Source organism: Spirosoma luteolum (genome assembly GCF_054778875.1).
This window is the reverse complement of the sequence record NZ_BAAGZE010000003.1, coordinates 805,573-920,915: the sequence shown is the minus strand read 5'-3', so window position 1 is coordinate 920,915 and position 115,343 is coordinate 805,573. Positions and strand designations below refer to the sequence as shown.

At 57.4% G+C, this 115,343-nt stretch carries 104 protein-coding genes and 1 tRNA gene (2 of these 105 only partly in view); 53 read left to right on the top strand and 52 right to left on the bottom strand.

Annotated features, from left to right (window positions below; genetic code table 11):
* The 3 genes from lhgO to ACYVAC_RS06570 form a co-directional block, all read left to right on the top strand.
* A protein-coding gene (gene lhgO, locus ACYVAC_RS06580; RefSeq protein WP_461096802.1) for an L-2-hydroxyglutarate oxidase crosses the window boundary here: on the top strand, positions 1-135 show its 3' end. Its footprint begins 1,062 nt before the window's first position; only the last 135 of its 1,197 coding nucleotides appear in the window; its start codon lies off the left edge, out of view; the stop codon is at positions 133-135.
* Between the two features lie 120 nt (positions 136-255).
* Positions 256-762, top strand: coding sequence for a Dps family protein (locus ACYVAC_RS06575; protein WP_461096801.1), 507 nt, complete (start codon positions 256-258; stop codon positions 760-762).
* A gap of 91 nt (positions 763-853) precedes the next feature.
* Positions 854-1,306: an NUDIX domain-containing protein gene (locus ACYVAC_RS06570; protein WP_461096800.1), complete on the top strand. Its 453-nt coding sequence runs from the start codon at positions 854-856 to the stop codon at positions 1,304-1,306.
* 86 nt (positions 1,307-1,392) lie between these two features.
* On the opposite strand, the gene ACYVAC_RS06565 is transcribed toward ACYVAC_RS06570, so the two are convergent.
* From ACYVAC_RS06565 to ACYVAC_RS06555, 3 genes are all read right to left on the bottom strand, one after another.
* The gene (locus ACYVAC_RS06565) at positions 1,393-2,763 is read right to left on the bottom strand and encodes a M20/M25/M40 family metallo-hydrolase (RefSeq protein WP_461096799.1); all 1,371 of its coding nucleotides are present in this window, start codon (positions 2,761-2,763) and stop codon (positions 1,393-1,395) included.
* Positions 2,764-3,031: 268 nt separating this feature from the next.
* Complete coding sequence (locus ACYVAC_RS06560) at positions 3,032-3,595, bottom strand: hypothetical protein (protein ID WP_461096798.1); 564 nt, start codon at positions 3,593-3,595, stop codon at positions 3,032-3,034.
* Positions 3,596-3,661: 66 nt separating this feature from the next.
* Positions 3,662-4,012 (bottom strand): tRNA-binding protein, encoded by a 351-nt coding sequence (locus ACYVAC_RS06555; protein ID WP_461096797.1) that lies wholly within the window; start codon positions 4,010-4,012, stop codon positions 3,662-3,664.
* Positions 4,013-4,124: 112 nt separating this feature from the next.
* Here ACYVAC_RS06555 and ACYVAC_RS06550 point away from each other — a divergent pair, with 112 nt between their 5' ends.
* Positions 4,125-5,486 carry a PQQ-dependent sugar dehydrogenase gene (locus tag ACYVAC_RS06550; protein WP_461096796.1) on the top strand — a complete coding sequence of 454 codons (1,362 nt, stop codon included), beginning with the start codon at positions 4,125-4,127 and terminating at the stop codon, positions 5,484-5,486.
* 59 nt (positions 5,487-5,545) lie between these two features.
* Here the strand turns inward: ACYVAC_RS06550 and ACYVAC_RS06545 are convergent, their stop codons facing one another.
* A complete protein-coding gene (locus tag ACYVAC_RS06545; protein WP_461096795.1) occupies positions 5,546-7,585 on the bottom strand; it encodes a hypothetical protein in 2,040 nt (679 codons plus the stop codon).
* A 33-nt stretch (positions 7,586-7,618) separates the two neighbouring features.
* Positions 7,619-9,664, bottom strand: coding sequence for an OPT family oligopeptide transporter (locus tag ACYVAC_RS06540; RefSeq protein ID WP_461096794.1), 2,046 nt, complete (start codon positions 9,662-9,664; stop codon positions 7,619-7,621).
* Between the two features lie 119 nt (positions 9,665-9,783).
* On the opposite strand from ACYVAC_RS06540, the gene ACYVAC_RS06535 reads away from it, so the two are divergent.
* Positions 9,784-9,859, top strand: a tRNA-Gly gene (locus ACYVAC_RS06535).
* 119 nt (positions 9,860-9,978) lie between these two features.
* On the opposite strand, the gene ACYVAC_RS06530 is transcribed toward ACYVAC_RS06535, so the two are convergent.
* The 3 genes from ACYVAC_RS06530 to ACYVAC_RS06520 all read right to left on the bottom strand — a co-directional run bounded on the left by ACYVAC_RS06530 (position 9,979) and on the right by ACYVAC_RS06520 (position 11,116).
* Entirely contained in the window at positions 9,979-10,374 is a 396-nt protein-coding gene (locus ACYVAC_RS06530) for a type II toxin-antitoxin system VapC family toxin (protein WP_461096793.1), read from the bottom strand.
* Positions 10,374-10,610, bottom strand: coding sequence for a hypothetical protein (locus ACYVAC_RS06525; protein WP_461096792.1), 237 nt, complete (start codon positions 10,608-10,610; stop codon positions 10,374-10,376). The genes ACYVAC_RS06530 and ACYVAC_RS06525 overlap by 1 nt, the downstream gene beginning before the upstream one ends.
* Positions 10,611-10,879: 269 nt before the next feature.
* A complete protein-coding gene (locus ACYVAC_RS06520; RefSeq protein WP_461096791.1) occupies positions 10,880-11,116 on the bottom strand; it encodes a hypothetical protein in 237 nt (78 codons plus the stop codon).
* Between the two features lie 140 nt (positions 11,117-11,256).
* Between ACYVAC_RS06520 and ACYVAC_RS06515 the strand changes: the two genes are divergently transcribed.
* Positions 11,257-11,691, top strand: coding sequence for a hypothetical protein (locus tag ACYVAC_RS06515; protein WP_461096790.1), 435 nt, complete (start codon positions 11,257-11,259; stop codon positions 11,689-11,691).
* On the opposite strand, the gene ACYVAC_RS06510 is transcribed toward ACYVAC_RS06515, so the two are convergent.
* From ACYVAC_RS06510 to ACYVAC_RS06500, 3 genes are all read right to left on the bottom strand, one after another.
* On the bottom strand, positions 11,688-13,172 hold the full coding sequence (locus ACYVAC_RS06510) for a BCNT domain-containing protein (protein WP_461096789.1): 1,485 nt from the start codon (positions 13,170-13,172) through the stop codon (positions 11,688-11,690). The genes ACYVAC_RS06515 and ACYVAC_RS06510 overlap by 4 nt on opposite strands.
* A gap of 186 nt (positions 13,173-13,358) precedes the next feature.
* Complete coding sequence (locus ACYVAC_RS06505) at positions 13,359-14,852, bottom strand: S41 family peptidase (RefSeq protein ID WP_461096788.1); 1,494 nt, start codon at positions 14,850-14,852, stop codon at positions 13,359-13,361.
* A gap of 140 nt (positions 14,853-14,992) precedes the next feature.
* The gene (locus ACYVAC_RS06500) at positions 14,993-15,346 is read right to left on the bottom strand and encodes a YraN family protein (RefSeq protein ID WP_461096787.1); all 354 of its coding nucleotides are present in this window, start codon (positions 15,344-15,346) and stop codon (positions 14,993-14,995) included.
* A 160-nt stretch (positions 15,347-15,506) separates the two neighbouring features.
* On the opposite strand from ACYVAC_RS06500, the gene lipB reads away from it, so the two are divergent.
* The 5 genes from lipB (at position 15,507) to rdgB (ending at position 20,642) form a co-directional block, all read left to right on the top strand.
* A complete protein-coding gene (gene lipB / locus ACYVAC_RS06495; protein ID WP_461096786.1) occupies positions 15,507-16,238 on the top strand; it encodes a lipoyl(octanoyl) transferase LipB in 732 nt (243 codons plus the stop codon).
* A 37-nt stretch (positions 16,239-16,275) separates the two neighbouring features.
* Positions 16,276-16,680 carry a hypothetical protein gene (locus ACYVAC_RS06490; protein WP_461096785.1) on the top strand — a complete coding sequence of 135 codons (405 nt, stop codon included), beginning with the start codon at positions 16,276-16,278 and terminating at the stop codon, positions 16,678-16,680.
* 12 nt (positions 16,681-16,692) lie between these two features.
* Positions 16,693-17,430 (top strand): 3'-5' exonuclease, encoded by a 738-nt coding sequence (locus ACYVAC_RS06485; RefSeq protein ID WP_461096784.1) that lies wholly within the window; start codon positions 16,693-16,695, stop codon positions 17,428-17,430.
* A gap of 103 nt (positions 17,431-17,533) precedes the next feature.
* On the top strand, positions 17,534-19,972 hold the full coding sequence (gene rnr / locus ACYVAC_RS06480) for a ribonuclease R (RefSeq protein ID WP_461096783.1): 2,439 nt from the start codon (positions 17,534-17,536) through the stop codon (positions 19,970-19,972).
* An 88-nt stretch (positions 19,973-20,060) separates the two neighbouring features.
* Positions 20,061-20,642, top strand: a complete 582-nt coding sequence (gene rdgB / locus ACYVAC_RS06475; protein WP_461096782.1) for an RdgB/HAM1 family non-canonical purine NTP pyrophosphatase — start codon at positions 20,061-20,063, stop codon at positions 20,640-20,642.
* On the opposite strand, the gene ACYVAC_RS06470 is transcribed toward rdgB, so the two are convergent.
* Together ACYVAC_RS06470 and ACYVAC_RS06465 are read right to left on the bottom strand one after the other, a co-directional pair.
* Entirely contained in the window at positions 20,639-21,415 is a 777-nt protein-coding gene (locus ACYVAC_RS06470) for a tryptophan-rich sensory protein (protein ID WP_461096781.1), read from the bottom strand. The two genes, rdgB and ACYVAC_RS06470, sit on opposite strands and share 4 nt — an antisense overlap.
* A gap of 187 nt (positions 21,416-21,602) precedes the next feature.
* Positions 21,603-23,603 (bottom strand): OmpA family protein, encoded by a 2,001-nt coding sequence (locus ACYVAC_RS06465; protein ID WP_461096780.1) that lies wholly within the window; start codon positions 23,601-23,603, stop codon positions 21,603-21,605.
* A gap of 188 nt (positions 23,604-23,791) precedes the next feature.
* Between ACYVAC_RS06465 and glpK the strand changes: the two genes are divergently transcribed.
* Positions 23,792-25,297: a glycerol kinase GlpK gene (gene glpK, locus ACYVAC_RS06460; protein ID WP_461096779.1), complete on the top strand. Its 1,506-nt coding sequence runs from the start codon at positions 23,792-23,794 to the stop codon at positions 25,295-25,297.
* Between the two features lie 58 nt (positions 25,298-25,355).
* Here glpK and ACYVAC_RS06455 read toward each other — a convergent pair whose 3' ends face one another.
* Both ACYVAC_RS06455 and ACYVAC_RS06450 read right to left on the bottom strand, forming a co-directional pair.
* Positions 25,356-25,964: a GNAT family N-acetyltransferase gene (locus ACYVAC_RS06455; protein WP_461096778.1), complete on the bottom strand. Its 609-nt coding sequence runs from the start codon at positions 25,962-25,964 to the stop codon at positions 25,356-25,358.
* Between the two features lie 2 nt (positions 25,965-25,966).
* Positions 25,967-26,374: a ketosteroid isomerase-related protein gene (locus tag ACYVAC_RS06450; protein WP_461096777.1), complete on the bottom strand. Its 408-nt coding sequence runs from the start codon at positions 26,372-26,374 to the stop codon at positions 25,967-25,969.
* A gap of 176 nt (positions 26,375-26,550) precedes the next feature.
* Here ACYVAC_RS06450 and ACYVAC_RS06445 point away from each other — a divergent pair, with 176 nt between their 5' ends.
* Together ACYVAC_RS06445 and ACYVAC_RS06440 are read left to right on the top strand one after the other, a co-directional pair.
* Positions 26,551-29,652 (top strand): SusC/RagA family TonB-linked outer membrane protein, encoded by a 3,102-nt coding sequence (locus ACYVAC_RS06445; protein ID WP_461096776.1) that lies wholly within the window; start codon positions 26,551-26,553, stop codon positions 29,650-29,652.
* A 67-nt stretch (positions 29,653-29,719) separates the two neighbouring features.
* Entirely contained in the window at positions 29,720-31,429 is a 1,710-nt protein-coding gene (locus ACYVAC_RS06440) for a RagB/SusD family nutrient uptake outer membrane protein (RefSeq protein ID WP_461096775.1), read from the top strand.
* 89 nt (positions 31,430-31,518) lie between these two features.
* Here the strand turns inward: ACYVAC_RS06440 and ACYVAC_RS06435 are convergent, their stop codons facing one another.
* The 9 genes from ACYVAC_RS06435 to ACYVAC_RS06395 form a co-directional block, all read right to left on the bottom strand.
* On the bottom strand, positions 31,519-32,655 hold the full coding sequence (locus ACYVAC_RS06435; protein ID WP_461096774.1) for a mechanosensitive ion channel family protein: 1,137 nt from the start codon (positions 32,653-32,655) through the stop codon (positions 31,519-31,521).
* Between the two features lie 118 nt (positions 32,656-32,773).
* Positions 32,774-34,216 (bottom strand): DUF1501 domain-containing protein, encoded by a 1,443-nt coding sequence (locus ACYVAC_RS06430; protein ID WP_461096773.1) that lies wholly within the window; start codon positions 34,214-34,216, stop codon positions 32,774-32,776.
* A gap of 3 nt (positions 34,217-34,219) precedes the next feature.
* Positions 34,220-37,624 carry a DUF1553 domain-containing protein gene (locus tag ACYVAC_RS06425; protein WP_461096772.1) on the bottom strand — a complete coding sequence of 1,135 codons (3,405 nt, stop codon included), beginning with the start codon at positions 37,622-37,624 and terminating at the stop codon, positions 34,220-34,222.
* A 120-nt stretch (positions 37,625-37,744) separates the two neighbouring features.
* Positions 37,745-39,220 carry a c-type cytochrome domain-containing protein gene (locus tag ACYVAC_RS06420; RefSeq protein WP_461096771.1) on the bottom strand — a complete coding sequence of 492 codons (1,476 nt, stop codon included), beginning with the start codon at positions 39,218-39,220 and terminating at the stop codon, positions 37,745-37,747.
* Between the two features lie 21 nt (positions 39,221-39,241).
* Positions 39,242-40,312, bottom strand: a complete 1,071-nt coding sequence (locus tag ACYVAC_RS06415; RefSeq protein ID WP_461096770.1) for an NHL repeat-containing protein — start codon at positions 40,310-40,312, stop codon at positions 39,242-39,244.
* A 59-nt stretch (positions 40,313-40,371) separates the two neighbouring features.
* Positions 40,372-40,857 (bottom strand): GAF domain-containing protein, encoded by a 486-nt coding sequence (locus ACYVAC_RS06410; RefSeq protein WP_461096769.1) that lies wholly within the window; start codon positions 40,855-40,857, stop codon positions 40,372-40,374.
* 1 nt (position 40,858) lies between these two features.
* The gene (locus ACYVAC_RS06405; protein WP_461096768.1) at positions 40,859-41,365 is read right to left on the bottom strand and encodes a hypothetical protein; all 507 of its coding nucleotides are present in this window, start codon (positions 41,363-41,365) and stop codon (positions 40,859-40,861) included.
* Between the two features lie 65 nt (positions 41,366-41,430).
* A complete protein-coding gene (gene mreC / locus ACYVAC_RS06400; protein ID WP_461096767.1) occupies positions 41,431-42,267 on the bottom strand; it encodes a rod shape-determining protein MreC in 837 nt (278 codons plus the stop codon).
* A 97-nt stretch (positions 42,268-42,364) separates the two neighbouring features.
* Complete coding sequence (locus tag ACYVAC_RS06395) at positions 42,365-43,390, bottom strand: rod shape-determining protein (RefSeq protein WP_461096766.1); 1,026 nt, start codon at positions 43,388-43,390, stop codon at positions 42,365-42,367.
* Positions 43,391-43,560: 170 nt separating this feature from the next.
* Here ACYVAC_RS06395 and ACYVAC_RS06390 point away from each other — a divergent pair, with 170 nt between their 5' ends.
* From ACYVAC_RS06390 to ACYVAC_RS06360, 7 genes are all read left to right on the top strand, one after another.
* Positions 43,561-45,054 (top strand): GH3 auxin-responsive promoter family protein, encoded by a 1,494-nt coding sequence (locus tag ACYVAC_RS06390; RefSeq protein ID WP_461096765.1) that lies wholly within the window; start codon positions 43,561-43,563, stop codon positions 45,052-45,054.
* 65 nt (positions 45,055-45,119) lie between these two features.
* Positions 45,120-46,292 carry a 1-deoxy-D-xylulose-5-phosphate reductoisomerase gene (locus ACYVAC_RS06385; RefSeq protein WP_461096764.1) on the top strand — a complete coding sequence of 391 codons (1,173 nt, stop codon included), beginning with the start codon at positions 45,120-45,122 and terminating at the stop codon, positions 46,290-46,292.
* A gap of 157 nt (positions 46,293-46,449) precedes the next feature.
* Positions 46,450-47,766, top strand: coding sequence for an RIP metalloprotease RseP (rseP, locus tag ACYVAC_RS06380; RefSeq protein WP_461096763.1), 1,317 nt, complete (start codon positions 46,450-46,452; stop codon positions 47,764-47,766).
* Between the two features lie 79 nt (positions 47,767-47,845).
* Positions 47,846-48,343 carry a DUF6702 family protein gene (locus ACYVAC_RS06375; RefSeq protein WP_461096762.1) on the top strand — a complete coding sequence of 166 codons (498 nt, stop codon included), beginning with the start codon at positions 47,846-47,848 and terminating at the stop codon, positions 48,341-48,343.
* A gap of 175 nt (positions 48,344-48,518) precedes the next feature.
* A complete protein-coding gene (gene lon / locus ACYVAC_RS06370; RefSeq protein WP_461096761.1) occupies positions 48,519-51,008 on the top strand; it encodes an endopeptidase La in 2,490 nt (829 codons plus the stop codon).
* 135 nt (positions 51,009-51,143) lie between these two features.
* Positions 51,144-52,313 (top strand): AGE family epimerase/isomerase, encoded by a 1,170-nt coding sequence (locus ACYVAC_RS06365; protein ID WP_461096760.1) that lies wholly within the window; start codon positions 51,144-51,146, stop codon positions 52,311-52,313.
* A gap of 207 nt (positions 52,314-52,520) precedes the next feature.
* Positions 52,521-53,399: an OmpA/MotB family protein gene (locus ACYVAC_RS06360; RefSeq protein WP_461096759.1), complete on the top strand. Its 879-nt coding sequence runs from the start codon at positions 52,521-52,523 to the stop codon at positions 53,397-53,399.
* A 73-nt stretch (positions 53,400-53,472) separates the two neighbouring features.
* On the opposite strand, the gene ACYVAC_RS06355 is transcribed toward ACYVAC_RS06360, so the two are convergent.
* From ACYVAC_RS06355 to ACYVAC_RS06320, 8 genes are all read right to left on the bottom strand, one after another.
* Complete coding sequence (locus ACYVAC_RS06355) at positions 53,473-54,342, bottom strand: aldose 1-epimerase family protein (RefSeq protein WP_461096758.1); 870 nt, start codon at positions 54,340-54,342, stop codon at positions 53,473-53,475.
* 125 nt (positions 54,343-54,467) lie between these two features.
* A complete protein-coding gene (rpsG, locus tag ACYVAC_RS06350) occupies positions 54,468-54,935 on the bottom strand; it encodes a 30S ribosomal protein S7 (protein WP_162388617.1) in 468 nt (155 codons plus the stop codon).
* Between the two features lie 168 nt (positions 54,936-55,103).
* A complete protein-coding gene (gene rpsL / locus ACYVAC_RS06345) occupies positions 55,104-55,529 on the bottom strand; it encodes a 30S ribosomal protein S12 (RefSeq protein WP_381523172.1) in 426 nt (141 codons plus the stop codon).
* Positions 55,530-55,940: 411 nt separating this feature from the next.
* Positions 55,941-56,264, bottom strand: a complete 324-nt coding sequence (locus ACYVAC_RS06340; RefSeq protein ID WP_461096757.1) for a DUF3467 domain-containing protein — start codon at positions 56,262-56,264, stop codon at positions 55,941-55,943.
* Between the two features lie 62 nt (positions 56,265-56,326).
* Entirely contained in the window at positions 56,327-57,718 is a 1,392-nt protein-coding gene (locus tag ACYVAC_RS06335) for a serine hydrolase domain-containing protein (RefSeq protein WP_461096756.1), read from the bottom strand.
* A gap of 3 nt (positions 57,719-57,721) precedes the next feature.
* Complete coding sequence (locus ACYVAC_RS06330; protein WP_461096755.1) at positions 57,722-58,111, bottom strand: DUF3887 domain-containing protein; 390 nt, start codon at positions 58,109-58,111, stop codon at positions 57,722-57,724.
* Positions 58,112-58,238: 127 nt separating this feature from the next.
* Positions 58,239-59,873: an OmpA family protein gene (locus ACYVAC_RS06325; protein WP_461096754.1), complete on the bottom strand. Its 1,635-nt coding sequence runs from the start codon at positions 59,871-59,873 to the stop codon at positions 58,239-58,241.
* 62 nt (positions 59,874-59,935) lie between these two features.
* Entirely contained in the window at positions 59,936-62,245 is a 2,310-nt protein-coding gene (locus tag ACYVAC_RS06320; protein WP_461096753.1) for an ATP-dependent helicase, read from the bottom strand.
* Positions 62,246-62,447: 202 nt separating this feature from the next.
* Between ACYVAC_RS06320 and ACYVAC_RS06315 the strand changes: the two genes are divergently transcribed.
* From ACYVAC_RS06315 to ACYVAC_RS06305, 3 genes are read left to right on the top strand one after another with little or no spacing between them, the layout of a single operon-like run.
* Complete coding sequence (locus ACYVAC_RS06315) at positions 62,448-63,041, top strand: RNA polymerase sigma factor (RefSeq protein ID WP_461096752.1); 594 nt, start codon at positions 62,448-62,450, stop codon at positions 63,039-63,041.
* A gap of 13 nt (positions 63,042-63,054) precedes the next feature.
* Positions 63,055-63,666, top strand: a complete 612-nt coding sequence (locus ACYVAC_RS06310) for an anti-sigma factor (RefSeq protein ID WP_461096751.1) — start codon at positions 63,055-63,057, stop codon at positions 63,664-63,666.
* Entirely contained in the window at positions 63,650-64,702 is a 1,053-nt protein-coding gene (locus tag ACYVAC_RS06305) for a hypothetical protein (protein WP_461096750.1), read from the top strand. Before ACYVAC_RS06310 ends, ACYVAC_RS06305 begins: the two co-directional genes overlap by 17 nt.
* On the opposite strand, the gene ACYVAC_RS06300 is transcribed toward ACYVAC_RS06305, so the two are convergent.
* Together ACYVAC_RS06300 and tpiA are read right to left on the bottom strand one after the other, a co-directional pair.
* A complete protein-coding gene (locus ACYVAC_RS06300; RefSeq protein ID WP_461096749.1) occupies positions 64,695-65,189 on the bottom strand; it encodes a cupin domain-containing protein in 495 nt (164 codons plus the stop codon). The genes ACYVAC_RS06305 and ACYVAC_RS06300 overlap by 8 nt on opposite strands.
* A 69-nt stretch (positions 65,190-65,258) precedes the next feature.
* Positions 65,259-66,020, bottom strand: coding sequence for a triose-phosphate isomerase (gene tpiA / locus ACYVAC_RS06295; RefSeq protein ID WP_461096748.1), 762 nt, complete (start codon positions 66,018-66,020; stop codon positions 65,259-65,261).
* Between the two features lie 237 nt (positions 66,021-66,257).
* Between tpiA and ACYVAC_RS06290 the strand changes: the two genes are divergently transcribed.
* Positions 66,258-67,517: an aspartyl protease family protein gene (locus tag ACYVAC_RS06290; protein WP_461096747.1), complete on the top strand. Its 1,260-nt coding sequence runs from the start codon at positions 66,258-66,260 to the stop codon at positions 67,515-67,517.
* Here the strand turns inward: ACYVAC_RS06290 and ACYVAC_RS06285 are convergent.
* Together ACYVAC_RS06285 and ACYVAC_RS06280 are read right to left on the bottom strand one after the other, a co-directional pair.
* Entirely contained in the window at positions 67,514-68,557 is a 1,044-nt protein-coding gene (locus tag ACYVAC_RS06285; RefSeq protein WP_461096746.1) for a sensor histidine kinase, read from the bottom strand. The genes ACYVAC_RS06290 and ACYVAC_RS06285 overlap by 4 nt on opposite strands.
* An 88-nt stretch (positions 68,558-68,645) precedes the next feature.
* Positions 68,646-69,356: a response regulator transcription factor gene (locus ACYVAC_RS06280; RefSeq protein WP_461096745.1), complete on the bottom strand. Its 711-nt coding sequence runs from the start codon at positions 69,354-69,356 to the stop codon at positions 68,646-68,648.
* Between the two features lie 276 nt (positions 69,357-69,632).
* On the opposite strand from ACYVAC_RS06280, the gene ACYVAC_RS06275 reads away from it, so the two are divergent.
* Positions 69,633-70,784 (top strand): AI-2E family transporter, encoded by a 1,152-nt coding sequence (locus tag ACYVAC_RS06275; RefSeq protein WP_461096744.1) that lies wholly within the window; start codon positions 69,633-69,635, stop codon positions 70,782-70,784.
* A gap of 48 nt (positions 70,785-70,832) precedes the next feature.
* Here ACYVAC_RS06275 and ACYVAC_RS06270 read toward each other — a convergent pair whose 3' ends face one another.
* From ACYVAC_RS06270 to ACYVAC_RS06250, 5 genes are all read right to left on the bottom strand, one after another.
* Positions 70,833-71,462 (bottom strand): LON peptidase substrate-binding domain-containing protein, encoded by a 630-nt coding sequence (locus tag ACYVAC_RS06270; RefSeq protein WP_461096743.1) that lies wholly within the window; start codon positions 71,460-71,462, stop codon positions 70,833-70,835.
* 21 nt (positions 71,463-71,483) lie between these two features.
* Complete coding sequence (locus tag ACYVAC_RS06265; protein ID WP_461096742.1) at positions 71,484-72,269, bottom strand: cysteine hydrolase family protein; 786 nt, start codon at positions 72,267-72,269, stop codon at positions 71,484-71,486.
* Positions 72,270-72,285: 16 nt separating this feature from the next.
* On the bottom strand, positions 72,286-73,350 hold the full coding sequence (locus ACYVAC_RS06260) for a phosphotransferase family protein (RefSeq protein ID WP_461096741.1): 1,065 nt from the start codon (positions 73,348-73,350) through the stop codon (positions 72,286-72,288).
* Positions 73,351-73,365: 15 nt separating this feature from the next.
* Positions 73,366-74,610, bottom strand: coding sequence for an acyl-CoA dehydrogenase family protein (locus tag ACYVAC_RS06255; protein WP_461096740.1), 1,245 nt, complete (start codon positions 74,608-74,610; stop codon positions 73,366-73,368).
* A gap of 75 nt (positions 74,611-74,685) precedes the next feature.
* Entirely contained in the window at positions 74,686-74,895 is a 210-nt protein-coding gene (locus ACYVAC_RS06250) for a hypothetical protein (protein WP_461096739.1), read from the bottom strand.
* A 305-nt stretch (positions 74,896-75,200) separates the two neighbouring features.
* Between ACYVAC_RS06250 and ACYVAC_RS06245 the strand changes: the two genes are divergently transcribed.
* The 15 genes from ACYVAC_RS06245 to ACYVAC_RS06175 all read left to right on the top strand — a co-directional run bounded on the left by ACYVAC_RS06245 (position 75,201) and on the right by ACYVAC_RS06175 (position 92,690).
* Entirely contained in the window at positions 75,201-75,767 is a 567-nt protein-coding gene (locus tag ACYVAC_RS06245; RefSeq protein WP_461096738.1) for a YceD family protein, read from the top strand.
* A gap of 70 nt (positions 75,768-75,837) precedes the next feature.
* The gene (rpmF, locus tag ACYVAC_RS06240; protein WP_077923042.1) at positions 75,838-76,032 is read left to right on the top strand and encodes a 50S ribosomal protein L32; all 195 of its coding nucleotides are present in this window, start codon (positions 75,838-75,840) and stop codon (positions 76,030-76,032) included.
* A gap of 145 nt (positions 76,033-76,177) precedes the next feature.
* Entirely contained in the window at positions 76,178-77,119 is a 942-nt protein-coding gene (gene plsX, locus ACYVAC_RS06235; protein ID WP_461096737.1) for a phosphate acyltransferase PlsX, read from the top strand.
* A 77-nt stretch (positions 77,120-77,196) separates the two neighbouring features.
* Positions 77,197-78,180, top strand: a complete 984-nt coding sequence (locus ACYVAC_RS06230; protein ID WP_461096736.1) for a beta-ketoacyl-ACP synthase III — start codon at positions 77,197-77,199, stop codon at positions 78,178-78,180.
* A gap of 88 nt (positions 78,181-78,268) precedes the next feature.
* Positions 78,269-78,832, top strand: coding sequence for an elongation factor P (efp, locus tag ACYVAC_RS06225; RefSeq protein ID WP_461096735.1), 564 nt, complete (start codon positions 78,269-78,271; stop codon positions 78,830-78,832).
* A 68-nt stretch (positions 78,833-78,900) separates the two neighbouring features.
* Entirely contained in the window at positions 78,901-79,389 is a 489-nt protein-coding gene (gene accB / locus ACYVAC_RS06220; RefSeq protein ID WP_461096734.1) for an acetyl-CoA carboxylase biotin carboxyl carrier protein, read from the top strand.
* A gap of 99 nt (positions 79,390-79,488) precedes the next feature.
* Complete coding sequence (accC, locus tag ACYVAC_RS06215) at positions 79,489-80,832, top strand: acetyl-CoA carboxylase biotin carboxylase subunit (protein WP_461096733.1); 1,344 nt, start codon at positions 79,489-79,491, stop codon at positions 80,830-80,832.
* 169 nt (positions 80,833-81,001) lie between these two features.
* The gene (locus ACYVAC_RS06210; protein WP_461096732.1) at positions 81,002-82,639 is read left to right on the top strand and encodes a sodium:solute symporter family transporter; all 1,638 of its coding nucleotides are present in this window, start codon (positions 81,002-81,004) and stop codon (positions 82,637-82,639) included.
* A gap of 95 nt (positions 82,640-82,734) precedes the next feature.
* On the top strand, positions 82,735-83,589 hold the full coding sequence (locus ACYVAC_RS06205; RefSeq protein ID WP_461096731.1) for an inositol oxygenase family protein: 855 nt from the start codon (positions 82,735-82,737) through the stop codon (positions 83,587-83,589).
* Positions 83,590-83,723: 134 nt separating this feature from the next.
* A complete protein-coding gene (locus ACYVAC_RS06200) occupies positions 83,724-85,112 on the top strand; it encodes a high affinity choline transporter 1 (RefSeq protein ID WP_461096730.1) in 1,389 nt (462 codons plus the stop codon).
* Positions 85,113-85,329: 217 nt separating this feature from the next.
* Positions 85,330-86,505 (top strand): pyridoxal phosphate-dependent aminotransferase, encoded by a 1,176-nt coding sequence (locus tag ACYVAC_RS06195; RefSeq protein ID WP_461096729.1) that lies wholly within the window; start codon positions 85,330-85,332, stop codon positions 86,503-86,505.
* Between the two features lie 58 nt (positions 86,506-86,563).
* Entirely contained in the window at positions 86,564-88,135 is a 1,572-nt protein-coding gene (locus ACYVAC_RS06190; protein WP_461096728.1) for a flavin monoamine oxidase family protein, read from the top strand.
* A gap of 5 nt (positions 88,136-88,140) precedes the next feature.
* On the top strand, positions 88,141-89,136 hold the full coding sequence (locus ACYVAC_RS06185; protein ID WP_461096727.1) for a hypothetical protein: 996 nt from the start codon (positions 88,141-88,143) through the stop codon (positions 89,134-89,136).
* A gap of 177 nt (positions 89,137-89,313) precedes the next feature.
* The gene (locus ACYVAC_RS06180; protein WP_461096726.1) at positions 89,314-90,522 is read left to right on the top strand and encodes an acetyl-CoA C-acetyltransferase; all 1,209 of its coding nucleotides are present in this window, start codon (positions 89,314-89,316) and stop codon (positions 90,520-90,522) included.
* Between the two features lie 14 nt (positions 90,523-90,536).
* Positions 90,537-92,690 (top strand): 3-hydroxyacyl-CoA dehydrogenase NAD-binding domain-containing protein, encoded by a 2,154-nt coding sequence (locus ACYVAC_RS06175; protein WP_461096725.1) that lies wholly within the window; start codon positions 90,537-90,539, stop codon positions 92,688-92,690.
* A gap of 92 nt (positions 92,691-92,782) precedes the next feature.
* On the opposite strand, the gene ACYVAC_RS06170 is transcribed toward ACYVAC_RS06175, so the two are convergent.
* Both ACYVAC_RS06170 and ACYVAC_RS06165 read right to left on the bottom strand, forming a co-directional pair.
* Entirely contained in the window at positions 92,783-93,700 is a 918-nt protein-coding gene (locus ACYVAC_RS06170) for an FKBP-type peptidyl-prolyl cis-trans isomerase (protein ID WP_461096724.1), read from the bottom strand.
* A gap of 84 nt (positions 93,701-93,784) precedes the next feature.
* Positions 93,785-94,816, bottom strand: a complete 1,032-nt coding sequence (locus ACYVAC_RS06165) for a DHH family phosphoesterase (RefSeq protein WP_461096723.1) — start codon at positions 94,814-94,816, stop codon at positions 93,785-93,787.
* 140 nt (positions 94,817-94,956) lie between these two features.
* Here ACYVAC_RS06165 and ACYVAC_RS06160 point away from each other — a divergent pair, with 140 nt between their 5' ends.
* Positions 94,957-95,376 carry a nucleoside-diphosphate kinase gene (locus tag ACYVAC_RS06160; protein WP_461096722.1) on the top strand — a complete coding sequence of 140 codons (420 nt, stop codon included), beginning with the start codon at positions 94,957-94,959 and terminating at the stop codon, positions 95,374-95,376.
* Between the two features lie 49 nt (positions 95,377-95,425).
* Here the strand turns inward: ACYVAC_RS06160 and nth are convergent, their stop codons facing one another.
* The 5 genes from nth to ACYVAC_RS06135 form a co-directional block, all read right to left on the bottom strand.
* Positions 95,426-96,106 carry an endonuclease III gene (nth, locus tag ACYVAC_RS06155; protein ID WP_461096721.1) on the bottom strand — a complete coding sequence of 227 codons (681 nt, stop codon included), beginning with the start codon at positions 96,104-96,106 and terminating at the stop codon, positions 95,426-95,428.
* Between the two features lie 56 nt (positions 96,107-96,162).
* The gene (locus tag ACYVAC_RS06150) at positions 96,163-96,414 is read right to left on the bottom strand and encodes a hypothetical protein (protein WP_461096720.1); all 252 of its coding nucleotides are present in this window, start codon (positions 96,412-96,414) and stop codon (positions 96,163-96,165) included.
* A complete protein-coding gene (locus ACYVAC_RS06145) occupies positions 96,389-96,988 on the bottom strand; it encodes an RNA polymerase sigma factor (protein WP_169550208.1) in 600 nt (199 codons plus the stop codon). The genes ACYVAC_RS06150 and ACYVAC_RS06145 overlap by 26 nt, the downstream gene beginning before the upstream one ends.
* A 384-nt stretch (positions 96,989-97,372) precedes the next feature.
* Positions 97,373-97,951: a D-sedoheptulose 7-phosphate isomerase gene (lpcA, locus tag ACYVAC_RS06140; RefSeq protein ID WP_461096719.1), complete on the bottom strand. Its 579-nt coding sequence runs from the start codon at positions 97,949-97,951 to the stop codon at positions 97,373-97,375.
* Between the two features lie 84 nt (positions 97,952-98,035).
* Positions 98,036-99,823, bottom strand: a complete 1,788-nt coding sequence (locus ACYVAC_RS06135; RefSeq protein ID WP_461096718.1) for a hypothetical protein — start codon at positions 99,821-99,823, stop codon at positions 98,036-98,038.
* Between the two features lie 138 nt (positions 99,824-99,961).
* Here ACYVAC_RS06135 and upp point away from each other — a divergent pair, with 138 nt between their 5' ends.
* The gene (gene upp / locus ACYVAC_RS06130) at positions 99,962-100,609 is read left to right on the top strand and encodes a uracil phosphoribosyltransferase (protein ID WP_461096717.1); all 648 of its coding nucleotides are present in this window, start codon (positions 99,962-99,964) and stop codon (positions 100,607-100,609) included.
* Between the two features lie 74 nt (positions 100,610-100,683).
* Here upp and ACYVAC_RS06125 read toward each other — a convergent pair whose 3' ends face one another.
* The 4 genes from ACYVAC_RS06125 to cysM all read right to left on the bottom strand — a co-directional run bounded on the left by ACYVAC_RS06125 (position 100,684) and on the right by cysM (position 106,198).
* Positions 100,684-101,325: a LolA family protein gene (locus ACYVAC_RS06125; protein ID WP_461096716.1), complete on the bottom strand. Its 642-nt coding sequence runs from the start codon at positions 101,323-101,325 to the stop codon at positions 100,684-100,686.
* A 113-nt stretch (positions 101,326-101,438) separates the two neighbouring features.
* Complete coding sequence (locus ACYVAC_RS06120; RefSeq protein WP_461096715.1) at positions 101,439-104,045, bottom strand: FtsK/SpoIIIE family DNA translocase; 2,607 nt, start codon at positions 104,043-104,045, stop codon at positions 101,439-101,441.
* A 183-nt stretch (positions 104,046-104,228) separates the two neighbouring features.
* Positions 104,229-105,284, bottom strand: coding sequence for a quinone-dependent dihydroorotate dehydrogenase (locus ACYVAC_RS06115; protein ID WP_461096714.1), 1,056 nt, complete (start codon positions 105,282-105,284; stop codon positions 104,229-104,231).
* A gap of 26 nt (positions 105,285-105,310) precedes the next feature.
* The gene (gene cysM / locus ACYVAC_RS06110; RefSeq protein WP_461096713.1) at positions 105,311-106,198 is read right to left on the bottom strand and encodes a cysteine synthase CysM; all 888 of its coding nucleotides are present in this window, start codon (positions 106,196-106,198) and stop codon (positions 105,311-105,313) included.
* 261 nt (positions 106,199-106,459) lie between these two features.
* Here cysM and ACYVAC_RS06105 point away from each other — a divergent pair, with 261 nt between their 5' ends.
* The 10 genes from ACYVAC_RS06105 to porU form a co-directional block, all read left to right on the top strand.
* Positions 106,460-106,915, top strand: coding sequence for a LytR/AlgR family response regulator transcription factor (locus ACYVAC_RS06105; protein ID WP_461096712.1), 456 nt, complete (start codon positions 106,460-106,462; stop codon positions 106,913-106,915).
* A 156-nt stretch (positions 106,916-107,071) separates the two neighbouring features.
* The gene (locus tag ACYVAC_RS06100; protein WP_461096711.1) at positions 107,072-107,884 is read left to right on the top strand and encodes an exonuclease domain-containing protein; all 813 of its coding nucleotides are present in this window, start codon (positions 107,072-107,074) and stop codon (positions 107,882-107,884) included.
* Between the two features lie 87 nt (positions 107,885-107,971).
* Positions 107,972-108,316 carry an NADH-quinone oxidoreductase subunit NuoK gene (gene nuoK, locus ACYVAC_RS06095; RefSeq protein ID WP_461096710.1) on the top strand — a complete coding sequence of 115 codons (345 nt, stop codon included), beginning with the start codon at positions 107,972-107,974 and terminating at the stop codon, positions 108,314-108,316.
* A gap of 76 nt (positions 108,317-108,392) precedes the next feature.
* Entirely contained in the window at positions 108,393-110,303 is a 1,911-nt protein-coding gene (nuoL, locus tag ACYVAC_RS06090; protein ID WP_461096709.1) for an NADH-quinone oxidoreductase subunit L, read from the top strand.
* A 45-nt stretch (positions 110,304-110,348) separates the two neighbouring features.
* Positions 110,349-111,827, top strand: a complete 1,479-nt coding sequence (locus ACYVAC_RS06085; RefSeq protein ID WP_461096708.1) for a complex I subunit 4 family protein — start codon at positions 110,349-110,351, stop codon at positions 111,825-111,827.
* Positions 111,828-111,905: 78 nt separating this feature from the next.
* On the top strand, positions 111,906-113,312 hold the full coding sequence (locus tag ACYVAC_RS06080) for an NADH-quinone oxidoreductase subunit N (RefSeq protein ID WP_461096707.1): 1,407 nt from the start codon (positions 111,906-111,908) through the stop codon (positions 113,310-113,312).
* Positions 113,313-113,448: 136 nt separating this feature from the next.
* On the top strand, positions 113,449-113,931 hold the full coding sequence (locus ACYVAC_RS06075; protein ID WP_461096706.1) for a GtrA family protein: 483 nt from the start codon (positions 113,449-113,451) through the stop codon (positions 113,929-113,931).
* A 155-nt stretch (positions 113,932-114,086) separates the two neighbouring features.
* Positions 114,087-114,290 carry a hypothetical protein gene (locus ACYVAC_RS06070; RefSeq protein ID WP_461096705.1) on the top strand — a complete coding sequence of 68 codons (204 nt, stop codon included), beginning with the start codon at positions 114,087-114,089 and terminating at the stop codon, positions 114,288-114,290.
* Between the two features lie 68 nt (positions 114,291-114,358).
* Entirely contained in the window at positions 114,359-114,967 is a 609-nt protein-coding gene (locus ACYVAC_RS06065; protein ID WP_461096704.1) for a SprT-like domain-containing protein, read from the top strand.
* A protein-coding gene (gene porU / locus ACYVAC_RS06060; protein ID WP_461096703.1) for a type IX secretion system sortase PorU crosses the window boundary here: on the top strand, positions 114,930-115,343 show its beginning. It continues 3,045 nt past the right edge of the window; 414 of the gene's 3,459 nt are visible here — the first part of the coding sequence; its start codon is at positions 114,930-114,932; its stop codon lies beyond the right edge, outside the window. The genes ACYVAC_RS06065 and porU overlap by 38 nt, the downstream gene beginning before the upstream one ends.

The following is a 115,343-nucleotide window of genomic DNA, read 5'->3' as shown; positions in this document are numbered from 1 at the left end:
GGCGGATTGCTCGACGATTTTGCCATTTTGGAGAACGAAAAAGCGATCAATGTGGTCAACGCGCCCTCGCCGGCTGCCACCTCGTCGCTGTCGATCGGGCAAACGGTTTCGGAGAAAGTAATGGCCCGTTTCTAGGTCGGATTAACCCCCGGTTAAATCATGTCGGCCGGCCAAACATTCGGCCTGACCGTCGGTTCTGAGCATACATCCGGCCCTGTGCCCAGTACCGGCACAGGGCCTTAACCCGGAACAGACATGCCTACGCTCAAAACGGACAACGTTCTCGATACGCCCACCGACCTCGACGCCAAAGGCTGCGAGCAGGTAACCGAATCGCTCAACCGGCTGGTAGCCGATGCGTTCGCGCTTTACATCAAAACCAAGAATTACCACTGGCACATGTCGGGGCGCCATTTCCGCGACTATCACCTGCTGCTCGACGAGCAGGCCAGCCAGATTCTTGCTTCCATCGACCCGCTGGCCGAACGCGTCCGCAAAATCGGCGGAACCACGCTTCGCTCGGTGGCGCACATTGCCCAGCTGCAGCGGGTGAAAGACAACGACGATGATTTTGTGGCGCCCAAAGCCATGCTGACCGATCTGGTGACTGAGAATAAAAAGATGGCTGCCAACATGCGGGCGGCCCACAAAATCGCCGATGATGCCGAAGATGTGGCAACGGCCAGTTTGCTCGAAGTGTATATCGACGAAACCGAACGCCGGACCTGGTTCCTGTTTGAGACCACCCGGGAGTTGAATTAAGTCATGATGCGGTGAGTAGCCGGGCCAATTTTGTGGTTACTTTGGTGTTGAAACCAACCACAGACGCCGTTCGGCAACCCGCCTTTTTTGTATGAAAGTTCGTCCTTCCGCGCTGATCTGGCGTATTCAGAATAACCAGACCGACGTGCTGCTGATGCGGTACAACTACGGTGGGCAGGATGTATTTGCCCTGCCGGGCGGCAACCCCGATCGGGGCGAAATCCTGACTGAGACCGTCGTCCGCGAAATCCGCGAAGAACTGGGCGTATCGGTCGATGTGGGCGAGATGATTCTGGCCGGCGAGATGCTCCTGACCGAGCGAAACGACGATGTGCTGCACGTCGTGTTTGCCGCCCGCAACCTGCAGGGCATACCCGCGCTGAACCCGGCCGAAACATCGGCGCTCGAACTGGTCTGGAAGCCCATTGCCGACCTGACCGATCTCAACCTGTACCCAAACGTGGGGGCGCGGCTGCTGCCATGGTTCACGAGTGCTACTTACCTGGGGTACGTGGGCCGCATCGAGCAGCAGTATTTTGGGTGAGTAGGGTATACGCAAAACACACAGGACGCCCCCTTGCCAGCACCGCGGTGCTGGCAAGGGGGCGTCCTGTGTGTTTTGCCGGCCAGTTACCGGAGGTTGGGCACCGGCAGTACGGGCAGACTTTCGTTGCCATCGGCGCTCACGGCCTGCACGGCAAAGTAGTAGTTGTCTTTGGAGTAGGGCAGAGTCATACCCAGTTTGGTGGTGAAAAACTTCTTCTGCCAGAACGGCCAGTACGTTTCGCGCATCAGCACGTAGTACCCTTTGACGCTGCCCGTAGCGGGTGCCTGCCAGTAGAGCGCGGTCGAATTGGTCAGGTTGCGCACATCGACCGTTACTTTTTGCGGTACGGCGGGCGCTTTGGCCAGGTTGGCCAGCGTGGCGAGGTTGACCGCCGTGTTTTTGCGCAGGTACTCGAAGTCCATAAACTTGGCGTAGTCGCCAAATTCGGTGCCTTTTTCGGTGCGCAGGTCCTGGTGCTGATGATCGTAGTTTTCGTTCATCTCGGTTAGGCGCACGGCCGCAAAGCCCCGCTGCACGTAAGGCGTATGGTCGCCCCCGCGCAGGTAGCGGTCGTTGCGGTACACCATCACCACCTCCAGGTTTTCGACGTAGCGCTCGCCCACTTCCTTGAGGTAGCGCGCCAGCGACCGGGCTTTGCCATCGTTCTCGGTACCGAACTGCCGAATCTGGCCGATGCGGCCAGTCGTGTCTTTAAGCAGGTTGCCGGGCAGGCCTTCGCTGAACACCCGCAGCCGCGTGTTGTCGATGATGGTGGTTTCGTTGCTGTGGTTGCTGCCCATGATGTCGTTGTTGAGCACGGCTTCCAGGTTCCATTTTTCCTGCACGGCCCGCTCGCTTAGGTGCTCGGCCCCCAGCAGCCCCTGCTCTTCGCCGGTGAGCGCTACGAACACGATGGTAGCCGGAAACTGGCTCTTGCTCATCACCCGGCACAGTTCGATCACGGCGGCCGTGCCCGAGCCATCGTCGTTGGCGCCCGGCGCATCGGCCTCACGGTTCATCACGTTGGTTACGCGGCTGTCCATGTGGCCCTGCACGATAAACACCCGTGTGTCATTGGGATCGGTACCTTTCAGGGTGGCCATCACGTTGCCCATATTGGCGGGTTTGTCGATCCGGCGGCCATCGGCCTGCAGCGTCCAGGTGTCGATCGTGGCCGTCAGCCGGCCACCGGCCTGTTTGCCGTACTGATTGAATTTGCTCAGGATCCAGTTGCGGGCAGCACCGATGCCTTTCCGGGGGTCGGTGGTGGTGCTGAGCGTATGCCGGGTGCCGAAGCTGACCAGGCCATTGATATGCGCGCGGAGGCTGTCGGCAGATACCTGTGTAACGAGATCGGCAATCTGCGGATCCCGGTTGACAATGGTCTGGGCCTGTACCGTGGCTGTCGACAGCAGGGCGCCAGCCAGGAGGGGAGTCAGTAGATGAAGTTTCATGAATTGATGCTTGGGTCGATGAATATACGGCTCAGCCGACAATTATCGGTATACTGACGCCCCTGCTGGTTGAAATGCCGTATGTTCTCGTTGGGGAGTTGTCGGGTAGGCGGGTAGGATTCTGGCTCATTCACCACGCCTGTTTGACTGGGGCTGTCTATTCGAATGGCTGTACGGGGCCGGAATGGGCCAGCGGGGCCGCCGGATAGGCGGTCGGATTGTGACAACGAAACGGGTATGAAAGCCAATGAATTGACTGGCGAACCTGTTAAAAACCCCAGGCGATGCCGGCGCCGAGGGTGGCCTGCCCGGTGAGGGGAACGGGCGTAACCGACAACCCAACCCGGGGCTGGCGCATCAGCTCATTGTATCGTGCCACCGCCTTGTTGACATGGCTATTACCTACCACAGAGAAGGTAAGCGAAGCCGCAATCGATGAGCCATACACAATCCAATAGGTGCCGTTGCGACCACTCGGGTTGAAAAGGACGTAGGCGAGTGTGGCCAGCGATGTCAACCGGCTCAGGGTTGTCATGGTCCGGAACGTTTTGAAGTGGTGCGAAACGGTGGGGTCGTTCAGTTCGAAAAAAGGAACTTCGAGTGAAAACGGCGACGACAGTTTTTTGCCCCCGTAGAAATACACACTACCAAAGGCCGATGATCCCGCTGCCCGTTCGATGGGTTGCAGGTGGGCGGGTATGGGAGCCGTCCGGTAGTAAACCGAATCGTTGGCCATCGGCTGTTGAGCCAGTGCAGGCAGGCTCAGGGTCAGTATAAATAGCGCGGTCAGCAGTCGCAGGGCGTAGGGTAGTGGGGTTCGACGAACGGTCACGGTATCAGACGATTGGGATAAGGTCGGGCCCGGTAGGGCAATATGGGCATAAAGGTAATCGGCAGGCTAGGCAATTCGCAGGCCGTTGGGAGCCGGTCGCTCGGTTTGCAGCAGCGTAACGGTGCCCTCCGGGTCGACTGCGCCCAGCACCAGACACTCGCTGATGAAATTGGCAATCTGTTTGGGCGGAAAATTAACCACCGCCACCACCTGCATGCCCACCAGCCTGTCGGGCGTGTAGAGGGCCGTCAGCTGGGCCGAGCTGCGTTTATGGCCCAGTTCCCCAAAGTCGATGGTGAGCTGATAGGCCGGTTTGCGGGCCTTCGGAAACGGGGTGGCCGCCACGATGGTGCCGGTGCGAATATCGACCCGCTCGAAGTCAGACCAGCTGATCGGATCGGAGGGAGATGTTGACATACAATCAGAAAAAAAGCGCTCGGCCTGCGCACGCCGGCGGGCAGAAACTTTTGCCCCATACGACGGGTTACCCACGCGTTGTCTACTTCTGAATCAAATGTACCCTCTCCGCATGAAAACGTCGTTACTTTTTCTGGCTGCTGCTACAAGCGTAGCCGTGGCGGGCAAACCCGGCACGCCCCCCGCAAAGCCAGTACGGCCCGGCACCCCGGCTGCTTCGGTGGCCACGTTTGCCCCCGACCCCGATAATGGCGGTATTCGGCTGGCCAAAGGCTTCGGAGCGCTGGTCTTTGCCGATAATCTGGGCAAAGCCCGCCACGCTGCGGTTGATCCCGTTACGGGCACAGTATTCGTGAAACTCGACCGGCTCAAAGACGGGAAGGGCATTGTGCAGCTGCGCGATAACAACGGCGATGGCCGGGCCGACCAGACCGTTATGTTTGGCAACTACCCCGGCACCGGTATCGGCATCTACAACAATTACCTCTACGCATCGTCGGATACATCGGTTTACCGGTACAAGCTGACCAATGGCAAAGTCATGGACACGACGCCGGCCGAGCCCATTCTGGGCGGCATTGCGCTGCAGCGGCAGCACGCCGGTAAGTCGCTGGCCCTGTCGCCGGCCGGCAAACTGTACGTAAACTTCGGCGCACCGTCGAACGCCTGTCAGGAGAAAGATCGCCAGAAGGGATCGAAGGGTATGGACCCCTGCCCGATTCTGGAGAACTACGGCGGTATTTGGGAGTTCGATGCGAACAAACTCAACCAGAAACAGTCGGACGGAAAACGCTATGCTACGGGTATCCGCAACGCCGTGGCCCTCGACTGGAACACCACCACCAACACGCTTTACGCGCTGCAGCACGGCCGCGACAACCTCAACAACTGGGGCGGTATGTTTACCGACTCGCTGAGCGCCGAACTACCTTCTGAGGAGTTCCTGATGGTGAAAGATGGTGCCGACTTCGGCTGGCCCTACTGCTACAACGACCATTATCAGAACAAGAAATTGCTGGCGCCCGAATACGGCGGTGACGGTAAGACGCAGGATCGCTGCGCGGGTAAGGAGAAGCCCATCATGGCGTTTCCGGCCCACTGGGCACCCAACGATCTGCTGTTCTACACGGGCAACCAGTTTCCGGCCCGCTACAAAAACGGCGCGTTTATCTGCTTCCACGGCTCCTGGAACCGGGCTCCCCTGAATCAGGGTGGCTATTTTGTGGCCTTCGTGCCCTTCGGTAAAGACGGACGTCCGTCGGGGCCGTACGAAGTGTTTGCCGAAAACTTTGCCGGTGTTGCCGAGCTGGGTAAGCCCGGCGAAAACGCCAACGCAGGTAAGCTCGAACTGGCCAGCCCCGGCGATGCCAAAGCCCGCCCGATGGGCCTGGGTCAGGCGCCTGATGGCTCGCTGTACGTGACCGACTCGGTGAAGGGCAAGATGTGGCGGATTATGTACACGGCCAAAAAATAAGCCATTACCGGCGCAGGTGGTTGCGGGGGTTCATCGATAGCGGTGAGCCCCCGTTTTGTTTACCGGTTGCGCACCCGCCGGAACGCCCGGCTGAGTCGGGCCAGTTCGGGGTTGCTGAGACTGATGGAATCGTGGGCCTGCTCGCTCAGGCGGCTCGCCACCCGGTCGGAGAGGTACCAGCCCAGCGGGTAGCGGTCGTTATAGGCCAGCCGCAGCGTGAGGTAGTTGGTTTTGGGGTCGGCGAAGCGGTCGACGAAGGAATTGAACATGTTGTCGCGCGTGACCGAGCCATTGTCCCAGGCATTGAAGAAGCCCAGCAACGGCACCCGGATGATCTGCAGGATAGACCGGCTGCGCGGCAACTTGCCCAGCGTACTGCTGTTCTGAATGAAGAGGATGTAAGGCTGCACCACAATACGCTCGTTGGTGCTGAGTCGGCGGATGGTTGGCACAAGGTTGTTGAGCAGCTGGAAACAGGTCTCGACGCCCGAATTGTCGAAATACCCCCCGTCGACGATGTGTCCGCCAAACGGCACGGTCTGGCCCCGTACCAGGCTGTCGCGCCGAATACGGGCGCCGTTGGTCACGATGGGGAACCGGCTGCAGAGCGACGCAGCTGTTTTGATCGGCACATCGCTGCCCAGTACATCGAGCGTAGGCACTACATCGCGAAAATAACGCGGATCGAGCCGCAGGTTCGACGTAATTACTTTCTGGCCCGATTCGGCCAGCGTGCCGTTGAGCAGCAGCGAGGGCAGCTCGTAATTATACGACCCGTCGGGCCGCTGGTATAAACTCGTCAGGGACTGATCGAAGGTGGGCAGCCCCAGGTTGGTGCGGTACGAATCGGCCCAGGCATCTTCGAGCCACTTGGCCCGCTCCAGCGCGGGAATCGGGACGGGCAGTAGCCGCTGGATCGACTCCGGGAACAGCAGCGTGGCTGTTACCGCCGACAGGTAATCATCGCGGATGACCCGCCGGAAATCGGTGAAGCGACGAATACGACCCGCTCCCGGTACGTCGCGCAGAAACGCGGTGTAGAAGGCCACACCAACGCCCCCGCCCGATACGCCACTCAGGGCGTAGACGTGCCGGCTGAAACCCGGAATAATCGAGTCGAGCCGAATCAGGGTCTCGGCCGTCCAGTTCAGCGCCCGGGTACCCCCGCCCTCGGCCGCTACCAGTATGAGCGGAATCGTGTCGCCGGGCACCGGCTGCCGCGCCCGCAGCCACTCGGCCAGGTGCTGCTCAACGGTGGGGCGCCGGTTCAGGGCCGGCACATCGGGGCCTGTGGCCCGGCGCACGTCGGTATTGTCGTTGACCGAGCTGACCAGCACCAGATAGGTACCTACGCCCAGCATCAGCGGCCGGTAGCGGTAATCGTTGAAGTACGCCAGCAGGCCACCCCAGAAGGTAAAAAACGCAATACCCAGAATAACGACGGCGGTTGGGCGCAGCTGCCGTGCCACGCCCCACTCGACCGGTAAACTGAATAGCACCAGCAGTACAACGGTCAGTACCAGCCCCTTCGCCACCACCCAGCGACCCAGCGGATGCCGCCAGAGCACTCGGATGTCCTGCCGCAAACTGGTGTAGCGATCCCGAAAGGTCCAGCGGGCGGGCAGGCAGAAAACGGGCAGGTTTCTTTCAGCCTGCCTGAACAGCACCAGCATGCCCACGCTGCCCAGCCCCAGCAGGTAGGGCTGGAGCCGGCTGGGTTGCCAGAAGGCCGCGGCCAGAATGAGCATGGGCAGCATACCACCCAGCCGGGGCAGCCATCGCAGCAGCTGATCGGTGGCGTAGTTGAGCCGCAGGCCAACGGGGGCAATGTGCAGAATGAGCCGGGTGCTGCCATAAACTACCCAGCTCCAGATAAAAGCCGTGAGCACGATGAAACCAAACAGCGGGTTCAGGATACCCGCGTCGCTAACGGCTTCGATCATGTCGACGGCCTGATCGGGCACGGTCAGTACGTAAGTGGCCAGTACCAGCGTCACGATGATGACGAAGGCGTTGCGCTGCGTCTGGTAGAACGCAACCAGGTAATCGCCCACGATAGCCCGGAAACCGGCGGGGGGCTCATGCTGCGCGTGGTGCATACGAACGGAGCCGGGGGCTCAGGTTGGGAGCGATCAGGCTCGTTTGATACCGATTCGACCCAGCAGCAGCGCCAGCCCGACAAAAGACAGTGCCCCCAGCACATAGTAGCCCCCTTCGCCGAGGGCGCCCACCAGCGCGGGTTCGAGGGTAAGCGAGGTGAGGGCATTGTAGATCGACTCGTTGACCGACAGCAGCGCCACCGCCACCCCCGCCAGCGCACCCCCGGCCACCAGACCGGTTGCAAACAGACTGCCTTTGCCCAGATCGGCATCTTCCTCGACGGTGTTGGTGCGTTTCGCATTCCACTCAACAGCGGCCTTCACCAGGCCACCGGCGAAGATGGGCAGGGTGGTCGACAGGGGCAGGTACAGGCCGACGGCAAACGCCAGGGCACTGACGCCACACAGTTCGAACACGAAAGCGATAAACGCCCCAACCAGCACAAACTGCCAGTCGAGGTTGAACGACAGCAGCCCTTTGATGAGCGTAGCCATCAGGGTGCCCTGTGGCGCCGGAAACTTGTCGGACCCGATGGCGTGGGTAATGCCCTGCGCCAGCAGATCGGGCGTGGGCGTATCCAGAATCTTGACCGTAGCCCCTACTACCAGCGACGATACGATGACGCCGATAAACAGGGCCATTTGCTGGTAGCGCGGGGTAGCCCCGATCAGGTAACCCGTTTTGAGATCCTGTGAGGTAGCCCCCGCGTTGGCAGCCGCCACGCAGATCATACTGCCCACCACCAGCACGGCCGGTTCGTAAACTTTGCCCGTCAGCCCGAAGCCGATAAAGACGAGGGCCGTACCCATGATGGTGGCAATGGTCATGCCCGACACGGGCGATGAACTGGAGCCGATGAGCCCGACGATCCGGCTGGCTACCGTGACGAAGAAGAACCCAAACACGATCACCAGTACGGCAATGAGCAGCTTGGTCAGCCACGAATCGCCGGGTATCTGCGGCAGAATAACCATCAGGGCAATCAGAATAACGCTCCCGATCAGCACGATGCGCACGCTCAGATCCTGCTCGGTGCGGCTTACGGCTGTCTGCCGGGCCTCCGCTTCGATGGCACTGACTGAGGACTTGCTGAAGCTCTGGCGGAACGACGACACGATGGTCGGGATGGTTTTGAGCAGGGTCATGAAGCCCCCCGCCGTGACGGCCCCGGCGCCGATCTGCCGGATGTAGGCGCGGTAGAGGGCGGCCGCTGCATCGCCAAAGGTGTGGGTCTGCGGATTCCAGTTGCCCGGTCCGCCGGGGGTTTGCAGGCTGGCCAGGTAGCCCAGCTTCTGCAGTTGCAGCGCAATGGTATCGCCCGGTACCACCGACGCCAGCAGCGGAATAAGTCCCAGCCAGGCCAGAATACCTCCGCCTACCAGCACCGCCGAAATACGGAACCCGATGATGTAACCGACGCCGAGGTATTCGGGCGTGATCTCGCCGGCGACCTGCGCCGACGGAAAAAACCGGTTTGCCTGCTTCGTGGCCCAGACGGGGGCTTCGGCAATCAGGTGCAGCACCTTCTGCAGAAAGGCGTAGACCAGCGCGGCCCCCAGACCCTGATAGGCCGTTTTGGCGAAGTCGCCTCCGCGCTCGCCCGCAATCAGCACCGACGCGCAGGCCGTGCCTTCGGGGTAGGGCAGGGTGCCGTGTTCCTGCACGATCAGCGACCGGCGCAGCGGAATCATCATCAGCGTACCAACCAGTCCACCCAGAATGGCCAGTGTCAGAATGGTCCAGTAGTTGAAGAAGTCGGCCCCCACGCCATCGGTCAGAAACAGAAAGCCCGGCATGGTAAACACCACACCCGACGCGATGCTTTCGCCGGCCGAGCCGGTGGTCTGGATAATGTTGTTTTCGAGGATGGTCGTGTTTAGAAACCGGCGCCCGAGCGAAATGGCCAGCACGGCAATCGGAATCGACGCCGACACCGACAGCCCCGCCTTGAGCGAGAGGTAAACGGTGGCGGCACCAAACAGTACGCCGAAGACCGAGCCGGTGATGATGGCTTTCAGCGTAAACTCAGCCGGCGATTCGGTAGCCGGAATAAAGGGTTTGTGATCGGGGGTCGTCATGCAGGGGGGCGTAGCCGGGTTGCTGGTCGGGAAAACTACGAAGCCCCGCGCACAAAGCCCAAAGAAGGCCCCAGGGTGCTTGACATTTTATCGATTTTACACCACCTTTGTTTCCCCAGGCGGGAGTAGCTCAGTTGGTAGAGCGGCAGCTTCCCAAGCTGCAGGCCGTGGGTTCGAGACCCATTTCCCGCTCCATAGTACAACAGCCAGTTAACCAGGTGTTAGCTGGCTGTTCTTTTTTTGGTCAAATCGTCTGGGAGGGCAGGAGTGACGCTTGGTCGCAATGGTTATCAATAGCCTGCTGGTTGGACTGCCTACCGGATCAATGTAAGCTGGGGAGTATAGCGGTCAAATTTGCCATCGCTGGATATAAAGGAAACTTGCTCGCATAGGGCAGTCGCTATCAGCAAACGGTCGAACGGGTCCCGATGGTCGTCAAATAAGGGGACCGTTTGGTAAGTATCCAGATGGCTGGGCAGTACTGGAAGCAGTAGCATATCCAATCGACTCATCTCCGCTACGATTTCGGTGGTGGTTCGCTGCGTATCGAGCTTGCCCAGTTTTGCTTTGATGGCAATCTCAAACAACGATGCGGCACTGACCAGTAGCTTGTTGGCCCGATTCTGAAGAATTGTTAACGCAGAAGAGGATAAGCGATTGTCGCCTTCCAGCATCCAGAGCAGAATGTGTGTGTCGATCAGATACCGCATCACATATACTCAGTTAGGTCGTCAAGCGGCTCGTCGAAGTCAGGAGCCAGCCGAAAACTACCTTTCAGGGTGCCTACCGGACGCGTCGATGGCACTGTTGCGTCAGTGTCTCGCTTAGGGCTGTCCGCCGTCGGTTCGTTCGATTCCCGTACGCGCAGCCCCAATCGGTAGGCAAGCCCCAGCAGCAGCTGGTAGTCTGCTTCGGCCTGCGTTTCGATAATCAGGGTATGATGCATAGGCGTTGGCTGTGTGCTTAACGTATGAGGTGGCTGAACCAGCATCGGGTTCAGCCACCTCATGCCTGTATTGGATGTTTTTCAAAGATACCAAAATCAGCCATTGCATCCGTCTGGTTAGCTGAGCACAGATTTCGTCGCCTGCTATTTTCTTTCGTTGGGTAATGCTACAGCATGGCATCAAAACGAAACCAGCCGGCCCGCACCAAGGCAAACCGGCTGGTTGTGTTCAGGGCAAGGTAGTAATGGCTGGCGCTGCCGGTGGGGCGTCAGGCGTGGGGCAGGGTCTTGATCAGGCTCCGGCGTACTTTTTCGGCGGCCGCCAGATCGGTCAGAGTGATGTTCATTTTCTGGCGCAAGGTGGGCGACGCACTCAGGATTTCGCTCGCCACCTGAATCAGCGCAGCCGCCGTGGCGGGGCCGTTGGCTTTGCGCCGGGTGGGGCGGCCCAGCGTGGTGGAGGTCGTCGCGAAAGGCGATTTTTCCGGGTTAAACGATGATTCCATGTTCGTGTTCGTTGTTGTTTCTGTTCTGTATAAAGAACAAAAAAACACGCGGTTTGGGTCCCTGTAGCTGGGGTGCAGAAGGCCCTTTTTACCGCCTGAATGGCCGTATTTCGCCAAATTTGTCGCGTACCTTTACCCCCATGAACATACGGCTTATAGGGCTATTGATGCTGGGTCTGCTCCTGACGAAACCGGGCATGGGGCAGTCGATTCCGCAGGGTGCCGATGGCATCGACCTGCACACCAAAACCGCCGATTCGGTACTGTTCCGGTCGGTGCAGGGGTTTCTGGAAACGCAGGAGTTTGTTATCGAAGATGCCGACGAAACCGCGCTTTCGCTCGAAACTGAACTGAAAGATGAACCCAACAATGTCAGGATTCGGGTGCTGGTAACCGTCGAAGAAGGAACAGCCCACTTCCAGGCGGAGGGCATCGGCAAGCCCGGCGATACCGACACCGACGAACTGTTTACGTACGAAGGCGACCGAAAAGCCGGCTTTGCGGTGCTGAGTCGGCTCGTCGATCAGTTTGCCAAGTCGTTTGATCGGGCCACGATCGAATACCTCACGCCCTAGCTGTCGGCGCTGGCCACGCTTTGTTCCTGCTCCTGCTGTTGCAGGCGCACCTGCTGGCCAATGGGCACGTATTCGACTTCGCAGGGGTAGCCAAACAAACAGTTGGCTTTGATCTGCTCGGCCACCCGCGCCGGTACCAGCTGCTCCCAGCCGTCGCGGCCTTCCTGAATCATCTCCAGCACGCCATCGGTCGAAATGTGCAGGTTTTCTTCGTTGTAGTCGCGGATGTCTTCGATCTTGTCGTTGCGGATCAGGTACTGAAACAGGGGCTCCAGGGTAGGGGGCAGCTGAAACTCGTTGCAGGTGTAGATAGACCCGTCGCGCAGAGTCGGGTACACAAACAGTTTCACCTTGCGGCTGAAGAGCGTGGCAAACGACTCCAGAATGCCGCCCGGCAGAAATTCGTAGTGCCCCTCCTCGAAAATGTATTCGAGGTTTGGAATACCTACCACCAGCCCGCACTTAAGCCGCGTCAGGCGCGACAGGTACGACACCAGTTTGTAGTACTCCAGGTAGTTCGAGATCATCACCGTCTGCCCCATCGAGCACAGAATGTCGACCCGGTCCAGAAAGTCTTTCTCGTCGATGCCCTGATCGTTGGCTTTGAGGTTGTGCAGCGTCAGCTCGGCCATCGACATTACCCGCGACTCATCCACGTCGTCTTCGGCCTTGAACTGCTTCAGGCCGTTCTCGATCATGTCCATCTGCACGTTGGTGACCGGGCGCAGCCGGCCGCGCATCACCAGAATGTGTTTTTTGTAGAGCGCTTCGGAGGGTTGCAGCACCTGTCCGTCGGAGCCGAAGAGGGCGGCATCGGTGAAGCCGTTCTTCACCAGGTGCAGCGTCATAAGCCGGTTGTCGACCTCGGCAAAGTCAGGGCCGTTGAAGCGGATCATGTCGATCTGGATGCGTTCCGGCGCGAGATCATCCATCAGCGACAGCACGAGCGTTTCGGGCGATTTGGCGTAATAGTAACAGCCGTAGATCAGGTTGACCCCGATAATGCCCAGCGCCTGCTGTTGCAGCACGTTTTCGTTGTCGAGCATCCGGACGTGGATAATCACGTCGTTGTAGCCGGCCTGGGGCGACAGCTGAAACCGGCAGCCAATCCAGCCGTGGGCGTCGTTGGTTTTCTGGTAGTTCAGCGCTACCACCGTGTTGGCAAACGCAAAAAACGTGGTGTCGGGGCCGCGCTTTTCGGCCAGGCGCTTTTCGAGCAGGCTGTATTCCTTATTCAGCATTTTCACCAGCCGCGACTCCACCACGTACCGGCCGCTTTCTTCGACGCCGTAGATGGAGTCGCTGAAGGTCATGTCGTAGGCCGACATGGTTTTGGCGATGGTGCCCGACGAACCGCCTGCTTTAAAAAACATGGCGGCTGTTTCCTGACCGGCGCCAATCTCGGCAAACGACCCGTAAATCCGGCGGTCGAGATTGATGCGCAGTGCCTTTTGTTTGGTGCCTATATTTTTTTCGTACATGATCCGTTTGGCTTGCTGACGCGAATGATCGGTATGCAAAGATACAAAAGCCGGGTGCGTCTTATCGTGCGGCTGTGTTGCCAAATCATTGCATTAATTGGACAAAAACCAGACCGAAAGGTTTAGAAATGCCGAAAGACAGCCCATGGGCTGTCTTTCGGCTGGCTGGTTTTGGATCTGTTTTGTCTACTGACCGATCACCGGCAGTGGTCCGTTGAGCTGGAAAAACATGTTGCTGCCACCTGCTTTACGCTCGACCGACGAGCCCACTACAGGGAGTTTGTTGTCGTCGGCAGCGCCCCGGCGGGCCAGGCGTGTGCCGCTGATCCGGAAAAGCGCTTCGTTCAACATGGTTTCGCGGGTGTCGCCCAGCGGCAGCAGATTCAGCGGCTCTCTGACTTCCACTTCTGGCTTGAATCCGGTCGAATAGTCCGACTGATTGTCTTTGTTGAACGACTTGCTCACAATAGGCTGCATCCCCCATTTGATCTTGTTCGTGTTGTCGGAAATCGTGATCGAGCCCACGTTTTTACCGTAGCTGGTGGTACCGATGGTGTACACCTGCTGATTCATGTAGGGTTTCAGGCCGTTGATAACGAGTTCGCTGGCCGAAGCCGTGCTGCTTGTTGTCAGTACATAAACCCGGCTCAGGTTATCGCCAATGTTATTGGCCTTCTGGGTCAGGTAATCGTAGAAAAAGTCGGTGCCGTATTGCTTCTGCAGTTCAGGCGTGATGAGGGCGTTCCACTCTTTCCGCACGAACACCGATTTGGTGCCCACACCTTTGGCAATCAGACTGCCGAGGTTGGTGGCCGACGACACGTACCCGCCGGGGTTGTAGCGGAAGTCCAGAATCAGCTCATTGACCCCTTTGGCTTTGAACTTGCTGAATACAGCGTCGAGCTTGTTGTCGTAGGTATTGTCGGTTTTCTGGGTAGTGCTGTTATACACACCCGGCACAAACTGGTTGTAGATCAGGTAGCCGATCTTTTTAGTACCAACCGTATACACCGAGTCCATAAAGACGGGGTCTTCCTGCAGGACGACCTCCGTGATTGAACGGGTAACGTCGCTGTTGACCAGCCCCGTCGGCTGGATGGTTGCCAGCGTATAGGTTTTGGTATCGCCATCGCCGTAGAGCAGGTCGGCGTAGTTAGTCGTGGTCAGGGCCGTGCCATTGACTTTGTAGAACACATCACCCCGCTTCATGCCCGCTTTCTGGGCCGGTGAGTTGGGCAGTACGTACAGCACCGAGCCGATCACATCGGTCGAACCGCTGCTGCGCAGATACAGTTTAAACTCCATACCCGGCGTTTTGGCCTGGCCGCCCAAACTGGCTTTCAGTTCGTCGGCGCTCTGCTGAATCCAGGAGAAGCGGTCGCCGGTGGGGTTGCTCGTGGCGTTGTACTTGTACAGAATCGAATCGAAAAACTTGTCGGGGGTCTGGCTCTTGTCGGGACTGGCCGGAATCTTGTCGTTCCAGTAGTAGTAGACCTTCATGTTGTCCAAAATCCAGTTGTTCACGTCCAGATCGGTCACCGTACCGGTGGCCACTGTCGATGAAGTGCCGGCGCTGGTACCGGAGGGGTTCACATCCGTCGATTTCTTACAGGATGTCAGCAGCAGGGTGTTCAGGGCCGTCAGCAGAAGCAGCGAACCGGTGGCACGGGTGAGCGTCATAAGCGTTTGTTGAGGGGGGGTAAAGTCTGCTGTATAAACGTAAAAAAGGGGGTATTTAGTTGTGGCCGGCGGTAGTATTTTAAGCGGTCTAATCGCCTGACAGGCAGTGGCGCGCTTCGGGGTTTTTTGGCTTGCTCTGGTCAGCAGAAAGCATCGGGCAGGTGTTTGATCCGGCACTCGCTGCCGCTCATCGAAACGGCGATGATATCGAAGCGTACGTCGTGGTGCCAGTCGTGGGCAAACAGGTAAGCCTCGGCTGCCTTCATCACCAGTTTGGCCTTCGTATACGACACAAACTCCTCGGGATTGCCGTAGCTGAGGTTGGTGCGGGTTTTTACTTCCACAAACACCAGCAGCTTACCCTTGCGGGCAATCAAATCGATTTCGGCATGCTGGTGGCGGTAATTACGGGTCAGAATCTCGTAGCCCTGCTCGTGCAGGTAGCGGGCGGCTGCGGCTTCGCCCTGGTTGCCGGTATCGTTATGCTGTGCCATTGATCAACAGGCGTTACGGGAGGAGATGGGCCGGACCGATGCCGGGTTTGTAAACCAAAGCAAACGGGGTGGCATAAGCAAGCCCCTGATACCGACCGCCGAACGAAACCCGCCGTTCCTGTTGTTACATCTATACCGGCTGGGTTATAGCCGCCTACGAATGAATACCCGATTGAACAAACAGGTGACGGTCCGCGACCTGGGGCTGATCGACTATCAGGCTGCCTGGGACGAGCAGGAAAAACTCTTTGCCGACACCGTGGCCTGCAAACTACAGAACCGCACCCTGCCGCCCGACGCCCAGGTGCCGACGCCCAACTACCTGCTGTTTTGCGAGCATCCGCCCGTGTACACGATGGGTACGAGCGGTCACGAGAGCAATCTGCTCATCGACGAGACCCGGCTGGCGAGCGAGTTTGGCGCTACCCTGTTCCGCATCCGGCGCGGGGGCGACGTCACCTACCACGGCCCCGGTCAGCTGGTGGGCTACCCGATTCTGGACTTGGAGAATTTCTTTACCGACATTCACCACTACATGCGCCTGCTCGAAGAAAGCATTATTCGTACCCTGGCCGACTACGGTCTGTCGGCCGGACGCATCGATGGCCTGACCGGTGTATGGCTCGATTTCGACGGGGGGGAGCGCCCCCGGAAGATCTGCGCCATGGGGGTGAAGGCGAGCCGTTGGGTAACGATGCACGGTTTTGCCCTGAACGTAAACACGGATCTGACGTATTTTAACCATATTGTCCCCTGTGGCATTGCCGATAAGGCGGTCACGTCGCTGGCGGCCGAACTGGGTCGGCCGGTGCCGCTGACCGAGGTGGCCGGCCGGGTGCAGCAGCATCTGGGGGCGTTATTTGATTTTAGCTACGAACACGCGCTGGTGTAGATCCCCCGGCGGACAGGCTGCGTGTTCTTTGATTACCATGAAGAAGGATATTAATTTTTTGCCCGTCGAGGGCGTGCAGGTTGTGGTGGCGCGTAAGCCCAACGAGCTTGGCGGTTTCGACTGGCAGGTGTTTCTGATCAACCAGAATCAGGTACCCATCAAAACCGTATTCGTCACCTCCAAAGGCTACGGTCTCAAGGACGACGAAGAGCAGAAAACCTCGACCCTGCGGCATTTCTTCGTGGAGATTCAGCCGGGCGCGCACGAAGTTGTCGAAACCATCATGCCCGATGTGTTTCACCTCAACAACGAGTACTGGGTAAGCTACTTTATCGACAGTCAGGTGTTCGATAAGAAGTTTATTTTCGTACCCGACAGCATCGTCGAGGAAAATCTGGTGCCGGTGCCGGCGCTGGGCCTCGACGGAATCTTACACGCCTAACGGTCGTTGCCTATGCCCCAAGCGGTTTCCTGGAAGCGTCGATTCAAGAATTTTCTGTTTATCGACCTCAAAACGGTGGCGGGCCAGGCATCGCTCCTGTCGGTTGAGCCGCGGCTGCAGCGGCAATGGGAAGAAAAAAGCCGCTTTTTCCGATCCGACGATGAACTGTCGGCGGCCGGCTGGTACGACCGGCGGGCGGCTGCCTTCGCCGAGTTTGGCAAGATTATCTGTATTGGCGTGGGTGGGCTCTACGGCGACGAGGAGCAGCGCCTGCACCTCAAGGTAAAACTGCTGACCGGCGACGACGAAGTGGCGCTGCTGACCGAGCTGCTGGCCATCATCGACCGATACCCACCCGGCGAACTGACCCTCTGCGCGCACAATGGCAAGGAATTTGACTTTCCCTACCTGTGCCGCCGGCTCATGATCAATGGCTTGCCGCTGCCCCCGGCCCTGCAGCTGTCGGGGCGCAAACCGTGGGATATTCCGCACCGCGACACCATGGAGATGTGGCAGTTTGGCGATAAGCGTCATTTTATACCGCTCGATTTGCTGGCGGCCGTACTGGGGGTGCCCTGCCGCCCCCTCGACTGGACCGGCGACCGCACCAGCGGGGTGTATTACCGCGAACACGACTGGAACCGTATCGAGCAGTACGCCCGCGATTCGATGGTCATGCTGGTGCAGGTCTATCTGCACATGGTGGGAGCCCCGCTCGTGGCCGACGAGCATATTGTGCTGAGCGACTGATGGTTGCCCGGCCCTGAACAGAACCTGCCGACACGCAGTTCTGAATACGGAGCCCTGTGCTCCTTTATTTTACAGCCCTGCTCCCGGAGCAGGACACTACACAATGAGAAACGGAAAACCTAAATCCAATCAATATGCACGCCCCGCCAAAGGTCAGTCGGCAACGACCCGGCCCCGCGAGAAAGGCGTAGAACGCGCAGCCCGCCCCATTCAACAGGGCGATGGCTTTCTGGACGAACTGAAAAACGAGATTATGGCGTTTTTTCAGATCAACGATACACAGTCATTCAGCGAAGAACAGGTGCTGGAGCACTTCGACACCGGCGACCGGCGACTGCGCCTGCTGATGCACGGGCTGATCGGCGAACTGATTCGGGAGAAGACGCTGCTGCGCGAGCCCGACGGCACCTTCCGCGCCGAACCCGATGCCAATCTGATCGAAGGCACGGTCGACCACGTTAATTCCCGCTTTGCGTTTGTGAGCCCCATCAGCCCGACCGGCGCCCGGGGCGATCGCGAAGACGATATCTGGGTGTCGACCGACGACCTCAACGGCGCCGTCGATGGCGACCGGGTAAAAGTGGTACTCTTTACCGATTCGCGCAACCGCAGCCGCCGAACCGAGGGTAAGGTGGCCAGCGTGGTCGAGCGGGGCCGTACCGAACTGGTGGGCCGTATCGAGGTGTGGCCAACCTACGGCTTTGTCATTCCCGACAGCCGGAAGATCTACGACGATATTTTTATCCCGAAAGAGAAACTGGGTGCGGCCAACGATGGCGAAAAAGTCATTGTGCGGCTCACCAAGTTTCCCGATCCCAGGAGCAGTAAGCAGCGCTTCGAAGGCGAAGTGGTGACGGTGCTGGGTATGGCCGGCCAGAACAACACCGAGATGCACGCCATCCTGGCGGAGTTTGGCCTGCCGATCGACTTTCCAGCCGAGGTAGAAGCCGAAGCCGAAGCCATCCCGACCAAAATTCTGAAGAAAGACCTGGCTAAACGGCGCGACATGCGCGACGTGACCACGTTTACAATCGACCCCGTCGATGCCAAAGACTTCGATGATGCCCTGTCGGTGCAGATGCTCGACAACGGTAACTACGAAATCGGGGTTCACATTGCCGACGTGACACACTACGTACTGCCCGGCTCGCGGCTGGAAGAAGAAGCCTACAAACGGGCCACCTCGGTCTACCTCGTCGACCGGGTGGTGCCGATGTTGCCGGAGAAACTCTCGAACGGTCTCTGCTCGCTGCGCCCCAACGAAGACAAGCTGACGTTCTCGGCCGTGTTTGAGCTGACGCCCGATGCTCGCATCGCCAGGGAGTGGTTCGGTCGGACAGTGATTCACTCAAATCGACGCTTCTCCTATGAGGAAGCGCAGGATATTCTGAACAACAGCAACGGCGATTACCTGTCGGAGCTGCAGCTGCTCAACGAGCTGGCCTACATGCTGCGCGATGAGCGGTTCAAACACGGCGCCATCAACTTCGAAACGGTGGAAGTACGCTTCAACCTCGACGAGAACGGCGTGCCGCTGTCGGTCTATCCCAAGCTGCGGCAGGATACCAACAAGCTGATTGAAGAGTTTATGCTGCTGGCCAACAAGCGTGTGGCCGAATACGTACACCTGTTGTCGAAACGCAACAAAGGGGGCGAAGAAAATACGATGGTGTACCGCGTGCACGAAGGCCCCGACGCCGATCGCCTGCAACAGTTTGCCGACTTTGCCGGCCGGCTGGGCTATAAACTCAAACTCGACGACGAACACCTGTCGAACTCGATGAACCGGTTCATGACCAGCATCGAAGGCAAACCCGAAGCCGGGATGCTGTCGCAGCTGGCCATCCGGACCATGTCGAAAGCCCGCTACAGCACCGAAGACCTGGGCCATTTTGGGCTGGCTTTCCGGCGCTACTCGCACTTCACGTCGCCCATCCGGCGGTATCCCGATATGATGGCGCACCGGCTGCTGCAGCATTACCTCGACAAGGGTAAGCCCGCCGATCGTGATCCGCTCGAAGATCAGTGCAAGCATGCGTCGGCCCGCGAAAAAATGGCGTCGGATGCCGAACGGGCCAGCATCAAGTACAAGCAGGTCGAATTTATGAGCCGCATGGATGCCGACCGTACGTTTGCCGGTGTTATTTCGGGCGTTACGGAGTTTGGCATCTTTGTCGAAATTACCGAGAACAACTGCGAGGGGCTGGTGCGGATGCAGGACCTGAGCGACGATTTTTACGAGTTCGACAAAGAGAACTACCGCATCGTTGGGCAGCGTACCAAAAAGATGTACACCTTCGGCGATGCTGTTGAGGTGCGGGTCAAAGAAACCAACCTGGGCCGTCGGAGCATGGATTTCGCCCTGGTCAGCGATAAGGCAGGCCGCATAACCGATGGTGGGAACAGCACGGGCCGGCGCGAGGGCGACCGTCGCTCATCGGGCGCGAGCGCCAAACGCAGCAGCGCCGGCAGCAGCCGGGGCCGCAAAGAAGGTACGGCGCCCAAAGGTGAGAACCGTCGGGGTGGCCGGGGGCGCCGGTAAATCAAGTCTCTAACCAACACGCAGGGTTCAGGATCTGGCGCTCCGGCGGCCTCGTCCTGAACCCTGTTCTATACCTGTCTGCATACGCATGGAACTTTGTTTTGCTACCAACAACGAACACAAACGCGCTGAAGTGGCCGCTCTGCTGGGCGATGCCTTCGTGCTGAAATCACTGGCCGACATTGGCTGCACCGATGAACTGCCCGAAACGTCGGGCACCATCCCCGGCAACTCGCGCCAGAAAGCCGAGTACGTCTGGAAGCACTTCGGCGTTTCGTGCTTTGCCGACGATTCGGGGCTGGAGGTCGACGCGCTGAACGGCGAGCCGGGCGTCGATTCTGCCTTTTATTCGGGTAGCCGCGATGCGGGCCAGAACATACAGAAGCTGCTGACCAACCTGGCCGGTAAGCCTAACCGCCGGGCCCGCTTCATCACGGTGTTTACGCTGCTGCTGCACGGGGTAGAGCACCAGTTCGAAGGCGTCGTAACCGGCACTATTATCGACGCGCCCCGGGGCACAGGCGGCTTCGGCTACGACCCGCTCTTTCTGCCCGACGGGCACGACAAAACATTCGCCGAAATGACCAGTGTCGAAAAGGGGGGGATCAGCCACCGCTCCCGGGCGCTGTCGGCCATGATTGCCTACCTGCGCGAGCAGGTTTCGGTTTAGCCGACGGCGGGTGTCCGGCGCGAGAACAGGGCCGCGAGGGCCATACCCGTCGCGACTACGGCCCCGCCAATGGCAACGGTCGGTACGCTGCCCTGCCCGGTCTGGGCCACGGCGATGGCGCTGTATGCCCAGGCAAACACCAGCATGTAAGCCACGCTGCGGTACCGGTTGAACAGGTAGATGCCCACCACGAGGGCCACGACCAGAATGGCCGATGCCCAGGTGCTTTCGGGCAGGTCCATGAGCGGAAATTCGCTCGCTTTCAGGTACAGTGTGATGTTCAGGATGGTGGCTACGGTGAGCCAGCCGAAATAGATCAGAAACGGAATGCGGGCCAGCCACGTTTCGCGGGCCGGCGCGGGGTCAGGCGTATCGGTGCGGGGGTTGATCTCGAGTTTCTCGATCACCATCAGCAAACTGAAAAACATGACCAGAATAACCAGCAGCGCTACGCCGATCCACTCCTGATTGAAAATCGGACTCCAGATGGCGTTGCAGATGGCATTCAGGATGATCCACGGCCCGGCGGCCCGGAAGCGCCGATTGGCAGCCTGCGTGGGCAGGGCCTGATAAACCGCAAAAATCAACAGGCCCAGAAAAATGATACCCCAGATCGAAAAGGCGTAGCCGGCCGGGGTAATCAGGGTGTGGTATTTGGCGGAGATCGTGGCATTGGTCTGGCCACCAAACGCCCCCGTATTCGACAGCCCGTTCATGACGATCAGGCCGATGATCGTGAAAACGACCAGAAACTGACGTAGTTTATCGCTCATCTGTGTAGTGGTTAACGTGTTGTATGCATAATGCGCAAGACCCATCAACTGTTTGCGTAGTCAGCGTAATCGGGCATTTGGATACGCGGCCGGTCACACACCACCTGCAGCACCGAAACGAAACAGGGGGCCTGCCGTGCACAAGCACGGGCAGGCCCCCTGTCTGGGTTAGCCTAAGCCGGTTGCCTTACAGCTCCAGAATCTTGAACTCGGTTCGGCGGTTGCGCTGGTGTTCTTCTTCCGTGCGTGCGTTCTTCACGATCAGGCGGGTTTCGCCGTACCCCTTCGCCACCATGCGGCTGGCGTCGATGCCTTTCGAGGCAATGTATTCGACGGCCGACTGGGCCCGGTTTTGTGACAGCTTGTTGTTGTAGGCGTCGCTGGCGCGGGCATCGGTGTGTGAGCTCAGTTCGATTTTCAGCGTCGGGTTATCCTTCAGAATCGTAACCAGCTTGTCGAGTTCTTCGGCCGCGTCGGGTCGGATGTTGAATTTGTCGAGGTCGTAGTAGATGTTCTCCAGCACAAACGTTTTGTTGAGCGTTGCCTTGTCGAGCAGAATGGCCACGTTGAACGTCGTGTCAGTTTGGGCTTTGGTCAGGAACACCGGCGGAATGGCTTTGCCCTGCATCGTAAACGGCTCCCGGCGCGTCAGATAGCCCTTGCGCTCGGCCAGAATGGTATAGTCTTTACCTTCCTGCAGCGGGTACTTGCCAAACGTGCCACCCTGCCCCGTGGTAACTTCAGCAATCGGCTGTCCCGTGGCATCGTCCAGAATCCGCACCCGGGCCGAGTCGACGGGGGTGATCGGCGTTTCGTTGGCCGATACCGTACCCGCCAGAAAGTAGCGCACCGTTTTGGTATCGGCGGGTGGGTTCTGGGCAATGGTCGTGGTATCGGGTGCGGGGCCTTCCTGGAAAAAGTAAATGTCGTCGTCACCTTTACCGCCGGTACGGTTCGAGGCCATAAAGCCTCTGGCCTCGCCGGTGTAGATGAGCCCAAAGTCATCGGCGGGGGAGTTGATGGGCTGGCCCATGTTTTCCACCCGCGTGACGCCCCCCGAGCGGGTCGCTACGAACACATCGAGTTTACCCAGTCCGGGGTGCCCGTCCGACGCAAAATACAGCCGGGCGTTGGGCCCCACGTAGGGAAACAACTCATCGCCGGGCGTGTTGATGTCGCGGCCCATATTAACCGGCCGGCCAAAGCGGCCCGATGCATCGATGCTGGTGCGGTAGAGGTCGATGCCCCCCGCGCCACCAGCCCGGTTCGAGGCAAAGTAAAGCGTTTTGCTATCGCCCGAAAAAGCGGGCGACCCATCCCAGGCGGTCGAGTCGCTGATGGGCAGGCGCAGGGGCTGACTCCAGGTGTTGTTCTCGCCCAGCCGGCTCAGGTAGAGGTCGACATCGAGGCCGCCTCTGCGTTTGCCGTTGTTGCCACGGGCAAACACCATCATCTTGCCGTCTTTAGAGAAGGCCGGTGTGCCTTCGTTCACGTCGCCCTGGAACACGTTGGTGCTAAACGGCTCGGGAGCCGCCGGCGCTGCAGTCGTACCCGTTTCGTCGGGGGACTGAGGCAGTTTGGTGCGGTACAGGCCCAGCATGGGCTGGCCGTTGTTCTTATAGGTCGTTTGCTTGCGTGAAGCCGTGAAAATCAGCTCGTCGCCCCGTACCACCGGCGCAAACTCGGAATTGGCTGAGTTCAGCGCACCCACGTTGCGCAGCGTAATCATCGACTTGTTTCGGGCGATCAGGTCGATGGCCCTGAGCGTTTCGATTTCGCGCCGGGCTTTGTCGAGAACTGGCTTGGGCGTGGTTTTGGGCGCCGACGCCACGTACTGCTGCAGCTGATCGAGCGCTTCGGGATAGCGCCCCTGCGACTTCAGTGCGTAGGCGTAATTGAACCGGGCGTCGGGTTCGGTGGTCTTGGCGTCGAGGGCTTTCTGGTAGTAGGGAACCGCTTCGCCAAACCGGTTCGACAGGCGGTACGATTCAGCTATGTAATAGTTGAGCCGGGCCGGGTCGATGGTGCCGCTGGCTGCTTTTTCGAACTGGGTCAGGGCAAGGTTGTATTCACCGGCATCATAGTGGCGGACACCTTTTTTGTAGGCCTGCATAGCCGAGTTGCAGCCCGAAAGCCCCATTGTCAGGCCCCACACGACCAGCAATGCAGGCAACGTATTGATTCTCATACGGATCGATCAGCGAAAAACGTTTCCGCGCCCAAGATAGCAGAAATCCGGGCGGGTCTTACGTTAACGAATTCGGAGGGGCATTTATTGGCCCTGAACCGGGGCGTCGATCTTCCCGTCATTCCGCGTATCTTGCCCGGCCATTACCGGGTAAACAGTACCTCCTAAACGCCGAAACAAAACCACCCATGTCATCGTATGTAGCCGCCATTGACCAGGGCACCACCAGCACCCGCTGTATCGTCTTCGATCGCCAGGGGCAAATCGTGTCGCTGGCCCAGAAAGAACACAAACAGATTTATCCGCAGCCGGGCTGGGTCGAACACGACCCCGACGAAATCTGGCGCAATACCCTCGAAGTCATTGCGCTGGCCCGGATCAAAGCGCGCCTGTCGGTGCTCGACATTGCCGCCATCGGCATCACTAACCAGCGTGAAACCACGGTAGCCTGGAACCGCCGGACGGGCAGACCCTATTACAATGCCATTGTCTGGCAGGACATGCGTACGGCCGATCTGGTAGCGCAGTTTGCCGGTGCCGACAGTGCCGGACAGGATCGGTTTCGCGATCAGACTGGGCTTCCACTCGCCACTTATTTCAGCGGCCTCAAACTGAAGTGGCTGCTCGATAATGTGGCGGGGCTACGGGAAGATGCCGAACGGGGCGACGCGCTCTTTGGCAACATGGACACGTTTGTGGTCTGGAACCTGACCGGCGGTACCCAGGGCGGCCTGCACCTGACCGACGTGACCAATGCCAGCCGCACGCAGCTGATGAACCTGAAAACGCTCGACTGGGACGAGTCGCTGCTGGAGGCCTTCACGGTGCCCCGTGCCATGTTGCCCGCTATCCGGCCCAGTAGCCAGGTCTATGGCACGGTTGCGTCGGAAGTGCTGCCCGACGTACCCATTGCCGGTATCCTGGGTGATCAGCAGGCCGCGCTGGTGGGGCAGACCTGCTACGAGCCCGGCCAGGCCAAAAACACCTACGGCACGGGCTGCTTTCTGCTTATGAATACCGGCACCGATCTGCGCCCCTCGACCTGCGGGCTGCTGACCACCGTAGCCTACCAGTTTGAGCGCCAACCGGTGCATTACGCGCTCGAAGGCAGTGTGGCCATCACAGGGGCGCTGGTGCAGTGGCTGCGCGATAACCTGGGCATGATTAAAAAAAGCACCGACATCGAGGCCCTGGCCCGCTCGGTCGACGATAACGGCGGAGCCTATTTCGTGCCGGCCTTCTCGGGGCTTTATGCCCCCCACTGGAAAGCCGACGCCCGGGGTGTAATTGCCGGACTGACCCGGTTCGTCAATAAGGGGCATATCGCCCGCGCCGTGCTCGAAGCCACGGCCTATCAGACGGTCGATGTGGTGAAAGCCATGGAGCAGGATGCGGGCGTGTCGCTCAGTTCGCTGCGGGTCGATGGCGGCATGGTGGGCAACGCCCTGCTGATGCAGTTTCAGGCCGATATGCTCGGCGGCCCCGTAATATGCCCCCGCATGACCGAGACAACGGCGCTCGGGGCTGCCTATGCCGCCGGCCTGGCCGTGGGTTACTGGAAAAACCTCGACGATCTGCGCCAGAACTGGGGCATCGCCCGCACCTATGAGTCGCGGATGGACGAAGCGGAGCGGGCCCGGCTGATGCGGGGCTGGCAAAAAGCCATCGAACGCTCGTTTGGCTGGGAAGAGTAACGCTGCGTATAAACAAACAGACCGGGGGGCGGGCCACAAGGCTCGCCCCCCGGTCTGTTTAGGGCTGCAGGGCCCTGACCCAATACAGCATCGGCTTGGGTGTCGATTCGGTCTCGCCGATGTCGGGCCACCAGAACGTACTGGTCAGGGCGGGTTCGCGCTGGTAACCCCGCCCCCGCCAGAACAAGTCGAGGGGGCGGTAATCGGCGGGGCGTTGCGGATGGCTGTCGGGGCGCTGCACCGCGCAGAAGCAGGTCAGATCAAACGTGCCGAATTGTCGGGCGTGAGCTTCGCGCTCGTCGAAAAAGCGATGCCCCAGGCCGCGCCCCCGATAGGCAGGCAGCAGCAGGCTCTCCCCGAAATAAAAGACCCGGTCCAGCGCATAGCCAGCGTCCCGAAAGGGTTGCTGCACCTCCTCGGTTTCGTCGGTGAGCGGAATGGCTGTCGTAGCGCCAACCAGCCTGTCGCCGTCGGTTACCGTGAGCAGAAACGAGCGGTCCGAGCGAGCATAAGTGTCGAGGTAACCCATTTCGTAGGCCAGCGTTCCCTCATACAGATAAGGAAAATCGCGGAAGACAGCGATGCGCAGGGCAGCCAGAGGCTCAAAAACCGATCGGATAGCTGGGCCGGTCAGCCGGTTGTAGCGCAGGGGTGAGGCTGTTGTCACGCTTAGCTCGCTTTAGTCACCAGCGATTCCCACAGCGGCAGGTTGTAGTAGGTTGTCACGCGGGTGATTTTATCGCCTTCGATGGCCAGAAATGAGCCGGCGGGCAGTACATAAGCCTGACCATTGGCCGCCGGCAGATCGCCGTCGGTCTTTTTGTAGGTGCCGTTTACCACAAACTCGCAGGCCGCGCGGGTACCCGTTGGTTCGGTCATCACCACCAGTTCGGTCAGGGTTTCGTCGTAGCAATCGTCCATATGCTGCAGAAAAGCGGCAAAGGATTCCTTACCGTAGCGCGAATCGCCCTGGTTGCTGTCGTGGCGGACATTGTCGGCCAGCAGATCGAGCATGGCAGTCCAGTCCCGGCGATTAAAGGCATTGTAGTAAGCAGTGGCAATATCGTGAGCGGTCATGTTGAGAATGAGATAAATAAGTGTTGAAAATAGACAAAAGAAAGCCTGAGCATTGAAAAAAGGCTTGCAAACGGCATCTGCCGTTTATCCGCTTTAATCTATTGGATAACCCAAAGACGGTTGACTCCTGTTCCGGCCGGATTATCTTTAGCGGTTAAACTCAAAACAAACTGTTTATGAAAAAAGAGTTACTCACGTACTTTTTATGGATAATCGGGGGGCTGTCGGGCTTGCTGGCCCAGCAGCGAACCGTAACGGGGCGGGTCACCGACGGGACCAGCCAGGAGGTACTGCCGGGCGTCTCGGTAGCTATTAAAGGCACCAGCCGCGGCACGGTTACCGATGCCAAAGGCAACTACGCAATCAACGCCGACAACGGCGCCACGCTGATCTTTAGTTTCATCGGCTACACGCCGGCCGAGCAGGCGGTAGGCAGCCGCAGCACCATCGATGTGCAGCTGGCAGCCGGCAGCAGCAACCTCGATGAGGTAGTCGTAGTTGGATACGGCACACAAAAGCGCGCCAACCTGACGGGCGCCGTTTCATCAATCAAACGTGACGAATTACTGACGCGGCAGGTAGCTACGGCGTCTAACCTGCTGCAGGGGCTGGCACCGGGCGTAACGGTGAGCCAGCAATCGGGCCGGCCCGGTGCCGACGGCGCCAGCATCAGCATCCGCGGTATCGGCTCCATCTCATCGAACACCACTCCGCTGCTCGTGATCGACAACGTACCGCAGCAGCCCAACTCGCTCGAAACGCTCAACAACATCGACCCCAACAACATCGAAAGCATCAGTGTGCTGAAAGATGCCGCGTCGACGGCGATCTACGGAGCGCGGGCTGCCAACGGTGTTATTGTGGTAAAAACCCGTCGGGGTAGTGGCGAGGGCATTCAGGTTAGTTACAACGGCTTCGTGTCGGGGCAGCGACCCACGGCGCTGCCCGAACGCGTGTCGACGGTCGAGTACATGAAGCTGCGCAACCAGGCGGTGGCCAACACCTCGGGCGCATCGGCCAAGCCCGAGTTCGATCAGGCTACGATCGATGCCTACAAGGCCAACGCGCCCGATAATTTCCGCTACATCGATACCGACTGGCAGGCCGGGGTACTCACCAACAGCGGGCTGATGCAGAACCACAACCTCAACCTGAGCGGGGGTTCCGACCGGTTCAAGTTCTACGCGGCCGGTACGTACCTCAACCAGCAGGGGCTGACCCAGAATACGAGCTACAAGCGTTACGACATGCGGTTCAACTCCGACATCAAGGTATCGGAGAAACTAAGCGTTCAGGGCGATCTGATCTATACCAACTCGACCGAAGTGCAGCCGGGCGGCACCTCGGCCGAATTCATTATCCGGCAGATGCTGGGCTACCCCTCGATCGGGGCCGGTAAGTTTGGCGACGGGCAATATGGCGATGGTGCGCAGAGCAACTTCCGTAACCCCATCGGGCAGGCCGAAGCCAGCGGGTTTAATCGGTTTCAGCGGCCCAACACCATTCTGCGGGCCAACCTCACCTATCGGCCGTTCTCGTTCATGGATGTAGAGGCCATGTTCTCCAACAACACCCGCGAGGCCGTGCAGAAGCGGTACCTCAAAAACTACGGCGTGTATCGGCCCAACCTGACCACCAACGCGCTCGACTTTGTGGCGAACTACCCCGGTCAGAACCAGATTCAGGATGCTATTTCGCGGTTTCGGCTCAACAACTACCTGGTGCAAACGAACCTCTACAAAACCCTTGGCATGCACGACTTTCGGTTGCTGCTGGGCTTCCAGGCCGAAGATTTCGTAACGGAGAGCCTGAGCGCCAGCCGGACCGATCTGCCGTCGGACCAGCCCTATCAGAACGTCGGCACCAGCAACCAGAGCAACGCTGGTAGTTCGTCGGAGTATGCCCTGGCTGCGTTTTTCGGCCGGTTCAACTACAACTTCGACAATAAATACCTGCTCGAGGTAAACGGTCGCTACGATGGCTCGTCGCGGTTTTCACAGGCCAACGATCGCCAGTGGGGTTTCTTCCCGTCGGCGTCGGTGGGCTGGGTGCTGAGCCGCGAAGCCTTCATGCAGGGGGCCAGCCGGATCGTGAACTTCGCCAAAATCCGGGCCTCGTACGGCAGCCTGGGCAACCAGAACCTGCCCGATGCGTATTACCCTTTTGCCGCCAATCTGACGCAGGGCCTGAATTATTACTTCAACAACAGGCTGAACTTTGGCGTGGGGCAAACGGCCGCGGCCAACGGCAACATTACCTGGGAAACCTCGACGCAGGCTAACCTCGGGATCGATCTGACGCTGGTGAAAAACCTGAGCGTTACGGTCGATGTGTTTCAGCGCAAAATCAGCAACCTGCTGCTTACCCGCCCCATTCCGCTCTACACGGGTCTGTCGGCTCCCTACATCAATGCCGGTTCGATGCAGAACAATGGCTGGGAAGTTAGCCTGACCTACGCCAACCGGGCCGGTGGGCTGCGCTACAGTGTAACGGGGCTCATCTCCGACGTGCAGAACAAGGTGCTCGATCTGGCCGGGCAGGACATCATCAGCGGTCGGTTTATCTCGACGCCCGGTCAGCCGTTGCGGTCCTACTACGGCTACGTGGCCGATGGGCTGTTCCAGAACCAGGATGAGGTAAATGCTGCCAACGCCCTCGATGGCGATGCCAAAACGCCTTATATTCTGGCCAATACGGCGCCGGGCGATATCCGCTACAAAGACATCAGCGGGGTCGATGGCAAACCCGACGGCAAGATCGATGGCTACGACCGAGTGGTGCTGGGCAACAACTACCCCCGCTATACCTACAGCCTGAACACCAATTTGGCCTTCAAGGGCTTCGACCTGAACGTGTTTTTTCAGGGTGTGGGCAAACGCGACAACTACATCAGCGGTACGGGCGCCTGGGCGTTTTATTCGGCCGATTTTATTTCCACTGCCTTCGCTGTTCACCGCGACAACTGGACCCCTGCCAACCCCGGCGCCAGCTACCCCCGCCTGACCACCGATCAGGCCACGGCCAACTGGCGCGACTCGAACTACTGGATGCGGAACGGGGCTTACCTGCGGCTTAAGAACGTACAGCTGGGCTATACGATCCCGACGGGGCTGACCAAAAAGGCCCGTATCAACTCGGTGCGGGTATACGTGAGCGGCCAGAACCTACTGACCTTTACCCAGTTTGTGAAGGGCTTCGACCCCGAACGCGACGATCAGGACGGGCAGTTTTACCCCGTCATGCGCACCGTAACCGCCGGGCTTAACCTGCGCTTCTAGACCCTGACCCATCAAGCGCAGCGCTGACCGATGGCGCTGCAATCACGCTCAAATGCTGACACGACTCATGAAAAAAATAGTTCTTCTGGCCGGGGTACTGTGCTCGCTGACGGCCTGCCAGGATTACCTGGACCGCCAGCCGCTCGACACGCCGGCTGCCGCCACTTATTTCAACAACGAAGCCGAAATGAACCTGGCCCTGACGGGGGTCTATAATGCCAACTACTGGACAACCAGTGGCAGCAATATTCCCGTGCAGACGCTCTACGACCTTTACACCGACATCGGGCTCGAACGGACGCCCGGGATCGCGTCGGGTTCCTACGATGCGACCAACGGGGTTGTGTCGAGTTTCTGGCAGTTTATGTACCAGACCATTGCGCAGGCCAACGTGGTGGTGGCCGGTGCCGAAAAAGGCAGGAGCAAGGTAACAACGGCCGTTTACAACCGAACCGTGGGCGAGGCCAAGGTGCTGCGGGCGTGGGCCTATTACAACCTGATCGGGCTGTATGGCGATGTGCCGTTCTATACCGATCCGCTACCCGTCGACCAGTTTTACACCCTGACCCGCACCGATCGCGCCAAAATCGGCGATTTCATACTGGCCGATCTCGACGATGCTGCCGCTAAGCTGGATTGGGCCTCGCGGGAGCGGGGCCGGGTAAACCGGGGGGTAGCCTATGGCGTTCAGGCCAAGCTGGCGCTGTTGCTGGGGCGCAACGAAGCGGCTGCCACGGCGGCTAAAAAAGTAATCGACGGTGGGGCCTACGGGCTCAATCCGCGTTTCCAGGATTTGTTTACGCTGGCCGGTCAGCAGGCCAATGCCGGCAAGGAAATCCTCTTCGAATTGGTGTTGCCGCAGGATCAGGCCTTCCCGGTATCGTACGTCGCGCTGGGGCAGGGCTCACGGAGTCTGTCGGGTCAGACGGGCCGCTTTCCGCTGCAGGCCCTGGCCGACCGCTTTGAAGCGATCGACGGGAAACGCATCGACCAGTCGACGCTGTACGATCCGGCGCGGCCCAACCGCAACCGCGACCCCCGGCTGAAATACACTGTGTCGATGGATGGCGACACCATTACGGCTACCGCCAGTAACACCCGGCGCCGGACGGTATTCAATATCTACGATACCAATTCGAGTTTCTACAACTTTACGACCAACACCTGGGGCAACGGGGCCAACGTCGACCTGACCAACGCGTTCGGGCCGGTGAAAAACGGACTGGGTCTGCTCTGGAGCAAATACACGCTCGACGATGCGCAGGATATGTTTACGGCTAAAACAGGCTTTGTTTACATGCGCTACGCCGAATTGCTGCTGACCTACGCCGAAGCGAAAATCGAACAGAGCCAGCTCGACGCGTCGGTGGTCAACGCGGTCAATCTGGTGCGTCGGCGGGCCGGTATGCCAGCGGTCGATGCCGTTACGGCGGCCAGTGTACCGAAGATGAAGCAGCTGATCCGGCGCGAAAAAGTAGTTGAACTGGCGGGCGAAGGCATCCACCTCTTCGACATGCGCCGGTGGAACATCGGGAAGCTGGTACTCAACACGCCGGCCTACGGTGCGTCGCTGGCCCGCAGCAAACCGGCTCCCATTCCTTCGTTTGGCGCGGCAGGCTCGGAGCAGGACCTCAACGATATCCCCGACTATTCGGCGGGGGATGCGCTGCGGTTCAAGCGGGAGCAGCGTACCTTCATCGACCGGAACAACCTGTTCCCAATTCCGCAACGGGAGCGCGACGTAAACAACGGGCTAACGCAGAATCCGGGCTGGTAGCATCTAACTGGCCGATAGTGGAAAAGGGGAGTGGCCAACGGGCTGCTCCCCCTTTTTTGTTGGATCGGTTGGGCAACAGACACATGGGGTCAGGCCTGGGCATCAGGCGCTGGCGGTTGGCTGTCCATTGGCCGCCAGTCGTCGGCCAGCCGAATGCGGGTCTGGGGCAGGCTCTGCGGGTATTCGTCGCGCAGAAAGGCAATCAGGTTCTCACGCATATGGCAGCGCAGATCAAACGCCGACGGCGCATCGGCGGCCGATAAAAGCACACGCAGCACCAGGCAGGTGGGCTGGGTATCGACCACCTGTACCGCAAACACATCGTTGTTCCAGAGCGGATCGGCTTCGGCCAGCTCGCGGGCTTTGGCCCGGACACGCTCGACCGGCACGTTGTAGTCGAGGTAAAGCAGCACGGCCCCCGTAATCGACGCGTCGGAGCGGGTCCAGTTCTCGAAGGGCGTTTCCACGAAGTAGGTAATGGGCAGAATCATGCGCCGGCGATCCCAGAGCCGGACAATGACGTTGGTCAGGTTGATCTCCTCGATGCGTCCCCACTCTTTCTCCACCACCACGGCATCGTCGAGCCGGATTTGCTGATTGAAGGCGATCTGGATGCCCGCCAGCAGATTGGCCAGCGTTTTCTGGGCGGCAAAACCAATCAGTACCGACACTACCCCGGCCGAGGTCAGCACGCTGAGACCCACCTTGCGGCTGCCCTGGAACGAAATCAGCAACAGCGAGCCACCCACCAGCAGTACCACAAACACGGCGATGCGCCGGACGAAGCGCACCTGCGTGACAAACTTCCGCTGCGACAGGTTAATGTCTTTGGAGGTATCATAGCGCCGGATTAGAATCAGCTCACCAACCTTCAGGGCCTGTACTGCCAGCCAGGTGCCCGTGATGAGAAACAGAATTTCGGCTGTCTTATCGGCCACGGGGTGCCGGCGCAGGAATCGCTCCGACTGAATATTGGTGGCCAGCAGAAAAAAAAGAGACGGTATAAATGTCCAGAGCGCCCAGCGGAGATGCTCTTTTAAGATCAGGAGCGTCTGAAACGCGCGCCGGCGAACCACAAACCGTAGTGTCTGGGTAATAACCAGATCGACGGCCAGGCCGATCAGAATGGCGGAGGTCAGAAGAACCCAGCCCGATAAATCCCGGTTGGGCACATAGCCAGCCCAGCGGATTAGCTGCCGAATCCAGATTTCGAGTTGTTGCTGCATGGGGTGCAAAATAGAAAAGCCACGCGTTGTCAACGTGGCTTTTCCGGAAGATGTTTTTTAGGCCTGATGGCACCGCCGGGCCGGGCAAAGGGCGGGGCGGGGGCCAATGACAACAGGGTCAGGCCAGTAGCGGCCTTATAACCTGCCCGTGTACGTCGGTCAGCCGGTAGCGTCGGCCCTGGCTTTTAAACGTCAGTTTTTCGTGATCGAGGCCCAGCAGATGTAGCACCGTGGCCTGGAAATCGTGAACATGAACAGGGTCGCGCACCACGTTGTAACCAAACTCATCGGTCTGCCCGTACACCAGCCCCTTGCGGATACCGGCCCCGGCCATCCAGATCGTAAACGCCCGCGGATGGTGATCGCGGCCGTAGTTGTCGCGGGTGAGCTTGCCCTGCGAATAGCTGCCCCGCCCAAACTCGCCCCCCCAGATCACCAGCGTATCGTCGAGCAGGCCCCGCTGCTTCAGGTCCTGAATGAGGGCGGCCGAGGGCTGATCGACACTTTTTGCCTGAATCCTGATGTCGTTGGGCAGGTTGCCATGCTGATCCCAGCCCTGGTGGTAGAGCTGCACAAACTTCACGTCTTTTTCGATCAGCTTGCGCGCCAGCAGGCAGTTGGCCGCAAAGGTGCCGGGCTTGCGGCTTTCGGGCCCATACATGTCAAAAATGTAGTCGGGCTCGTCGGCGATACGCATCGTTTCGGGTACCGAAGCCTGCATCCGGTAGGCCATTTCGTACTGTGCCATCCGGCTGTTGATTTCGGGGTCGAGCACCTGCTGATACTGCTGCTGGTGCAGCTTGCCCAGGTAATCGAGCATCCGGCGCCGGCTGGTCCGGTCGATACCGGGCGGGTTGTTGAGGTAGTAGACGGGGTCGGGTCCCGACCGGAACACAACGCCCTGGTGCACCGAGGGCAGAAAGCCATTGCTCCAGAGTTTGGCGTAGAGCGGCTGATCGCCGTCGCGGCCTTTCGAGAGCAGTACCACAAAGGCAGGCATGTTCTGATTGTCGGAGCCGAGGCCGTAGCTGATCCAGGAGCCGAAGCTGGGCCGGCCGGCCTGCTGGCTGCCGGTCTGAAAAAACGTAATGGCCGGGTCGTGATTGATGGCTTCGGTGTGCATCGACCGGATGAAGGTGAGGTCGCCGGCAATCCGCTGGGTATGGGGCAGCAGCTCACTGAGCCACATGCGCCCCGGCCCGTACTGCCCGAAGCTGTAACGCGAGGCTGCCAGCGGAAAGCGGCTCTGCCCGGCTGTCATGCCCGTCAGACGTTGCCCTTTCCGCACCGATTCGGGTAAGTCCTGTCCCCACATGGCCTGTAATTTAGGCTTGTAGTCGAACAATTCGAGCTGCGAGGGGGCCCCACTCTGGAACAGGTAGATCACCCGCTTGACCTTAGGCGGAAAATGCGGCTTGCCCACGCCGGGGGCGGGGCTGCCGAACAGCTGGCCCGGGTTCAGCAGCGAGGCCAGGGCAATGGTGCCGAGGCCGGCGCTGGTCTGGCCCAGAAAGGTCCGGCGGCTCAGTTGGTCGTGGAGCTGATCGTGCAGGTCGGCCATGGCTTATCGTTTAATGATGGCTTCGTCGAAGTTTAGCACCGTGCTGGCAACAAGGGTCCAGGCGGCCAGCTGATGGGGGTCCCGGGTGCGGTCAACGGGATATTCGCCCACGGCCAGCAGGTCGGCTGCCCGCCTGGGATGCCGGCGGAAATCGGCCAGCTCATCGGCATACAGGCGTTGCATCAGGTCGATCTCGGCCGGGCGGGCCGGGCGGCTGACAACTGCCCGGAAAAAACTGTCGATGATCTGGGCGGGGGGGCTGGTCGGGCTATGCCGCTGGGCCAGCACCCGGGCGGCTTCCACGAACTGCGGATCGTTGAGGGTGACCAGCGCCTGCAGCGGGGTACTGGTTTTCTGCCGTTTGACAATGCAGGTGTGGCGCTCGGCCGCGTCGAAGTTAAGCATCATGGGCGCCGGCGACGAACGCTTCCAGATCGTATACAGCGAGCGCCGGTACAGACTGTCGCCGTGGTTCTGCACATATTTTACGGCATTGCGGGTGGCCAGGGCCTCCCAGATACCTGCCGGCTGGTACGGCAGTACACTGGGGCCGCCAATCTGCCGGACCAGCAGGCCACTGGCCGCCAGTGCATTGTCGCGCACCTGCTCGGCGGGCAGGCGGTAGCTGGGGCCCCGCGTCAGCCACTGGTTGTCGGGGTCGGCCTCGCGGGCCCCGGCCGATACGCGAGAGGCCTGCCGGTAGGTAGCCGACAGCACAATGAGCCGGTGCAGGGCTTTTACATTCCAGGGACTAACCCCATCGGCCCCCTGCCGGAAGCGGACGGCCAGGTAATCGAGCAGTTCGGGATGGGTGGGCAGCGATCCCTGGTTGCCAAAATCATCGCTGGTTTTAGCCAGTCCCTGTCCGAAATACTGCTGCCAGATGCGGTTGACGGCTACCCGGCTAAACAGCGGGTGGTCGGGCAGCAGCAGCCACTGGGCCAGGCCGAGCCGGTTGCGGGGCAGGTTGTCGGGCAGGGCAATCAGCTGGGCCGGCGTGGCGGGATCTACCCGGGGGCCGTGGGCATCGTAGGCGCCCCGGTTCAGGATGTAGGTGGGCCGGGGTGTTTTACGTTCGTGCATGACCATTACCTGATCCGATTCGTTGTAGAGCATCAGGCGCTCGCCCCGCAGCCGGAGCGCCTGGGTGCGGGCTGTCCGGTAGGCCGTGTCGAGGGTCGTAACGTAATACTGGTAGAGGCCGCTTCGCTGAACGGAGGTTCGGCGGGTTGCGGGTGTCCGAAGGGCTGCCGTCAAGGCATCGGGCCGACCCGCCAGGCGGGGAATTTCAAGCGGTGTCAGGGCACGGCTGTAGATGCGCAGTTCATCCACCGCAAAATCCTTGAAATAATCATCGTGCATCCGGGCAATCATAAACGGGTACTGCGCCCAGTGGGTCTTGCCTTTTCCCCATACCATGCTGTGAATCAGGTGATCGGCCAGCACGCGGGTAGGCAGGGAGCGGCCATTGAGGTAGAGCGATACCCCGGCGGCTTTACCGCTGCCATCGTAGGCAAAGGCCACCTGAAACCACCGTTTCACGGGCACGCGCTCAACGGTTTCTAGGTCGATGGCGTTGTCGGGCCAGACATGGCTGAACAGTAGTTTGAGACGACCATCGGGCAGCAGGTCGAGCTGATAGCCGCGCTGGCCGTCCATGGGGCCGGCTGTGCGTCCTAGCAGCGTAGCGGCCATACCGGGTTTGGCCAGGTTGAACCAGCTGCTGATGGTAAAGGGCTGGTTCTGCTCGAAGGCCGCAAAATTGCCCGGCAGCTCAATCTGACTGTCGCCGGGCAGGTAACGGGCCATACCGAAGCGCCCCTTTACCGGATAGGGCACCTTGTCGGGGTCGCCCCCCAGCCGGGCGGGCAGCGTGTCGTTGACTTGGTTGGCGAAGGCGTTGCGCGGATCTTTCTCCAGCTCGGTTCGGGTGAGGGGTTTGGGCCTGGAAGCCGCTGGTTTGGTGGCCTGTTTTTTCCGGCGGGCGTCGTCGCGTTGCCGGGCTTCGTTTTGCGCCTTTACGTACGCGCCAATATCGGCCCGGTTGGGCTCATCGAACGAATAATGGCCAATCAGGCCCTGGTCAGGGGCGAGCGCATCGGGGGCAGCCGTTGCCAGCCACCGGCTGTACCGTTGCTGGTAGTCGGGTCGGTTGGGGTTCAGCGTCTGCTCGAGGGGTGTCAGCTTCTCCCGAATAAACCGCAGCTTAGCTTCCGTTTCGGCTTTGGTCAGGGTAATGGTTGGGGCGGCTTCGCCATTGTAGGGAATTTTGCCCCGGTCGTTGTTACTGTTGAAGAAGGCAAACAGGGCGTAATAATCTTTCTGGCTGATGGGGTCGTACTTGTGGTCGTGGCAGCGCGCACATTCGACGGTCAGGCCCAGCATGGCTTTGCCGAACGTATTGGTACGATCGGCCACGTATTCCACCCGATATTCTTCATCGACGATACCGCCTTCCTGACTTTGCTGGTGGTTGCGGTTGAACGCCGTTGCCATAAGCATATCCTGCGTTGGGTGGGGCAGCAGATCGCCCGCCAGCTGCCAGGTTACGAAGCGATCGAACGGCAGGTTCTGGTTGTAGGCCCGGATTACCCAGTCACGGTAGGGCCACATGGTGCGCAGCCCGTCATCCTGATAACCGTGTGTATCGGCGTAGCGCGCCAGATCGAGCCAGTCGACCGCCTGCCGTTCGCCATAGTGCGGGCTTCGCAGCAGGCGGTCGACAACCCGTTCGTAGGCATTGGGCGACTGGTCGGCCAGAAACGCGTCGATTTCGGCGGGGGTGGGCGGCAGGCCGGTCAGATCGAGGCTGACGCGCCGGAGCAGGGTGAGCCGATCGGCTTCGGGCGCATGCGACAGGTGTCGCTGCTCCTGACGGGCCAGCACAAACCGGTCGATGTCGTTGCGAACCCACGTTTGGTTGGCCACGGCTGGCAGCTCAGGCCGGGTCGGGGCAATCAGCGACCAGTGAGGTTTGTAAACGGCTCCCTGCTCAACCCATTTCAACAAGATGGCTTTCTCCCCGGCCGTGAGCACCAGATTCGACTTGGGGGTTGGCATCACTTCGTCGGGGTCGGTGCTTAAAATCCGGCGAACCAGTTCGCTGCGGGCCGGTTTGCCCGGTACGATAGCCGTATGGCCGCTTTGGGCGAGGGCTTCGTACGCACCGTCGGGTGTATCGAGTCGCAGGCCAGCCTGCTGTTTGGCCTGATCGGGGCCGTGGCAGGCAAAGCACCGATCCGACAGAATGGGCTTTACGTGCAGGTTGTAATCGATGGTTTCGGGCAGTTGCGCCGAAGCCGCCGTTACATCGGCCGGGGCTTCGACCGATTCCGTGCAGGCCGACAGCCAGCCAAGCTGGCCCGTGAGCAGGGCAACGACCACGAGCTGGGCAGTAAACGCTCGCATAGCGATTCAACAGGGACAGTGAACGTTAACAGGGTGGCGTTACGGAGCCGGCGAAGGCAATTTACGTAGAAAGAGAATAGTATTTATAAAAAAAATTAAAATAAAGCGGATTTGTGTTGCTCAACGGGCTTCTGTTTTGGCCAGTGCGGCTGATGGTGTCGTGCCCCGATCGATCGTCAGTTTCGGCTGGGCTTTCTGCAGCCGGGCAATGCCCTGTTCGGTAACGTTGGTCTGCCACAGATAGAGCGTTTTGAGCCGGGGTAGCCGGGCCAGACTGGCCAGCCCGGCATCGCTGGTGGCGGTACCGTAGAGATTCAGGTATTCGAGGTTAGGTAAGTCGGCCAGGCGGGCCAGGCCGGCATCGGTGATGCGGGTGTGCTGGAGCTGAAGTTTCTGGAGGTTTTTCAGCTGACCAACAACGGCCAGTCCGGCATCGGTCAGCTCGGTGCTGCCCAGCTTCAGCCAGACTAGCTGATCGCGCAGGCGAAGCAGGGCGGCTGCCTGGGCATCGTTGAACGTCCGGTTGTTTACGGCGCTGACTTCGAGCTGATTCTGGCCCGTGGCGAGGGGCAGTACGAGCAGGCCGGCCTGTTTCAGGGTTGCCAGAACGGCCGGATCGGCGGGGGGCACCGCCCGGGTCAGCACGGGGGCTTCGGGAGCGGGGCCGACGCTGGCGGTAGCCGTGGTTGGCTGGCCTGGGCCATACATTGCCAGGATGGGTTTAATGGGATCGGTAACTGTCAGCTCGCTTACCTTTTTGTCGAACGGAGCACCCTGATCGATCCACCAGCTGAGCAGGGCTACCTGTTCGGGCGTCAGTTGGGGTTTGCCTTTGGGGGGCATGTGGTCGTCGTCCGATTCGGGCAGCAGGCAGCGCTTCACCATGGGGCTGCTGGCTCCCTGGCCGGCCACCAGCACCGGACCATCGTCGCCCCCGCGCCGGAGCCGATCGGGCGAATCGACCCGCAAATTTCCTTTGGCTTTCTCGGCGTTGTGGCACTGGGCGCAGCGGCTTTGCAGGATAGGGCTAACCAGCTGATCGTAGACCAGCGCCTGCTGCATGTCGGTAATAGGCTTCACAACGACGGCTGCCGGGCGGGGCGGTAGTCCGGCCAGCGTTCGCAGGGGGCCGGGCGTGTACTGACTCAGGTAGTCGGTGCCGTGGGTAAGCGAACCACCGTGGTGACCGGCCACCCCGAGCAGCAGCAGCGCCAACAGCAGCACTGGCCCGTAAAGCGCCAGCCCGAACGGAATGCGTTCACCCAGCCAGTCGGACTTAAGCGCCCAGGCCAGCCACGACAGGGCCGCTACCCCAATGCCCTGCCACTGGTGCTCGGTGAGAAGTTCGGCGTCGTAGCCCCCCCCCTGCGCCAGCAGGTAGCCCGCTACGCAGGAGGCCGTTGCGCCCAGTGCCGACCAGAAAAGAATAGTTGTAATGATCCGATCATCGACCGGGAGTAATCCCAGCCGGCGACTGCCTTCGAGCAGACCGGCTATGAGCAGGAAGCCGATAGGCAGGTGAACGAGCAGTGGATGGAATCGGCCAATGAAAAGCATCCAGTCGGCCGGCGGGGCAGTGAGCAGTAAAACAGGCATAAGAGAGTATGAACGAATACGCTAGGCAACCCGCTCCAGCTTGATGGGATACGTTTTCTGTGAACTCCACTGCGCTACGTACAGGCTGTCGTCTTCGTCGACCAGCACGTCGTGGGGGTGCAGGAAAACGGCACCGCTCAGTTTGTCTTTACGCTGCTCGGCCAGCACATTACCAGCGTAGCTGGGAGGGGTTCCGCCGGGGGTAGATACCACGCGGTCGTGCTCGTCGAGAATCTGCAGGTAGCCCGAATCGGGATACGCGTCGGAGGTGCTGCGAAACACAGCACCATACAGCATGTTTCCCCGGATTACCGGCCGACAGATGTAGGAGCCAGGCAGGGCAATGGTCGACAGGTAGGTTCCATCGAGGGTAAACCGCTTGAGGGCGTTGTGGCGCCGGTCGGTAATGAGCAGCGTGGGGCGGTCGGGTCGGCGCGTATCCACCACAATGCCATGGCAGCAGTCGAATGTTTCGTTGGTGTCGCCCCGGCCGCCAAACTGCCGGATCAGCCGGCCCGTATGGTCATACTGCGTCACGTAGTTGAGCCCGTATCCGTCGACCACGTAGATATCGCCGTTAGCCGGGTTGATGGCCGTTTCGGTCGGTTTGAACTGGGTAGGGTAGGCATAGCGGCCCGTTTCGCGCGGGTAATCGATCACGAGCAGCGTCCGGCCCGTCAGATCGGTCTTGATAACCTGGTGGCGGTCGGTGTCGCAGATCAGCAGGTATTGCTCCGAACCACTGCCGCCCAGGGTAAGGCCGTGGCCGCCGGGAAATTCGTGACCCCAGCTGTCGAGCAGCCGCCCCGACTTATCGTAAACCAGTATATTGTTGCGGGTTTCGTTGGTCAGCAGCAGAATCCGGCCCCGGTCGTCCTGCACCAGCTCGTGGCAGTCGTTGACCGGGTTTTTACCCGCGTCGAGTACGCCCCAGCCCGGCACCACCCGATACCGAAACTCGTTGTGTCCGATAATCAGGGGCGCCCGGTCACGGCTGGTGGCTGCGTTTAGCAGCGATGGTGCCAGGCCAAGACCGGCCGTGGTGAGGGCGGCCTGCCGGACAAACGATCGGCGGGAGAGGGAGGCATGCATACAGTACTGGAGCGTTTTCTCCAAAAAGAACGCCCTTGCCTGCCTTTACTGACAGCCGCCTAGAGCCGGGCCGTCAGAAGGGCCGCTACACGCTCCAGCCCCGCAACGTCGACCTGGCTAAAATCATCGAGCCGGTCGCTGTCGACGTCGAGCACCATGGCGACTTCACCCGTTGCGTCGAACACCGGTACCACTACTTCCGACTTCGAGGCCGAACTACAGGCGATATGGCCCGGAAACAGGTCAACGTCGGGTACCAGCAGGGTTTCGCGCCGGGTATAGGCTGCTCCGCAGACGCCCTTGTCGAACGCGATGCGGGTGCAGGCAATAGGCCCCTGAAAGGGTCCCAGCACCAGCTGGCCGTCTTTGCGGAGGTAGAAGCCGACCCAGAAAAAACCGAAGGCTTCGCGCAGGGCCGCGGCAATATTGGCCAGGTTGGCAACCAGATCGGGCTCGCCCGCGGTGAGGGCGTCGAGCTGGGGTAACAGGCTGTCGTAGATCGTTTGCCGGTCGGTACCGGTCGGTATGTGCAGGGTTTCGGCCATGTCAGTTGCGGGTAAAAAACTGGATCAGCACAATGCTGACGGTGGTCAGCAGCGTACTGGCGCCAATGCGCATCAGTGTTGGAATGAGCAGCGTCAGGCTACTGGCCTCGATCATAAACAGGGCTGTGTGGTGAATAAGTGCCATAAACAGCACGTACCGAAAGAACTGCCCAACGCCCAGTTCTTTCATCGAGAACGATACCCGCGATTCGACCCCCGGCACATCGATCTGCCGGCTTACGATCAGGGGGCGGCAGTAAGCCATCAGCACGGTAGCGGCTGCGTGCATGCCCAGGGTGTTGTAGAAGGTATCGATAATAATGCCCGTGACGAAAGCGATCAGCAGCAGCCAGGTCATACTGAACTCGTTGGGCAACAGCAGGATACAGGCAATGTAGATGAAGCAGAACGCGTAGTCGAAGAGCACGATATTGCGCGCCAGCAGCAACTGTAACGTCAGGTACAGAACAAACAGGAGGAGCGTTGAAACGATTTCGCGCAGCGTCATTGGAGACTGATCAGAGGTCGTGGGCCGGTCATTGACGCGTGCGCCGGAGCCGGTCGGTAAGTAGGTTATTTATCGGTTTCGTCCTGCTTCTCCAGCTGTTCCTGCTGGTCTTTCAGGCGGTTCTGCACCACATAGACGTACGACAGCGTGCTGAAGTTGGTCGAGAGGTTAAGCGTAATGTCGTGAAAGGTCTGGTTTGCCTGTACGCCTACTTTCTGCACCCGGCCAATCAGAATGTCGGGCGGAAAGGTCGAGTTGTAGCCCGAGGTCACTACCGAATCGCCAACCACAACGGGCTTGTAGCGCGAGATGTCGTTGAGCTTGATCAGGTGTGGGTCGGTTCCGTCCCAGTGCGCGGGGCCGATGTCGTTGGCCCGGACCAGCCGCGACGAGATGAAAAATTCGGAGTGCAGAATAGACGTGATTACCGAGAAATTCTTGTTGCAGCTGCGCACCTTCCCCACAATACCCGTGGCCGAAATAACGCCCATGCCGGGCTCGATACCGTCGTCGGTACCTTTGTCGATGGTGATGTAGTTGTTGGCAAACTGGGTGGTTTTGTTAACCACCTTAGCCACCGTAAACCCAAACCGGTTGGCAAAGATCGAGTCGGCCCGGTACTCGGCGGGGGCGGGCGGGTGCGTTTGCCGCAGGGACGTCAGCTGGGCATTAAGCCGCTGATTTTCGCCGGCCAGTTCGGCATTGACCTGCTGGAGCCGGGCAAATTCGTTAACCGAATTCGACAGGGCCATAATGCGGGCGGCATACCGGTTGCTGGTGTTGAAGTACGTGGCACTCCAGTAGTTGCTGGTGTTGACAATGAAGTAAAAGCAAATTACTTCCAGCACCAGAAACAGGATGAAGTTACGGCTTCGAATAAAAAAGTCGACTAATTCTCCCATGCAGGCTACATGTGACACGTCAGGCCGGCCCGGCGCTGTGGTGATGGGCACCGCTGCCGGATCGGCCTGACGTGGTTGGCTCCCGTCGGAACCGGGGTTAGCTAATCAGTACAGATTTGTACAGGTCGAGATTCTTGATCACCTCACCCGTACCTTTTACGACTGCCTTGAGCGGATCGTCGGCTACGTGGATGGGCAGCTTGGTTTTGGCGCCCAGCCGTTTGTCGAGGCCATGCAGCAACGCCCCGCCACCCGTCAGGTGAATCCCGTTGGTGTAAATATCGGCCGACAGCTCCGGTGGCGAAATTTCGAGGGCTTTCATGGTAGCCTCTTCGATTTTCGAAATCGACTTGTCGAGCGAGTAGGCAATTTCGCTGTAGGTAACCTTGATTTCTTTCGGGATACCGGTCATCAGGTCGCGCCCCCGAATCTCGTAATCGGCAGGTGGGTTGTCGAGTTCGGGCAGGGCCGATCCAACTTCCATTTTGATCTGTTCGGCCGAACGTTCGCCGATGAGCAGGTTGTGCTCCCGGCGCATGTAATCGACAATGTCGCGGGTGAATACGTCGCCCGCAATCCGCACCGACTGTTCGCAGACGATACCCGACAGGGCAATCACGGCGATTTCGGTAGTACCCCCGCCAATGTCGACGATCATGGTACCGTTGGGCTGGGTGATGTCGATACCGATTCCGATGGCTGCGGCAATCGGTTCGTGTACCATGTAGACTTCTTTGGCGCCGGCGTGTTCGCAGGAGTCTTTAACGGCCCGCTTTTCCACTTCGGTGATGCCCGAAGGAATGCAGACCACCATGCGGTGCGAGGGCGAGAAAAGTTTATTACCAGCGTCGATCATCTTGATCATCCCCCGAATCATTAATTCGGCCGCCGTAAAGTCGGCGATAACCCCGTCTTTCAGGGGGCGGATGGTTTTGATGTTCTCGTTGGTTTTTTCGTGCATCTGCATGGCTTTGTGGCCAATGGCAAGCACTTTGCCACTCGCCTTATCCATGGCGATGATCGAGGGTTCATCAACGACGATACGATCTTTATGAATGATCAGCGTGTTGGCAGTTCCTAAATCAATGGCGATATCGCTGGTCAAAAAATTGAAAAGTCCCATTCTAGGTTAGCGCTCAGCGCTTTATTACAAGTACTGCTTTGTGAAGAGTGTGCAAAAATATGGATAAATAAAGACAATGCACTGTAAAGAATTGGAAACAGGCAGGGCCTTTTGGACCGTGCTAAGCAGGCGTCGGACTGTTTCGGGTTTACCCCTACCTTTGTCGCATTATGGGAATTCGTTCGGTATTGAGTAAGCCGCTGGCCCGCTGGGTCGTCAGCCGTCAGCAGGAGTGGATGTACCGCCCGGCCGATGCGCAGCAACGCTGGTTTCAGCAGCTAATCCGGGCCGGTCGGCAGACGGCGTTTGGCCGCGATCATCGATTGCACGACGTGGGGTCGGTTGCCGAGTTCCGGCAGGCTGTTCCGGTGCGCGATTATGAAGCGCTTAAACCCTATGTTTCGCAAATTCTGGCCGGCGAAACCGACGTGCTCTGGCCCGGAAAACCGCTGTATTTTGCTAAAACGTCGGGCACAACATCGGGCACCAAATACATTCCCATTACCCGCGATTCGATTCCCAATCATATCAATTCAGCCCGCGATGCGCTGCTCAACTACATTCATGAAACGGGAAACGGCGGATTTCTGGATAAAAAATTAATTTTTTTGTCGGGCAGTCCCGAAATGGATCAGCAGGCAGGTATCCACATCGGTCGCCTGTCGGGCATTGTTAATCACCACGTGCCAGCCTACCTGCGCGGCAATCAGCTGCCCAGCTACGACACCAATACCATCGACGACTGGGAAACCAAGCTCGACCGGATCATCGACGAAACCATCGATCAGCCGATGTCGCTTATCTCGGGTATTCCGCCCTGGGTACAGATGTATTTCGACCGGATTCAGGCCCGCACGGGGCGACCGATCAAAGATGTTTTTCCCGATTTTTCGCTGTTCGTCTACGGCGGGGTCAACTTCGAGCCCTACCGTGCTAAGCTGTTCGATTCGATCGGCAAACGCATCGACTCGATCGAAACCTACCCGGCCTCGGAGGGCTTCATCGCTTTTCAGGATACCCAGACCGAGCCGGGGCTGCTGATGCTGCTCGACAGCGGGATTTTCTACGAGTTTATCCCGGCCGATGAGTATTTCAGCGAAAACCCCCGCCGGCTGACCATCGACGAAGTTGAGCTAAACAAGAACTATGCGGTGGTGATCAACAATAACGCCGGGCTCTGGGGCTATTCGCTGGGCGATACGGTGAAGTTTGTTTCGCGCGAGCCGTACCGGCTGCTGGTAACGGGCCGGATCAAGCACTTCATCTCGGCCTTCGGCGAGCACGTCATTGGCGAAGAAGTGGAGCGGGCGCTACAGTACGCCATGCAGCAGCACCCTGAAACCGAAGTTGTGGAGTTTACGGTGGCGCCCATGGTCAGTCCGGCCGAGGGGCTGCCGTATCACGAGTGGCTGGTGGAGTTTGCCACCCCGCCCCACAACTTGGCTGCCTTTGCCCGTGTGCTCGACAACCAACTGACCGGGCTCAACGTATATTACGACGACCTCATAACGGGGGCCATTCTGCAACCGCTGAAACTGACGGCTCTGCCGCGGGGCGCCTTTCAACGGTACATGAAAGCCCAGGGTAAGCTGGGTGGTCAGAACAAGGTACCCCGGCTGGCCAACGACCGCGCCATTGCCGAGGCACTGCTACAGGAACATTAATCGCCAATACCGGCTGGAGGTACACCCCCGTAACCGGCAAGACCAGTACCACCGCGAGAAAGTACATGACTGAACAACCCAAACGACATATTGCCATTCTGGGCTCGACTGGTTCCATCGGAACGCAGGCGCTCGACGTAATCCGGGCCAATCCCGACCGTTTTCAGGTCGAGGTGCTGACAACCAACACCAGCGCCGATCTGCTCATTCAGCAGGCCGCCGAATTCAGACCCAATGTGGTTGTGATCTGCGATGAGAGCCGCTACGAGCCGGTGTTCGCAGCGCTCGATCCGCTGGGTATCAAAGTCTACGCCGGCGCAGCCGCCATCGCGTCGGTGGTGCAGATGGAAACCGTCGATGTGGTGTTGACCGCCATGGTTGGCTACGCCGGGCTGCTGCCCACCATCAAAGCCATCGAAGCGGGCAAGACCATTGCGCTGGCCAATAAAGAAACGCTGGTGGTGGCGGGCGAACTGATCACGCAGCTGGCTGCCGACAAAGGCGTCAATATTCTGCCCGTCGATTCGGAACATTCGGCTATTTTTCAGTGCCTAGTGGGGGAGTTTCATAACCCCATCGAGAAAATAATCCTGACCGCGTCGGGTGGCCCGTTCCGGGGAAAAGACCGCGACTTCCTGACCACCGTAACAAAGGCCCAGGCCCTGAAACACCCCAACTGGACCATGGGTGCCAAGATCACCATCGACTCGGCTACCCTCATGAACAAGGGGTTGGAGGTGATCGAAGCCAAATGGCTCTTCGGGCTGACACCCGAGCAGATCGACGTGGTGGTGCATCCGCAAAGCATCATTCATTCGCTCGTTCAGTTCGAAGATGGAAGCCTGAAGGCACAGATGGGTTTGCCCGACATGAAACTGCCCATTCAGTTTGCGCTTGGCTACCCCTACCGGCTCCGGTCCGACTTCCCCCGGTTCCGTTTTCTCGACTACCCCTCGCTGACGTTCGAGCAGCCCGACCTGACCACGTTTCGCAACCTGCAGCTGGCGTTCGACGCACTGGCCCGGGGGGGCAATGCGCCCTGTATTGTCAACGCAGCCAACGAAGTAGCCGTCGATGCCTTTCTGCACGACCGGGTAGGCTTCCTCGAAATCTCCGACATTATCGAATCCTGCCTGCAGAACGCTACCTTTGTTCAGCGCCCGACCTACGCCGATTATGTGGCCTCTGATGCCGAAGTCAGACGGCTGGCCGGCGAACGAATCAAAAGTCCGGTTTAACTGTTTGTACGATACACACCCACGAAACGTTTTCTGCATGAGTACCGCCCTTTGGTTCATTATAGGCTTTGCGCTGGGGGCCCTGCTCATCAGGTGGCTCAGCCGAAAATCGTAACGCCCGGACGCGACCCAATCAACCGCATTTTTTAAGAAGTAAATGGAAATTTTAGTAATGGCCGGACAGCTCATCCTGGGCCTGTCTATCTTAGTTGGATTACACGAACTGGGGCACCTGCTTGCCGCCAAGGCATTTGGCATGCGGGTCGAGCAGTACTTTATCGGGTTTCCGCCCAAAGTGTGGAGCATCAAGCGGGGCGAAACGGAGTATGGTGTCGGCGCCATCCCGCTGGGCGGGTTTGTCAAGATATCGGGCATGATCGACGAATCGCTCGATACCAAGCATACGCATACCGAACCAAAACCCTACGAGTTTCGCGCCAAGCCAGCCTGGCAGCGCCTGATCGTTATGCTGGGTGGGATCATTGTCAACGTGATCGTCGGCATTCTGATCTTCGTTACGCTGGCTTACAAGAATGGCAACACGTATCTGGCGGCCAAAGACGCGTCGTACGGCATCGTGGCGTATGATCTGGCTAAAGAGATTGGCCTCCGGACGGGCGATAAAATCGTCAAGGTCAACGGCAAGCCGATCACCGATTTCAGCGAAATCCGGAGTTCCGATGTGTTCCTGGGCGACAACAGTTCTTACACCGTCGACCGCAACGGGCAGCAGATCGACATCGACATCCCCAACGACTTCGTCAACAAGCTGTCGGACAAGAAAGCGGCCGGTCAGTTCATCGAACCCATCGAGCCCTTCAAGGTCGGCGAGCTGGTAGCCGGTCAGCCGGCCATCAAAGCCGGTCTGAAGCCCGGTGATGTAGTGACGAGCGTCAACGGGAAGCCCATCCGGTTCTACCACGAGTTTACGGAGGCTGTAAAGCCGCTGAAGGGTAAGCCCCTGACGCTGGTTGTGAACCGCGCTGGCCAGCCTGTAACGCTCAGTATGACGACTACCGAAGAAGGCACGATCGGGTTCTACCCCGAGTTTCTGCTCAAGCTGACCCGTCAGGAATACACGTTTGGCGAGGCCCTGAGTGTGGGCACTAAGAAGGCGTTCCAGGTCGTGTTCGACAACATCAAAGGCTTCGGCAAAATCTTCCGGGGCGAGGTAAACGCGTCCAAAGCCCTCAGCGGCCCCATCGGCATTGCCCAGAACCTCTTCGGGGGTGTGTGGGTCTGGGATCGGTTCTGGACCGTAACGGGGCTGCTCTCGATGGCCCTCGCGTTCATGAACGCACTGCCCATTCCGGCGCTCGATGGCGGCCACGCCACCATTCTGGGCTACGAGATTATTTCGGGCCGGAAACCCTCGGATCGGTTTCTCGAAGCGGCCCAGCGGGTGGGTATGGTTATCCTGTTGGGGCTGATGGCTTTTGCTATTTTCAACGACGTTTTCAAGGCCGTTTTTTAACGAAGAAAACGCGGATGGGCCGGTCTGGTGCTAGTGCCGGATCGGCCCATCCGCGTTTTTATTAACCAGGATTCAGACCGTGTATCGACTGATTTTACTGATGCTGGCGCTGCTGGCCGCACAGCCGGTAGGGAGCCGCCCGGCCCATGACTTTCATGCCAGTGTGACGCAGATGACTTACAACGTCAAAGAGCGGAGTTTTGAGTTAAGTATCCGGGCGTTTACCGACGATCTGGAGAAAGCCCTCTCGGCAACGACCGGCACGAAAGTGCATCTGACAACGGGTACGAAGTTTGATCCGATTATTGAAAAGTACGTTCGGGCACACGTTGCCTACATGACCCCCCAAAAGCAGCCCCGGCCGCTGACCTATGTGGGGCATGAAGTTGAAGCCGACGCGCACTGGATTTACCTGGAGATGCCCTATACCGAGCCGTTTCGGGGGGGCGTGATGAAGCAGGACCTGCTTATGGACCTCTTCGACGATCAGGTGAATATGGTGAATCTGCAGTACCAAGGGCAGAAAAAAACCTTCGTTTTTCGCAAAAATCAGGCGGTTCAGGAGGTTTCGTTCTGATTAATAAATTTATTGGACACCTACAGGAGGCACTGAGTATATTCGGGCGTCGGACAGTCGTAACGTCAGTCTATTGCAGGCTGGCACGCACCTTGTGCTTGATTTTCACCCCCTCACTTTCCTTGTCTCTTAGCACCGACATACGATTTGAAGCTGTCAGAATGACAGTGTATCTATGATATCAGAAAAAGAATTAGCGACCCGCTTACTATTGGCCGATTTCGACTCCGACAATCTGGAGATTGTCCCGTTGGGATCGCCGGAAGGCATCGATGAAGATTATGAACTACCGGCTAACCTGCCCATTTTGCCTGTGCGCAATACGGTGCTGTTTCCCGGTATGGTTATTCCGGTGACGGTTGGGCGGCAGAAGTCGATCCGGCTGGTCAAGAAAGCGTACAAAGGCAACCGCATTATTGGCGTAACGGCCCAACTCAATCAGCAGAAAGACGAGCCCACGGCCGACGATCTCTACCAGATTGGTACAGTAGCCTATATCATCAAGATGATTACCCTGCCCGATGGTAACATCACCATCATCATTCAGGGTAAGAAACGTTTCCAGATCGAGCAGATCACGCAGGAAGATCCGTACATGACGGCGCAGGTGCGTCAGATCGACGATTCGTTCCCCAACGTCAACAAGAAGGAAGGCAAAGCCATGCTGCAGTCGCTCAAAGATGCAGCCTACAAAGTGCTTCGCCTGAATCCCGAAATTCCGCAGGAAGCCCGTATCGCACTCGATAACATTGAGAGCCCTACGTTCCTGCTGCATTTCCTGTCGTCGAACCTCAACGCCGAGGTTGCCGACAAGCAGCGCCTGCTCGAAACCCTCGACGGCAGCCAGCATGCCAACCTGCTGCTCGAATACATGCTGCGCGAAGTACAGCTGCTGGAACTGAAGCGGGAAATCCAGTCGAAAGCATCGTCGGATCTCGATCAGCAGCAGCGCGACTACTACCTGCGCCAGCAGATGAAGGTGCTGCAGGACGAACTGGGTATCGATAACCCCGACCGGGAAGTCGACGAGCTGCGTATTAAGGCCGACCGCAAAAAATGGTCGCCGGAAGTGCGGGCGCATTTCGAGAAGGAACTGAATAAACTGCAGCGGTCGAACCCCATGGCCCCCGAGTACCCGGTGACCATGAACTACATCGAACTGATGGTCGACCTGCCGTGGAACGAATACACCAAAGACAATTTTGACCTGAAACGCGCCCAGAAGATTCTGGATGCCGACCACTTCGGGCTCGAAAAAGTAAAGGAGCGCATTATCGAGTACCTGGCCGTTCTGAAACTGAAGAACGATATGAAAGCGCCTATTCTGTGTTTGTATGGCCCGCCGGGCGTAGGTAAAACCTCGCTGGGCAAATCCATTGCCAAGGCGCTGGGACGCAAATACAGCCGTATGGCGCTCGGGGGCGTACACGACGAGGCCGAGATTCGGGGCCACCGCAAAACCTACATCGGTGCCATGCCGGGTAAGGTTATCCAGAACATCCGGAAGTGCGGCACGTCGAATCCGGTCTTTATTCTCGACGAAATCGACAAGGTCAGCTCTGATTTCCGGGGCGACCCATCGTCGGCATTGCTTGAGGTACTCGATCCCGAACAGAACTCGACCTTCATGGACAACTACCTCGAAACGGAGTTCGATCTGTCGCGGGTGTTGTTTGTGGCCACGGCCAACTCGCTTGAAACCATTCACCCGGCCCTGCGCGACCGGATGGAAATCATCGACATTGCCGGCTACACGGTTGAAGAAAAAGTACAGATTGCCAAGAAATACCTGATTCCGAAGCAACGCCGGGATCACGGACTGAAGCCGAAAGATCTGGTCATCGACGACAAGGCTATTCTACGCATCATTGAAGGCTACACCCGCGAGTCGGGTGTGCGGAATCTGGAGCAGAAAATCGGTGCGCTGGTGCGGAAAATTGCCAAATCCATCGCGATGGAGGAGGAGTACAACCACCTCATCAAAGCGGTCGATATTCCTAAAATGCTCGGCGCCGAAATCTTTGATAAGGAGCTTTATGCCGATGACGATATCGCCGGCATTGTAACGGGTCTGGCCTGGACACAGGTGGGGGGCGAAATTCTGCTTATCGAGTCGAGTCTGAGCCGCGGCAAGGGCGTGCTTACCCTGTCGGGGCAACTGGGCGACGTAATGAAAGAGTCGGCCGTAACGGCCCTATCGTATCTGAAAGCCCACGCCGACGATCTGGCTATCGACTACCGGGTGTTCAGCCATTACGACCTGCACATCCATATTCCGGCGGGAGCCGTGCCTAAAGATGGTCCGTCGGCCGGTATCACCATGCTGACCTCGATGGCGTCGATCTATACCCAACGCAAAGTGAAACCGTATCTGGCCATGACCGGCGAGGTGACGCTGCGGGGTAAAGTGCTGCCGGTTGGTGGGATCAAGGAGAAAATTCTGGCGGCCAACCGGGCCGGCATCAAGGAACTGATTCTGTGCTCGAAGAACCGTAAGGACATTGAGGAGATCAACCCGAGCTATGTGAAAGACCTGACGTTCCACTACGCCGATACCGTGGATCAGGTGCTGGCCATTGCGCTGCTGCCGGGGCAGGTGGGAAAACCAATGAAGTTTGTGCTGCCCGACGAAAAAGAATCGCGGGAAGTCGAGCGGGTTTTTTAAGCCCTGATCTCGCATATACAATCGCGCGGATAACGCCCGGCCACGCCTGGCCAGCCAAAAAATACGGCTGGTGTTGGTTCAGCCCGCGTTATCCGCGTTTTTTGTGCCCCACTACCGGCCCGCCCCCGATACACTGTGCTCGAATTTCACAAACTAACGGCCGATTACCAGCAGGCGTTGCTACGGCAGGTTATTCCGTTCTGGCTGACCAACAGTCCTGACCAACTGTGTGGTGGCTATTTCGACCTGCTGGGCGCTGCCGGTATGCCAATCGACGCCGATAAACACGTGGCGCTGCAGGCCGAACAAACCTGGGCGTTTGCCTGGCTTTATACGACCTTCGACGGGCAACCCCGCTGGCTCGAGCATGCCCGGCATGGCGGAGCTTTTCTAAGCCGGTTTGCCCACGACGACACGCTGCGCTGCTACGCCGACCTCGACCGGCGGGGGCGCCCCGTTGCTGCGGCTACCACACAGGCCCCCAACGTGTACACCCTGATGGCTTATGCACAGCTCTACCGGGCCACGCAGGAAGATGAGTGGGCCATGCTGGCCAAGGCCTTGCTGACCGATACGCTGGCCTGGCACGATACCTATCGCGACGAACCCAACGTATCGACACTCAGTAGCCGGCCCGTGCGGCACCTGCGCGAGTGGGCGCTCGTGTTTAGGGCAGTGCTCAGCATGCAGCCCCTGCTCGACGAAGAAAGCTGGAAGGATATGGCGGCTGGTCTGGTAGAGGAAATACAGACGATATTTGCCGACCGGCGCACCGATACGCTCCGAACCATGGCCCTGCCCGACGGCGGCTATGTGAACACGCCCGACGGCCGGCAAATTGATGTGGGGCTCACGCTGCAGCTGATAACCTACCTGCTCGATTACTGCGCGCTGGTGCCCAACCGCAAGCTGACCCGGCAGGTGGCCGGCTGGTGTCTGTGGCTCTGCGAGCAGGCCTGGGAGCCGGCTGCGGGGGGACTGGTGCGTTACATCGACCATAAAGGGTTGCCCCTGATCTGGCCCGACACCGGCGAACGCTGGGCCTGGGTAGCGCTCGAAGGCCTGTCGGCACTGCTCAAAAGCTATCACCACACCCGCCAGCCCGATTGCCTGAAGTGGTTCCGACGGATTCACGACTACGTGTTTGCCCATTTCCCGGACCCGAAAGCGCCGGGCTGGTTTCCGGTGATCGATGCCCAGCGGGTGCCGATGCTGGCCCTCAAGGCACTGCCATCGGTTGGCTGCTACAGCCAGATTCGCTGCCTGACCGAGATAAGTCAGCTGCTGGGCCGGTATGCCACGTAGGCACGGTAAGGGCCAGCAAGACCGACGGGTTTTCGATCGGGTAAGTAGATGCCGGCGCTCAACTCCTTAGAAGTAATTAGAATTGAGGAGCGTATAAGGTCGGTTGCTACTAAACAATTACCTTTGCACCTCAACCGGGGATAGGGCAGGTTTTATCTTTGTTGCTACCCTTACTTTTCTGATCTAACTCAATTCAATTAACCAGTTATGAAGCAATTACTGATTCTTGTTTCGGCGGTTGTTATGCTGGCTTCCTGTAACAGCAAGAAGCGGCTGGCCGAAATCAAATCACTCCAGGAAGCCCGTGACAAGGCTGTTGCATCCCTCAACGATTGTGATAAGCGCACGGCCGATCTGCGGGCGCAACTGACGACCAAAGACAGCGATCTGGAAGGGAAAACAAAGCAGGTTGGTGACCTGCAGGCCCAAATCGATTACCTGAAACGGACCAATACCAATCTGCTCGACCGTATGTCGGACCTGTCGATTGTGAGCAAGTCGGGTGCCGAAAGCATCAAGAAATCACTCGAAACCCTCAACGAACAAACCAAATACGTCAATAACCTCAACACCAGCATTCAGCGCAAAGACTCGCTGAACCTGGCCCTGGTGATGAACCTGAAACGGTCGCTCGACGACATCAACGATCAGGACGTACAGGTTGAAGTGAAAAAAGGTGTCGTTTACGTATCGATCTCCGATAAACTGCTCTTCAAATCGGGTAGCTACGACATTACCTCGCGTGCCGAAACCGTGCTGGGTAAAGTAGCCAAAGTGGTTAATGACCACAAAGAACTGGATATCCTGGTCGAAGGCCACACCGACGTTGTTCCCATCTCGACGGCTTCGATCAAAGACAACTGGGATCTGAGCGCTCTGCGGGCTACATCGGTTGTTCGGACGCTGCAAACCAAATTTGGCGTAGCGCCCGAGCGTATGACCGCCGGTGGTCGTTCGGAATTCGCGCCTAAAGATGACAACACAACCTCGGCTGGCCGTCAGCAAAACCGCCGGACCGAAATCATTATCACGCCAAAACTGGATCAGTTCTTCAACCTGCTCTCTAACGGGCAGGCCGGGAAATAAGCCAGGCGGTTACCAATAAAAAAGGGGTCGATTTCAGCGGAAATCGACCCCTTTTTTGTCGCCAACGATAGCGTCAGGCTACGTCGATCGTAAACGTATGTTCGACCAGCTGATCAGATTCCAGTCGCTGAATGGCTTCTTTCTGGTCGAACGGCCGGGGCTGTCCTTCCGAATCGGCACAGCCCAGCCAGGGCTCGATGCAAACGAATGGCGCTCCGGGTTTAGCCCAGATACCCAGGTATGGAAAGTCGGGGAACGATAGGGTAACAGCGTGCTGATGCCGATGGCTCCGGACAGCTACCTGCCGCGATTGCAGGTTTTTAAACACCAGCGCATCCCGATCAAACAGGTGCGTTGTCAGCGGTAGTTGCTGACCATCAGTAGCGATGGGCGCTGTCTCGCCGGTGAAGAAACCCGCGGCCGACAGCAGATGGGTCTGAAGCGGTTCCGCTTTCTCGAACACCAGAAAGTAGTCGCTGTAGGTTTCGTCGGGCAGAAACGGAACGGCAAAGGCCGGGTGGGCACCTACCGAAAAATACAGGGGCCGGGTATCGTTGTTACTGACCCGATAGGTAACCGACAGCCGATTAGCCTGCAACTGATAGCCGATCTGAAAACTGAAAGCATAGGGATAATGCGGGTGCGTGGCGTCGGAATCGGTCAGCTCGAAAACCGCCCGACTTTCCGACGACTCGATCAGGGTGAAGGCCGACTGCCGGGCAAATCCGTGGCGCTCCATGGGGTAGGCCTGCCCATCGATCAGGATCTGATTGTTGAGGCAGCCGCCAACCACCGGAAAAAGGTTGGGTGCGTGCCAGCCCCACACGGCTGGGTCGGCCTGCCACAGGTGTTCGATGCCGCTGTCTTTATGAACGAGCGACGTGAGCTGAGCCCCTTTAGGCGCAATGCTTACACGCAGGGTACTGTTTTCGAGGGTAGTCATTACAGGGAAGAAGGAGATTAGTGAGCAAGGGCATAAACGCTTTAGCCTGAAAACAACAAAAGCCGCCCAATGTTGAGCGGCTTTTGAGTAATCGACGACCTTCGGGAAAAACAGGCCGTAGTAAATTAGAAGCGGAAGTGCGAGAACGCCTTGTTGGCTTCAGCCATGCGGTGCGTATCGTCCTTCTTTTTCACAGCCGCGCCTTCGCCTTTAGCGGCAGCAACGATTTCGGCTGCGAGCCGGTCAACCATGGTTTTTTCACCGCGCGAGCGAGCATACCGGATCAGCCATTTCATGCCTACCGCGACCTTCCGGTCTGCCCGTACTTCGGTAGGAACCTGGAAGGTTGCTCCACCGACACGACGGCTTTTTACTTCAACCGACGGCATGACGTTGTTCAGTGCCTTTTTCCACGTATCGAGACCGCTTTCGTTGGTGCGCTTGGCAACCACGTCAAGGGCGTCGTAGAAAATCGAGTACGCCAGGCTTTTCTTGCCTTCGTACATCAGGTTGTTTACAAATTTGGTTACGAGGACCTCCTTGTATTTAGGATCGGGCAACACGTAACGCTTGGGCGGTTTCGCCTTTCTCATGATTTCTTCAGATTTGAGATCTTACTCTGCCGTAGTCTTTCAACGGACAGTTTGATTTGCGTTATAGCGTTTTACTGGTGTATCGTTCTAACGATTCTATCCGGCAGAACGCATCAGGCCCTGCAGAAGACCGAAACGTTGAAACGGTACGACGCTATAACGTTAGAACTATTTTTTCTTACCGCCTTTGGCAGGTGCACCTTTGCCGGCTGGCGCCTGACCTGGTTTCGGCCGTTTGGCACCGTATTTCGAGCGGCTCTGCAGACGACCGTTTACACCGGCCGTATCGAGCGCACCGCGAACGATGTGATAACGCACACCGGGCAGGTCTTTTACCCGGCCACCGCGGATCAGAACGATCGAGTGCTCCTGGAGGTTGTGACCTTCGCCTGGAATGTAGGCGTTAACTTCTTTCTGGTTCGTCAGACGAACCCGGGCAACTTTACGAAGAGCCGAGTTTGGCTTCTTCGGCGTCGTGGTGTACACACGCGTACACACGCCCCGACGTTGTGGGCAGGCATCAAGAGCCGGCGATTTCGACTTGAATTCAAGCTTTTCGCGGCCTTTACGCACCAATTGTTGTATGGTAGGCATTCCTTAGATTGTTTACGAAAAATCAGTCTTCCCGAATTTTGAGGTGCAAAGATACGGAAAAGTTTTGAAGTTGCTGAATCGCAACGTTATAGAGTTGACCCGTCCGGAAGTTTTGGGGTTGGAAAGTTGGCTGGTCGAGGAGTTGTGTACTAGCAGAGTTATATAGTTGTAGGGTCAGGTTGTTAGCTGGCTCTATGGGTTGGACTGGTCTCAGGCTGTATTATCAACAATGAGCTTTATCAGGCTACTAGTGTGTAGTCGACCACCCTGCCGGTGCAACCGATGCTACGCTGCTCTAATCCAATCACGTACGATCCCCGAACCGGTTCATTGAGGATAGCGCCTTATCCAAATGCTACAACCCTATACCTTTCCAACGCTATAGCCATCCAACTATACAATTCCTTCCCTTTAGGCCTGACCAACCGGACCGCCGAAGCCGCCGTTGGGAAAACGAAACGTGTCGGTCGGCTGATTGATGTTGCCGTTGGCTTCCTCGTAGCGACCAATGTTTTCAGCCAGGGCGTCGAGCAGGCGCTTGGCGTGCTCGGGTGTCAGAATAATGCGGGCTTTTACTTTCGCCTTGGGAACACCGGGCATCAGCCGGATAAAATCCAGAATAAACTCGCTGTTGGAGTGGGCAATCATGGCCAGATTGGCGTAAACGCCTTCGGCAATATCTTCGCTGAGTTCGACATCAATCGAACCGTCTGAATTGGGTTGCTGTGGGGTCATAAAAAGTCGTGTTTTAACCAGACAAAAGTACGCATAAAGCCGCACCGATAAGGACGAACCGGCTAGCGATCGGCCAGGCTGCCAAGCTGAATGGCCAGCGCATCGATTGGCTCGTTGCTGTTCGACAGGATAACGACACCGACCTGCCGATCGGTACTAAACCCGACAAAACTAACGTACCCGCCGGTACCACCATCGTGAAACCACCAGGGGGCAGCCCCAATCAGCCGCCGATGCCAGCCCAGCCCTACCTGGCGGGTACCGCGCTGCAGACTGAGCTGCTGCGTCTGCACCATGTCGGCCCGGAGCGAAGCCGGTGCCTTTCCGAGCTCAGCGCGTAAGTAGCGTAGCATATCGCGGAGGTTGCTGCGGAGGCCACCCCCGCCCGCCAGCGCCTGAAATGACCAGTTGCTCACCACCTGTCCCTGTTCGTTGTGGCCCCGCGCCAGCAATGTACTATCGGCCGCGCTAAGGTGCAGGCTGGTGTGGGGCATGCCCAGTGGTTTGGTCAGGTACCGGCGCACGAGTTGGTCGTACGGCTGGCCCAGCACGGTTTCGAGCAGAGTGCCCAGCAGGCCCGCGCCCAGGTTTGAGTACGCGTAGGTAGTGCCGGGTGTGCTGGCTAGGGTAGCCGTGCGGAGGTAGCTGAACAGTGCCTGCCGATCGTAGGTGCGATAAGGGTCGGCTTCGCTGTAGCCCGCTACCGACAGGTTGGTCGGCAGGCGGGGCAGGCCCGAGGTGTGGTTGGCCAGCATCCCGACCGTAACGGATACCCCATCGCGCTGCAGCAGCGGAATGGAATCAGGGAGGAAACGGTTAACGGGCGTATCGAGGGTTAGCTTCCGCTGCCGGATGGCTTCGGCCAGCAGGGTCGCCGTAAAGGTCTTGGTTACGGAGCCAATCTCGAACAGGCTCAGATCCGTGGGGAGTTGACTGTTGCCGGCCCGGGTTTCGCCGTAGTGGTAGGCCAGCAGGCTATCGTGCCGGATCAGGCCGATGCACAGCCCGACTACTGCCTGCCGCTCCTGATGGGCGCGTACCAACGAGTCGATCTGCCGGTCGAGCGGGGTGCGGAGCGGATTGTCGGTACGCAGGGGGCGGGGTGCCGTGTAGGGTGCCATGCCGAAGACTGTCAGCTGGCCCGCTGCGTTGGCAGACAGCCGCACCAGCAGGGTGTCGCGCTGGAAGAATCCTTTGTAGAGCGCAAAGCCCTGGCGTTGCCCCACGTAGGCCGACGCCTGCCAGTGACCAGCCTGCTGGTATACCTGCGTCAGAAACGAACGCCAGTTGCTGCGCGGCAGTTGCTGCTGAAACGTGGGTGCCAGTCGATCGTATAGCGAATCGGGCTGACCCGCATTGTAGTAATGCTGGGCCAGCCCGATCAGCGCGTCGGCACCGGACTGGGCGCGGGCGGATAGGCTCGCGACCAGAAACAGTACGGTTAACCAGCGCATGGATTAATCTTCGTGCGGCTTGAACAGGAAGGTCCCGATCTTGCCCTGTTTATCCTGACTGATATAAAGGTCCAGCGGAGCCAGCGCAAACGTTGCCTTGTAGCGGGCTAGGTTACCATCAACGCTGTGTTTTTCCAGCCCGGTCCATTTGCCCAGCTGAGAGGAAAGCTGTTTCGAAATTTCGCCCATCTTATCGCCCGAAATCTGCTTTTTGAAGTCATCGCCCATCAGCATGTATAGCGAGTCGGGCTGGTCGTTATTGAGGTACCGCTGGGCTGATTGGGCCAGTCGGGTGAGAGCAGCTGTGTCGGCAGGGGCTTTAGCCGCCGGCGTCTGGGCGTAGGTAGCAGCGGCCAGCAGGGAACTCGTTACAGTAAGCAGAAAACGGGTCATGGACGTAAGGTGGTTTGGATTGATGCCTCAAAAGTAGACCACCCCGTCGGCCCGCTCAACCGCTTTGGGATGAGCAACGACCGACACCCGCCAACGGTGCGAAAACCGGACAGTCGGCAGCGGGTTCCTATTTCTTCAGAATGACGAACTCAACCCGGCGGTTCTGCTGCCGCCCGGCCTCGGTATCGTTGGTCGAAACAGGCTTGGTTTCGCCAAACCCTTTGCTGCCAATGCGATCAGGTTCGATGCCTTTGCTGATGAAGTATTCCCGCACGGCGTCGGCCCGGTCCTGCGATAGTTTCTCATTGAGGGCATTGGAACCCGTATTATCGGTGTGGCCCCGCACCTCGATGGTCATTTTGGGCTGATCGTTGAGGGTCGTTACGAGCCGGTCGAGCTCCGGGCCCGATTCGGGGCGCAGTTCTGACTTGCCCGTATCGAAGAAAATATTGTTGAGCCGGATCGACTGGCCCACTTCGATTGGAATCAGTTTCAGTTCGCGTCCCGTAATTTCCTGGTAGCCTTTAGTCTTGTCGACGGTCAGGTCGATGTTGTCGCCCTCGGCAATGAAGTCCTTGGCAACGGCCCGCATCGAGTATTTCTGGCCGTAGGGCAATACAATTTTGTAGGCGCCCGTGACCGGGTCGGAGGTAGCCTCGCCGGCCTCAGCACCGTCGGGCAGGGTCTGATAAATAACCCGGGCTTCGATGGGTTTTCCGGTTTTCTGATCGATTACGCGGCCACTGATGAGGGCTACGGGGTCGGGCCGGGTGCTCGGAGCTGCAGCTACCTCATCGCCACCGCCCAGTTTGCCCGGCTGCGCAGCTGGCTGATCGTCGATCAGCTTCACCCGTACAATGTCGCCCTTGCCGATGGTGCCCCGGAACGTAGTCAGATACGCGTAGTCGCCGGTGGCCGATAGGGTATAGTAGGCGTCGTAGCCGTCGGTGTTGACAGTAGGACCCAGGTTAACCGGTTTCGACCAGTGTTTCCAGGTTTTGTCGACCCGCTTGCTGACGTAGATATCGTTGCTGCCCTGCCCACCGGGGCGGTTGCTGGAGAAATAAAGCGTAGCCCCGTCGGGCGCCAGAAACGGTGTTGTTTCGGTGTCGCCCGTATTGACCTCGGCGCCCAGGTTCATCGGCTTCGACCACGACCCGTCTTTCTGCCGAAAACTAACGTAGATATCGTCCTCCTTGCTGTTCTTCTTTTCGCTGAATGCCATCAGCAGCACCTTCCCGTCGGCCGACATAAAACCGCAGTCGAACTGGCCCTTGCTCATGCCGGCGTAGTTGGGAATGTCGAGCTTCTGCGGGGGCGACCAGCCACTGGCCGTTCGTTTGCTGATCGAGAATCCCCGGGTTTCGTAGTTACCGTTGGCATACTGCCCTTTCACCAGCATCGTGTTGCCGTCGGGGGTGATGCTGTAGGCGCAGTTATATTCCTCTTTGTTGAGCGGAAATCCCATGCGCCGGGCCGGTCCCCATTTGTTGCTGGCCGGGTCGAGGTCGGCATACCAGATATCCTGGCTGCCCTTGTCGCCGTGGGTATTGTTGGGGTGGCTGATGCGGGCAAAATAGAGGGTTTTACCGTCGGGGGCAATCAGCGGGTTAATCTCGTTGTATTCGGAGTTGACCTGATTGCCCAGGTTCTCGACGCGTGTGCCCCCCCGGCGGGTGGTGTCGGCGCTGCTTTGCCCCTGCGCCGACAGCGCAAAGGTGGTCAGCAGTAAGCTGGTAGTAAGGCAACAAACTGGGTTCATGAACAGAAAAAAGACGTCGGTAGTGAAACGCGTTGAAGCGGGCAATCGGTATGCCGGGTGGGTTACTCCACCACCCGGAGTTTGGCAAAGCTGAGCAGCAGTACCTTTTCACCCGCCTTCTCGAACTGAATGGTGGCCTTGCGGTCGTTGCCGTTGACGTCGATTTTCTTGACGCTGCCGAACCCGAATTTGGCGTGTTCAACGCGCTGCCCTTCGCTCAGGTTGGCTGTGCTTGTGGGGGCAAAGTCGGCCGAGGGCGTGTGGGCAACCAGGGGCTGCGGGGCCTGCCGCTGCGCCGTTTTCTGCGCCAGCGACCGTACAAATGCCATCGACCCACCCGAACTGCCCTCGCGGTGTTCGCGGTCGGGGTTGCTGCGCTCGGGCCGCTCGAAGTCCATCCGGCTGGGAGCCGACCGCTGTTTGGACAGCTTCAGGTATTTCTGGTCGACCTCCATCAGAAACCGGCTGGGTTCGCACATCTTGAGCCGGCCGAAGTGGTAGCGCGTTTCGGCGTACGATACGGTCAGGCGTTTTTCGGCCCGCGTGATGGCTACGTAAAACAGCCGCCGTTCTTCTTCCAGATCGTTGCGGCTTTCCAGCATCATCTGACTGGGAAATAAATCTTCTTCCAGCCCCACGATATGAACATTCTTAAACTCCAGACCCTTGGCCGCGTGGATGGTCATGAGCGTAACGCGGTCGTTGTCGCCGTCGTCTTCTTTCTCATCGGCCGTGGTCAGCAGCGATACCGACTGCAGAAAGGCGCTCAGGCTTTTGTCGTCGTTGTCGGGGTTATCGACAAACTCCTTGATGGCGTTGAGCAACTCCTGCACGTTTTCGTACCGGGCCAGCCCCTCCACCGTTTTGTCGTCGTAGAGTTCCTTGAGCAGGCCCGAAGCCTTGGCAATGTGAGCGGCTACCTCATAGGCATCTTTCTGGTCGATAAGCAGTTTGAAGCTTTTGATCAGGTTGGCAAAGCCTTCGATGGCGATACCGGCCCGCCCGGCCACATGCTGCCCGATGTTGGCCACAATCTCCCAGATCGAATCCTGCTGCTCGGCCGCAATCACGCTGAGTTTGGCAATGGTTGTGTCGCCGATACCACGTTTGGGCAGATTAATGATGCGCTTAAAAGCTTCTTCGTCCTGCTGGTTGACGGTGAAGCGCAGGTACGCCAGTAAGTCCTTGATTTCCTTGCGCTGGTAAAACGAAAGCCCGCCGATGATCCGATACTTGATGCTCACCTTGCGCAGAGCTTCCTCGAAGGCCCGCGACTGGGCGTTGGTGCGGTACAAGATGGCGAAGTCATTGTTGGCCAGTGAATCGTTCATCTTGGCCTCGAAGATCGACGACGCCACCAGCCGGCCCTCTTCGTTGTCCGACGAGGCTTTGATGACTTCGATCAGGGGGCCATCTTCATTATCGGTGAAAACGCTTTTTTCGAGCTGGTTTTTGTTGCGGGCAATAATCGAATTAGCCGCCTGCACAATGGTTTTGGTGGAGCGGTAGTTCTGTTCCAGCTTCACAATCTTCACGGCGTCTTTGCCGTAGTCGCGCTGGAAATTCAGGATGTTCTCGATGTTGGCCCCCCGGAACGCGTAGATACTCTGGGCATCATCGCCCACCACGCAGATGTTCTGGTGAACGGCGGCCAGCTTACGGGTGATGAGATACTGCGATACGTTGGTATCCTGAAACTCATCGACCATCACGTGCTGAAACTTGTGCTGGTATTTGTTCAGAATGTCGAGGTGATCGCGGAACAGCACGTTGGTGTTGAACAGCAGATCATCGAAATCCATGGCGTTGGCCGCAAAGCAGCGCACACTGTACTGCTTGTAGATCCGGCCAATGTGCGGCATTCGGGCCGATTCGTCGTCGGCCTGAATCACGGCATTGTTAATATAATCGTCGGGGCCGATGAGCCGGTTTTTGGCGCCAGAGATGCGTCCGAACACGCTGTTGACGCGGTACACCTTGTCGTCGAGCGCCATCTCCTTAATGATGCTCCGCAGCAGCGACTTGGAGTCGTCGGTGTCGTAAATCGAGAAGTTGCTCGTGTAGCCAATGGCTTTGGCTTCGATACGCAGAATTTTGGCAAAGACCGAGTGAAACGTACCCATCCAGATATTCCGGGCTTCGGTGCCAACCACTTTTTCGATCCGGCTGCGCATTTCGCCGGCCGCCTTGTTGGTAAAGGTCAGCGACAGAATCCGGAACGGATCGACGCCGTTTTCAATGAGGTGGGCAATGCGATAAGTCAGCACGCGGGTTTTTCCCGACCCGGCGCCGGCAATAATCATCAGCGGGCCATTGCCGTGCATGACGGCTTCCCGCTGGGGGGCGTTCAATCCGGAAATATAATCAACCATCAGGCTTGTTTCTATCCTAGTATAACAAGTAAAAGTAGGGAAAAATTTGCTCGGGCCCGGGCAAAAATGGTGGCAGACGGGCTGGCTGCCCCAACGGAAACAGCCCCGGATTATTGGCTCCGGGGTGGTGCGATTTGACCCCTTATGGAAATTAGTTAGTGAGCGGTGCAACGTTTTGTATGTTGCCGCGTCTTTTTCCTGATTGTACGCCAAACCATCTTTTACGCTGAACCTGTCGGACCCCAACCCTTACCCAGATCGTCATGCTGATCTGGTCAAACGCTGCCAGGAAGGCGAGCGACGGGCGCAGCATGAACTGTATCGGCACTATGCCCGGGCGATGTACAACGTTTGCCTGCGCATCGTGAATCACAGTGCCGAAGCCGAAGATGTGCTGCAGGATGCGTTTATCGACGCCTTCACGCACATCCACTCGTTTCGAGGGCAGAGCACGTTTGGGGCCTGGCTGAAGCAGATTGTGGTCAACCGGTCGATTCATTACCTGCGCAGCCGGCGCCTGCAGCTGGTCGACCTCGATGCGCAGCGGGTGGGCGAAGACGATGGGCTCGACTGTGTGGATCCGGAGCCATACGACGAGGCCGGCATTCAGTATGAGGTGGATCGAATCAGGCAGGCCCTGCACCTGTTACCCGAAGGCTATCGGGTGGTGCTGTCGCTGTATCTGTTCGAAGGGTACGATCATGAGGAGATTGGCGCGGTGCTGAACATTAGTGAGACAACGTCACGAACACAGTACCTGAGGGGTAAGAAAAAATTAGTAGCGTTACTGAGTTAAAACAACAAAGCCTATGAAAAAAGATAATCTGGAACGCTTCGTTCGTGACAACCGCGAAGCCTTTGACCACTGCGAACCCCCCGATAGCCTCTGGGACCGTATCGACCAGCGACTGGGCGATGCGCCCGCGGCCCGGCCCGAAACCCCGGCTCCGGTTACGCCCGATCCGGCCCGGCCCTTCGTAACCGTGCATCGATCGCCGGCCCCGGCTACCCGCTGGCTGACCGACTGGCGGGTGGCGGCAGCGGTGGCCCTGCTGCTGCTGGCTGCGGGTGGGCTCTACCTCAATCAGCAATACGGCGTGGCGCATCAGCCCGAGATGGTGGCTGCCAACCCCGGCTATGCCAAAGCTGTGGTGCAATACACCGAGCTGATCGATCAGAAACAACAGGAACTGCGGCAGATGACGCAGGATAATCCGGCACTTTACCAGGAGTTTTCGTCGGACCTGAGTCGGCTCGAGCGGTCGTACCAGTCGCTCAAAGCCGATCTGCCGCAGAATCCCAACCAGGAAACCTTACTGCAGGCCATGATTCAGAATCTTCAGATTCAGATCGACCTGCTCAATGAACAGCTACGCGTGATACAGCGCATAAAGAAGCAAACCCATGAAAATCCTGTTTAACGCACTGCTGGTGTTACTACCGTTGTTGGCCCGGGCCGAAGACCCTACGCCCAACGCGGTCGAACGCCGGAAGACCATCATAAAAACCTACGACGTAACGCCCAACGATGCCCTCACCATCGACAACCAGTTTGGGGCTGTATCGGTAAGCCTTTGGGAAAAAGCGGAAATTCGCGTGCAGATTACCATTGTGGCCAACGCCAGCTCCGATGATCGGACCCAGGCCTTTCTGGACGCGGTGACAATCGACGACAAGCGGTCGGGCAACCAGATCGTGGTACGCACCAATTTCAACCAAAGTCCGGTGTCGAACTGGAGCCTGGGAAGCTGGAAAAAAGGGGGTGACCGCAACTTCGTGAAAATCAATTACGAAGTGATGATGCCCCGGCAAAACGCGCTGACCCTCCGTAACAAGTTTGGCAACACCAGCATTCCGGCCTTCCATGCCCCCCTCACGGTCTATAGCCGCTATGGTAATTTCTCGGCCGATGACCTGACCAACCGCCTGACCGACCTCGACATTGCCTATGGCAAAGCCGATATCCGGACGCTCGACCACGCGAAGATGGCCGTAGCCTACGCCGACCTCGAACTGGCCCGGGTAAATATGCTGACGCTGGTAAACAAATTCGGGAAAATGCGCATCGGCGACGTAGGTACGCTCGACGCCGACATCGACTATTCGGGCGCTCAGATCGGTACCCTGCGCGAATCGGGCCGGATTCGGCTCAGCTTCTCAGGGGGCTTCCGCATCGATCAGTTGCCCAAGTCGGCCGACAAACTGGATATCAAGTCGTCATACTCGTCGGTGGCCCTGCCCATGGATACGAATAACGACTGCAATTTCGACGTGACGGTGAGCTACGGCAATTTCAATTATTCGACCGGGTCGATGTTTCACTTCAGCGCCCAGCCCGACAACAGCAACAACAGCCGTGGTCCTAAACTGACCAAACAATACATCGGCAAAACGGGCACCGGCTCGGGGCCGAAGGTGAAAGTGGTCTCAACGTTTGGCAACGTCAATATTAAGTAAGACGCTCGATCAGGTCGCGGTGCTGCGGAAACCAGTCGAGCATCGTCCGACGGTCGGCCAGTTCAAAATCGGCAAAATCGAAACCAGGCGCTACTGTGCAGCCCACCAGCGAAAAGGACGTGCCGGGGGCGGGCTTCGACCCAAACCAGCAACCGGCCGGCACCACGGCTTGGAACACCTGCCCGGCCGCCAGATCGGGCCCCAGCTGAATAACCGACAGGGTTTCGTCGGGACCGATCACAAATATGTCGAGCGGCCCGCCGGCGTAGAAATGCCAGACCTCGTCGGACTGGATGCGGTGCAAGGCCGATGTATGATGCTGTTCGAGCAGGAAATAGATCGCTGTTCCGAACGACCGGCTGCCCCCAAACCGATCGGGGAGGGCTTCGGCGGCTACCGCTTCGGCCGCACGGTACGTTTCGGCAAAGTAGCCCCCTTCGGGGTGCGGCTGCAGTTGTAAGTGCTGAATGTAGTCGGGAGCGGTCATTGGCTAGACAAAAAGAAGGGGTTGTCTGAACACACAGCGCGTTCAGACAACCCCTTTATCGTTGGGTAGTTAGGCGGCTTTGATCACGTTGGTGAACTCGCGCGACTTCAGCGAGGCTCCCCCGATCAGACCACCATCGACGTCGGGTTGCGAAAACAGCTCCTGCGCGTTTTTCTCGTTGGCACTGCCGCCGTATAGAATGGTCGTATTCTGGGCTACCTCGTCGCCGTACTGGCCCGCAATGTGCCGGCGCAGCTCGAAGTGCATATCCTGGGCCTGGGCCGACGAAGCGGTCAAACCGGTACCAATGGCCCAGATGGGTTCGTAGGCAATAACGATGCGGGCAAACTGCTCGGCCGAGAGGTGAAACAGGCTATCGGTGAGCTGGCCTTTCACAAAACCAACGTAGTCGCCCCCTTCGCGGAGGTCGAGCGACTCGCCACAGCAGAAAATAGGGGTGAGGCCACTGGCCAGGGCACTGTCGACTTTGGCCGCCAGCTGCGCGTTGGTTTCGGCAAAATACTGCCGGCGTTCGCTGTGGCCCAGAATCACGTAGTCGACACCGATCGACTGGAGCATCGGTGCCGAAATTTCGCCGGTAAAGGCACCCGACGCTTTCTCATGGCAGTTTTGGGCACCCAGCGCAAGACGGCCGCCGGTGGGTACGTACTGACGGGCGGTGGTCAGGTACACCGAGGGGGGGCACAGCACAACCGTTACATCATTGGTGACTTCATCTTTCACCATGTTGATTACTTCCGACAGCAACGCCTTCGCTTCGTCCAGCGTTTTATTCATTTTCCAGTTACCGGCAACAATTTTCTTGCGCATGACAAATAGTTAATGTGTTCAGAAACAGGTTAGTTAGCAAACGGTCAGATCGGCTACACCCGCATTTCCGGGCTAAATTAGGGCTTTTAGCCCGAAGGCGACCGGTGGCTTCAGGCTAAAATTTTGAGTACTGGCTCCGGGGCCCTTCATGAGGGCTGAATCGCTCGAAACCAGATCGGTTTGTTTTGTGTTTTTCGGATAAAAAATAAGTACATTCGATGACGTAAACACAACTACATGAAAACGCTGGCACTTGTACTCGGACTGCTTGGCTACGGGCTGGCCACACACGCCGGTGACCCCCGAACGCCCGATCGTGACCGCTTTGGTTTCTTCCTGACCAGTAACCGCAACTGGACCCGGATTCCGTTTCAACTGCACTCCAATCTGATTATCGTACCGGTTCGGATCAACAATTCCGACACGCTCCATTTCATTCTTGATACAGGCGTCAGCAATACCATTATCACCGACCCGTCGATAATCCGGAAAGAGTCGCTGACCATGTCGCGGAAGGTAAAGCTAACCGGCGCCGGCGAAGGGGAGACCCTGACGGCCACGGTGGCCATCAACAATACGCTGAGTATGGGGGGGCTGCAGGCCAATCATCACAATCTGGTTATCCTCGACCATGATATTCTGAAGCTCTCCGAATACGTGGGTACACCCGTCCACGGCATTTTTGGTTACGAAGTCTTCGCCGATTTTGTGGTTAGCATCGACTTTCAGCACCGCGAGATTCTGATCATGAAACCCGACCGGTATCACTACCGCAAACGGCATGGCGATCAGTTTCCAATCACGGTGCGCAACTCCAAGGTGTACACCGATGCGCTGACCGTGTTCGACGGCGAAAAGTCGATTCCGCTACGGGTGGTGCTCGACACGGGGGCGGGGCATGCGCTGCTGCTCGACCGCAGCGGGGGGAACAGTACGTTGCGGCTACCCGAAAAAACCATCCGGGCGCAGCTGGGCCGGGGGCTCAATGGGGTAATCAATGGTAACCTGGGGCGTATCGGCAAAGTAAGGCTGGGCCGCTTCGAACTCGACAATATGCTTGCCTCGTTTCCCGACAGCGCTTCGTTCGGTATGAAGCTGGTCGATACGCCCGGCCGGCAGGGCAATATTGGCTGCGAGCTGCTGCGTCGGTTCAACGTCATTTTCAACTACCGCGAGCAGTATATGGTGATGAAACCCATCCGGCGGTTAATGCGTGAGCAGTTCGAACACGACATGAGCGGCATGGAATTGCGGGCCAAGGGTACCCAGTTTCGCAACTATTACGTCAACCACGTTATCGAAGGCTCACCGGCGGCCCGGGCCGGTTTGCTCGAAGGCGACGAGGTGCTGTTTGTGAACAATACCTCCGTCAACGACATGTCGATCAGCGATATCTACAAAATTCTGCAGCACGGCGAAGGCCGCGAGGTCACGTTTCTGGTTCGGCGCAACGGGCAGCTGTTCGTGTCGGCGTTTGCGCTCAAGCGGCTGATCTAGGCCCGCTCCTCCAGCCGGTCCAGCTTGAAGCGGAAGGTAGTACCCTTGTCTATTTTGCTCATCACGGTGATCTTGGCCTTGTGGGCGTTCAGAATGTGCTTTACGATCGCCAGTCCGAGGCCGGTGCCGCCCCGGTCTTTCGAGCGGCTTTTCTCGACCCGGTAGAAACGCTCGAAGATGCGGCTCAGGTGCTCGGGCGGAATGCCGGGCCCGTCGTCGCGCACCGATACCAGCACGTGCTTTTTGTCTTCTTCCAGACTTACCAGAACCCGGCCGTTTTCGTTGCCATACTTCACCGCATTCTCGATTAGGTTGGTCATCACCTGCCTGATGCGCTGCGGATCGGCCTTGACCCAGACAGGGCCGGTTGGGGGAGCCTTCAGCCGAAGCGTAGCGTTTTTGGCGCTCGTGATTTTTTCGAGCTGCTCAAAAATCTCTTCGGTCATGTGCAGCAGATCGACCCGATCGAAGCTCATCTTGACTTCGCCCGTTTCGAGCTGCGACAACGCCACCAGGTCTTTCACCAGCGCATCGAGCCCATCGAGGCTCTTGGCAGCTTTCGACAGAAACTTGTCGCGTACCTTCTCGTCGTCGACCGCGCCGTCGATCAGGGTATGAATAAAGCCCTGGGCCGCAAAAATGGGGGTCTTCAGCTCGTGCGACACGTCGGCCAGAAACTCGCGCCGGAACTGTTCGAGCCGCTTCAGTTCGTCGATCTCCTTCTGCTTCTTGGCGACGTAGACAAAAATCTCGTCGTTAAGCTTTTTGAAGGGGTTGTTGTTACGGATCACCATCTTCCGCGACAGGTTGAAGTCGCGGATCTTGAGTTGCCGGATGGTTTTGTACATCTTGTCGACTTCGCGGTAGACGAGCAGCTCGATGGCGTATAGAACCAGAAAAAACGACACTGCAAACGACGACAGGCCCACTACGAATAGCATGGTGTTGGTCACCCCCTCCACAAAGGTTAGGAAGATGACCGTCACCGCCGAGATCAGGCAGGCCAGCAAAAACGCAATGACGCGGGGACTTAAAGACATTGAGTGATTGAGCGAATGAGTTAATGGTGCCCTCCCGGGCATTTATGCAGCAAACATAATTCACTCAATCGCTCATGCACACAATCGCTCATTGTTCCGGCTGATCGGTAAACATATAGCCGACACCTTTGAGGGTGCGGATGTGGGTGTCGCCGATCTTTTCGCGGAGTTTACGGATGTGTACGTCGACCGTACGCTCGAGCACGTAGATATCGGCTCCCCAGATTTTCTGCAGCAGTTCTTCCCGGCTGAATACCTTGTTGGGGTGCTGCGCCAGGAAGAACAGCAGTTCGAATTCTTTCTTGGGCAGAATAACCGACTTGTCGGCCTGGTTGACCGAGTAATTTTTGCGGTTGATGACCAGATCGGCGATGGTAATCTGCTCGCCCGGATCGGCTTTCTGGGCTTCGCGCCGAAACAGGGCATTGATGCGGCTCATCAGCGCCCGGGGCTTAATGGGCTTGGTGATGTAATCGTCGGCCCCCACATCGAAAGCGGCTACTTCGGAGTATTCTTCCGAGCGGGCGGTCAGGTAGAGAATGTAGGTCTGCCGCAGTTCGGGAATGTCGCGCAGCTGGCGACCGGCTTCGATACCATCGAGGTGAGGCATCATGATATCGAGCATGACCAGCTCGGGCAGATAGGTGCGGGCTACTTCGAGTGCCTTACGGCCATCGGTTGCCGTACGTACATCATAGCCTTCTTTGGTCAGATTGTATTCGAGCATCTCGACAATGTCGGCGTCGTCGTCGACGACTAAGATGCGATGAAGCGGTTGAGCGGCTTTGCCAGCACTCATATAGCACGAAATTGGTGAAATCGACCCGCCTAAGACTGGTTGGTTGCCCGAAGTTAAGCCCCTTCTTGAGAAGGTCACGAACTAGTAACGTATCCTTAACAAAAACTTAACAGGTTGTTGCCTGTCCGATGGGCTGATTGTCAGCCTTTTATTGTCATTGGCCGTCTGCTGGGTACGCAATTTTTTCGGGGGTCTCGTCGTGAGTAATTTTCCCGGTTGGGAATGGGCCACAGAAACGTCATAACGTTTTAGCAACAAAGTTGTTAATGAGTCACTATGAACATGCGCTCGCAAAATGTCGACCTGCCCGCTTATGCAAAAATTACGGGCGTTCTGATCTCCATCGTTATCATTGTTTACGGACTTCATACCCTGCAGGGTATCCTGATTCCCCTTGTATTCGCCATTCTGTTTTCGGTGCTGCTTTTTCCACTCGTACACCGGCTGGAGAAATGGGGCGTACCGCGCATTCTGGCTATCGTTCTGTGTCTGTTGCTGGCGCTGGCTGTGGTTTCGGGCCTGTTCTACGCCATATCCATGCAGATCAGCAGCTTTGCCGAGGTGGTCCCCAAATTTGTTGAGCGAAGCAAACTTTACATCAACAAGCTGCAGGTCTTTGCCGACGAACGGTTCAGCATCGACCGTAAGCAGCAATCGAAAGAAATAACCAAATACCTCAATCAACTGCTGGCCGAGGGCGGTACCATCGTCACCTCGACACTGCTGGCCACGACCAGTACGCTGACCAACGTGTTTCTGGTACTGCTGTTCGGATTCTTCTTTCTACTCTACCGCGATTTCTTCCGGTCTTTTTTTTACAAAGTATTCGACGATACGCGCCGGTCCAAGATCGACTCGGTCATGGAGGGTATCTATACGGTCGTGAAAGATTATCTGGCTGGACTAGTGCTGGTGATTTTGATTATTGGTACCCTGATGACGGTGGGCCTGTTTATTCTGGGCATCGACTATGCCGTATTCTTTGGCTTCTTCGGGGCCGTACTGGTACTGATTCCGTATTTCGGCATCTCGCTCGGCTCCCTGCTGCCGGCGGCCTACGCCCTGGTAACCGAGGATAATCCCCTGAAAGCCGTAGCCGTCATCGGGTTGTTCCTGTTCGTGCAGATGGTGGAGGGCAACTTCATTACCCCGTATATCGTCGGCTCCAAAGTCAGTATCAACCCACTGGCGGCCATCATTGTCCTGCTGCTGTGGGAAAACGTATGGGGTCTGCCGGGTCTGGTACTGGCCCTACCCATGACGGCCATTCTGAAGGTCATTTTCGACTCGGTCGATGAGCTCAAACCGTATGGCTTTCTGATCGGGGAGGCCGAGAAGCCCCGCAAGCCGATCAAAAACCTGAAAGAACTGGCCGATCAGTTCCCAAGCCGGGCCCGGCAGGTGGGTGAGGTTCAGGAGAAAGAGTAACGGAGGTACATAAAGCCGGGGAGTCGATCGGCCCGCTCCCCGGCAACCCTAGAAGTTTAGCGGATCGAGGTTTTTGAAGTGCCCATTCATGCGAATACGTTTCTTGGTCCGTTCCATATCCGACACGACGGGCAGGACCGCGTTGAGGTGCTGAATCAGAAAAAGTTGCCGTTCTGCCTCAGAGGGCAGCAGCAGCAACTCGTATTCCTGCTCGATCGACAGGCCAACCTTGTGGGCTACGCGGTACGAAAAATTTTCGTCGGTCGAATCGAAGTCGACGTCAATCTGGAGCAGGTCGTAGAGTTGCGTGAGCCGATCGGCCAGGGCAATGGCGTGGGCACTGTAGCTATCGCCGGCCGGAAGCAGGTCAATCTCACCCCCTGCATATAATTTGCCCGGTACCGGATTTTCGAAATCAATCAGCCTGAAAATGCCTACGCCTTTCGACTTGATGTCCATACGGCCATCATCGTAGCGCTTGTGTAGCGTAGTAATGTGCATTTCGGTACCATAGCCGGGCATTTTGCCATCGATGAAGGCAGGAATCCCGAACGTATGCTCCTGGTCGAGGCATTCGTTGATCAGCTGCCGGTAACGGGGTTCGAAAATGTGCAGGTTAAGGTCTTCGCCCGGGTACACAATCAGGTTTAGCGGGAAAAGAGGCAGTGTCTTTTTCATAGGCCGAAAAGGTACGGGTTTTCAGCTGAAAACGGCGTCTGCCGGCAGTAATCGAACATTTCGATGGCGGGCTTCGGCATAAATCGAATCGGCCAGATAGCCGAGGCCCGTCACGTCGGAGGTGCAGTCGGTCACGAGGGTGAGCTTGGGAACGAGCGCCGGTGCGTAGTCGAGTAACTGGCGCAGGCTGTTGGCGACGCAGTGCGATTTGGCTTCACCCATCAGACAAATCCGGTCGAACCGATCCAGGTCGGCTATCAGTGCTGTGTTCAGCTGGGTTTCGGGAACCGTTGGGTCGGGCACCTGAGCCCGGAAAATGCCAAAATGCTCGGTGAGAGGGTACTGGCCTTTCTGAACGGCCACATAATCCCGATCGCGGGCAGTCGTCCAGTGCCGAAGCGCATCAAGCAACGTATCGTGCAGAGCAGCCCCGCGCGACCCGATCAGGCAGTGTTCGGGCCAGATCAGGTGCTGAAACTGTCCGTCGGCCTCCAGCGCCTGTACATACTGCCGGGCTTTCTGGGCCGCAAACCGGGGTATCCAGCGCCCGGCGTCGACATCGGCAGCTGATATGGGCGTAAAGGGGGCCGGGTGCCGTCCCGCACTATCGGACCAGAACAGCGGATGCGCAATATCGAGTACGTGGTGCGTATCGAGCGTGACAACAAGGTGATCGATCTGGTCGGTGTGCTGGCGGATGAGGTTGGCCATCCGCGTCACATCGTGCTCGGCCCCCGGTACAAATAGCGCCCCATCGGGGTGACAAAAATCGAACTGCGTGTCGATGATCAGAAAGGCGGTAGTCATACGGGCGAAGATCGGGTCAGAATCGACCGGAATCAAGCACCTGCACGCCATCGGCGCTGAGTGCCCGCACCCCGTCGATAAGTCCGGCAAAGCGCGGGTCGGCCGTAAGCCCCTTTTTGTAGCGACTGTAAATCTGCTGCATGACCACCGCATTTTTAAAGAGCCCGAACACGTAATAGTAGCGGAGCTGACTAATGTCGCGGCCGCTGCGTTCGCTGTAGCGCTGGGCAAAGCCCTGTCGGGTCAGGTTGCCGGGCAGGTGGGTCAGGTTAAACGACTGCCGAAACGCACTATCGCCCGCTTCTGACCAGTAGGAGAGGGCCGTTCCGACGTCGATCAGCGGATCGCCGACCGTGCACATTTCCCAGTCCAGCACAGCCCGGATATCGGACAGGTTGTCGGGGTCGAGCACGACGTTGTCGTATTTGAAATCGTTGTGCAGCAGTGTGGGAGCCGCCGACACGGGTAGGGACTCGGTCAGATAGCGCACCAGCGCATCGATTTCGGGTATGGCATCGGTCTGCGACGCTTCGTATCGGCGGTGCCAGCCTTCGACCTGGCGCTGTACGTAGCCATCCGGTCTACCCAGCTGATCGAGACCTGCCTGCCGGATATCGATGGCATGCAGATCGACCAGCGCGTCGACCAGCGCTTCTGAGAGCCGGCGCATGGTATCAGCCGGAATACCCAGTTTCGGGGCGGTATGAGCCCGCAGTATCATTCCCGGCACGCGGGTCATCACGTAGAAGGGCGCTCCCAGCACCGATTCGTCGTCGGTATAAAGTACCGGTGTCGGAATCCGCTTGTAGCCGGCCCGTTGCAACAGGGTCAGCACCCGAAACTCACGGCCCATGTCGTGGCCACCTTTGATGGCTTTGGCGCCCGCCGGGGGCCGACGCAGTACATAGTCCAGTCCGCTGTTGGTGGTCAGGCAGTAAGTCAGGTTCGAGTAACCGCCCGGAAACTGGCGGATAGCCGTCAGCTGCCCTACGGCGGGCGCCTGTTCGATGAGATAAGCCTGTAGCGCTGGCTGGTCGAGTTGTTCGCCGGGGCGGGTGGGCGTTGGGGTGTCGGTGTTCATACGCGGGAAACCGGTTCAGTGCTGAACCGTTGCTTGACGGGCGGCACTGGCCTTTTTAGGGTCGAGACCGTAGGTTTTAAGAATACTGCGGGCCAGCGCCGTTTTGTGTACCTCGTCGGCGCCGTCGTAAATACGGGCCCCGCGTTCATGGCGGTAATACCAGGGCAGCACCACATCGTCGGTAATACCCATGGCACCGTAGGTTTGAATGGCGTGGTCGATCACCGTCAGCATCACATCGGCCACAAAAAACTTGATGGCCGAAATTTCGTCGCGAACGGCCGCAGCACCCTGCTCGTCGATGTTGCGGGCGGTTCGCAGTACCATCAGCCGGGCCGCGTCGATACGGGCGCGGCTTTCGGCAATCCAGCCCTGCACAAACTGTTTCTCGCCCAGCATAACCCCGTCGTCCATATCGCGGGTAGCAGCCCGGCGGCACATCAGGTCGAAGCAGCGTTCGCTGATGCCGATCCAGCGCATACAGTGGTGAATACGGCCGGGGCCCAGGCGTTCCTGCGCCAGGGTAAATCCCATGCCCTCGCCCCCGATCAGGTTGTCGAGCGGTACCCGCACGTCGGTATAGCGAATTTCGGCGTGGCTGCCCCAGTGGTCAGAGCCATCACCCATGATACTGATGTTTCGCACCAGCTCGAAACCGGGCGTATCGGTAGGTACCAGAATCATACTGGCCCGGCGGTGGGGTGGTGCGGTGGGGTCGGTCACGGCCATTACGATGGCAAAGGCAGCTCCGTCGGCCGAGGAGGTAAACCACTTGTGGCCGTTGATCACCCACGAGTTGCCATCGCGTACGGCCTGCGTGCCCATACGGGTAGGATTCGAACCGGCATACTCGGGCTCGGTCATTGAAAAGCACGACCGGATGTGACCTTCCCGCAACGGCTCCAGATACCGCCCGCGCAGGGCACTGGGCGCGTGGCGGTGCATTAGCTCCATATTGCCAATGTCGGGCGCCTGGCAGTTGAAGGTATAATGGCCGAAGGGGGTCCAGGCCAGTACTTCGCTGATCTGTCCAAATTCACACAGACTCAAACCCAGCCCCCCTTCGTCGACGCTATGCTGCAGCCCCCAGAGACCGGCTTTTCGTACCAGTTCCCGCTTCTGATCGAGTAGACGGGCCACGGTCGAGAAATTACCCGTCAGGTGGTCGGTTGTTTCGAGCGGAACGAGTTCGTTTAGCACAAACTCACGAATGCGCGGCACCAGCGCTTCGGTGCGGGGGGTAGCAAAAAGCGGTTCCATAGGGTAGGCAGTGGGGTAATGAGTCGTTGCTGAGGGAAGGCGAAGCCTGGCAAAACCAGCCGTCGGCTCGCGGCATTAACTGTCTTTCCGGTGCGGAATCACCGTCCAGTGCTTCACGCCGGGCATCTCGGCCGCCACGATGTCGGCCGCTACCGTTTCCAGATTTTCTTCGTTGGAGATAAAATACAAACTCCGAACGGCATCGTCGTCATTGGTCGAACGGACTTCGAAGTATTCGTTGTGATGCGAGATAGCCTCTTTCTCGACAAGCTGGTACTGCGCCATAATTGACAGATTGTGGTTAAAGTTAGTATTATTTTGTGAAAGCCTACCCCCAGGTGGCCCCAAATTGAGGGGGCCTGCGGGCGGTATCTGGAAACACAACTGAAAACAGGGCCAAATGGGTTGGCGGGTTTTGGCCAGGGGCCGGGCAGCAGGCAACCGTTTTTGCGGGTGCAGCGCCCCGCAGTACAACCCCTGAGCCCGCAGGCTGAACAAAATCAGGGCGATACCTTTTTTTGGTAACCACTTTCCTGATTGACAAACAATTCGTACCTTTGCGGTCTTAAATTTTAGGGGGGATCCAGACGGTGAACGCATTACGTGCCTACGATATCAACATTGCCGGGCTTGACAACAAACGCCACGAGTACGACTTCGAGTCGGACGACGCGTTTTTTGCCGCGCTCGATCAGTCGCTGATCGAAAAGGGGCACGTACATACGCATCTAGTGCTGGAAAAGTCGGAGACGATGATCCGCCTGGAGTTCCATAGTACGGGTACGGTTGAGCAGTTATGCGACCGTAGCCTGGACGAGTACGACGAGCCGGTCGATACGACGCAGGTCATGCTGCTGAAGTTTGGCGACCGGAACGAGGAGCTGAGTGATGAAATCGAACTGATCGAACGTAACACGCCCACGATCAACGTAGCCCGCTACATCTTCGAATTCATCAGCCTGTCGCTGCCCATGAAACGCCTTCATCCCCGGTACCGGTCTGATGAAGATGATGATCTGGACAGTGACGATGACAGCAATGGCAAACTGGTTTATCAGTCCGACGCTCCCGCCGACGACAGCGAGCCGGATGCCGATGAGCCACCAACTGCAATTGATCCGCGCTGGGATGCCCTGCGCAAACTGAGTGATAATTGATTGACGCGTCAGGCGCCTGAGTGGCTCCGACGCGATTAGAACTGATAAACTGAAAACTGTATATTGAGCCATGGCACACCCCAAACGCCGACACTCCAGCACCCGGCGCGATAAGCGCAGAACGCACTACAAGGCTACGGCCGTAACCCTTTCGACCGATGCACAAACCGGCGAAGTACACGAGCGTCACCACGCCCACGTGTTTGAGGGTAACCTGTTTTACAAAGGACAAATGATCATTGAGAATTACGCGAAAACGGCCTAATTGTCAATTGTTTATACTGAGTATTTCGCAGACGTCTTTCCGAAGATGAACGCGAAATACTTTTTTATTGCCCGGTGCCTGCCTATTTTTACGCGATTTAGGTGATAGCCCGGATGCGCCGGGAGGACATTCAATAGTAGAGTCAATGAAAATTGCAGTGGACGCCATGGGCGGTGATTTCGCTCCCGAAGCTATTGTTGAGGGAGTTGTTATGGCCGCTGCTGAGTTACCCCAGGATGTTGTCATCGTGCTGGTAGGCAGGCAGTCTGTTGTTCAATCGCTCCTCCATAAACATGGTGCCGATACGTCGGATCGGATTGAGGTGGTCGATGCCGAAGAGGTAATTGACATGAGCGAACATCCGACCAAAGCCCTGTCGCAGAAGCCCAATTCCAGCATTGGAGTTGGGTTTAAACTTTTGAAAGAAGGGCTGGTTCAGGCCTTCTGCAGCGCCGGTAACACGGGAGCCATGCACGTTGGGGCGCTGTTCAGCATCAAAGCCATGGAAGGTATACTCCGTCCGTGTATTGCCGGCTTTGTACCGCAGCTTACCGGTGGTCATGCCGTAATGCTCGATATCGGTGCCAATGCCGACTGCAAGCCCGAAATGCTGGCGCAGTTTGGCGAAATCGGCTCGATTTACGCGCAGTACACCTTTGGTATCGACCGGCCCCGGGTGGCCCTGATGAACATTGGCTCCGAAGAACAGAAAGGGTCGCTGATTGTGCAGGCGGCTCATCAGCTGCTGAAAGAAAATCGCTCGATCAACTTTATCGGCAACATCGAAGGGAATGATTTCTTTGCCGGTAAGGCCGATGTGATCGTAACCGACGGTTTCACGGGCAACACCATGTTCAAACTGGGTGAGTCGTTCTACGCTACGGCCCGGCAGCGCAACATTCAGGACGAGTTTCTGGACAAAACCAACTACGAATCGGTAGGGGGGAGCCCAATTCTGGGGGTCAATGGCAACGTAATTATTGCCCACGGCATTTCGTCGCCCCTGGCTATCAAAAATATGATTGGCCTAGCCATACGACAGGTCGAATCCGGAGCCTATACCAAAATAGCGCAGGCATTGAAATAGTCTGTACGAAGGTGGCTCTGTATTGCCGGCAAACTGGCTACCGAGCTTCCGAAACTTGTCCTTCCTACAACTGAATTATGAGTAAAGCGGCCATAACAGGAATTCACGGCTACGTCCCCGATTACGTGCTGACCAATGCGGAACTGGAGCAGATGGTCGACACGAACGACGAATGGATTACGTCCCGGACTGGTATCAAGGAACGGCACATTCTGAAGGGCGAAGGAATGGGTTCATCGCACATGGGTGCAAAGGCGGTTGCCGGACTGCTGGAAAAGAAAGGCATCAGCCCCAGCGAAATCGACCTGCTCATCTGTGCGACAACTACCCCCGACTACGTGTTTCCGTGTACGGCCAACCTGATCTGCGATATGGTCGGCATCCGGAATGTAGGTAGCTTCGATATTCAGGCGGCCTGCTCAGGATTTGTCTATGCCCTTACCGTAGGGTCGCAGTTTATCGAAACGGGCAAGTACAAAAAAGTCGTTATTGTGGGGGCCGATAAAATGTCGGCCATCGTTGATTATACCGATCGGACTACCTGCGTACTGTTTGGCGATGGGGCCGGCGCGGTGCTGCTCGAGCCAGCCGAAGACGGGCTGGGCATTATCGACTCGATTATTAAATCGGATGGCGTAGGCCAGAATCACCTGTTCCAGAAAGCAGGTGGTAGTCGCTACCCACCGACCCATGAGACGGTGGAGAAACGTTGGCACTATGTGTATCAGGACGGGCCATCGGTCTTTAAATTTGCCGTCAAAAACATGGCTGATGTATCGGCAGAGATCATGGAACGTAATCACCTGAAAGGCGAGGACGTTGCCTGGCTGGTACCGCATCAGGCCAACAAACGCATCATTGACGCTACGGCGCAGCGCATGGGCATCAACGCCGACAAAGTGATGATGACCATTCATAAATACGGAAACACCACGGCGGCTACCATACCGCTCTGTCTGTTCGACTACGAATCGCAACTGAAGAAAGGAGATAACCTCGTACTGGCCGCTTTTGGCGGTGGGTTCACCTGGGGAGCTGCCTATGTAAAGTGGGCTTATTAAAAACGATCTGACCCGGTTGTGGTTTACATAGACCGCACAACCCGCGGGCAACGACGTACAGCAATAAACTGAAAATCAAAAACAAGTAATGGCAACGACCGCAGATATCCGCAACGGACTGGTCCTGAACTACAACAACGACCTCTTTCAGATTACCGAATTCCAGCACGTAAAGCCCGGTAAAGGTGCTGCCTTCGTGCGGACTAAACTGAAGAGTCTGACCACCGGCCGCGTCATCGACAACACGTTCAACTCGGGAGCCACCATCTACCCGGTGCGCGTTGAGCGCCGGAAGTTTCAATTCCTGTACAAAGACGAAAGCGGCTATAACTTTATGGACCAGGAGTCGTTCGATCAGATCAATCTGGACGAAAAGCTGGTCGATGGAGCCGATATGATGAAAGAAGGCCAGGAAGTTGAGATCCTGATCAATGCTGACAGCGATAGCCCACTGTCGTGCGAACTGCCGCCTTTCGTTGAGCTTGAAGTAACCTACGCCGAGCCGGGTGTAAAAGGTGATACGGCCAACAGCCCCAAAAAGCGGGTCGAAGTGGAATCGGGCGCTAAAATTATGGTGCCGCTTTTCATTGAGCAGGGCCAGAAAATCCGGATCGATACCCGGACGCGTGATTACGTTGAGCGCGTGAAATAAGTCGACTTCATCAGCATTGCTTTACACGGATAGTATCCTATAAACGGTTAAGCCCTGACTAAAAACGCATGAGCACACAGGACATACAACAACTCATCGACTTTATCTCTCAATCGGGCCTCGATGAGGTTAACATTGAGACGAGCGATCTGAAAATCAACGTTAAGCGCTACGGTGCTGGCGCTCCCGCGGCTCCCGCCCCGGTTGCGGCACCCGCTCCTGCCGCGGCTCCGGCTCCGGTGGCAGCCGCTGCGCCGACGCCCGCTCCGGTAGCTGCGCCACAGCCTGCTGCCCCGGCGGCCGCCGACACGTCGAACTACATCACGATCAAATCGCCGATGATTGGTACCTTCTACCGCTCGTCGAATCCCGAGACGCCCTCGTTCGTGGAAGTAGGCGACAGCGTGAGCGAAGGCAAAGTTGTCTGCATCATCGAAGCCATGAAACTCTTCAACGAGATCGAATCCGAAGTGTCGGGTCGGATCGTGCGGGTACTGGTCGAGAACGCCACCCCCGTCGAATACGATCAGCCGCTGTTCCTGGTCGAACCTATCTAAAATTAATTGGCGAATGAGTAGGTGAGTGAATGAGTGAATGAGGCTACCAGCCAATATTTCACACAATCACTCATTTACTCATTCACTCATTTTCAGACTATGTTCAAGAAAATTCTTATCGCCAACCGGGGGGAGATCGCACTGCGCATTATCCGGACGTGCCGTGAAATGGGTATCAAAACGGTGGCTGTTTACTCAACGGCCGACCGCGACAGCCTGCACGTTCGGTTTGCCGACGAGGCCGTTTGCATTGGTCCTCCGCCCAGTAAACAGTCTTATCTGAGCATTCCAAGCATTATTTCGGCTGCCGAAGTAACGGGTGCCGATGCCATTCACCCCGGCTATGGATTCCTGTCGGAGAATGCTGAGTTTTCGCAAATCTGCGCCGATTACGGCATCAAGTTTATCGGTGCTACGGCCGAGCAGATTAACAGCATGGGCGACAAGGCTACCGCCAAAGCAACGATGCGGGCGGCTGGCGTGCCCGTTATTCCGGGATCGGACGGCCTGCTGGAGTCGATCGAGCAGGGAAAACAGCTGTCGGCCGAAATGGGCTATCCGGTTATCATCAAGGCAACCGCCGGTGGTGGGGGCCGGGGTATGCGGATCATTCGTAGCGAAGCTGATTTTGAAAAAGCCTGGAACGATGCCCGGACAGAAGCAGGCGCGGCTTTCGGCAATGATGGGCTCTACCTCGAGAAATTCGTGGAAGAACCCCGGCACATCGAAATTCAGATCGTTGGCGACCAGTATGGCAAAGTATGCCACCTGTCGGAGCGTGACTGTTCGATTCAGCGCCGGCACCAGAAGCTGGTCGAAGAAACCCCATCGCCCATCGTAAGCCCCGAACTGCGCGAGCAGATGGGGGCTGCCGCCATCAAGGGAGCGCAGGCCATTGGCTACGAAGGCGCCGGTACGGTTGAGTTTCTGGTCGATAAATACGGGAAGTTCTACTTCATGGAGATGAACACCCGGATTCAGGTTGAGCACCCCATCACGGAAGAAGTGACGGATTTCGACCTGATCAAGGAGCAGATCAAAGTAGCGGCCGGAGCCGAAATTTCGGGCCGCAACTACACGCCGAAGCTGTATGCCATGGAATGCCGGATCAACGCCGAAGACCCTGCCAACGGGTTCCGGCCGTCGCCGGGCAAGATCACGGTGCTGCACCTGCCCGGTGGGCATGGCGTCCGGATCGATAGCCATGTCTATGCCGGCTACACCATTCCGCCAAACTACGACTCGATGATTGCCAAGCTGATCGTGTCGGGGCAGTCGCGCGAGGAGGTCGTAACGCGCATGAAGCGGGCGCTGCAGGAGTTTGTGATCGAGGGCATCAAAACCACGATTCCGTTTCATATCAAACTGATGGATGATCCGGGTTTCCAGTCGGGACAATTCACGACGGCTTTCCTGGATACGTTCGATTTTTCGAAACTATAAGCGATTGTACTGCCCTCGCGGTGGTACTGAAGCTTTACAAAAAACCCTGTTGTGGTGGGCCATGTGCCACCCCGACAGGGTTTTTTTGTTGGCATTGGCCGGGGTTCGTATTGGATCAAATCGGTATAAAATTGGCTGGTAGGTGCTTTTCCAGGCAATCTGATCCCTTATGAACCACCTTGTACTAACCGATTACCTCGTCTTTCTGGCTTATTTTGTTCTTGTTGTTGGCTACGGCTACTGGGTTTACCAGCGGAAGCGAAATCCCGAAACAAACACTACTGACTTTTTTCTGGCCGAAGGGTCGCTGACCTGGTGGGCCATTGGCGCATCGCTGATTGCCTCCAACATTTCGGCAGAGCATTTCATTGGTATGGCCGGGTCGGGCTTCGCCATGGGGCTGGCCATCTCATCGTATGAGTGGATTGCGGCCGCAACACTCGTGATCGTTGCGGCTTATTTCATTCCCATTTACCTGCGCAACCACATCTACACCATGCCTCAGTTTCTGGCCCAGCGCTACAGCGATACGGTCAGTACCATTCTGGCCGTGTTCTGGCTGGTAGTCTACGTACTGGTCAATCTTACATCCATTCTGTACCTGGGTGCCATTGCCATCGAGTCGCTGGCGGGGCTGTCGTTTACCGTCTGTACGATTGGTCTGGCCGTGTTCGCCATTTTTATCACGCTTGGCGGGATGAAAGTGATCGGCTATACCGATGTTGTGCAGGTAGTGGTGCTGGTGATCGGCGGACTGGTGGTTACCTACCTGGCGCTTGAACTGGTGGCCGACAAAAGCGGTACGACGGGCGTCTGGAACGGGCTGGTGTCGCTCCGCGAGCGGGCCGACAGCCATTTTCACATGTATTTCGAGAAAGGGCATCCGCATTACCTGGAGCTGCCCGGTTTATCGCTGGTGCTGGGCGGTATGTGGATCAACAACCTGTACTACTGGGGCTGTAACCAGTACATTGTGCAGCGGGCGCTCGGCGCCGATCTTAAGACGGCCCGAAGCGGCATTCTGTTTGCCGCTTTTCTGAAACTACTGATCCCGATTATCGTCGTGATTCCGGGTATTGCGGCTTTCGTACTCTACCAGGAAGGTACGTTCCAGGCGGCTATGACCGATGGGGCGGGCCTGGTCAAGCCCGACCATGCGTACCCGGTACTGATGAACCTGCTGCCGGCCGGGATGAAAGGACTGGCGTTTGCGGCCCTCACGGCCGCTGTGGTGGCCTCACTGGCCGGCAAGAGTAACTCCATCGCCACCATTTTTACGCTCGATCTGTACCGAAAATACGTTGCCCCCGACGCGTCGGAGCGGCAGCTGGTGCGAGTAGGGCGGTGGGCCGTTGTGGTTTCGTTTGCCATTGCCATTGCCCTGGCTCCTTTGCTGCGATCGCTCGATCAGGTATATCAGTACATTCAGGAATACACGAATTTTATTACGCCGGGCATTTTTACAATTTTCCTGATGGGCTTTTTCTGGAAGCGGGCCACCAATCGGGCGGCCCTGACGGTAGCGCTGCTAACCATTCCGCTGTCGGTCCTGCTCAAGTTCTGGCCCGACGTAACGGCCCTGTTTGGTACCGCTGCCGACCCAATTCCATTTTTACACCGCACCATGTGGGTATTTTGTCTCGATATGGTGCTCATGGTAGTAGTGACCCTGACTGATCCGGCCAGCCACACCCCCGCCCGAACAGTTACGGTCGAGCGGTCGATGTTCCGACTGACACCGTCGTTTGTAGCAGGTTCGGTGGGCATCTTTGCCATTCTGGCCGTGCTATACACGCTGTTCTGGTAGAGGCCACTGGATGGACTTTTGCGGGATTTAGTCCGCTGGTAACGAATACTATAGCGTACGTTTTTATCTTTACTTTTTCTCTGTTTTCTACGACGATGATCGACCAAAACGCCCCCCTTGCCAGTCTCGATGTGTGGGAAGACGACGTGCTGAGCCGCTATCCCCAGCCCGAGCATAAGGCTAAAGAAGAATACCGCAACTACGATTCGCCCGAGCGCGATACGGTGCGGGAGTTCTACCGCCTGAACCACACGTATCAGACCTATGATTTCGTGCAACAGAAAAAGGCGCAGTTTCTGAGCTTCGACAAGAAGGAACTGCCTGTTTGGGGGGCCATGGAATTCCTGAACACCCTTGTCGATGACTCTGATCCCGATACCGACCTCGATCAATTGCAACACCTGCTGCAGACGGCCGAGGCTATCCGGGCCGACGGGCATCCGGACTGGTTTGTGCTGACGGGTTTCCTGCACGACATGGGTAAAGTCCTGTGCCTGTTCGGCGAACCGCAGTGGGCCGTGGTGGGCGATACGTTCCCGGTTGGCTGCCGGCATTCCGATAAAATCGTTTACCCCGAGTTTTTCGTGAACAATCCCGACTCGCGCGACGAGCGGTACAATACCAAATACGGGGTTTACTCGCCAAACTGCGGGCTCAAAAACGTCGATATGTCGTGGGGGCACGATGAGTACCTCTACCACATCACCAAAGATTACCTGCCCGAGCCGGCGCTGTATATGATCCGGTACCACTCGTTCTATTCGCAGCACCGCGAGAACGCCTACGATCACCTGCTCGACGACCACGACCGGGCCATGTTCAAGTGGGTCAACAAGTTCAATCCGTACGATCTGTATTCGAAAAGCCCCAAGCCACCCGTTGTGAGTGAGCTGAAGCCATACTACGAAGATTTGATTGCCAAATACCTGCCTCCGGTTATCAAGCTGTAGTACCGTCGGGCTGTTCATGCTTTTCAGTAAACAGGGTGCCGGATATCCCAATCCGGCACCTTATTATTGTTGGCCATAGTGGGCTGGCCTGGACAGGACCACCAGCCTGTAAACCAATCGGCTTCGGTACCCGTATGCTGCTTACCTGCATCGCGCTTTATCTGCTGGCCAACGTGGCTGTCGGGGTCTGGGCGTCCCGGCGTGTGACAACCTCACAGGATTTTGTGCTGGCTGGCCGGCAATTGCCGCTGGTGCTGGCCGCTTCGGTAACGTTTGCCACCTGGTTCGGCTCCGAAACCATCATGGGAGCGCCCGCCATGTTTGTAGAGGGGGGCGTACCCGCTATCATCGAAGAACCGTTTGGCTCGGCGCTCTGCCTGTTTCTGGTGGGCGCTTTCTTTGCCCGGCCACTCTACCGGCTTCGCATAACCACCTTCTGCGATTACTTCCGAATTCGGTTCGGTCGATCGGCCGAGCTGCTGTCGGCGGTGCTGGTCATTCCATCGTATTTTAGCTGGATTGCGGCCCAGCTGGTTGCCATTGGCATTGTGCTCAGTGTTGTTACCGATATTCCGCGCGACTACTGCATTGTGGGAAGTGCCGTTGTGGTGATGGCCTACACGCTGCTGGGCGGCATGTGGTCGATCTCGATCACCGACTTTTTTCATAACCTGATCATTATCCTGGCACTGGCTATGCTGGCGGTGCTGCTGGTGCAGGAGGTAGGCGACTGGTCGGTTATCACCGCCAAAACGCCCCCTGGTTTTTTTCGTTTTCTGCCCGAATCCAGCCTGCACGACTGGGTCACGTATGTGGCCGCCTGGTTCACGATCGGACTGGGCTCTATTCCGCAGCAGGATATTTTTCAGCGGGTTATGGCCGCCCGCACAGAAGACACCTCCGTGCGGGCTTCGTACCTGGCCTCGGGGCTGTACCTGACCGTGGCCGCGCTGCCGCTCTTTATAGCCCTCGTGGCCAAAGCCATCCACCCCGATTTGCCGGCCGATAACCAGCTCATTATCCCGAACATGGTGATGCGCCACGGTAGCCTGTTGCTTCAGGTGCTGTTTTTCGGAGCCGTTACTTCGGCCATCCTAAGCGTATCGAGCGGGGCTATTCTGGCCCCGGCCACCGTGTTCGGCGAAAACATCGTAAAATTTTTCCGCCCCGACATGGCCGATGCTGCCTTGCTGCGTACCATCCGCTGGGCCATCGTGGTCATTACGCTGATCTGCGTAGGCATGAGCACGACCCGGCAGACCAATATATTCGATCTGGTAGGCGAGTCATCGGCGTTTAGTTTGGTATCGTTGTTTGTGCCGCTCACGGCAGGCATTTACTGGAAACAGGCCAACCTGACGGGCTGCCTCTGGTCGATGGGGCTGGGCTTTGTGGTGTGGCTGGGTTGCCTGTGGGGGAACACCTACTACTCGCCCATGATGTGGGGCCTGCTGGCCAGCGTGGTGGCTATGGTCGTAGGTAGCCTTAGCTGTCGCGCTCTGTCGGCAGAGCCGGTACGATAAGGATAAAGGCTGGTTGAACAACAGCTGGTGGATGATTAGATTATCCAGCGAACATTTGGTATTATGCTTTTAATGCCGAATAAAATTATGTCGTTTGGGGTAAAGTCAGTCTATAATTCAGCTGATTAACGTATTTTCACGACGTACAGCGTACTCCAGACCGAATGGCCGGGAATAGTTAAATTTCATCTGCAAATACATCAAACCAGCACCGTTTATGTCAACACAACTAACCCGTAGAGACTGGCTTCGGGCCAGTGGCCTGCTCACGGCCAGCGTCGGTCTGAGCCGTTTCTCGGTGGCCGAAGCGGCCCACGCGCCGGCTCCATTGCAGACGAGTTTCGCGCAGGAGTTTGCGTTCGCGGGCGACGATCCATTCGACAAAATGGGTAAACTACGGGCCCGGTTGCTGGCCAACGAAAACCCACTGGGTATTGCACCGAGTGCCAAAGAAGCAATTGCCAGGTCGGCCGATCTGGGCAACCGCTACGCCTGGACCGAGTTTATGCAGCTCAAGAAACTGATTGCTGCGGATGAAGGCGTAACGCCCGCCAACCTGCTGATGTCGCCCGGCTCGTCGGATATCCTGATGGCGTCGGCTGCTCACTTTGCCAAAGACGGCGGTACCATACTGACCAGCGCCATGACCTACGACGACCTGCTGGAGCGGGCTGCTAAGTTTGGTGCCAAAATCGTTTCGGTACCCATGACGCCTGCGTACACCTACGACCTGGCTGCGATCAAGGCGAAGATTACGCCCGACGTCAAGCTGGTGTACCTGGTGAATCCCAACAACCCAACGGGTACGGTGGTGCCTACGGCTGAACTGGAAGCGTTTTGCCGCCAGGTGGCACCCAAAGTGCCGGTTTTCCTTGACGAAGCTTACATCGATTTCTACGAGCCCGCACAGCGCCCCAAACTGGGTAAACTAGTGGCCGAAGGACAAAACCTGATTCTGGCCCGGACGTTCTCCAAAATCCACGGCTTTGCCGGTCTGCGGCTGGGCTACGCTATTTCGACCCCCGACCTGCTGAAAGCCATAAAACCCTATACCAACGGGGAGTTTGCGGTGAGCATCACCACGCTGATGGCCGGTATTGCCAGCTACCAGGACAAAGACTGGCAAAACCACTGCCGGGCCGAAAATGCCAAAGCCCGCGACTACACGACCAAAGCCCTCACCGCCATGGGTTACGACGTGATTCCGTCGTCGGCCAACTTTATGCTCTTTCCGATCCGGATGAAGACCAAAACGTTCAGCAGCCAGATGTTTGCCAACGGCATCGGCATTCAGACGCGCGATTTTAACGGCCAGCCATACTGCCGGGTCAGTATCGGTACCATGGACGAGATGGCATTGTTTATTGATAGTTTCAAGAAAGTAGTAGGGTAACGAATGACCAGTACCGAAATAAGCGTAGTGATGCTGCTTTTCGGCCTTCCTCTCTTTTATGACGCGACGCGATTTCATTCACGCTACCTCGGCCAGCTACACCAGTATGCTGGCCTGGGGTATGCTTCAGTCGGCTCCCGCCCATGCATTAACCTTACCGGCCAATGGGCAGGGTACCGACGGTAAGGGCCGTAAGGTGGTTGTGCTGGGTGCCGGGCTGGCGGGTATGGCCACGGCCTACGAACTGGGTAAGCTTGGCTACGATTGTACCGTTCTCGAAGCCCGTAGCCGGTCGGGGGGGCGGGTCTGGACTATCCGGGGCGGAACCCACGAAACCGAGACAGGCGGCACGGCCCAGCACTGTACCTTTGCCGATGGCCTGTATTTCAACGGGGGGGCGGCCCGTATTCCGCACCATCACCAGCTAACGCTGCAGTACTGCCGCGAACTGGACGTGCCGCTACAGATCTTCAACGGCAACAACGAGGCTGCCTACCTGTACAACGATGGCGGCTCCGATGCGCTGGCCAACCGCCGGATTCGCATCAAGGAGTACCACAACGACATGCGGGGGTACACCTCGGAGCTGCTGGCCAAGGCCCTCGATCAGCATGCCCTCGATCAGGAACTGACCAAAGAGGATATCGAACGGCTGGTCGATTTTCTGAAGAATGAGGGTGACCTCAATACCGCGCACCTCTATAAAGGCACCAACCGCCGAGGCTACAAGAGCAAGGGTGAGCCAGGGGCAGGAACAACGCCCGGTGCGCTCACCGATCCCTACGGGCTGACCGATCTGCTGCGTTCGGGCTTTATGCAGCCGGTGTTCTACAACGTCGGTGATTATATCTACGAACAGCAAACCACGCTGCTGCAACCCGTGGGCGGTATGGATGCCATTCCAAAGGCGCTGGAAAAAAAACTGGGGCCCCGCATTCAGTTCAATGCGCCGGTCTCGGAACTGCGCAAGACTGAAAACGGGGTGCGGGTCGTGTATCAGAAAGAAGGCAAACCGCAGGAGCTGTTGGCCGAATTCTGCGTGTGTACCCTGCCCCTGCCGATGCTTAAAAACCTCGAGTCTGACCTGTCGGGAACGGTGAAGCGGGCGGCCGACTTCGTGCCCTACATCAAGACCGGCAAGATCGGTTTGCAGTTCAAGCGCCGGTTCTGGGAGGAGGACGACTGGATTTACGGGGGGATCTCCCGTACCAACATGGACATCAATCAGATCTGGTATCCGTCGTTTGGGTTTCAGGGCAAAAAAGGGGTGCTGATCGGTTACTACAATTTCTACGGCCGGGCCGAAGCCGTAGGGGCGCTGTCGGTGGCCGAGCGGGAAAAACTGGCGCTTACCCAGGGCGAAAAAATCCACCCACAGTATCCGGCCGAGTTCGACAACTCCTTCTCGCTGGCCTGGCACCGCGTACCCTACAGCGGTGGCGGCTGGGCTACCTACGACGATACCACTCGCCGTAAATATTACCCGGCGCTGCTCGAACCCGATGGAAACATTTACTTTGCCGGCGAACACACAACGTATCTGACCGCCTGGATGGCCGGGGCCTTTACATCGGCTCATCGGGCTGTCGAGGCTATTCATGCCCGGGTTGGGGCGTACACGAAAAAATAAAATCTATGAAACACAATCTGCTATCCCTGCTTCTTTTCCTGACCTGTGCCGTAGCCACCCAGTTTTTCAGCCAGCGTGTACAGGCGCAGACGGCCTCGACGGGCCTGACGGTCGACCAGGTAAAAGCCATCAAAGCCATCAAAATCGCGAACCTCGACAAAGACACGTATTTCAAGTCGGGAGGGTATATCCTGGATCGCTACGAAGAGCGGCCCGCCTACGTCTTTACCTATAGCGACGGCATTACCCGCAAAGTGTATCTCTATAAGGTTTTTGCGGCCGCCGACACCAAAGAACTGGGGCTGCTGGCGCTCTATCAGAACACCAAGACAAACGAAATCAAACCGTTCGTGATTCCCGGCGAATCGGCCGACCGCAAGGCCTGGGATGCTTATATCGACGACCTGAAATACGTAGGCGAGAAAGAGCCAGGGCTAATGTCGACGCTGACGTTTGTGCTGTCGCGCGAAATGGCGGCCCTGCTCAGTGGTGGGGCGGGCAAATCCGACGACGGTGGGGCCAAAAAGAAAGAAGAATATAATTTCTGTTTTGCCGCCGATGCGCCGGTGCTGCTGGCCAACGGTCTGACAGACCGCATTGGCAACCTGACACCCGGTACGCTGGTGCAGGGCATTGACCCGGCCACGCATGAGCCTGTACCCACGCGGGTGACGCGGATCGATACGCACCAGGGTTCGTTTGCACTGGCAGGCATATGGCTGGTGCCGGCGCAGGCCGTAACGGCGCAGGCAGGACCTACGACCCTGACGCCCGTACTGCTCGAAGCCACGGCCAACCATCCTGTGCTGACCCCCCACGGCCGTAAAGCGCTGGGTAGCGTACAGGCCGGCGAATCGCTTTACCGGCTCGAAAACGGGCACCTCGTTGCCTACCGGGTTGTCGGTACCCGGGCTGCCGTACGAACGGTCGACACCGTTTATAATCTCGTTACCGAAGCTGGTGCCTACACGGTCGACGGAACCGTTGTGCTGGACAAGTAAGCATACCACAAATCAGACAGGCGAGCCGCCGGTCGACCCATGGGTTGATCGGCGGCTCGCTTGTTTTTGTAGAATAATATAGCGAATAAAGGCAAATTCATTGTCTTCGTCGGTGAGAACGGCTACTTTTGTTCGATCGTAAACCGTATGCATGCATACTAATTTTGGTTTCTGCTTATGACAGATGCGTTCATTTATGACGCCGTTCGAACGCCCCGCGGCCGGGGCAAAAGCGATGGCGCTCTGCACGATGTGCAGCCGATTCAGCTCCTGACCAGCGTACTGCGCGACCTGCGCGATCGCAACCAGATCGATACGGCCCTGATCGACGATGTGATCATGGGCTGTGTAACGCCCATCGGTGAACAGGGGGCCGACATTGCCCGTACGGCGGTGCTCGAAGCAGGGTATGCCGAGTCGGTAGCGGGCGTACAGCTCAACCGATTCTGCTCGTCGGGGCTTGAAGCCATCAATATGGCCAGTGCTTATGTCATGTCGGGGCAGGTCGACGCCATCGTGGCCGGTGGCGTCGAGTCGATGTCGCGGGTGCCGATGGGTGCCGACGGTGGTGCCTTATTCATGAACCCGCAGATTGTGGCGCGGCACAACATCGTGCCGCAGGGTATTTCGGCCGATCTGATTGCGACCAAATACGGCTACAGCCGGACCGACGTCGATGCCTTTGCGGCAGAATCATACCGGCGGGCAGTGGAGGCTCAGGCGGCCAACCGCTTCCAGAAAACACTGATGCCCCTGCGCGACGAGCTCGGTCTGGTTCTGCTCGACCGCGACGAGGGGGTGCGCCCTGGCACCACGGCCGAAAGCCTGAGCAAACTGAAACCCGCTTTCGAAGGCATGGGAAAGATGGGCCTCGACGCGCTGGCTCTGCTCAAATACGCCGATCAGGCCCGCATCAACCACGTACACCACGCCGGCAACTCCTCGCAGATTGTCGACGGAGCAGCCGCCGTGCTGGTTGGTAGCCAGGCCTTCGGCAGCATGACCGGTCTGAAGCCCCGCGCCCGTATCAAAGCGTTTGCCATTGTCGGCTCCGAACCCACCATCATGCTTACAGGTCCCATTCCGGCCACGCGCAAGGTGCTGAAACGCGCCGGGCTGTCGATCAGCGACATTGATCTGTTCGAAGTAAACGAGGCCTTCGCTGCCATTCCGATGCTGTTTATGGATGAATTTGGTGTCGACCACAGCCAGCTCAACGTCAACGGTGGATCGATCGCACTGGGCCATCCGCTGGGAGCGACCGGCGCCATCATTTCGGCCACCCTAATTGACGAGCTGGAGCGATCGGACAAGCAGTTTGGCCTGTCGACGCTTTGCATCGGGGGCGGCATGGGTATCGCCACCATTTTTGAACGTGTGAACTAGCTCCCAACGACACCATGATACAGTACACAGTTGACCAGCAGGTAGCGGTCATTACCTGGGCCATGACCTCAGCGCCGATGAACGTGCTGAACGACGATTCGATTCCGGCGTTCGAAGCCGCGCTGGACCGGGCCTACGCCGACGAAACTATCAACGGCATCGTTATCACGTCGAGTAAACCCGAGTTTGTGGCGGGGGCCGATCTGAAGATGATTCTGCGCAGCAACGACAAAGAACCGGGCGAGATGCTCAAGGTATCGGCCGAACTAAACCGGGTGTTCCGGCGGCTCGAAACGGGCGGTAAACCTGTTGTAGCGGCCATCAACGGAACGGCGCTGGGCGGTGGCTACGAGATTTGTCTGGCCTGCCATCACCGCATAGCCCTCAATAACCCCAAAACGCTGATCGGGCTGGTGGAGGTGACGATTGGTCTGCTACCCGGTGCAGGGGGTACGCAGCGGCTGCCCCGCATGCTGGGTATGCAGGCAGCCCTGCCTCTGATTCTGGAAGGGCGTAAAGTGGGGGTGCAGGAAGCCCTGCAACTGGGTATGATCGATGCCATTGCCGATACCCCTGAGGCTATGCTGGCACAGGCCCATGCCTGGATTGCCGCCAATCCGAATCCGCTGAAGCCCTGGGATGAAATCGACCGCAAAACGGGCCGCATCGTCGGGAAAGATAACTTTAAAGTGCCCGGTGGGGCCGTACAGTCGCCGGTGGGTATTCAGACGTTCAGCGCCGGTACCGCTATGCTGATGGAGAAAACCCGCGGAAACTACCCGGCTCCGCTCGCGATCATGGCCTGCGTCTACGAAGGCCTGCAGGTCAATATCGACCGGGCACTGGCCATCGAAGCCCGGTATTTCGTCAAAGTCGCCACCTCGAAAGTTGCCCGCAGCCTGATCCAGATCATGTTTCTGGGCATGAACGAAGCCAACAAAGGCGCCAGCCGGCCGAAAGAGCAACCCAAAACAGAGGTTAAGAAAGTAGGGATTCTGGGGGCGGGTATGATGGGGGCTGGCATTGCCTACGTATCGGCGCAGGCCGGTATTCAGGTGGTGCTGAAAGACGTATCGGTCGAAGCGGCTGAAACCGGTAAGGCCTACACGCAGACGCTGCTGCAAAAAAGTGTCGAGCGCGGAAAAGTCGATCCGAAACGGGCCGAGGCAACGCTGCAGCTGATTCAGGCGACGGCCGATGCCGCCGATCTGCAGGGTTGCGACCTGATCATCGAAGCCGTTTTCGAGAACCGGGAGTTGAAAGCTCAGGTCACTCGTGAAGCCGAGCCTTACCTGACGGAAGGGGGCGTGATGGCGTCGAACACGTCGACATTACCCATTACCGGCCTGGCTGAAGCATCGGCCAACCCTGCCAATTTCATCGGTATCCACTTTTTTTCGCCCGTCGACAAAATGGCGCTGGTCGAAATTATTGTGGGCCAGCAGACGAGTGATTACGCGCTGGCCGTAGCTGTCGACTTTACCCGCAAGATTCGAAAGACACCCATTGTTGTCAACGACCGCCGTGGCTTCTATACGTCTCGTTGTTTCGGTACCTACTCGGCCGAAGGCATGACCATGCTGCGCGAAGGCATCAACCCGGTGCTGATCGAAAACGGCGGTAAAGATGCCGGCATGCCGGTTGGGCCGTTGGCCGTTACCGACGAAGTAGCGCTCGATCTGGCCTACAAGATTGCCAGTCAGAGCCTGCGCGATGGCGCCATCGGTGACGATGATGTCTCGTATCAGGTAACGGGCCAGTTCGTACGGCTGGGCCGCCCCGGCAAGAAGGGGAAAGCGGGTTTCTACGAGTATCCCGAAGGCGCGCCCAAACAGCTATGGTCGGGTCTGGCCGATCTGTTCCCGCTGGCCGAAGAGCAGCCAACGGTCGATGAGGTAAAAACCCGGCTGCTGTACCGGCAGGCGATCGAAGCCGTGCGCTGCTTCGAAGAAGGCGTAGTACGAACAAAACTCGATGGTGATCTTGGCTCGATTCTGGGCTGGGGCTTCCCGGCCTACACCGGGGGGGCGCTGTCGTTTGTCGACTTCGTCGGTATCGATACGTTCGTGCGCACCTGCGACCGGCTGGCCGATCAGTACGGCGAGCGATTCCGCCCAACCGAAGCGCTGCGAAGCCGGGTAGCTACGCCGGCGCCCGTTGCCGGGTAATGCAATAGCAACCCATCTTAACCAAAAAGGGACAGCCTGCCAGGCTGTCCCTTTTTGCTTAGGAAAAGATGTATGACCCGCTGGTCAGTGATTTACCGACCTGGTTGTTGGGGCATCTGCGGCATTTGCATAGGCTTGCCCTTCTGAATGTCGAGCAGCTCGATGTCGAACACCAGTACCGAGTTAGCCGGAATACCCTGGTTGCCGCGCGCGCCATAGGCCAGCGTCGACGGAATGATCAGGGTTGCTTTCTCGCCTTTGTGGAGTTTCATAACCCCTTCTTCCCAGCCAGGAATAACCATGCCGACACCCACTTTAAACTGGGCGGGTTTGCCCTGCGCCTGCGGATTAGTCATGTTGCTGTCGAATACTTTACCATCGAGCAGTTTACCGGTATAGTTGACCGATACATCGTCGCCGGCCGACGGCGTGGGACCGCTGCCGGGCTGGGTCACGACGTAGTAAACGCCCGACGCTGTTTTCTGCGCCTTGCCGGCCAGGCCGTTTTTCGTCAGGTAGTCGGCGATGATTTTGGCATCGATGCCTTTCTGCTTTTCGGCGTCGGCAATCTGGGCCTTTTTGTACTCATCTTCGGTCTGGATGTTAACCACCTTTACCGCAATACCGATGTCGGTACCTTTGGCAACGCCCGGAGGCAGGGGTTGCATGGCCCGAGTGAAGAGCGAGTCGGCGCTTACATAGAACGTAGCACTGTCGCCTTTGCCCAGCATCGTCAGTCCTTCTTCGTAGCTACCCTTGAACGGGGGCACCTGCAGCAGCATCTGGAACGGAGCACCTTCTTTGTGCGTATCGCGCAGCACCGAATCTTTACTGTTCAGCAGGGTCAGGTGCAGGGTCATGATGTCGCCTACTTTTCCTTTGCGGGGGCTGTCTGCCTGCTCGTGGATCTGGTATTTCAGGCCACTCTCGGTGACCTCGACACGGTTTTTACCGCAGGACGCGACAACGGCGACGAGGAGGGCGGCTTTCCCGAAGTTTTTAAAAGACATAATTGGTTTACTGGTTTACAGAACGGAAAAAGTGGTTGTTACGACCGGCTGCCGCACCCTGGGGTAGCGACGGCTGGTTCTGGGTTAGACAGTCGCCAGGAGTTTCTCCTGGTACTGGGGTAAAATGGCCAGCACCCGGGCTTCGGTTTCGGCCAGTGTTAGTTTGGAACGACCACCGGCTGCATTCCGGTGTCCACCCCCGTTAAAATGCGTACTGACCAGGTCGCGCACCGAGAAATCGCCGACCGACCGGAACGACAGTCGAATTTCTTCGACCCGGTCGATCAGAATGGCGGCCATTACCACCCCTTCAACGGCCAGGGCATAGTTGACCATGCCTTCGGTATCGCCGGTCTTTGAGCGATAGGCCCGTAGCTCGGCGTCGGTAAGCGTGATGTACGCAAAGCGGTATTCAGGTAGTACCCTGAGCTTCTCGTTGAGCACATAGCCCAGCAGCCGAAACTTATCGATGGTGACGTTATCGAAAATGCGCCGGTGAATGCTGCTCACATCGATGCCCAGATCGACCAGCGCACCCGCAATGCGGTGTACGGTGCCGGTGGTATTGGAATGGCGGAACGAACCCGTATCGGTCATCAGGCCGGAGTACAGGCATTCGGCAATGGGTACATCGATCAGGTCGCGGTCGCCCAGCTCGTCGATCAGCCGGAAAATCAGTTCGGCCGTTGCCGCTGCTTTAGGGTCCCAGAGGGCCAGATCGGCAAACGATTCCGGTTCGAGGTGATGATCGATAAGTACTTTACGGGCCCGCGACTGCCGCACCATCGGCCCTAGATCGCGGATGCGGTCAAGCGCAGAAAAGTCTAGGCAGAAGATGATATCAGCGTCGGCAACCTGCTGCGCAATCGACACCCGCAGCTTTTCCTCGAAGGCAATCACACCGTCGTTGCCTGTCATCCAGTGAAGGCTCTGCGGATACTCGGTAGGGGTGATAACCGTTACGTGGAGACCTTTTTTGCGGAGATACCCGGCCAGTCCCAGCGACGAGCCCATGGCGTCGGCATCGGGATTTTGGTGGGTGGTAATCAGCACAGTTTGTGCCGAACCGGCCGTCGGTTCGTTGATCAACCGGCCAATTGCATCAATATCTTGCATATAAAAAGGGCCGTAGCCCTAATCGAAACCCAAAAGTACAAATAATTCGGATACGACCGGGTTCAGCCGAAGCGGTGGCTTTCTGACCGAATCTGCCTACCTTTGCGGCCAAATAATATTTGGAGACAGAAACTGCAGCCATGGCAACGAACCGCACGTTCACTATGATTAAGCCCGACGCCGTATCGGACGGGCACACGGGAGCAATCATCCGCATGATCGAGGAAGCTGGCTTCCGGATCGTAGCGATCAAAAAGACGCAGCTTACTCCCGAGCGCGCCGGTCAATTCTACGCGGTACACCGCGAACGGCCGTTCTACAACGACCTTCGTACCTATATGTCGTCGGGTGCTATCGTGCCGATGATTCTGGAAAAAGAAAACGCAGTGGCCGACTTCCGGAAACTCATTGGTGCCACCAACCCGGCCCAGGCTGAAGAAGGTACGATCCGGAAACTGTATGCCCGGTCGATCGAAGCCAATGCCATTCACGGCTCGGATTCGGACGAAAACGCCGAAATCGAAGGCAACTTCTTCTTTGCCGCTACCGAGCAGTTCTAACGAGCTTACGTACGCACAGCGCTGCCTGACCCGGGATTGTACCCGCCGGTCAGGCAGCGCTGTTTTTGGCCGGTTTGGCTGGCAGGGGGCGCGTCTGCTTTTCGTAATACTTGCAGAACGTCCGTAGCGCGCACAGCTCACATTTGGGTGATCGGGCCAGGCACACGTAGCGCCCGTGCAAAATCAGCCAGTGATGGGCCTTGGGAATATACTGTTTGGGGATGTGGGTCATTAACGCTTTTTCGACCGCCAGCGGGGTTGTGGCCGTGAGGGGGGCGAGGCCCAGTCGGTGCGATACCCGAAACACGTGCGTGTCTACGGCCATAGTTGGCTCGTTGAACACAACCGACAGAATAACGTGGGCGGTCTTGCGGCCCACGCCCGGCAGTGTTTGCAACTCCGTAAGCGAGGCCGGAATGTCGCCCCCGAAGCGCTCGAGCAGGGCGTTGGCCATTCCCACCAGGTGTTTGGCTTTGTTGTTAGGGTACGAAACGCTCCGGATATACGAAAAGACCTCATCAACCGAAGCCGCAGCCAGCGACTCGGGTTCGGGAAAACGAGCAAACAGCGCCGGCGTAATTTGATTGATCCGCTTGTCGGTGCACTGTGCCGACAGAATAACCGCTACCAGCAGTTCAAAGGGGTTGCTGTAGTTCAGCTCCGTTTCCGGTTCGGGATAATGTTCGGTGAAGTAGGCGATAAACTGCCGGAACCGCTCTTTCTTAAGCATACAGATTCAGCCCGGGTGGTTTCACCCGGGCTTACAAACAGAAACCCACTAACCAGCTACGCGTTGCGCAATCGGGTTGGTGGGTTCGATGGGTGATTTCGGGAATACGCTAAAATGGCATCGACTGCAGACGGTCGGGGCTGCCGTTCGATTCGATTCATCAGGGCGCGCATCTCCAGCGCGTCGAGGAAGAATGTCATCAGTTCCGGCTCGGCCATCAGGGCCTCTTCAATGAGGATGTTTTCCTCCGCAGAGGTTTCCTCATAGACATACCGGATTACATCATCTTGGGTAAATGTTTTTATCATAACTCGGCGAACGTTTGCTCAGTTGCTTGCGCAGATTGATCAGCGCGTAGCGCATACGTCCCAAAGCTGTGTTGATGCTCACGCCGGTCGCATCGGCAATTTCCTGGAAACTCATTTCCTCGTAATGCCGCATAATGAGCACCTGACGTTGCTGCTCCGGCAGGCGCTGGATCAGCTCGCGCAGGTGTTCGTGCGTTTCCTGCCGAATCTGCATCGACTCAACCGAGTCTTCTGCAAATTCAAGCGTATTAAACACACTGCTCCCGTCTTCAAACACCACACTGGGGTAGCGCTTATCCTTGCGGAAATAGTCAATAGCCAAGTTGTGAGCGATCCGGATGATCCAGGGGAGAAACTTACCTTCCTCGTTGTATTTACCCGACTTGATGGTGTCTACGGCTTTGATGAACGTATCCTGCATCAGGTCCTCGGCCACATACTGATCTTTAACGATCAGATAGATGGTTGTGTAAATCTTCGACTTGTGCCGCTGCACGAGCTTAGCGAAGGCTTTTTCATTACCACGGATATACAGGGAAATCAACTCACTGTCGTTTACCTGGGCTTTTTCCATTTTCAGTAAGACTAATAGGTAACGTAGAGCCGTGTTTCGATAGTGTGCGTAGCGTTTAGGTTTTTAGAAATTTTAAGAAGAGCAAGAGTCAAAATAAGCATTTTACCGACTCATTTGCAAATTCATCTCGCAAATAATTTGCCAGAAAAAAAAATAACCATAAAAAATTTGGGTTTCGCGGAAGGTAAAGCCAGAATCCGCTTAATGGGTTTAATAAAGGCTTATTCGAAGAATGATTTGTACTTACGTTAGCCTTTGGGGTTTAGATTCCCTAAAATGGCGGAACGTTTAAGCAGCTATAAAATTTTTTTACCGTATGATAAAACTACGCAAAAATAGTGACTTGCTGGTGACATCGAGCTCCCGTTTCCCGGTAATTTATCCTTATACGACGTTGAGCTTCTTTTCGATCAGCAGGATAAATAAGTGAATAATTTTAATGTGTATCTCCTGAATTCGGTCGGCATAGCCAAAGTGAGGAACCCGGATCTCAATGTCGGCCTGACCGGCCAGTTTACCACCGTCTTTACCTGTCAGCAGCACAACCCGCATGTTTTTCTGGCGGGCGGCTTCTACCGCACGGATAATGTTGGCTGAGTTGCCGCTCGTACTTAACCCTAACAGTACATCGCCTGCGTTACCCAGCCCTTCGACAAAGCGTGAAAACACATGGTCGTAGCCGAAATCATTGCTGACGCAGGAGATGTGACTTACGTCGGAGATGGCAATGGCGGCCAGCGCCCGCCGGTTATCGCGGTAGCGACCCGAGAGTTCTTCGGCAAAGTGCATGGCATCGCAGTGGGAGCCGCCATTGCCGCACGATATAACTTTACCGCCCGTTTGCAGCGCGTCGGCCATAAGGGTTGCTGCCGCTTCGATAGCACTCAGATTGGCTGGCTCGGCCAGAAAAGCATCGAGCACCGTGCGTGCTTCGGTTAACTCACTACGAATAAGGTCAAGCATCAATGGGTTGATCAAGTAAGGCACAAAGTTGCCGGTTTACCCGCTACCGTGCAAACGACCATCCCAACAGACCAGTTGGCGAAATCAGAAAACGAGGCTACGGTAGGGCAAATTCCAGCGAACAGCAACGCTGGCCAGCTTGTCGGTATAGGTGTCCGGGCGGTATTGGCTATCCTGATAGCGGTAAAACAGGCGACCTTCCAGAAACAGGTTATGCCGCACCATGTACGAAGCCCGTACATCGGCGTAGGTCGCCACCGTCTTGCGCCCCTGCCCGATAAAATTACCTTCGTCGCGGAAACGACTGTTGTAGTCGAGTAGAATATTGCCGCCATAGTTACGGCCCGGCGGGTCGGTGCCGTAGAGCATAAGGCCAAAGGTACCGGTGCCCGACAGCCGTTTGTTCTGATAGCGAACAATGCCGAGCCCTTCCATGAAGTTAGCCCCGAGAGGATGCGCCAGGGGTTGGCTGTAATGCGCGTAGTTGCCCTGTCCGGCGGTGGCAACTGTCGACGTGAAGTGCGAATAGGTGAAGGGCCGCGCCAGATTGAATTCGAGTTGCAGGTCGAGGTTAGGCACGTTTAATACGTCGATGTACTTGGCACCCAGCTGGAAGGCAAATTTGTTTGTCCAGGAGCCCTTGCCTGACAGTACATCGGCAAGCCGGAATTCGTCGAGCAAAAGCTGGGTGTAGAGCAGGAAATGCGTTTGCAGATTGGCTTTGAAGTCGATGCCCAGCATCGCATTGTCGGCGCTGCCGCGGTACGACTCTACGTAGCGGTAGAAAATAATCGGGTTCAGGTAGTTGATGTCGAAGCGGTCGCGGCTGAATACTTCGCCCTCAAAAACGCCCAGATTGAGCTTGGGTGAGAGGTTGATGCTCAGGTGGTGCATAGCTGCAAACTTCTGCGGAATCAGTTCGCTACTTACAGCCGGCGCCCGTTCGGTATTCTGTAGTTCGGTAAAGAGATTCGTGTACTGGATGTTTTTACCGAAGCGCGTGGTCAGTTTCAGGAACAGGTAGGGGGCACTGTTGTCGGACAGAAATAGCGACCGGAACCCGTTGCCAATGAAATTACGGTCGTGCCCGAACTGCAGGTTAATGATCTTGGCGATGTTGAGCGTGAAGTAGCCGCGGGCAGAGATAAAGTCGGTACCGTTGGTGCCGAAGGGCTTGGTAAAGGCTTCGCCCGGCGCATAGCCCGTTGTTTGTCCCGACCGCAGGTAAAGCCGCGACTGATCATTGACGTAGTAGGGATAGAATACCTGGTTATCGGCGAAGAAGGTGTAGAAGCCTACTTTTTTGCCGATCGTGCCCCGCAGCTCGACACCCCGGGTGTTGATGAAGTTTTTGCGGAAACCCTCGTCCGAAGCGCCTTCGGGGAGGCCGGTTACCTGTTCGGCGCCAATGCCGAAGTTAAAGACCGGACTGGCGTGCAGATCGAAATCGGGTGTTTGCAGCGAATAAAGATCGCCCTTCTTGCGGTACAGCACCCCAAAGAGCGGATTCCGGCTGTCGCCCGGGGCAGGGGGGGCTTTCAGATGACGGGTAAACAGGTCACGCCGAACAGAATCAGTGACGGGGTCGGGCACCCACTCCCAGCTATCGTCGCGGAGGTAGTTGACATTGAAGTAGTCGGTATCCGAGAAGTCGCGGCCGGGTCGGGCCAGCAGACTGTCGGTTAGCTGAATGACACTCTGGCGGGTGTAGGGTTTGGTTGTGGAGTGAAACCCATCGGCCCAGCGTCCCTGCCTGATTTCGAGCCGATCGATAATATGGTAGTAATCCGCGTTGAGAGGAAGGTAAGGGCTTTGAGCATTTGCCGCCAGCGACAGCAGAAAAAGCCAGAAAACGTAGAGTCTTGTGCGCATACAAAATCGTTGACCTTAGCCACACAACAGCCCACGGCAATTGGTTTGATAAGGGTACGGGAATGGGTCAAATTAGGGAATTGGTTTGGATATACGCCAACCCGGGGGCTAATTTACGCCGAATCACCACTGGCTCCCATGTTTGTTTTTGCGCAGCAGCCTTCGCTGGCCAATCAGTTTATCGCCGAACTCCGCGACGTAACCTTACAGAAAGACCGGCTGCGGTTTCGCCGGAATCTGGAGCGGCTGGGCGAGCTGATGGCCTACGAGATTTCGAAAGAAATGCCCCACCACTGGGTCGATGTACCTACCCCGCTTGGCACGTCTACTACGCAACTGCTTCGTCAGCAGCCTGTTCTGGCTACCATTCTGCGGGCTGGCCTGCCCTTCTATCAAGGTTTTGCCAATTATTTCGACGGGGCTGAAAATGCATTCGCGGGGGCTTACCGGGGCTATAGCCTGGCCGACTCCGACGATTTCGAGATTGCTATGGATTACATCGTGGCGCCCGACCTGAGCGGCAAAACGCTGATCCTGTGCGACCCTATGCTGGCCACCGGCCGTTCGCTCGAAAAAGTGTATCATGCCATGCTGCGCTACGGCATTCCGGCGCAGACGCATGTGGCGGCCGTACTGGCCAGTCCGGAGGGCGTGCGTTACGTACAGCAGCGATTACCCCAGTGTCATCTCTGGCTGGGCGCCATCGACGATCATCTCAACGAACATTACTACATCGTACCCGGCCTGGGCGACGCGGGCGATCTGGCCTTCGGCCCAAAAGTGTAGGCGCTGATTGGCAGGCCGTTGTGGTTTACGGACTGGCAAACGGGCCATACATCCGTAAACCACAACGGGTCGGTTTACCGCAGATCCACCACTTCTACACCGGGATACTTCGACTTGTCGAACGTGAAGAACGAGTCGGCCACGTTGATGTCGGGCGTAAAACTGGTAATGGTATAGGTCGTTCGTTTTCCGTCTTTGGTAACAACCTGCCAGTTGCGAGCCGATTTGTCGGCTTTATCGACCGAGATCTGCAGGCTGGTGATATTGCTTTTCGCTTTTGTCGGGGTCAGTTCAATGACGTCGACGGTACGGCCCCCCTGGCTTTGCTCCTTCAGAAACCGGTAAGTAAACCCGTGCTTGTAGACCGAATAAATCTGTGTCGGGTTAAACTCACTACTGGCCCCGGCTTCATAATCCTGCACATTTACTTCGTTGGTTTCCTTGCTGTAGGTGGCCATTGTTTTACCATCGGTAAAGACTTCCTGACCGCCTGTTTTCAGGCGGAACTTGTTTCCCTTTACGGTCAGGTCGCCTTTATACGTTTCGGCGGGTCCACCGCCCTTGCTGCTGTAGGTAAAGGCTGCCTGATACGATTTGAGTGATTTGTATTTCTTGCTCATGGCATCGAGAATGGTCTGAGCGCGCTGGTCTTTCTGAGCTAGTGCCGGCATGGTTAAGAAAAGTGCCATACCGACCATCCAGAGGGAGGTTTTCATAACAGATTGGTTGATTGTCAAAACAGGTACAGGCAACCGGGAGACCTGTGTGGTTCCGATTGCCTGTTGATTAGACCAGCTAATGCCGATAAAGTTTAAGAAACAGTGCTGGCTTACTCGCCCTTGAGCCGTTTGAGCATTTCTTCCAGTTGCTGCAGGTCGTGAACCAGTACTTCACGGGCTTTGCTGCCCTCAAACGCCCCTACAATTTTGGCCGCTTCGAGCTGGTCGATCAGCCGCCCGGCGCGGTTGTAGCCAAGTTTCAGCTTGCGCTGAATGAGCGACGTACTACCCTGCTGGTGAATAACGATCAGTCGGGCAGCCTCATCGAACATGGGATCGCGGTTGTCGAGGTCGACATCTTTATCGTCATTCTGCCCACCATCATCGCCCACAAACTCGGGCAGGTGGTACGCATCGTCGTAGCCCCGCTGGTTGCCTACAAACTCACAGATGTCCTCGATTTCGTTTGTGTCGACAAACGGACACTGCAGGCGGATGATGTCGGAATTCGACGACAGCAGCATGTCGCCCATGCCCACCAGCTGCTCGGCTCCACCCGCATCGAGAATGGTACGCGAGTCGATTTTCGAGGTAACTTTAAACGAAAGCCGGGCCGGGAAGTTTGCTTTGATCAGACCGGTGATGACGTTGACCGATGGCCGCTGGGTGGCCACGACGAGGTGGATGCCAATGGCGCGGGCCAGCTGAGCGAGCCGGGCAATGGGCTGTTCAACTTCCTTGCCGGCAGTCATCATAAGATCAGCCAGCTCGTCGATGATAAGCACAATGTAAGGCAGGTAGCGGTGTCCCTTTTCGGGGTTGAGCCGCCGGCGCACAAACTTGGCGTTGTATTCTTTCAGGTTACGACAGCCTGCTTCCTTGAGCAGGTTGTAGCGGTTGTCCATCTCGATACAGAGCGAGTTCAGTGTGTTCACCACTTTCTTCGTGTCGGTGATGATTGGCTCTTCCGAATCAGGAAGTTTGGCCAGAAAATGCCGCTCCAGTTTGTTAAACAGGGTCAACTCCACCTTCTTCGGGTCGACCAGCACCAGTTTCAACTGCGAGGGGTGCTTTTTGTAGATCAGCGAGGTCAGCAGCACGTTCAGCCCCACCGACTTACCCTGTCCGGTTGCCCCGGCCATCAGCAAGTGAGGCATTTTGGCGAGGTCGGCCACATAAATCTCGTTGGAGATCGTTTTCCCCAGCACGATGGGCAGGTCGAACTTGCTGTTGGAAAATACGTCGCTCGTAATCACCGACCGCATCGAAACCATTTCGCGGTTTTTGTTGGGCACCTCGATGCCGATTGTTCCCATGCCCGGCATAGGCGCAATAATCCGGATACCGAGAGCAGCCAGGTTGAGGGCAATATCGTCTTCGAGACTCTTGATTTTCGAGATACGAACGCCCTCGGCCGGCACAATCTCGTAGAGCGTAACGGTGGGTCCGATGGATGCCTGAATGGAGTCGATCCGGATACCGAAGTTACGCAGGGTATTTTCGATTTTTTCCTTGTTGGCCGTCAGCTCATCGTCCGATACCTGTGCTTTCCGATTGTTCTGGTAGTCGGTGAGCAGTTCATTGGTGGGATACTGGTACTGGGGCAGATCGAGGGTGGAGTCGTAGAGACCATGCCGCGCAACGAGGTCATCGTCTCCAAACGCATCGGGCTCAAAGACGGGGCTGGGATTCTGCCCCCCTTCGTCTGGGTCAGCCTGGTCGTCGACGGGTTCAATCCGGCTCTTGATGGTCAGGGGTACGCCAACGGTGGCGATGGGCTCTGGCTCGGCAGGCGCCGGGGGGGCAGGTGGTACCGGGTCGGGTTGAGTAACAACCGGCGATACCGCTGGTTCGACTTCTTCATCGTACCGGCTGGCGACGGGAGGCATCGGCTCCAGCGGGCGGGTACCCGTCATAGGCACCGAATCGGCCACCGCTTCGGCGGGTTCGTCGTCGTCGTCGTCGGCATAGTGATGCAGGGTGGCGTCGGTTTTAGGGTTGAACAGCGCCCCCCGCAGGTTCGGCAGCCGGATCGTCCGGATGTCGACGAAATAAACCAGGAACAGGAATAACCCGAAGCCGACAAAGGCCAGACTACCCCAGCCAAACAAGCTGTAAAGGGCCGAATTGACTTCAAAACCAATACCTCCGCACCAGACACTGGCTGTCTCGGCCGAATCGGTAACCAGCACGATATAACCCAGTATGAGGCTGCTCCAGACGGCGGCAAAAAGCAGCCCGATGGTAGCCCGGCGCAGGGGAACCGGTTCGGTGCCGGTGGTCAGTTTGAAACCCGCCAGAAACATAATGACTGGTAACGCCACGGCGCCCACGCCGAACCAGCGGAACACAAAAACATGGGCTACGTAGGCGCCCACGAGGCCCGCCCAGTTGCGCGTTTCGCTGCCCGATTCGGCCAGCGGTTCCGAAAAAGCCGTACCAACAACGCTCTGATCCGCGGCACCCGTGGTCAGGTACGAAATAAACGCAACCAGCAGACCGCCCGCCAGCAGCATCAGCATGACACCCAGGGCCAGAATCGACCGGCGGTCGCTGAGCCAGCGGTCGATGGAGCCGGCCAGGTTGAAGGCTGGTCTTGGACGGGGGGGCGTGGCTGGACGGGCTTCGCGGTTGGGACGGGGTGTATTGGTACGTACCCGTTCTTGAGCAGGCTGGCGGAACGTGTTAGAGCGGGATGACGTTGTCGGCTGTGCCATGGGATAGGGGGGAGGCTGTAAGCGGCAAGGGTAAATTTCCCAAAAATTTACCGAATAACGGTACTAATAAACGGGGAACGGCATAAAAGTGATGCCCCGGGCAGGCTGCCGGGGCAAGGGTTAACGGCTTGGCGCTGGCAGTCAGCCTGTCGGCTCTCGCAACCGCCACCGGGGTTATCTGCATCAGGCCGACCGATCGTTCAGCAACGCCCGGTTGATCCGGCGGGCCAGCCCTGGCCCTTCGTAGATGAAACTGGTATAAACCTGCACCAGACTGGCCCCAGCCGCCAGCTTTTCGCGGGCATCGGCCGCCGTAGCAATACCACCAACGCCGATTATAGGAAAGCTTCCGCCCGAACGGGTGTGCAGGTAGCGGATAACCTCGGTGGCGCGCTCGCGTAGCGGCTGGCCACTGACCCCGCCAGCACCCATCTGCTCGACAGTGGTAGCCGGCGTTGTCAGGTTGGCGCGGCTGGTGGTAGTATTGGTCGCGATAACGCCGGCAATGCCGGTATCGGCCACAATGGCAATGATATCGTCGAGTTGCCCGTCGGTGAGATCGGGCGCAATTTTAAGCAGGATGGGTTTAGGCGTGGCTTTAGCCCGATTTTCGGTCTGGAGAGCCGTAAGCAGCTGGGTAAGCGGCTCGCGCTCCTGCAGATCGCGCAGCCCGGGCGTGTTGGGTGAGCTGACATTGACAACGAAATAATCGACCGTATCGAACAGGGCGCGAAAGCCCAGCTGATAGTCGGCCAGCGCCTGTTCGTTGGGTGTGTCTTTGTTTTTGCCGATGTTGCCGCCAATAATGACCCGGCGGTTTCCGCGTTGCCGGCTAAAAGTGCTGAGTCGGCTGGCGGCCGGTTCGGCACCTTTGTTGTTAAATCCCATGCGGTTAATGAGCCCTCCATCGGCTTTGAGCCGAAACAGGCGCGGGCGTGGATTGCCGGGCTGCGGGCGGGGGGTAACCGTACCGATCTCAACGAAGCCAAAACCCAGATCGCTCAACTCGCTCACCAGTTCCGCATTTTTGTCGAAGCCGGCAGCCATGCCAACCGGGTTAGGAAAGGTCAGGCCAAAGACCGTGCGGGCCAGCCGCGGATCGTCGACCACGTAGAGCCGGCGGCTGAGGGCCGATACACCCGGCAGGGCGAAAGCCAGCTTTAGCAGCGACGTAACGAAGTGGTGAATGGTTTCGGCGTCGAACCGAAAGAGCAACGGCAGGATAATACGCTTATACATGCCGCAAAGGTACGCGCCCCGGTGGCTTACCCGAATAAATCGGATGAGAGATAACGGTCGCCCCGGTCGCAGATAATGCAGACGATCAGGGCGTGCTCGACCCCCTGTGCAGCCAGTTCGTTGGCCAGTTGCAAGGCGGCCCAGGTGGTGCCGCCACTGCTCATGCCCGCAAAAACACCCTCGACGCCGGCCAACTGGCGGGTTGTCTGGGTGGCATCCTGCTCCGAAACCTCAATAATGCGATCGACGCGGGACGGATCAAAAATCCGGGGCAGGTACTCGACCGGCCATTTCCGGATACCAGGAATCGAGGAACCGTCGGTAGGCTGGCAACCGACAATCTGTACATCGGGGTTCTGTTCCTTCAGATACCGCGATGTGCCCATGATGGTACCGGTGGTACCCATCGATGAGACGAAATGGGTGACCTTGCCGGCTGTATCGCGCCAGATCTCGGGGCCGGTGGTGCGGTAGTGGGCCAGGTAATTATCGGGGTTGGCGAACTGATTCAGCATTACGTAGCCTTCGTCGCGCACCTTGGCTTCGGCATAGTCGCGCGCTCCCTCAATCGTGGGCGTCAGGGTAACCGTAGCACCGAAGGCTTCCATGGTTAACACGCGCTCGCGCGTTGAATTTTCGGGCATGACCAGTTCGATCGGGATGTTGTAAAGCCGGGCGATCATGGCAAGGGCAATGCCAGTATTACCGCTGGTTGCTTCGACCAGGCGCGAATCAGGCTTTATCTCGCCCCGATCGAGGGCGCCCTGAATCATGCTGGCCGCAGCCCGGTCTTTAACACTGCCGCCGGGGTTGTTGCCTTCGAGTTTGGCCAGAATTCGGATGTTGGCGTGAGGATTGAGTCGGTTGAGTTCAACCATTGGCGTGTTGCCAACGAGTTCGAGCAGGGTTGCCATACAAAAAAACAAACGCTTATAGACGCGTAAAGACGATGTTCCACTAAGGCAGAAACTACCGATTAAGTTCGATGGCCGGGCGCATTGAGGGGCAGTCGGCCGGTGTTGCCGCCCACTCAGAATGGGCGAATCTTTTACAAATTCGTAATGCGTTGGTGCCGGAAATTATGTAGACTTGCTGTCGAATTGAACGGAGTAACTGGGTGGTAACTATATCGCCAGCTTCGTCAATTTCATTCCACACCTTAGTTTACATATCGTATGAAAGCTGTTCGAAACACGGAGAACCATCCGTTGACCAGTGCTGGTGTTGAGCAAATTGCCCGTCAGTTTGCCATGCCCGATCTCACACTTCCCTTCTGGCGTTTCCGCCGGAAGATGCCGGCCCACCGCATTGTGCGGCTCGAAGGCGAAGGTAATTACACGGTTTTTCACTTTGCCGATGGCAGCACCCTGATGGTGTCGCTGACGCTGAAGAAAATGCAGAGCCGTCTGTCGCCAAAGGTGTTTGTGCGCCTGCACAAGAAAAATATCATCAACCTGCTTTACCTAAACGAAATTCTGCCCGAGTATGCCGGAGCTGGTCGGCCACAGCTGACGGTGAGTCTGGTCAATGGCGATCGCGTTGATGTATCGCGCCGGAAAGCCAGTCAGTTTATCCGGCAGGTGCATGGGTTCCGACGCGAAGTCGAGGAACTGACAACGGCTGTTGCCTGAGCACACAAAGTAAAACGACCGGGCCGGCTGAGCCCCGCAACGTGCGGGGCTCAGCCGGCCCGGTCGTTTGCGGTTGTTCAGCCGGGTAATGCGTTGACGATAGATCAGAAACGTGTTTACCTTTGTGGTCTGACCGCGCTAAACCCCGGTTCGGCTATGACGCATCAACTCGCTTTACGCAAACCGCTTGCCTTTTTCGACCTCGAGACCACGGGTATCAACACGGCCAAAGACCGGATTATCGACATCTGCATCATCAAGGCGTTGCCTGGTGGCGAGGTGCAGACCAGAAACCAGCGGGTCAATCCGGGCATGCCCATTCCGCTGGAGTCGAGTCTGATCCACGGTATCTACGACGACGATGTAGCCGATGCGCCACCGTTCAAGAGCGTAGCCCGGGGGCTGGCCCAGTTTCTGGAGGGCTGCGATCTGGCGGGTTTCAACTGCAACCGGTTCGATGTACCCCTGCTGGTAGAGGAGTTTCTGCGGGCCAATGTCGATTTCGATGTGAAGAACCGCCGAATGGTAGATGCCCAGCGCATCTTTCACCTCATGGAACCCCGAAATCTGTCGGCAGCGTACCGGTTCTACTGCAATAAAGAACTGGTTGGCGCGCACGGAGCCGAGGCCGACACTGTGGCCACTCTCGAAGTGCTCAACGCGCAGGTGCAGCGTTATCAGGGGATGGTGGCCCGCGCCGACAGCGGCCAGGATCTGGTATTCGAGAACGATATGGACATGCTTCACCAGCTGACCGCCAACCGCAATGTCGATCTGGCGGGCCGGATGGTGCTCAACGAGAAGGGCGAAGAGGTATTCAATTTTGGTAAAAACAAAGGCGTACCCGTTCTTGAGGTTCTGAAAAAGGAGCCTTCCTTTTACGATTGGATGCTGAAGGGCGATTTTACCCTCGACACCAAACGGCGACTGACCGAAATTCGCCTGCGGATGTTCACGCAGGGCAAATAAACGATTGCGCTAATTAGCCCGATCGGCGATCGCCCCGAATATCGAATAATAGTTACCTTTGCGGCACTTTCTATTAACCGGCAAGCCATGCAACCCACGCAGGACGTTCTCATTCCGGAAGTCATTCAGCAAATTCCCCTCACGTATTACCTGATTCTGAGTACGGTGCTGTTCATCATCGGCATCATCGGGGTACTGACCCGGCGCAACGCGATTATCATTTTTATGTCGATCGAGTTGATGCTGAATGCGGTCAACCTGCTGCTCATCGCGTTCTCTTCCTATCGCTCCGACGCGGCCGGACAGGTGTTTGTCTTTTTCATCATGGCCGTGGCCGCAGCCGAAGTATCGGTTGGGCTGGCTATTATTGTCATGATTTACCGTAATACCCGCTCGATCGACGTGGGCCTGCTCAATAAATTGAAGTGGTAATGGAATGATCGGTCCGGGAAAGGCCCCACGGCCGGTCCGCCCCTCATTCACTCAATCGATTCATGTACACCGTCTTATGCAGATAGGATTACTCTGTGCCCTCATCCCGCTCTTGCCGCTGGTGGGCTTCGTACTCAACGGCGTCGGTTTCCGGCGAGTCCCTACCGGGTTGGTGGGTATCATTGCCACGCTGGCCGTTCTGGCGTCGTTTCTGATTGCCATTTCGCTGTTCACCTCCTTTTCGCCCGAAGCCGGTCCGCAGATCGTAACCCTGTTCGACTGGATCAGTGTGGGCGACCTGCGCATCAACTTCTCGTTTCAGATCGATCAGCTCAGTCTGCTGATGTTGCTGGTGGTAACGGGCGTCGGTACGCTGATCCACCTCTACAGCATTGGCTACATGAAGCACGATGAGGGCTTCGGTAAGTTCATGGCGTTTCTGAACCTGTTTATTTTCTTCATGCTGCTGCTGGTGATGGGGTCGAACTACGTCATCATGTTTATCGGCTGGGAAGGTGTAGGGCTTTGTTCGTACCTGCTCATCGGGTTCTGGAACAAAAACGTCAGTTACAACAATGCTGCCCGCAAGGCCTTCGTGATGAACCGCATTGGCGATCTTGGCTTTCTGCTGGGTATCTTCATGCTCATCAACACCTTCGGCACGGTTGAATACGTAGACGTGTTCAAACAGGCAACGAGCCTGCCCATGGGCGATTCGACCATTCTACTGATCACGATTCTGCTCTTTGTAGGCGCAATGGGTAAGTCGGCGCAGGTACCCCTCTACACTTGGCTGCCCGACGCGATGGCGGGGCCGACGCCTGTATCGGCGCTGATTCACGCAGCCACGATGGTAACGGCCGGGATTTATATGGTTGTTCGGTCGAACGTACTCTATACACTGGCTCCGCAGACGCTCGAACTGGTCGGTGTTATCGCGATTATCACTGCCCTGCTGGCTGCGTCGATCGGCTTGCTGCAGAACGATATCAAGAAAGTGCTTGCCTACTCAACCGTGTCGCAGCTGGGCTATATGTTTCTGGGGTTGAGCGCCACGGCCTATACGGCGGGCATGTTCCACGTCATCACCCATGCTTTCTTCAAGGCGCTGCTGTTCCTGGGGGCGGGTAGTGTGATCCACGCCATGTCCGACGAGCAGGATATCCGGAAGATGGGAGGCCTGCGCAAAGCGCTGCCCATTACGTTTATCACCTTTGCCATCGGTACCTGGGCCATTGCGGGGCTGCCGCCCTTTGCCGGATTCTTCTCGAAAGACGAAATTCTGGCGCACGTGTTCGAGCACAACAAGGTACTGTGGGCACTGGGCGTGCTGGGTTCCGGTCTGACATCGTTCTATATGTTCCGCCTGCTGTTTCTGACCTTCTTCGGTGAGTTCCGGGGTACGGAAGAACAAAAACATCACCTGCACGAGTCGCCCATCAGCATGACGCTGCCCCTGATCGTACTGGCCGTGCTGTCGGCCGTAGGGGGTATGCTGAACCTGCCCGGCGGGGGCTGGCTGGGGCATTTCATGGAACCCATTTTTGCCGGTTCGCGGCAGGTTAACCCGGCTGCGTTTGCCGAGGCCACGATCGAGCACAGCACCGAGTATGTGCTGATGGCTGTTTCGGCCGGTGTCGCCCTGCTGGCTCTGATCATAGCGTATGTGATGTACGTAAGCCGTTCGGCAGTGCCCGCTGCCGACTCGGCCGATCGTTCGCTGCCCGAACAGGTCATTTATAACAAGTACTATGTCGATGAGCTGTACGATACCATCATCGTACGGCCTGTCCGGAGCATGGGCGATGCTCTCTATAGCTTCGGCGAGATGGTCATCGATGGCGTTGTCAACGGCACCGCCTGGCTGGTCAGTCAGGGGTCGGGGCAGCTGCGCCGGCTACAGAGCGGCTCCATCGGCTTCTACGTATTTGCCATGGTGCTGAGCATCGTGCTGATTTTTGCCCTCCGCTTTTTCATTCGGTTCTAACGGATCCGGCAGGTACAATGCCTGCCGACCTGTCTTTACACCTATATGCTTACGCTCGCCCTCATTCTTTTTCCTGCACTGGCTGCCTGCCTGTTGTTGCTGACCAACGGCAGCACAACCCGGCAACTGGCTTTTGGCGCTGCCCTGGTCGAAACTGCCCTGGCGGTGTATGCCTTCAGCACGTTTACGCCCGATGCCTCGTCGCAGTTTGGCTTCGACTACGCCTGGATTGCCTCGCTGGGTATTCGGCTGAGCGCCGGTATTGATGGCATCAGTGTGTTGCTGGTGTTGCTGACCGGCATTCTGGTACCCCTGATCGTGCTGTCGACATTCAACCGCAGTTACGACCGGCCCGGTACGTTTTATGCCTTGATGCTGTTTATGCAGGCTGCCCTGATGGGCGTGTTCACCGCCCGCGATGGCTTTCTGTTTTACTTCTTTTTCGAAGCCGCACTGATTCCGATCTATTTTCTGGCCGCTATGTGGGGCGGAGCCAACCGGATCGCCGTCACGTTCAAATTCTTTATCTACACCATCTTCGGTAGCCTGTTCATGTTGCTGGCGCTGGTATACCTCTATTACCAGACGCCTGCCACGACTGGCTCAGCGCACTCGTCGGCCATTGCCGATTTCTACAAGCTGCAGCTGAGCGCGTCGGCGCAGGGTTGGGTGTTCTGGGCGTTCTTTATTGCATTCGCGATTAAAATGCCGGTGTTCCCCTTCCACACCTGGCAGCCTGATACTTACGTTGAGTCGCCGACGCCTGCCACCATGCTGCTGGCCGGTATTATGCTTAAAATGGGGGTTTACGGACTGATCCGGTTTATTCTACCCATTACACCACTGGGCGTCGAAACCTGGGGACAGACGGTGATTATCCTGTCGGTAATTGGCATTCTCTACGGTTCGATTATCGCCATCCGGCAGCGCGATATGAAGCGGCTGATCGCCTATTCGTCGTTCTCGCACGTGGGACTCATGGCAGCCGGTGTTTTCTCGCAAACTGAAACCGGCCTGCAGGGGGCGCTGGTGCAGATGCTGGCTCACGGCATCAACGTGGTTGGCCTGTTCTTCGTGGCCGATATCATTTTCGCCCGCACCGACACCCGGCAGCTCGACCAGCTGGGAGGCATTACCCGTACGACGCCGAAACTGACGGTTTTCTTCATGATCATGATGCTGGGAAGCGTAGCCCTTCCGCTGACCAACGGCTTCATCGGTGAGTTTCTGCTGCTACACGGTGTCTTTACCTATAATCACTACCTGGGCCTGGCGGCTGGTTTCACGATTATCTTCGGGGCTGTCTACCTGCTGCGGATGTTCCAGAAAGTGATGTTTGGCCCAACCACGAGCCGTACGGAAACCTTTAGCGATCTGACCCTGTCGGAAAGCTGGGTGTTTGTGCCCCTGGTCATTCTGGTGTTCTGGATGGGTGTTTACCCGCATACGTTTATGAAAGTTACCGAGCCGGCGGTTGCCAATCTGATGAAATACATCGGTACGACGGCTGTATCCATGAAATAAAGTTGAAGCGGTCTGCGCAGCGCGGCAAGTAGTTGCCTGACTGAAGTGCCGTGATTGACAGACCAAACCTATACATCAATGCTCCCCATCGTTCTCCTGTCGGTTTTTGGTATCGTTCTGTTGTTTCTCGGCTTCATGAAGTCGCGCTCGGTGCTGTTGCCTGCCACCCTGCTCTTTCTGCTGGTGGCAGTTGCTATCAACTTCCTCGACTGGAACCGGACCTATCTGTATTTTAACGATATGCTCCGCACCAACAACCTGTCGATGGTTTTTTCGGCTATTGTGCTGGGATCGGCTTTTCTGGTTGTTGCGCTGTCAGGTACTTTTTCCGACGATGAAGCGTCGCAACCGGCCGAATATTACGCCATTATCCTGTTCTCACTCGTCGGCGCCATCATGATGATCGGGTACGAAAACCTGATCATGCTGTTTGTTGGGGTCGAGATTCTGTCGGTGGCGATGTACGTACTGACAGGGAGCGACAAAAAAAACCTGCGCTCGAACGAAGCCGCGCTCAAATACTTTCTGATGGGGGCATTCTTCACCGGCATCATGCTGTTTGGGATGGCCCTGCTCTACGGCGCAACGGGTTCGTTTACCATTGCCGGCATCGGCAGTTATTCGGCCAATCCGCAGGTAGGCCTGTCGCTGATTTATTACGTCGGGCTGCTGCTGCTGCTGATCGGCTTGCTCTTTAAAGTATCGGCTGCGCCCTTCCATTTCTGGACGCCCGATGTGTATGATGGAGCGCCTACCATTTTTACGGCTTATATGTCGACGGTGGTGAAAACGGCTGGCTTTGCCGCGTTGCTCAAACTGCTGACCGTAGCCTTTGGCGGTGTTTACAGCTTCTGGTGGGTCATTCTGGCCGTTATCACCGCCATTACACTGGTAGCCGGTAACGTAACGGCCGTGTACCAGAACAGCTTTAAACGCATGATGGCCTACTCGAGCATTTCGCACGCCGGCTACCTGCTGATCGGTCTGGCGGCTCTGACTGCGCAGTCGAAGCAGGCCATTGTTTTCTATTCAATGGCGTATTCGGTTGCTACCATCTCGGCCTTCGGCGTATTGCTGCTGGTAGCTCGTCAGCGCAGTCAGCAGACACTGAGCAGCAGTGGCGTCAACACCGAAAGCTTCGATGCGTTTAACGGACTGGCGCGGCAGAACCCGCTGCTGGGTCTGGCCATGGCTACCTCGATGCTCTCTCTGGCAGGCATTCCGCTGACGGCGGGCTTCTGGGGCAAGTTCTATATGTTCTCGACGGCCGTTGAGAAGGGCCAAATCTGGTTACTGGTCGTTGCCGTGCTGATGTCGGCTGTGGGTATCTACTATTACTTTCGGGTTATTATCGCCATGTATTTCCGGGAGGGAGCGACCGAACCCATTCAGGTGGCACCCGTGTACCAGTATGTACTTATTGCGACAACACTGCTGACCATTGGCCTTGGCATTGCACCAGGCCTGCTGCAAGGGCTATTTTAGCAGCCGTTGCCCGGCGGATGGGTGCCATAGGCTCAGTAACGAAGCTGTCGGTCACGCTTTTACGGGTGAATACGTAGTTTTGCGGAGTATTAACCAAAAACGGCAGTTAGCCTAACCTCCTGCCTACGCCAAGCCCGTGAATGTGAGCCAACTCGAAGAACCCAGTGTAAAAGATTACCGGGGGTTTATTTCCTACTTCCTCACGGCTCTGCTCGGGGCATCAATCAACTTTATCAGTCAGATCCTTTACCGGAGCTATGCCGGTATGGACTTCAAGACCAGCGTTCTCTGCGGCTACCTCACGGCCACAGTGCTTACGTTTATCCCGACCAAACGCTACGCGTTTGCGGCTGGCGAAACCGGCAATACCGGTCGTGAGATGATCAAGTACCTGAGTATTGCCCTGGTGGCACTGCTGGTGCAGGTCTACGTATCAAAGTACACGCTTGAGTGGATTGCCAACCCGCTGCTTCCCACACTTCCGATCTGGGCGCGGGAAAAAGGCTCGCACGTGGTAGGAATGGGCATGAGTTTTATGGCCAATTATTTCGGTCACAAGATTCTCACGTTTCGGAGTACGGGCATGTACGATCGCATCCGTCGGGCACCGCGCGACTAGCGGATGCCAGCTTTCAAAACACGGCTTAATCCTATTCAGAATGCGACTATTTCAGGGTTTACGGGCTCTTGGAAAGCGGAAACTGAATTTTGATTGCATTGTTTTAAAAAAAGCTATATTTGCCCCGGAACTTGAAAATACCACCAGAAAAAATCATGAAAAAAGTTATCGCTCTCCTGTTCGTAGGTAGCACGCTTACCTTCGCTGCTTGCCAAAACAAACCGAAAACCGAAGAAACGACCACGACCGAAACGACCACGACTACCATGTCTACGGACACGGCTGCCATGGCTCCGGATTCGGCTACGACGATGACGGTTACGGATTCGGCTACGACCGTTACGGACAGCGCGAAATAAGCGTCTGAGCACCGATCTTCACGCGAAAAAGCCTTATGTTTATAAGGCTTTTTCGCGTTTTTGGCATCTTGACAACTCCATTCGACCTGGTTGTACCAGCGGCAGCAACCACCTACTGCCAGACGCTCTGGCAGACCTACCAGTTTGTTTTTAACGTAAGCCGCCCCCGCCGAACCCGCCTGGGCGATTTCAGCGTACTGCCCAACGGACAAACGCAGATTACGGTCAACGCCGATCTGAGCCCCGAGGCTTTCCTGATTACCTACGTGCATGAGGTAGCCCATGCGCATGTGCATAAGTATGCCAAACGGCGCGTTGCCCCACATGGGCCAGCCTGGCAAAAGGCGTTTCAGCAGTTGATGCAACCCTTACTCCATGAGGGTGTTTTTCCCATGCCAATCCTGCAGCCCCTTCAACTGTATCTGCAAAAACCGGCGGCAACAACAGCAGGCTGTGTGCCACTGATGCTGGCCCTGCAGCAACAGCAGGCTGGCCCCGAAACCCAGATGCCGGCGAACCGGGTGCGGCTAAGTGATCTGGCCGAGGGCGCACCGTTTCTATTCAATAAAAAGACGTTTGTCCGGCGTACGCTGCGCCGAACCCGGGTCGTTTGTAAAGAAGTGTCGACGGGTCGACTATATGCAATACTGGCACATGCGTGGGTGGAAACGATTTAAGCGGAGTGGCTGGTTTGGCTTGCTGTGGCTGGCCAGCTATGGTTTCGCCCTCGGCCAATCGGCCGGACCGGCGGAGTCGGTGCTGCGCACGGGGACATGGCTTAAAATTGGCGTTACCGAATCGGGCGTTTACCAAATCGACCAGGCTACTCTGGCTCGCCTTAGCCCCGCCCTGGCTAGTGCCGACCCCCGTCTGTTGCGGCTGTACGGCAATGGGGGGGGCATGCTTCCCCAGGCCAACAATAGTCTGCGGGTCAGTGATTTGACCGAAAATGCTATTCTGGTTAACGGTGAAACCGACGGTCGGCTCGACCCGGGCGATGCACTGGTTTTTTTTGGGCAGAGCCCACATGTGATCCAGTACGACTCGATCGCT

Bases quoted from the DNA above. Each gene is read 5' to 3' on its own strand.
- ACYVAC_RS06575 (WP_461096801.1), top strand. From the start codon at position 256: ATGCCTACGCTCAAAACGGACAACGTTCTCGATACGCCCACCGACCTC.
- ACYVAC_RS06570 (WP_461096800.1), top strand. From the start codon at position 854: ATGAAAGTTCGTCCTTCCGCGCTGATCTGGCGTATTCAGAATAACCAG.
- ACYVAC_RS06565 (WP_461096799.1), bottom strand. From the start codon at position 2,763: ATGAAACTTCATCTACTGACTCCCCTCCTGGCTGGCGCCCTGCTGTCG.
- ACYVAC_RS06555 (WP_461096797.1), bottom strand. From the start codon at position 4,012: ATGTCAACATCTCCCTCCGATCCGATCAGCTGGTCTGACTTCGAGCGG.
- ACYVAC_RS06550 (WP_461096796.1), top strand. From the start codon at position 4,125: ATGAAAACGTCGTTACTTTTTCTGGCTGCTGCTACAAGCGTAGCCGTG.
- ACYVAC_RS06545 (WP_461096795.1), bottom strand. From the start codon at position 7,585: ATGCACCACGCGCAGCATGAGCCCCCCGCCGGTTTCCGGGCTATCGTG.
- ACYVAC_RS06540 (WP_461096794.1), bottom strand. From the start codon at position 9,664: ATGACGACCCCCGATCACAAACCCTTTATTCCGGCTACCGAATCGCCG.
- ACYVAC_RS06530 (WP_461096793.1), bottom strand. From the start codon at position 10,374: ATGCGGTATCTGATCGACACACACATTCTGCTCTGGATGCTGGAAGGC.
- ACYVAC_RS06525 (WP_461096792.1), bottom strand. From the start codon at position 10,610: ATGCATCATACCCTGATTATCGAAACGCAGGCCGAAGCAGACTACCAG.
- ACYVAC_RS06520 (WP_461096791.1), bottom strand. From the start codon at position 11,116: ATGGAATCATCGTTTAACCCGGAAAAATCGCCTTTCGCGACGACCTCC.
- ACYVAC_RS06515 (WP_461096790.1), top strand. From the start codon at position 11,257: ATGAACATACGGCTTATAGGGCTATTGATGCTGGGTCTGCTCCTGACG.
- ACYVAC_RS06510 (WP_461096789.1), bottom strand. From the start codon at position 13,172: ATGTACGAAAAAAATATAGGCACCAAACAAAAGGCACTGCGCATCAAT.
- ACYVAC_RS06505 (WP_461096788.1), bottom strand. From the start codon at position 14,852: ATGACGCTCACCCGTGCCACCGGTTCGCTGCTTCTGCTGACGGCCCTG.
- ACYVAC_RS06500 (WP_461096787.1), bottom strand. From the start codon at position 15,346: ATGGCACAGCATAACGATACCGGCAACCAGGGCGAAGCCGCAGCCGCC.
- lipB (WP_461096786.1), top strand. From the start codon at position 15,507: ATGAATACCCGATTGAACAAACAGGTGACGGTCCGCGACCTGGGGCTG.
- ACYVAC_RS06490 (WP_461096785.1), top strand. From the start codon at position 16,276: ATGAAGAAGGATATTAATTTTTTGCCCGTCGAGGGCGTGCAGGTTGTG.
- ACYVAC_RS06485 (WP_461096784.1), top strand. From the start codon at position 16,693: ATGCCCCAAGCGGTTTCCTGGAAGCGTCGATTCAAGAATTTTCTGTTT.
- rnr (WP_461096783.1), top strand. From the start codon at position 17,534: ATGAGAAACGGAAAACCTAAATCCAATCAATATGCACGCCCCGCCAAA.
- rdgB (WP_461096782.1), top strand. From the start codon at position 20,061: ATGGAACTTTGTTTTGCTACCAACAACGAACACAAACGCGCTGAAGTG.
- ACYVAC_RS06470 (WP_461096781.1), bottom strand. From the start codon at position 21,415: ATGAGCGATAAACTACGTCAGTTTCTGGTCGTTTTCACGATCATCGGC.
- ACYVAC_RS06465 (WP_461096780.1), bottom strand. From the start codon at position 23,603: ATGAGAATCAATACGTTGCCTGCATTGCTGGTCGTGTGGGGCCTGACA.
- glpK (WP_461096779.1), top strand. From the start codon at position 23,792: ATGTCATCGTATGTAGCCGCCATTGACCAGGGCACCACCAGCACCCGC.
- ACYVAC_RS06450 (WP_461096777.1), bottom strand. From the start codon at position 26,374: ATGACCGCTCACGATATTGCCACTGCTTACTACAATGCCTTTAATCGC.
- ACYVAC_RS06445 (WP_461096776.1), top strand. From the start codon at position 26,551: ATGAAAAAAGAGTTACTCACGTACTTTTTATGGATAATCGGGGGGCTG.
- ACYVAC_RS06440 (WP_461096775.1), top strand. From the start codon at position 29,720: ATGAAAAAAATAGTTCTTCTGGCCGGGGTACTGTGCTCGCTGACGGCC.
- ACYVAC_RS06435 (WP_461096774.1), bottom strand. From the start codon at position 32,655: ATGCAGCAACAACTCGAAATCTGGATTCGGCAGCTAATCCGCTGGGCT.
- ACYVAC_RS06430 (WP_461096773.1), bottom strand. From the start codon at position 34,216: ATGGCCGACCTGCACGATCAGCTCCACGACCAACTGAGCCGCCGGACC.
- ACYVAC_RS06425 (WP_461096772.1), bottom strand. From the start codon at position 37,624: ATGCGAGCGTTTACTGCCCAGCTCGTGGTCGTTGCCCTGCTCACGGGC.
- ACYVAC_RS06420 (WP_461096771.1), bottom strand. From the start codon at position 39,220: ATGCCTGTTTTACTGCTCACTGCCCCGCCGGCCGACTGGATGCTTTTC.
- ACYVAC_RS06415 (WP_461096770.1), bottom strand. From the start codon at position 40,312: ATGCATGCCTCCCTCTCCCGCCGATCGTTTGTCCGGCAGGCCGCCCTC.
- ACYVAC_RS06410 (WP_461096769.1), bottom strand. From the start codon at position 40,857: ATGGCCGAAACCCTGCACATACCGACCGGTACCGACCGGCAAACGATC.
- ACYVAC_RS06405 (WP_461096768.1), bottom strand. From the start codon at position 41,365: ATGACGCTGCGCGAAATCGTTTCAACGCTCCTCCTGTTTGTTCTGTAC.
- mreC (WP_461096767.1), bottom strand. From the start codon at position 42,267: ATGGGAGAATTAGTCGACTTTTTTATTCGAAGCCGTAACTTCATCCTG.
- ACYVAC_RS06395 (WP_461096766.1), bottom strand. From the start codon at position 43,390: ATGGGACTTTTCAATTTTTTGACCAGCGATATCGCCATTGATTTAGGA.
- ACYVAC_RS06390 (WP_461096765.1), top strand. From the start codon at position 43,561: ATGGGAATTCGTTCGGTATTGAGTAAGCCGCTGGCCCGCTGGGTCGTC.
- ACYVAC_RS06385 (WP_461096764.1), top strand. From the start codon at position 45,120: ATGACTGAACAACCCAAACGACATATTGCCATTCTGGGCTCGACTGGT.
- rseP (WP_461096763.1), top strand. From the start codon at position 46,450: ATGGAAATTTTAGTAATGGCCGGACAGCTCATCCTGGGCCTGTCTATC.
- lon (WP_461096761.1), top strand. From the start codon at position 48,519: ATGATATCAGAAAAAGAATTAGCGACCCGCTTACTATTGGCCGATTTC.
- ACYVAC_RS06360 (WP_461096759.1), top strand. From the start codon at position 52,521: ATGAAGCAATTACTGATTCTTGTTTCGGCGGTTGTTATGCTGGCTTCC.
- ACYVAC_RS06355 (WP_461096758.1), bottom strand. From the start codon at position 54,342: ATGACTACCCTCGAAAACAGTACCCTGCGTGTAAGCATTGCGCCTAAA.
- rpsG (WP_162388617.1), bottom strand. From the start codon at position 54,935: ATGAGAAAGGCGAAACCGCCCAAGCGTTACGTGTTGCCCGATCCTAAA.
- rpsL (WP_381523172.1), bottom strand. From the start codon at position 55,529: ATGCCTACCATACAACAATTGGTGCGTAAAGGCCGCGAAAAGCTTGAA.
- ACYVAC_RS06340 (WP_461096757.1), bottom strand. From the start codon at position 56,264: ATGACCCCACAGCAACCCAATTCAGACGGTTCGATTGATGTCGAACTC.
- ACYVAC_RS06335 (WP_461096756.1), bottom strand. From the start codon at position 57,718: ATGCGCTGGTTAACCGTACTGTTTCTGGTCGCGAGCCTATCCGCCCGC.
- ACYVAC_RS06330 (WP_461096755.1), bottom strand. From the start codon at position 58,111: ATGACCCGTTTTCTGCTTACTGTAACGAGTTCCCTGCTGGCCGCTGCT.
- ACYVAC_RS06325 (WP_461096754.1), bottom strand. From the start codon at position 59,873: ATGAACCCAGTTTGTTGCCTTACTACCAGCTTACTGCTGACCACCTTT.
- ACYVAC_RS06320 (WP_461096753.1), bottom strand. From the start codon at position 62,245: ATGGTTGATTATATTTCCGGATTGAACGCCCCCCAGCGGGAAGCCGTC.
- ACYVAC_RS06310 (WP_461096751.1), top strand. From the start codon at position 63,055: ATGAAAAAAGATAATCTGGAACGCTTCGTTCGTGACAACCGCGAAGCC.
- ACYVAC_RS06305 (WP_461096750.1), top strand. From the start codon at position 63,650: ATGAAAATCCTGTTTAACGCACTGCTGGTGTTACTACCGTTGTTGGCC.
- ACYVAC_RS06300 (WP_461096749.1), bottom strand. From the start codon at position 65,189: ATGACCGCTCCCGACTACATTCAGCACTTACAACTGCAGCCGCACCCC.
- tpiA (WP_461096748.1), bottom strand. From the start codon at position 66,020: ATGCGCAAGAAAATTGTTGCCGGTAACTGGAAAATGAATAAAACGCTG.
- ACYVAC_RS06290 (WP_461096747.1), top strand. From the start codon at position 66,258: ATGAAAACGCTGGCACTTGTACTCGGACTGCTTGGCTACGGGCTGGCC.
- ACYVAC_RS06285 (WP_461096746.1), bottom strand. From the start codon at position 68,557: ATGTCTTTAAGTCCCCGCGTCATTGCGTTTTTGCTGGCCTGCCTGATC.
- ACYVAC_RS06280 (WP_461096745.1), bottom strand. From the start codon at position 69,356: ATGAGTGCTGGCAAAGCCGCTCAACCGCTTCATCGCATCTTAGTCGTC.
- ACYVAC_RS06275 (WP_461096744.1), top strand. From the start codon at position 69,633: ATGAACATGCGCTCGCAAAATGTCGACCTGCCCGCTTATGCAAAAATT.
- ACYVAC_RS06270 (WP_461096743.1), bottom strand. From the start codon at position 71,462: ATGAAAAAGACACTGCCTCTTTTCCCGCTAAACCTGATTGTGTACCCG.
- ACYVAC_RS06265 (WP_461096742.1), bottom strand. From the start codon at position 72,269: ATGACTACCGCCTTTCTGATCATCGACACGCAGTTCGATTTTTGTCAC.
- ACYVAC_RS06260 (WP_461096741.1), bottom strand. From the start codon at position 73,350: ATGAACACCGACACCCCAACGCCCACCCGCCCCGGCGAACAACTCGAC.
- ACYVAC_RS06255 (WP_461096740.1), bottom strand. From the start codon at position 74,610: ATGGAACCGCTTTTTGCTACCCCCCGCACCGAAGCGCTGGTGCCGCGC.
- ACYVAC_RS06250 (WP_461096739.1), bottom strand. From the start codon at position 74,895: ATGGCGCAGTACCAGCTTGTCGAGAAAGAGGCTATCTCGCATCACAAC.
- rpmF (WP_077923042.1), top strand. From the start codon at position 75,838: ATGGCACACCCCAAACGCCGACACTCCAGCACCCGGCGCGATAAGCGC.
- plsX (WP_461096737.1), top strand. From the start codon at position 76,178: ATGAAAATTGCAGTGGACGCCATGGGCGGTGATTTCGCTCCCGAAGCT.
- ACYVAC_RS06230 (WP_461096736.1), top strand. From the start codon at position 77,197: ATGAGTAAAGCGGCCATAACAGGAATTCACGGCTACGTCCCCGATTAC.
- efp (WP_461096735.1), top strand. From the start codon at position 78,269: ATGGCAACGACCGCAGATATCCGCAACGGACTGGTCCTGAACTACAAC.
- accB (WP_461096734.1), top strand. From the start codon at position 78,901: ATGAGCACACAGGACATACAACAACTCATCGACTTTATCTCTCAATCG.
- accC (WP_461096733.1), top strand. From the start codon at position 79,489: ATGTTCAAGAAAATTCTTATCGCCAACCGGGGGGAGATCGCACTGCGC.
- ACYVAC_RS06210 (WP_461096732.1), top strand. From the start codon at position 81,002: ATGAACCACCTTGTACTAACCGATTACCTCGTCTTTCTGGCTTATTTT.
- ACYVAC_RS06205 (WP_461096731.1), top strand. From the start codon at position 82,735: ATGATCGACCAAAACGCCCCCCTTGCCAGTCTCGATGTGTGGGAAGAC.
- ACYVAC_RS06200 (WP_461096730.1), top strand. From the start codon at position 83,724: ATGCTGCTTACCTGCATCGCGCTTTATCTGCTGGCCAACGTGGCTGTC.
- ACYVAC_RS06195 (WP_461096729.1), top strand. From the start codon at position 85,330: ATGTCAACACAACTAACCCGTAGAGACTGGCTTCGGGCCAGTGGCCTG.
- ACYVAC_RS06190 (WP_461096728.1), top strand. From the start codon at position 86,564: ATGACGCGACGCGATTTCATTCACGCTACCTCGGCCAGCTACACCAGT.
- ACYVAC_RS06185 (WP_461096727.1), top strand. From the start codon at position 88,141: ATGAAACACAATCTGCTATCCCTGCTTCTTTTCCTGACCTGTGCCGTA.
- ACYVAC_RS06180 (WP_461096726.1), top strand. From the start codon at position 89,314: ATGACAGATGCGTTCATTTATGACGCCGTTCGAACGCCCCGCGGCCGG.
- ACYVAC_RS06175 (WP_461096725.1), top strand. From the start codon at position 90,537: ATGATACAGTACACAGTTGACCAGCAGGTAGCGGTCATTACCTGGGCC.
- ACYVAC_RS06170 (WP_461096724.1), bottom strand. From the start codon at position 93,700: ATGTCTTTTAAAAACTTCGGGAAAGCCGCCCTCCTCGTCGCCGTTGTC.
- ACYVAC_RS06165 (WP_461096723.1), bottom strand. From the start codon at position 94,816: ATGCAAGATATTGATGCAATTGGCCGGTTGATCAACGAACCGACGGCC.
- ACYVAC_RS06160 (WP_461096722.1), top strand. From the start codon at position 94,957: ATGGCAACGAACCGCACGTTCACTATGATTAAGCCCGACGCCGTATCG.
- nth (WP_461096721.1), bottom strand. From the start codon at position 96,106: ATGCTTAAGAAAGAGCGGTTCCGGCAGTTTATCGCCTACTTCACCGAA.
- ACYVAC_RS06150 (WP_461096720.1), bottom strand. From the start codon at position 96,414: ATGATAAAAACATTTACCCAAGATGATGTAATCCGGTATGTCTATGAG.
- ACYVAC_RS06145 (WP_169550208.1), bottom strand. From the start codon at position 96,988: ATGGAAAAAGCCCAGGTAAACGACAGTGAGTTGATTTCCCTGTATATC.
- lpcA (WP_461096719.1), bottom strand. From the start codon at position 97,951: ATGCTTGACCTTATTCGTAGTGAGTTAACCGAAGCACGCACGGTGCTC.
- ACYVAC_RS06135 (WP_461096718.1), bottom strand. From the start codon at position 99,823: ATGCGCACAAGACTCTACGTTTTCTGGCTTTTTCTGCTGTCGCTGGCG.
- upp (WP_461096717.1), top strand. From the start codon at position 99,962: ATGTTTGTTTTTGCGCAGCAGCCTTCGCTGGCCAATCAGTTTATCGCC.
- ACYVAC_RS06125 (WP_461096716.1), bottom strand. From the start codon at position 101,325: ATGAAAACCTCCCTCTGGATGGTCGGTATGGCACTTTTCTTAACCATG.
- ACYVAC_RS06120 (WP_461096715.1), bottom strand. From the start codon at position 104,045: ATGGCACAGCCGACAACGTCATCCCGCTCTAACACGTTCCGCCAGCCT.
- ACYVAC_RS06115 (WP_461096714.1), bottom strand. From the start codon at position 105,284: ATGTATAAGCGTATTATCCTGCCGTTGCTCTTTCGGTTCGACGCCGAA.
- cysM (WP_461096713.1), bottom strand. From the start codon at position 106,198: ATGGCAACCCTGCTCGAACTCGTTGGCAACACGCCAATGGTTGAACTC.
- ACYVAC_RS06105 (WP_461096712.1), top strand. From the start codon at position 106,460: ATGAAAGCTGTTCGAAACACGGAGAACCATCCGTTGACCAGTGCTGGT.
- ACYVAC_RS06100 (WP_461096711.1), top strand. From the start codon at position 107,072: ATGACGCATCAACTCGCTTTACGCAAACCGCTTGCCTTTTTCGACCTC.
- nuoK (WP_461096710.1), top strand. From the start codon at position 107,972: ATGCAACCCACGCAGGACGTTCTCATTCCGGAAGTCATTCAGCAAATT.
- nuoL (WP_461096709.1), top strand. From the start codon at position 108,393: ATGCAGATAGGATTACTCTGTGCCCTCATCCCGCTCTTGCCGCTGGTG.
- ACYVAC_RS06085 (WP_461096708.1), top strand. From the start codon at position 110,349: ATGCTTACGCTCGCCCTCATTCTTTTTCCTGCACTGGCTGCCTGCCTG.
- ACYVAC_RS06080 (WP_461096707.1), top strand. From the start codon at position 111,906: ATGCTCCCCATCGTTCTCCTGTCGGTTTTTGGTATCGTTCTGTTGTTT.
- ACYVAC_RS06070 (WP_461096705.1), top strand. From the start codon at position 114,087: ATGAAAAAAGTTATCGCTCTCCTGTTCGTAGGTAGCACGCTTACCTTC.